Here is a 115,059-nt window from a genome sequence, read left to right as displayed (position 1 = left end):
TCAGGTACGTGGACGGTCTGGTGTCGGCTCTCGACCGGGCGGGAGCCGATCTTGCGGTGGTCTGTCAGCGGGCCGACGCCGAACGCTACACCCGGCTCGCGCCTTCTGCCCGGATCATCCCGGGCCCGGTCTCCATCACCAACAGGGCCGCGCGGCTCGCGTGGGAGCAGACGGGCCTGCCGCTGCTGGCCCGCCAGGCGGGGGCCGAGGTGATCCACGCTCCTTATTACTCGATACCGCTCCGGTCGGGCCTGCGGACGGTCGTCACGGTGCACGACGTCTCCTGGTTCACCGAGCCCGACCAGCACAGCGCGGTGAAGGCGTCGTTCTTCCGGTCGGCGACGCGCACCGCCGTGCGGCACGCCAACCGGGTGATCGTGCCGTCGAAGGCGACGCGGGACGAGCTGGTGCGGGTGCTGGCCGCCGACCCGACCCGCATCGACGTCGCCTACCACGGGGTCGACCAGGAGCTGTTCCATCCTCCGACGGAGGCGGAGGTGCGGCGGGCGGCCAGCCGGTTCGGCCTGCACGGCCAGTCGTACGTGGCGTTCCTGGGGGCGCTCGACCCGCGCAAGAACGTGCCGAACCTGGTGCGGGGCTTCGCCGCCGCGGTGGCGGGCCTGGCGGATCCGCCGGCGCTGGTGCTGGGCGGCGGCGTGCACGAGGACGACGTCGACGCCGCCTGCCGGGAGGTGGAGGCCACGGTCAAGGTGGTACGGCCGGGCTTCCTGCGGGCGCCTGACCTGCCGGGATTCCTCGGCGGGGCGCTCGTGGTGGCGTTCCCGTCCAGCAGTGAGGGGTTCGGGCTGCCGGTGCTGGAGGCGATGGCCTGCGGCGCGCCGGTGCTGACCACCCAGCGCACCTCGCTGCCCGAGGTCGGCGGCGACGCGGTCGCCTACACTGAGCCGGACGCCGACAGCATCGCCTCCGCGCTGGCCCAGCTCCTGGCCGCGCCGGAGCGGCGAGCGCAGCTTCGGGAGGCGGGTCTGGCCAGGGCCAGGGAGTTCACCTGGGAGGCCTCCGCGGAGGCGCACCTCAGCTCTTATCAACGCGCAGTCGAATAGTTGGGTACCCTCGCACAGTTATGGAGAGCTCTTTGCCGGATCTAGAGGCGATCCTCCTGGTCGGGGGACAGGGCACGCGCCTGCGTCCGCTCACGCTGGGCACGCCGAAGCCGCTGCTGCCGACCGCCGGAGTGCCGTTCCTGGCCCACCAGCTGGCGCGGGCGCGCTCGTTCGGGGTGCGCCGGATCGTCTTCGCGACCTCGTACAAGGCGTCGATGTTCGAGCCGGTGTTCGGCGACGGGTCGGCCCTGGGGCTCTCGCTGGAGTACATGACGGAGGAGACGCCGCTGGGCACGGGCGGCGCGATCCGCAACGCCGCCGAGGCGCTGTCGTCGCCGCCCGACGCGCCGGTGCTCATCCTCAACGGCGACATCCTGTCCGGCCATGACATCGGTGACCAGGTGCGGGCGCATCTGGCGCGGGAGGCGGCCGTGACGCTCCACCTGACCGAGGTGGAGGATCCGACGAGGTTCGGCTGCGTGCCCACGGACGGCGACGGGCGGGTGACCGCGTTCCTGGAGAAGACTCCCAACCCGGTCACCAACCGGATCAACGCGGGCTGTTACGTGTTCACCCGGTCGGTGATCGACCAGATCCCGCGTGACGAGGTGGTGTCCGTCGAGCGCGAGACGTTCCCGGGGCTCATCGAGTCGGGGCGGCTCGTGCTGGGCTACGCCGACCGCACGTACTGGCTCGACGTGGGCACGCCGAGCGCGTACGTGCAGGGGTCGCGTGACCTGGTGCTCGGCAGGCTGGCGTCGCCGGCGCTGCCGGGGCCGGCGGGCGAGTGGCTGGCGCTCGACGGCGCGCTGGTGTCGCCGGAGGCGAAGGTGCAGGGCGGCACCGCGGTCGGCGCCCGCACGGTGGTCGAGGCGGGCGCGACGGTCGTCGGGTCGGTGCTGGCCGACGACTGCGTGGTCGAGGCGGGCGCGATCGTGACCGACTCGGTGCTGGGGCAGGGCGCGCGGGTGTGCGCCGGCACGGTGGTGCGTGACGCCGTCATCGGCGACGGGGCCGTGGTGGGGCCGGGCAACGAGCTGCAGGCCGGGGTGCGCATCTGGCCGGGCATCGAGCTGCCGGAGCGCGCGGTCCGCTATTCGAGTGACGTCTGACCTGCTCGTTCCGTGCCGCAGACTGGATGGGTGAGGGAGCGTAGCTGGGCGCCCGCCGGGCCGCTCGACGTGGGCCTGGCGTTGGCGGCGCACAAGCGCGGCGGGGGCGACCCGGCCTGGTGCCGGACCCCCGACGGGGCCGTGTGGCGCACCTCCCGCACCCCTGACGGGCCGGTCACGCTGCGGGTGACGGTGGCCGGCGGCCAGGTGCACGGGCGGGCGTGGGGGCCGGGCGCGGAGTGGGCGCTGGAGTCGCTGCCCGCGCTCGTGGGCGCCGACGACGACCTGTCGGGTTTCACCGCGCGGCATCCGGTCCTGGTCGAGGCCATGCGCGCGCACGCGGGCGTGCGCATCGGCCGTACGGGCCGCGTCATGGAGGCGCTGGTCCCGGCGGTGCTGGAGCAGAAGGTCGTCGGCCAGGAGGCGTGGCGCGCCTGGCGCTACCTGCTGCGCCACTTCGGCGAGCCCGCCCCGGGCCCCGCGCCCGACGGGATGCGGGTGGCGCCCGAGCCGCAGGTGTGGCGCGAGATCCCGTCCTGGCACTGGCACCGGGCCGGGGCCGAGGCGGTGCGCGCCCGCACGATCGCCACCGCCGCCTGGCACTCCGCCAAGCTGGAGGCCGCCGCCACCAGCGAGGAGCTCGACCGGCTGCTGCGCGCGCTGCCGGGCATCGGCGTGTGGACCTCCGCCGAGGTGCGCCAGCGGGTGTTCGGCGACCCGGACGCCGTCAGCGTGGGCGACTTCCACCTGGCCAAGATCGTGGGCTACGCGCTGACCGGGGAGAAGACGGACGACCCGGGCATGCTGCGGCTGCTGGAGCCCTACCGGGGCCACCGGCACCGGGCGGCGCTGCTCATCACGCTCACCGGCCGCCGCCCGCCGGCCCGCGGCCCGAGGATGGCCGCGCGCGACTATCGGTCCTTCTAGAAGCCCTGGGTGCGGTACGAGAACTCAGCGCGTCGTAGTGTGCCGCTATGAGTCTTGTCAGTGATTCCGCGTTCCGCCGCGCGCTCGCCCGTGCCCGTGACGGCAAGGCGCTCGACGCCGCCGAGGCCACCGTGCTGCTGCAGGCACGCGGCGACCACCTGGACACCCTGCTCGACCACGCCGCCCGCGTACGGGACGCGGGGCTCGCCTCCGCCGGCCGCCCGGGGGTGATCACGTACAGCAGGAAGGTGTTCATCCCGCTGACCAGACTGTGCCGGGACCGGTGCGGCTACTGCACGTTCGCCACCGCGCCGCACAAGCTGGAGGCGCCGTTCCTCAGCCCGGACGAGGTGCTGGAGATCGCCCGGCAGGGCGCGGCGATGGGCTGCAAGGAGGCGTTGTTCACGCTCGGCGACCGGCCGGAGGACCGGTGGCACCAGGCGCGCGAGTGGCTCGACGCGCACGGCTACGACGACACGCTGTCGTACGTGCGCGCGATGGCGGTGCGGGTGCTGGAGGAGACCGGGCTGCTGCCGCACCTGAACCCGGGTGTGCTGAGCTGGCGTGACCTGCAGCGGCTCAAGCCGGTGGCGCCGTCGATGGGCATGATGCTGGAGACGACCTCGCGGCGGCTGTTCGAGGAGAAGGGGCAGCCGCACTACGGCTCGCCCGACAAGGACCCGGCGGTGCGGCTGCGGGTGCTGGAGGACGCCGGGCGCAGCAACGTGCCGTTCACCACCGGCATCCTGATCGGCATCGGCGAGACCGTCGAGGACCGGGCCGAGTCGCTGTTCGCGATCCGGAAGGTGGCGCGCGAGTACGGCGGCGTCCAGGAGGTCATCGTGCAGAACTTCCGCGCCAAGCCGGACACGGCGATGCGCGGGCTGCCGGACGCCGACCTGGAGGAGCTGGCCGCGACCATCGCGGTCGCCCGGCTCGTGCTGGGCCCGCGGGCGCGGGTGCAGGCGCCCCCGAACCTGGTCGACGCCGAGTACGCGCTGATGATCCGCGCGGGCATCGACGACTGGGGCGGCGTGTCGCCGCTCACCCCCGACCACGTCAACCCCGAGCGCCCCTGGCCGCAGATCGACGAGCTGGCCGCAAGGACCGCCGAGGCGGGGTTCCGGCTGCGCGAGCGGCTGACGGTCTACCCGGAGTACGTCAGGGCCGGGGAGCCGTGGCTGGACCCCCGCGTCATGGCGCACGTGGCCGCGCTGGCCGACCCGGAGACCGGCCTGGCCAGGCAGGACGCGGTGCCGCAAGGGCTGCCGTGGCAGGAGCCCGACGGCGGGTTCGCCCCCACGGGCCGGGTGGACCTGCACGTCGAGGTGGACACCACGGGCCGGACCGGCGACCGGCGCGACGACTTCGACCACGTCTACGGCGACTGGGAGGCGCTGCGTGAGCGGCTGCCGGCCGCCTCCGGGCGCGGCGCCGTGCCGGGCGACGTCAGGGAGGCGCTGCGGGCCGCCGAGCGCGACCCGGCGGGGCTGACCGACGAGCAGGCGGTGGCGCTGCTGTCGGCCGACGGCGACGCGCTGGAGGAGCTGGCCGGGATCGCCGACGAGCTGCGCCGCCAGGCCGTGGGCGACGACGTGACGTACGTGGTCAACCGCAACATCAACTTCACGAACGTGTGTTACACCGGCTGCCGGTTCTGCGCGTTCGCCCAGCGCCGCACCGACGCCGACGCCTACACGCTGAGCCTGGAGCAGGTCGCCGACCGGGCCGAGGAAGGCTGGCTGGCCGGGGCCACCGAGGTGTGCATGCAGGGCGGCATCCACCCCGACCTGCCCGGCACCGCGTACTTCGACCTGGCCAGGGCGGTCAAGGAGCGCACGCCGGGCATGCACGTGCACGCTTTCTCCCCGATGGAGGTCATCAACGGCGCAAGCCGGACGAACCTCTCCATCGAGGACTGGCTGCACGCCGCCAAGGAGGCCGGGGTCGACTCCCTGCCCGGGACGGCCGCCGAGATCCTCGACGACGACGTGCGCTGGGTACTGACCAAGGGCAAGCTGCCCGCCAAGGAGTGGATCGAGGTCATCACCACCGCGCACCGCGTCGGCATCCCGACGACCTCGACCATGATGTACGGGCACGTGGACGACCACCTGCACTGGGTCAGGCACATCAAGCTGATCAGGCGGCTGCAGGAGGAGACCGGCGGGTTCTCCGAGTTCGTGCTGCTGCCGTTCGTGCACACCAGCGCGCCGATCTACCTGGCCGGGGTCGCCAGGCCCGGCCCGACCGCCCGCGAGAACCGGGCCGTGCACGCCCTGGCCAGGATTCTGCTGCACGGCGCCATCGCCAACATCCAGTGCTCGTGGGTCAAGCTCCAGGACGACCTGTGCCGCCAGGTGCTCCAGGGCGGCGTGAACGACCTCGGCGGCACCCTCATGGAGGAGACGATCAGCCGGATGGCCGGCTCGGAGAACGGCTCGTACAAGACCATCAGCGAGCTGCGCGCGATGGCGGAGGTCACCGGCAGGCCGGTCCGGCAGCGCACCACCGAGTACGGCGTGCCGAGCGAGGAGCGGCTGGCCGCCTCGGCCGCCAGCGACGGCGTGTGCCAGAGCGTCAGGCGGGTCCTGCCGCTGGCCTAGATATAACAAGTTCTATCGCCTCTTGCGCCGGTCGTGGGAGGCGCTGGGACAATCGACACCCCCCTTCAAGTGAGGTGCACCGTGCGGTTAGGGCGACACCGCGCCGCGCTGTCTCCCAGGCAGAGACGGAGGAAGGCGCTCCAACGCGGCATGCTGGCCGGCCTGGCGGCCGTGGCCGTGCTGGCCGGCGGGATCGTCCTGGTGTCCGGCGGCACGGGCGCGCTGTGCACCGCGCGAGAGCCTGTTCTGGTCGACGTGGCGGCGGCGGTGGACGTGGCGCCCGCCGTGATGGAGGCGGCGGGGCGGTTCAACGGCACGCGGGCGAGCGTGGGCGGGCGCTGCGTGCTCGTCCAGGTGACCGAGCAGCCGCCCGCCACCGTGCTGCGCACGCTGATCGGCGACCGGGCGGGCGTGCTGCGCGAGCGGCCCGACGGCTGGATCACCGACTCGTCGGCGTGGATCCGGCTGGCCCGCAAGCAGGGCGCGCGGTCGCTGCCGGCGGGCGAGCGGGTGGTGGCGACCTCGCCGCTGGTGTTCGCCACCCGGTCGTCGCTGGCCGAGCGCTTCGCGGTGGGCAACACGGAGATGAACTGGCGGATGGTGTTCCCGCCGACGCTGCGCGGCCGGCTGACGCCGACCGAGGAGGAGCCCGACGTCGTACGGGTGCCGGACCCGTCGCTGGCCGGGGCCGGGATCGCCACGGTGGCGGCGGCCCGCGACGTCGTCGGCGCCGGGCCGGAGGCCGACAAGGCGCTGACGGCGTTCGTGCGGTGGGCCCAGGCCGGGTCCGCGCCCGACTACCGCAGCATGCTGGAGGCCGTCGACGACCGCACGTTCTGGAAGCGGCCGGTCGTCATCGTGCCGGAGCAGTCGGTGCGCGAGCACACCGGCCGGGGCCCGTCGGCCGATCCGGTCGTCGCCCTGCACCCGCGCGAGGGCACGATCACGCTCGACTACCCGTACGTGGTGACCGCGACCGATCCGGCCGTCGCGGAGGCGTCCGCCGCCTTCGCCGCCTGGCTGGGCGAGCCGCAGGCGCAGGAGATCGTCCGCCGGGCCGGGTTCCGCTCCGGCGACGGCTCGCAGGGGCCGCTCGCGCCCGGCCCGGACGCCACGCCCCGGGTGCGGCCCTCGGTGTCGCCGGAGGACATCGACGAGGCGCTGCTGGCCTGGAGCAGGCTGGCCCCGCCGACGAACATCCTGGTGCTCAGCGACACCTCCAAGCACATGGCCGAGCCCCTGGGCGACACCACCCGCGTCGAGGTGGCGCTGGCCGCCGCCAGGACCGGCCTGGCGCTCTTCCCGAACTCGACGCACATGGGCCTGTGGGAGTTCGCCGACCGGCTCGGCGGCAGCGAGGACCACCGGGAGCTGGTGAGCCTGGGGCCGATCGACCGGCCAGAGAGCGGCCAGGTCGTCAGGCGCAGCCGGCTGAACGAGCTCACCGGCACGATCACCGCCCACCCCAAGCGCGGCAGCTCGCTGTACGAGGCGATCCTGGACGGCTTCCGCAAGGTGGGCGCGGCGTACCGGGAGGACATGAACAACACGCTGCTGGTGATCACCGCGGGCAGGGACGACGGCGGCGGGGTCTCCCAGGCGGAGCTGCTGGCCGAGCTGCGCGAGGAGTGGGACGCGGACCGGCCGGTGCAGATCGTCGTCATCGCCTTCGGCAAGGACGTCGACCGCGCCGGGCTGACGGCCGTCACCTCGGCCACCAACGGCTCCCTGCACGTGGCCCAGGAGCCGGGCGAGATCATCGACGTGTTCCTCGCCGCCCTGGCCCGGCGCCTGTGTCACCCGACCTGCCGGCCGGGGGCGTGACGAACCCGGGCATGGAGAAGGGGGCGCCCAGGTGGGCGGGCGCCCCCTTCGGTCATTTCAGGTCAGACCCTGCCCCATAGGGCGGGGACGTTGGGCGGCTCCCAGCCGTTGATCGCGGTGTGCGGCTGGAGGCAGCGGTAGGTGGCGCCGCCGTAGGTGACCGTCGAGCCCGCGGTGTACGCGGTGCCCGCGGTCCAGGTGCCGCCCGGGGGGTTGGTGGGCGTGTCGGTCGGCGTCGGGGTCGGGGTCGGGGTGGGCGTGGGCGTCGGGGTGCCGGGGCCGCCGCCGCCGACCTGGAGGTCGATGCAGGCGTAGAAGGCCATGGCGGTGTCGGCGATGTTCCAGATGGCCAGCACCTTCTGCCGGCCGGGGAACTGGCTCAGGTTCACAGTGTGTGACACCGATGCCGGGGGTCGCTTGCCGCCGTCGTTGAAGACGGCCACCCGGGTGCCGCCGACGTAGTACTCCCACGTGCTGGTGGCGTGCTGGACGGTGAGCCGCCAGTTGAAGTTGACGCTGGTGCCCACCGAGGTGACGGGCCACGGCTTGCTCTCATCGCTGAGCTGGGCGAACCGCCCGACTCCGCCGTGGCAGTTGCGCTGGCCCTTGGGGCCTTCGACGCTCTGCGGCTCGTAGATGATGTCGCCGCAGTTGGCGACGCGCCCCTGGGCGCAGTGGGCCTGGCGGCTGGGCGGCGAGTTGACGTACCCGTGGGCCAGGGCCGGTGAGGTGTTGAAGACCACCGTGGCGACCGCAATCGCCACGACGGAGAGTAACGTGAGCAACCTCTTCATCTAGTGGCTCCTCTACTTGGGGGGATGGCCCAAATGTAAAGGAAAGTTTCCTAACGGTAAACCGTTACGTGACTGTGGCTCGAAATATCAGTCAGCGGGACACGATGAAGTCCAGCGCGTCACGCGGCGCCCGGTCCCGCGGTGGCGCAGCGGCATGGCCCACCGCCACACAGCCCATCGGGTCCCACTCCTCCGGCAGGTCCAGCACCTTCCGCACCACCGGACGGCAGAACATCGTCGACGACACCCACGCCGACCCCAGCCCCTCCACCGCGAGCTGGACCAGGAAGTTCTCCACGCCCGCGCCCATCGCCACCACGAACATCTCCCGCTCCGCAGCGTTGCGCCGCTCGTCGCGGTAGGTGTGCGAGCCCTCCATCACCAGGCACGGCACCACCAGATAAGGCGCGTTGCGCAACACGTCACCCCGCCTGACCCGCTTGGCGATCGACTGCTCGGAGAAACCGTCGCCGCGCAGATCCTCGATCCACGCCTCCCGCATCGCGTCCACCAGCCGCAGCCGCGTCTGCGCCGACTCCACCAGCACGAACCGCCACGGCGTCGTGTGATGCGGCGCCGGCGCCGCGATCCCCGCAGCCACCGCCCGCCGCACCGCATCCGGATCCACCGGCCGGTCGCCGAACTCCCGGATCGTCCGGCGCGCGAACACCACGTCCCGCGACCCGTACCGGAACAGGTCCTCGTCCGCCGGACGCACCAGCGGACGCACCCCCGGCCCGTCCTCCTCCGTCACCAGATGCCCCAGCCCCCGCACGATCGCCACCGGAACGCCGTCCAGCTTGCCCTTGACCAGCTCCGCGGCGGCCGCGATCTCGTCCACCAGCGCCGTCACCGTCGCACTCAGCGGATTGCCGTACGCGTCCCGCGAACCCCGGAAGTCGGCCGTCGTCACCACGCCCGCCGACCCGATCGCCACGTCCGTCAGCCCCTGCCGCCACGGCCTGCCGAACGTGTCGGACACGATCACCCCGACCCGGCCGCCCAGCCCCGCCCGGATCCGCCGCGCCGACGCGTCCGGATCCTCCGGCAGCAGCAGCACCGTCCCCGGGTCGGTGTTGGACGCGTCCACCCCGGCGGCGGCCATCACGAAACCGTGGCGCGTCTGGGCGATCACCGTGTCGCCGCGCCTCGCGACGACCCGGTCCGTCTCGTCCTCGATCGCCTTCGCCCGGTCCGGCGCCTCCCTGACCCGCCCCTCGGCCTTGCTCACGATCTTGGACGTGACGACGACGATGTCCCCGTCGCGCACCCCGGGGACGAGCGCCGCGAGGTCGTCCCCCGGCCGCACCTCTCCGATCCCCACCACCGGCACCACCTCGACCCGCTCACCCGCGGCCCCCTCCCAAGAGGAAGGCGCATTCTCTGCGGCGGGTGCGGGGGAGGTGCCCTGTGCTTCCTCTCCCAAGGAAAGCGCACCCCGTGCGGCGGGGGAGGGCGTACCGGACGGGCGGGCGCCTGCCGGCGTGGGGGTTGCCTGGGGCTGTGCGGGGTGGGTCATGAGGTGAGCTCCTGGGCGAGGTCGAGGGCGGCGCGGGCGAGGGCGGCCGTGGCCGCGGGGTCGGACATGAGCAGGGGCCGGGCCTCGACGCGTACGCCGTCGAGGGCGACGCCGGCGTCCTCCGGCGCGACCAGCCAGCCGTCGAGCAGGTCGGACCCGTACAGGGAGAGGACCGCCTGGGCGCTGGTCTCGACGCCGATGGCGGTCAGGCAGGCGTCGGCCATGCCGCGCACGGGGGCGCCGCCGATGATGGGGGAGACGCCCACGACGGTCTTGGGGAGCAGGGCGTCGCGGATGCCCGGCACCTGGAGGATGGTGCCGATGCTGACGACGGGGTTGGATGGCGGCAGGATGACCACGTCGGCGTCGGCGATCGCCTCGAGGACGCCGGGGGCGGGCTTGGCCGACTCGACGCCGACGAGGGCGATCGACTCGGCGGGGACGGAGGCGCGCAGGCGCACCCACCATTCCTGGAAGTGGACGGCGCGCCGGCCGCGCTCGTCGTCGATGACCACGTGGGTCTCGCACCGGTCGTCGGTCATGGGCAGCAGCCGTACGCCGGGCTGCCAGCGGGCGCACAGCGCCTCGGTGATCTGGGAGAGCGGGTAGCCGGCTTCGAGCATCTGGGAGCGCACGATGTGGGTGGCGAAGTCGCGGTCGCCCAGCCCGAACCATTGGGGTTCGACCCCGTAGGCGGCCAGTTCGTCCTTGACGACGTGGGTCTCGTCGGCGCGCCCCCAGCCTTGTTGCTCGTCGATGCCGCCGCCGAGGGTGTACATGACGGTGTCGAGGTCGGGGCAGACGCGCAGGCCGAAAAGGGTGATGTCGTCGCCGGTGTTGCCGATGACGGTGATCTGGTCGGCGGGCGCGGTCGTGCGGAGTCCGCGCAGGAAGCGGGCGCCGCCGATGCCGCCGGCGAGGGTCACGATGTGCATGCGGAACAGTCTTCCACCCCCCGTCCCGGGACCGTTTTTCCCCTTTTCTTGACGGCCCGCAAAACCCTGATATGCGGGGAAAAGAGCGACTATTGAGATCTGCGAGCTTCCTGGGACTCCCGCCGGACAAGTCGGTGATGTGGCAAACTCCCTTCGGGCTAAAGGGTCCGATGGGGGTACTTGTGAGCAACTTTGACGTCGCCAGGCTGAAGGAGCCGGCCGCCTGGATCATGCTGGCCGCCGGTGGCCTGGACATCCTGCTGACCATCGGCCGGATTCTGATCGGCTCGACCAGCGCGGACTTCACCGAGCGCGCCTACATGCACTTCTCCGGCCTGACCAGCCCGGTGATCACCACGCTGCTGCTCGGCGCGGTGCTGCTGCTGACCAAGGTCGGCCCGCCGTCGGCCAAGGCCAAGCCCGTCGCGTACATCGCGGCCGGGGCGCTGGCCGCGGCGGCCGTGTTCGGCGCGCTGGCGCTGCTGCTCGGCCTGTTCGCGGGCAACACCGCGCGTTCGACCGTGGAGTTCCTGCTGACGGGCGTGCCGATGCTGGCGCTGACGGCCCTCGCGCTGGTGTACCTGCTGCCGCAGGTCATGCCGGAGCGCCGCCCGGCGGCCCCGTACGGTCAGGGCTTCCCCCAGCAGGGGTACGGCCAGCAGGGCCAGTTCCCGCAGGGCCAGTTCCAGCAGCCCGGTTACGGCCAGCAGGGCTTCCCGCAGCAGGGTTACGCCCAGCAGCCTCCGTCGCAGGGCGGCCAGGAGTACGGCCAGCCGGACTACGGCCAGCAGCCCGCCCCCCAGCAGGCCCAGGCGGACTACGCGCAGCCCCAGCAGGGGATGCCGCAGCCCGGCCAGCAGCCCACCCCGCAGTCCAACCAGCAGCCCAACCAGCAGCCCGCGCCCCAGGCCGCCCCGCAGCAGGGTTACGGTCAGCAGCCGCCGAGCTACGGCGGCCAGCCGGAGCAGCCCCCGTACCAGCAGCAGTCCTACAGCCCGCAGCCGCCGTCCGGCGCGCAGGAGCAGCCGCAGCAGGACGCCTACCAGCCGCCGGTCCAGCAGCCCCAGCCCCAGCAGGCCGCCCAGCAGTATCCCCAGCCCCGGGCGGCCCTGCCCGCGGCCCCGTCCGACCAGCAGCAGGACTCCGGCGGCTACGGCCCGCCCGCCCAGGACCCGTACAGCCCCCAGTACGCCCAGGACGCGCCCCCGTACGCCCAGGAGGCCCCGCAGTACGGCCAGGACCAGCACTACAGCCAGGACCCCTACGCCGCGCAGGCGCAGGAGGCCCCGCAGTACAACCAGGACCCGTACAGCCCGCCCGCCCAGGACCAGCAGTACGCCACCCCGGCCGCGGACCCGTACGCCCAGCCCGCCCAGGAGCAGTACGCCCCGCCCCCCACCGAGGCGTTCCCCCCGGCGCAGAACCCGTACGCCCCGCAGCAGCCCGCGCACGCGGCCTACACGCCGTCGGAGACGATGCCGGACTCGGGCTACCAGCCCCCGTCGGAGTATCAGCCGGCCCCGTACGTCCCGGCCGACAGCCAGCCGAACGTGCACAACCAGCCCAACCCGTACGCCCCGTCGTACCCGTCGGGCGAGACCGCGCCCAGCGTGCCGTACCCGGACCAGCAGCAGCCCTACTACGACCGCCAGTCGGCGTTCGACCAGCAGGGCCAGCAGGCCCAGCAGAACCCGGGCCAGCAGCACGGCCAGGGCGGCCAGCCGTTCACCGGCTATTCGGGCCACGAGTTCGGGGCGCCGCAGCACGAGCCGGACCCGCCGGTGGACCCGCGCTCGCAGCAGCTCCTGGACGCCTACCAGCAGGCCGACTCCTACCAGTCGGGCGTGGGCACCGCGCCTGACCTGCGCGTCCCGGAGTACGGCCAGCCGCAGCGGCACGACGACGTGTTCGGTCACCCGCAGCAGCCGCAGGCCGCCTACGAGCCGCAGCAGGGCCAGTACCAGCAGCCCGGCTGGGGCCAGCAGCCGGCGGATTCGACCATCCGCCTGGACCAGCAGGCGATCCGCGGTGACGCGCTGGGGGACCAGCCGCGCCAGGGTGACGACCCGATCGACCCGACCGCCATATACACCCCGAATGAGCCACGCAGGTAAGGAACCGGCAAACGACGGCTAGAGAAGAGGTGGCCCGGAGGGCGGGGCTCATCCCGCCCTGATACGGTTCCGACCGCTGACAGCGTTGAACACGCCCGGCGCAAACCGGGCGCGAACATCTGATGCCAGGCACGACCGGGGCGAGAGCTGGTCTTCCCCCGGATACCGGCATGCCGCTTGACGCCACGTACGGCACACGCGTGTAATTACAACCATGTTGTTACGCCTTCCCGTGGGTGGGTACAAGGAAGGCGTTCCATGGGGGGCTCCATTGCGGGCGGGCGGCAGGGAGGTGTGCAGTGACCGATCTGGTCATCGCACAGGATCAGCTTGACGCTGAAGAACTCGGCTGGCAGGAGCGCGCACTCTGCGCGCAGACGGATCCAGAGGCGTTCTTCCCGGAAAAGGGCGGCTCCACCCGAGAGGCCAAGAAGGTGTGCCGATCGTGCGAAGTGCGTGCGGAGTGCCTGGAATACGCACTCGAGCACGACGAGCGCTTCGGCATCTGGGGTGGGCTGTCCGAGCGGGAGCGCAGACGGATCAAGCGCCAGGCCGTTTAGGGATAGATGTGGAAAGGGTCACGCGGTCACCCGTGTGACCCTTTTCCGTATCCGTGGGCGGTGCGACCGGTAAGGTGGCGGCGTTTGATCACCGCCCAATGGAGCCGCATGTCCCGTCCCTTCGTCACCGTGATCGTCGTCGCACACGACGGCGGGCGCTGGCTCGGGGAGACCTTGAAGGCCCTGGCGAGCCAGAGCTACCGCCCGGACCGGGTGGTGGGCGCCGACAACGGCAGCCGCGACGGCTCGGCCGACCTGCTCACGCAGGCGCTCGGCTCCGCCAACGTGCTCAGGCTGCCCCGTTCGGCGAGCTTCGGCGACGCCGTGGCCGAGGTGCTCGGCAAGCTGCCACCGGGCGTCGACGGCGAGTGGCTGTGGCTGCTGCACGACGACTGCGCCCCCGACCGCCGCGCCCTGGAGGCGCTGCTGCGCGCCGCCGACGAGGACCGCAAGGCGGCGGTGCTCGGCCCGAAGCTGCGTGACTGGCTGGACCGGCGGCTGCTGCTGGAGATCGGCGTGACCGTCGGCCGCACCGGCCGCCGCGACACCGGGCTGGAGGCCCGCGAGTTCGACCAGGGCCAGCACGACGGCACCCGCGAGGTCATGGCGGTGTCCACCGCCGGCATGCTGATCAGGCGCGACGTGTGGGAGGCGACCGGCGGGCTGGACCCGTTCCTGCCGATCTTCCGCGACGACCTGGACCTGTGCTGGCGGGTGCGCAACGCCGGGCACCGGGTGCTGGCCGTCACCGAGGCCGTGGCCTGGCACGCCGAGGCGTCGGCCCGCCGCAGACGGCGCATGACGGTCAGCGGCGACCATCCGCGCAGGCTCGACCGGCGCAACGGCATCTTCGTCGTGATGGCGAACCTGCCGTTCCTGGCGATGCTGTGGGCGCTGCTGCGCAACGTGGCGGGCTCGCTGACGCGCACGGTGCTGTTCGTGCTGGGCAAGCAGCCGGCGAACGCCCTGGACGAGCTGGTCGCGCTCGGCTCGGTCCTGGCGCACCCGGTGCGGCTGGCCAAGGCTCGGCGGGCCAGGCGCGAAGGCCGCAAGAAGGGCTACAAACGCATCAGCCGCCTGCTCACGCCGCGCGGCGCGGGCCTGCGCCGCCTCACCGACATGGTGCAGAGCTTCCTGGCGGGCGAGGGGCCGGTCGACTCGGCGGGCCGCCACCACCACGCCGCCCCGGAGGAGGAGGTGATCGCGCCGGCGCCGGCGCCGCAGGGCAACCCGGTCAAGCGCTTCCTCGGGCGGCCCGGCGTGCTGCTGGTGTTCGGGCTCACGCTGGTCGCGCTGGTGGCCGAGCGGTCCCTGCTGGGGGCCGGACGGCTCGGCGGCGGCGCGCTCGTGCCGGTGACCGGCGGCGCGGGCGACCTGTGGGCGTTCTACACGGGCGGCTTCCACGATCTCGGGCCCGGCTCGGCCGACTGGGCGCCGCCGTACGTGGCGGTGCTCGCGGCGCTGTCCACGCTCGCCTTCGGGCAGACCTCGACGGCCGTGTCGGTGCTGCTGCTCGGCTCGGTGCCGCTGGCGGGCGCCTCGGCCTACCTGGCGTCGCGGCGGCTGGTGCCGGACGCCACCGAGTCGGGCGTCGGCGTCCGCGTGTGGGTGGCCGCCACGTACGCGCTGCTGCCGGTCGCGACCGGCGCGGTCGCGTCGGGACGGCTGGGCACGGCGGCGGTGCTGGTGCTGCTGCCGGCCTGCGCGGTGCTCGCCGCCCACCTGCTCGGCCCGGACGCGCGCCGATCGCGCCGGGCGGCGTGGGGGTTCGGGCTGGTGCTGGCGGTGGGCGCGGCGTTCGTGCCGCTGCTGCTGCCGATGGCCCTGGTGCTCGGCGTGCTCGCCGTGGTGCTCTTCCGCACGGTACGGCCCGGCGTCCTCGTGCCGGTGGCCATCGCGCTGGGCGTGCCCGTGGCGCTGCTGCTGCCCTGGCTGGGCGGGCTGGTGCTGGACCCGGGCAGGTTCCTGCTGGAGGCCGGGCTGCACGACCCGGCCCTGGTGAGCCCGGCGCTCGGCGCCCGCGACCTGCTGACGCTCAGCCCCGGCGGGCCCGGCCTGCCGCCGTTCTGGGTGACGGGCGGGCTGCTGGCGGTGGCGCTGGGCGCGCTGTTCGTCCACCGCGCCCGCGCCGGACGGCGGGCCAAGCCGGACCCCCAGGCCGAACGCGGCCGGATCGTCGTGCTGTCCGGCTGGGGGATCGCGCTGTTCGCGCTGGTGATCGCCCTAATCGCGGGCCGGGTCGGCGTGGCGGGCGCACCCGCGTGGCCGGGCGTGCCGCTGGCCGTCGCCGGGGCCGCGCTGATCGTGCTCGCCGCGCTCAGCGCCCCCCGCCTGGACGCCGCCCGCGCCCGGGGCGGCCCGCGCAGGATCGCCGCCTGGCTGGTGGCGGCGGTGGCGTTCAGCACGCCGCTGCTGGCCGCCGGGCACTGGATCGTCCAGGGCGTACGCGGGCCGCTCGACGGCGACGCACGCGACCCGCTGCCCGCCCTGGCCGTCATGAACTCCCGCCACGGCGAGCGCACCCTGCTCATCCGGGGCGCCGAGTTCACCGTGCTGCGCGGGCGCACCCCGCTGATCGGCGAGGCGGAGCTGCCCGTCGCCTCCCCCGAGCGCGCCAAGGTGGCGGCCGCGGCGCAGGGCCTCGCGGGCGGGCGCGGCGGTAACGACGCCGAGGTCCTGGCCCAGCACGGCGTGGCGATGGTGGCGGTGGCGCCGCCGGTCGGGCCCGAGCTCGCCAGGACGCTCGACTCGCAGCCCTCGCTCCAGCGCATGAGCCTGTCCGACAGCGGCGGCCTGTGGCGGATCGCCGAACCCCTCACGCCGGTCCCCGCCCGGCCCGCGCACTTCATGCACACGCCCTGGCTGTGGCTCCAGGGCGCGCTGGTGCTGGTCGCGGTCGTGATGGCCGCGCCCGGCCGGCGCGAGCCCGCCGAGGAAGCCGCCCGGACCCCCGACCCGGCCCTGGCGGGCGTCTCATGACGGCGATCCTGCGCCACCGGTTCGCGCCGCTCGCCGCCGTCCTGGCCGCCCTCCTGGCCCTGTACGGGATCGCGTACGTGACCGAGCCCGCCCCGGCCGGACGCGCGGCGGCCAAGCCCGAGCGGGTGGGCGTCGAGTCGGCGACCGCGGTCTGCCCCGGCGTCAAGGGCGCCGACGTGGCGGTCTACCTGCCCGGGACGATGTCACGCGAGACCATGAAGGACGCCGAGCCGTACACCGTGACCGGGCCCGGCGGCCTGGAGGCGGGCTTCGTCACCCGCGCGCTCTCGGGCGCCCGGCGCGGGCTGGCCGGGGTGCGGTGCGCCGAGCCGGCCGCCGAGACCTGGCTGGTCGGGCCGGGCCCGGCCAACGCCGAGGTCACGCTGCACCTGACGAACGCCGCCAAGACGCCCGCCATGGCCGACGTCCAGGTGTGGGCGGCCGAAGGGCTGGTGTCCGGCGAGGCGGGCCTCGGCCTGGAGGTCGCGCCCGGCAAGAGCCGGAAGATCGACCTGCGCGACCTGGCGCCGTCCGCCGACGTGATGGCGGTCAGCGTGACCTCCCTGGTGGGCCGGGTGGCCGTGGCCGCGAGCGCCGCGCCGGAGACGGGCGGCGCCGACTGGCTGCCGGCCGCCGCCGCGCCCGCCACGAAAATCGTCGTGCCCGGCATCCCCGGCGGAGGCGGCAGGCGGGAGCTGCTGGTCGCGGCGCCGGGCGAGGCCGACGCGACCGTGCGCATCACCGCCGTGACCGAGGGCTCCCGCTACGCGATGAAGGGCCGCGAGAGCGTCGACGTGCCCGCGGGCGGGGTACTGGCGATCGACGTCACCACCGGCATCGGCGGCGAGTCGGCCGGGCTGGTGCTCGACTCGACCGCCCCCGTCGTCGCCGGAGTGGTGATCACCGGGACCGGCGGGCGGCAGGACGTCGCCTACACCGCCGGGACGCCGCCGCTCGACCTGGGCAGCGCCGTCGCGGCCAACGGCACGGGCTCGCGGCTGCTGCTGACCGCGCCGGGCGCGGCCGGCCGGGTGCGGGTGCAGATCGTGCCGGCCCGCGGCGAGCCGGGCAGCCCCGCCGAGGTGGAGGTCCCCGCCGGGCGCACCACGAGCGTGCCGCTGAAGGCCAAGGGCGCGTTCGGCGTCGTCGTGACCCCGGTCTCCGGGCAGGTCTACGGCGGCCGGGTCATCGAGGAACGGCAGCGCGCCGGCCTGCTCCTCACCGCCCAGCCGCTGGCCCAGGCCCGGACGTGGACGATGCTGCCGCCCCTCGCCGACACCCCGCTCGCCGTGCTGCCCTGACCGGGCTCAGCGCTCGTCGTAGCCCGGGTCGACCGTCTCGGGCGACAGCCCGAGCAGCGTCGCCACCTGCTCGACCACGGTGTCGTGCACCAGCGCGCCGAGCGTCTCGCGGTCGCGGGCCCGCGCCTCCAGCGGACGCCGGTAGACCACCACCGAGGCAGGGTCCTGGCCCTTGGCCGTGTCGGCCCGGCCGAACGGGATCGGACCGCCGCCGAACCCCGGCCCGTCGCTCAGCTCGCTCAGCGGCGGCACGTCCTCCACCGCGAACTCCACCGCCGCGAGCTGCCTGCCCCACTTGGGCCGCAACCGGTCGACGGCGTCGAGCACCAGGTCGTCGAAGCGTTCGGAACGGGCCCGGGACATGGGCACGTACGAGGGCGCGAGCGGCCCGCGCAGACCACGACCGTGCCGGTCACGACGCCTGGGACCGCGCTTGAGAGTCACACGGCAAGTCTAAAGGCAGGCCCCATCGGGGCATGTGGGTGGAAAGGCTGCGACAGGTGTCCGAATTGTGGCGACACGCTCGTTAAGAGCGCTCAGGTAGTGGCGCCTCGCACTCTTACCAGATACGGTCCCTCCGTGAGCCCCGTCCGCCGCTGTTCCCGCACTGCTTGCAGTCAGCCTGCCGTCTTCACGCTCACGTACGTATACGCCGACTCGACCGCTGTACTAGGCCCTCTGGCGACGTACGCCGAGCCACACTGTTATGACCTGTGCGCCGAACACGCCGAGCGGCTGACCGCCCCCCGAGGCTGGGAGGTCGTGCGGCTGCCGACCGACGGCGCTTCCCCCAGCTCCGACGACCTCGAAGCGCTGGCCAACGCGGTGCGCGAGGCGGCCAGGCCCAGCGCCGCGCGCGGCGTCGAGCCGGTCGGCGACGCCGTCGAGGTCGGCCGGCGGGGCCACCTCCGCATCCTGCGCTCCACCCAGCCCAACCGCGATCGCTGACGCGCCGCCTGCCGTCGCGCCGGGTACAGTCGAGGCACCTGTCCGCGGCCGATTCGTAGGAGCTCCGATTAATCGCAAGTTCTCCCTGGTCGCCTTCGACCTGGACGACACGCTGGCGGTGTCCAAGTCCCGCATCGACGACCGCATGGCGGGGCTGCTGGCCCGGCTGCTCGACCTGGTCGACGTGTGCGTGATCTCGGGCGGGCAGTATTCCCAGTTCCAGGCGCAGGTGCTGCGCCACCTGCCGATCGACGACGCCCAGCGCGCCAGGCTGCACCTGATGCCGACCTGCGGCACGCGCTACTACCGCTGGCAGAACTCCGACTGGCACCTCGTCTACGCCGAGGACTTCACCGCTCCCCAGAAGGCGGAGATCATCGAGGCGCTCACCCGCAGCGCCAAGGAGCTGGGCCTGTGGGCCGATGACCCCTGGGGGGAGATCATCGAGGACCGCGGCAGCCAGATCACCTTCTCCGCGCTCGGCCAGCAGGCCCCGCCCGCCGCCAAGTACGCCTGGGACCCCGACGGCGCCAAGCGCCGCCTGCTGTGCGCGCACGTGTCGGAGCGGCTGCCCGGCCTGGAGGTGCGCAGCGGCGGCTCGACCTCCGTCGACATCACCCACAAGGGCGTCGACAAAGCCTACGGCATCGGCCGGCTCCTCGACGCCCTCGGGCTGACGATCGACGACGTGCTGTTCGTCGGCGACCGGCTCGACGAGGGCGGCAACGACTACCCGGTCAAGGCGATGGGCGTGGAGTGCGTGGCGGTCGAGGGCTGGGAGCAGACGGCGGCGTTCGTCGAGGACTATCTCGGCATCGAGACTCGATGAACCGGCGGCCGAAAGGCCGCGCAATCCACCGGACCAGTGGTGCCGTGATGTTACGGTCGGTTTTGGCGATGGCGAGCGAGATAGGTGGACGAGTGAAGATCGACGACTGGCTGCTGGAGATCCTGGCCTGCCCGGCGTGCAAGTCACCGTTGCGTGTCGAGAGCGACTCCGAAGAGCTCGACTGCACCGGCTGCGGCCTGATCTATCCGGTCCGGGATGACATCCCCGTGCTGCTCGTCGACGAGGCCAGGAAGCCGTGACCTGGGAGCCGGAGCGGCTCGACGACCAGCGGCACCTGAGCGAAGGCGACCCGGGCGGCATGCTGCTCGCGGTGGCCGCCTCGGCGGCGCAGGTGCGCACGGGGCTCCGGTGCGCCGTCGAGTCCGGCGTCGACCGGCTGGCCGGTGACCTCAGGCCGCGCGCGGTCGTGGTCACGGGCATGGGCAGCTCCGCGCTCGCGGGCGACATGCTGGCCGCGGTCTGCGGCAACAGCGCCCCCCTGCCCGTCGTGACGCTGCGCTCCTACCAGCTGCCCGGCTGGGTGGGGGCCACCGACCTGGTGGTCGCGATCTCCTGGTCGGGCGAGACGGAGGAGACGCTCTCGGTGGCCGCCGAGGCGGTGCGCCGGGGCTGCGCGCTGCTGGCGCTGGGCGCGCCGGGGTCGCCGCTGGAGGCGCTGGCCACGCAGGCGGGCGCCGTCTACGTGCCGCTGCCGGTGGCCGGGCGCGACCGGGCCGACCTGTGGCTGGTGACGATCCCGCTGGTCGTGGCCGCCGCCGCGCTGGGGCTGGCGCGGGCCGACGAGGGGCTGTACGAGCGGGTGGCGGAGATGCTGGAGGGCATCTCGCACCGGTGCCGGCCGTCGAGCGAGTCGTTCATCAACCCGGGCAAGTCGCTGGCCCTCGACCTGGCCGAGAGCGTGCCGGTGATCTGGGGCTCGTCGCGGCCGACCGCCGTGGCCGCCTACCGGCTGGCCTGCCGGCTCAACACCGACGCCGGTTATCCGGCGATCTCCGGTGAGCTGCCGGAGGCCGCGCACAACCAGGTGGCCGTCCTCGACGGGCCGCTGGCCGGGCGCGACATCTTCTCCGACGACGACACCGGCCGTACGGTCCGGCTGGTCGTGCTGCGCGACACCGAGGAGCACCCTCGGGTGGCCGAGACGCGGGAGGCGGTGCTGCGGCTCGCACAGGACCGGGGCGTGCCGGTGAGCGAGCTGGCCGCCGAGGGCGCGCACCCGCTGGAGCGGATGGCCTCGCTGGTCGGGCTGGCCGATTACGCGGCCACGTACCTGGCGCTCGGTTATGGAATCGATCCGACTACTGTTGCACCCATTGCCGAGCTGAAGTCCAGGATCACCCAATAGGATCCCGGTTCGGGCATCAGTAGTGATCGTATGACTGGAGAAGACCGGTGAGTGCTAGCGGCGGTACGAAAGCGATTGTTGCGGCGTTGGCCGCGAACCTCTCCATCGCGGTGGCGAAGTTCGTGGCCGCAGCGGTCACCGGTTCGTCCTCGATGCTGGCCGAGGGCATCCACTCGGTGGCCGACTCGGGCAACCAGGCGTTGCTGCTGCTGGGCGGCAAGCGGGCGCAGCGGGAGAGGGACCAGAAGCACCCGTTCGGCTACGGGCGTGAGCGCTATTTCTACGCGTTCGTGGTGGCCGTGGTGCTGTTCGCGATCGGCGCGCTGTTCTCGCTGTACGAGGGCTGGCACAAGCTGTCCGATCCGCACGCGTCGGTGGAGTCGCCGCAGTGGGCGTTCGGGGTGCTGATCTTCGCGATCATCGCCGAGGCGTTCTCGTTCCGCACCGCGATCAAGGAGTCCAACGCGGTGCGCGGCAACCAGTCGTGGGTCGCGTTCATCCGCCGGTCCAAGTCGCCGGAGCTGCCGGTCATCGTGCTGGAGGATCTCGGCGCGCTGCTCGGCCTGATCTTCGCGCTGTTCGGCGTCTCCATGGCGGTCATCACCGGCGACGTCTGGTGGGACGCCGTCGGCACGCTGATGATCGGTGTGCTGCTGGCCGTCATCTCGGTCGTGCTGGCCATCGAGACCAAGTCGCTGCTGGTCGGCGAGGGCGCCGCGCCGGAGGTGGAGACCCAGATCCGGGCCGCCCTGGACGCCACGCCCCAGGTCGACCGCGTGATCCACATGCGGACGCTGCACATCGGCCCGGAGGAGCTGCTGGTGGCCGCGAAGATCGCGGTCACCCACAACGACACGGCGGCCGAGGTCGCCGCGGGCATCGACGAGGCCGAGCGGCGCATCCGCGAGGCCGTGCCGATCGCCCGGGTCATCTACCTGGAGCCCGACCTGGACCGGTCGCCGAGCAACGCCTGACCGGGCTCACTCGTGGCCGGTGCGGCAGGACGTGCCGGCGTCGGACATGTCGAACAGGCAGCGGCCCTTCTTGTCCAGCGTGACGACTTTCTTCACGCTCCGGAACTGCTTGAGCGTCACGTCGATCGTCCGCAGGATGCGCGCGTCGCCGCCGACGCCGTTGCCCCAGACGGTCCGGCAGAAGCGGAGGGTCGCCGTACCCCTCTTGATCGTGAGAGAGAAGTCGGCGCCGCAGTCGGAGCCGCCGCGGATCTGCTTGCCCAGCTCGGAGCGGAGGCCGCGGCGGTGCTCGGCGGCGGTCGGGCCCTTGATGAGCTGCTCGACGGCGAATCGGGCGACGCCCGAGTGGGGCGCAATCCGCTTGACCGCGACGACCTTGCCGGGGAAGCCGTGCCCCGTGGAGAAGTAGACCTTGACGGTGGTGCCGGGCGCCTGCACCGGCGACAACGCGAGCACGGTGGCCATCAGGAGCTCTTTCATGTCCTCTATGACGTCCGCCCGGAGCCCGGGGTTCGCAGCAGCCGCAGGGCCTTCTCCTTCTCGAAGTCCAGCGCCCGGCGCGGCACCTGGATGCGGCCGATCCGTACGCCGAGGTCGCGGACGGCGGCGGCGACGGCGGGCTCGCTGAGCGCGCGCAGGGCGAAGGCCAGCTCGGCGGGGGAGACGTCGAAGCGTTTCTCCAGCTCCACGCCCTGGGCGACGGCGGCGAGCTCCTCGGGGCCGAAGCGGCGGTGCGCGCCCTGCTCGCGCACGGGAGGCAGCAGGCCGAGCGCCTCCCGGTAGCGGAGCATCCTGGGAGACATGCCGAGCCGTCTCGCGGCTTCCGTGATGCGCATCCTTACATTCTTACGTCAGGTTAGCTCTCTGTGAGATGCGATCGGGGCGGGGAGACGCCTAAACTCGTCGCGACAACATTGTGATGCGAGGGGAACCCCGATGGACTTCAAGGTCGCCGACCTTTCACTTGCCGACTTCGGCCGCAAGGAGATCCGGCTCGCCGAGCACGAGATGCCCGGCCTCATGGCGATCCGCAAGGAATACTCGGCCTCCCAGCCCCTTCGCGGCGCGAAGATCATGGGCTCGCTGCACATGACGATCCAGACCGCCGTCCTCATCGAGACCCTGGTCGCGCTCGGCGCCGAGGTACGCTGGGTGAGCTGCAACATCTTCTCCACCCAGGACCACGCCGCCGCGGCCGTCGTCGTCGGCCCCGACGGCACGCCCGAGGACCCCAAGGGCGTCCCGGTCTTCGCCTGGAAGGGCGAGACGCTGGAGGAGTACTGGTGGTGCACCGAGCAGGCGCTCACCTGGCCCGGCGGTGACACGCCCAACATGATCCTCGACGACGGCGGCGACGCCACGCTCCTCGTCCACAAGGGCGCCGAGTACGAGAAGGCCGGCGCCGTTCCCCCCGCCACCGCCGACGACCCGGAGGAGTGGCACGTCATCATCGACCTGCTCACCCGCACGGTCGGCGACGACAAGCGCTGGACGAAGATCGCCGAGAGCGTCAAGGGCGTCACCGAGGAGACCACCACCGGCGTGCACCGCCTGTACGAGATGCACAAGAACGGCCAGCTGCTGTTCCCGGCGATCAACGTCAACGACTCGGTCACCAAGTCCAAGTTCGACAACAAGTACGGCTGCCGCCACTCGGTCATCGACGGCCTCAACCGCGCCACCGACGTGCTCATCGGCGGCAAGGTCGCGGTGGTCTGCGGCTACGGCGACGTCGGCAAGGGCTGCGCCGACGCGCTGCGCGGCCAGGGCGCCCGCGTCATCGTCACCGAGATCGACCCGATCTGCGCCCTCCAGGCGGCGATGGACGGCTTCCAGGTCACCACGCTGGAGGAGGTCGTCGGCATCGCCGACATCTTCGTCACCACCACCGGCAACTTCAACATCATCCGGGCCGACCACATGGCCCAGATGAAGCACCAGGCCATCGTGTCCAACATCGGCCACTTCGACAACGAGATCGACATGGCCGGCCTGGCCAAGACCCCCGGCATCGAGAAGCGCAACATCAAGCCGCAGGTCGACGAGTGGGTGTTCGCCGACGGCCACTCGATCATCGTGCTGGCCGAGGGCCGCCTGATGAACCTGGGCTGTGCCACCGGCCACCCGTCGTTCGTCATGTCCAACTCCTTCACCAACCAGGTGATCGCGCAGATCGAGCTGTTCACCAAGACGGCCGAATACCCGATCGGCGTCTACACGCTGCCCAAGCACCTCGACGAGAAGGTGGCCCGGCTGCACCTCGACGCGCTGGGCGTCAAGCTCACCGAGCTGACCAAGGAGCAGGCCGCCTACATCGGCGTCCACGTGGAGGGCCCGTACAAGAGCGACCACTACCGCTACTGACAGCAAGCCCCGGAGGAGCCGGTGCGCGGTGCGCGCCGGCTCCTCCGTCGTAAGGAGAGTCGATGGACCTGGGGGAGAGCGGGGAGCGGCAGATCAGCTGGGCTGCCCGCGCGATGCCGGTGCTGACCGCCATCGGGGAGCGGTTCGCGGCCGAGCGGCCGCTCGCCGGGCTGCGGATCGCGGCCTGCCTGCACGTCACCGCCGAGACGGCGGTGCTGATGGGGGCGCTCAAGGCGGGCGGGGCCGAGATCGCGCTGGCCGCCTCCAACCCGCTGTCGACGCAGGACGACGTGGCCGAGGCGCTGCGCTCCTACGGCGTGGCCGTGCACGCGCGGGCGGGCGTCGACCGCGCCGCCTACTACCGGCACATCCACCGTGCCCTCGACCTCGCCCCCGATCTGGTGCTCGACGACGGCTGCGACCTGGTCAACATCCTGCACACCGAGCGGACCGACCTGCTCGACGGGGTGAGCGGCGGCTGCGAGGAGACCACCACCGGGATCATCAGGCTCCGGCAGATGGCCGCCGAGCAGGCGTTGCGGTTCCCGGTCGTGGCGGTGAACGACACCCGCACCAAGCGCATGTTCGACAACCGGTACGGCACCGGGCAGTCGACGCTCGACGGGATCATGCGCGCCACCAACACCATGCTGGCCGGGCGCACGGTCGTGGTGGCCGGGTTCGGCTACTGCGGGCGCGGCGTGGCGGAGCGGGCCAAGGGGCTCGGCGCGCGGGTGATCGTGACGGAGATCGACGCGGTCAAGGCCCTCGACGCCACCCTCCAGGGGTACGAGGTGCGTCCGATGGAGCAGGCGGCCGTGACGGGCGACCTGTTCATCACCGTGACGGGCAACCGCGACGTGATCCGGGCCGAGCACCTGGCGGCGATGAAGGACGGCGCGATCCTGGCCAACGCCGGGCACTTCGACGTGGAGATCGACGTGCGGGCGCTGGACGAGCTGGCCGAGGAGGTGCACCGGGCCGTGCGCCCCAACACCGACGAGTACGTGCTGCCCGGCGGGCGCAGGCTGCTGCTGCTGGCCGAGGGCCGGCTGGTCAACCTGACCGCCGCCGAGGGGCATCCGGCCGCCGTGATGGACATGTCGTTCTCCGCGCAGGCCCTGGCCGTCGCCTGGCTCGCCCGGGAGCGGGCCGGGCTCGCGCCGGGCGTGTACGACGTGCCGGAGGACATCGACCAGGAAGTGGCGCGGCTCAAGCTGGCGGCGGCCGGGATCGCCATCGACGAGCTGACCGGTGACCAGGAGACCTACCTGCACTCCTGGCGCTCGGGCTCCTAGCCGGCCTGCATCTCCCGCATCCGGCCGATCTCGGCCGTCTGGGTGACGGCGACGTCGTTGGCCAGCTCCTCGATCCTGATGTGCGAGCCGCCGGTCAGCACGCGCTCGGACATCTGGATCGCGCCCTGGTGGTGGGCGATCATCAGCCGCAGGAACAGGGCGTCGAACTCCTTGCCGGTGGCCGCCTTGAGCTGGTCGAGCTGCTCGGGCGTGGCCATGCCGGGCATGCCCGCGTGGGCCGCGTGGTGGTCGGGGACGCGCTGGCCCTGCTCCTGGAGCCAGGTGCGCATCCACTGGATCTCCGGGCCCTGGGTGTCGGCGATGCGCGAGGCCAGGCTCTTGAGCTTGGCCGACTCCGCCCGGCTCGGGGCCAGGACCGCCATGTCGAGCGCCTGCTGGTGGTGGACGATCATGTCCTGGACGTAGGTGACGTCGGGGGCGTTCGCGCTGGGCGCGGGGACGGCGGTGGCGGCCTCGGAGGGGGAGAGGGTCCTGGCCTCCTCGCCGGGACGGCCCGGCGCGATCACGGGGGCGGTGGAATCAGCCCGGGGCGGCTGCGGCTCGGCGCCGGAGGTGCAGCCCGACAGGGCGATCCCCGACAGGACGATCAGCGTGCCCGTGGCGACGACGTTGAGCGCGGCGCGCACCCAGCCTCCTGACTGATTTCGGTCGGAACTGCGGATTCTAGATCGTAAGAATGATCGTTATAAGAGGGCAAACCGGCATATCTTTTGACATCTTGCGCGCTGGTCGGCGCGGCCGTCACGGGTGACGATTTCATTCATTTATGTCCCCTTTATAGGAGGATAGGTGTTGGCATCCCGACGAGCCCTCACGCTGGTGGGAGCGGTGATCGCGTTGGCGATGGCCGGCCTTCCCGCGCAGGCGGCTGACATCCCGGCTCCCGGCGAGATCGTCATGAGCCCCAACATCGCGCACGTCACGAACGTGCCCAAGCCCGAAGCCCTGGCCGACATCAACACCGACATGGCCTTCCAGGGCGACTACGCCTACGTCGGCAACTACTACGGCTTCTCCATCTACGACATCCGCAAGCCGAAGCGGACCTCGCTGGTCAGCTCCGTGGTCTGCCCCGGCGGCCAGATGGACGTGTCGGTCCACGGCAACCTGCTCTTCGGCTCCGTCGACTCCTCGCGCAGCGACGACTCCTGCAGCAGCACGGGTCAGAGCGCCTCGATCAAGGAGTCGTGGGAGGGCGTCCGGATCTTCGACATCAGCGACAAGGCCAACCCGCGCTACATCAAGTCGGTCGAGACCAACTGCGGCTCCCACACGCACACGCTGGTGCCCGACCGCCGGGGCCGCAACGTCTACATCTACGTCTCCTCCTACAGCCCGAACGCGAACTTCCCCGACTGCCAGCCGCCGCACGACCTGATCTCGATCATCAAGGTGCCGCTGCGCGACCCGGCCGCCGCGTCGGTCATCTCGGCGCCGAACCTGTTCCCCGACGGCGGCTTCCCCGGCGTGCCCGGCCAGTACCCCGACGGCAAGTCCGCCACCACCGGCTGTCACGACATCACCGCCTACCCGGAGAAGGGCATCGCCGCCGGAGCCTGCATGGGCGAGGGCATCCTGATGGACATCCGCGACCCCGAACGCCCCCGCGTGACCGCCACCGTCAGGGACGAGACGAACTTCGCCTTCTGGCACTCGGCCACGTTCAACAACAGCGGCACCAAGGTCGTCTTCACCGACGAGCTCGGCGGCGGCTCCCGCGCCACCTGCAACCCGGAGATCGGCCCGACCCGCGGCGCCAACGCCTACTACGACATCGTCCGAGGCCAGCTCGTGTTCAAGAGCTACTTCAAGATTGCCAGGCACCAGGACGCGACCGAGAACTGCGTGGCGCACAACGGCTCGCTGATCCCGGTCAAGGGCAAGGACATCATGGTCCAGGCGTGGTACCAGGGCGGCATCTCGGTGGTCGACTTCACCGACTCGGCCAACCCGCAGGAGATCGCCTTCTTCGAGCGCGGGCCTGACAACACCGCGCCGCCGCTGTCCGGCGGGTTCTGGTCGGCGTACTACTACAACGGCTACATCTACGGCTCCGACTTCAACCTGGGCCTCGACGTGCTCAAGATCAACGACCCGCGGACCAACCGGGCGAACGGCGTACGGTTCGACGACCTGAACGCGCAGACGCAGGAGTCGTACCGGGAGCGGGGGCACCACCACTAGCCCTGACATTTCCTGACATAGTGGGGGACCTCTCGATCATCGTGCACCTGGGAGGTCCCTCCGTGACGTCCAGACCCGTCCGCGCCCTGGCGCTGGCAGGAGCGGCGCTGATCCTGACGTCGTCCCCGGTCCACGCGGCCGACGACGTCCGGACCAGCGCCAACGTCGAACACGTGGCCAACGTGCCCAAACAGGCCCCGTTCGCGTCGCGGCAGGCGAAGCAGAGCGACCTCGCCTTCCAGGGTCACTACGCCTACCAGGGCAACTACCACGGCTTCACCGTCTACGACATCGCGAACCCGGCCAAGCCGAAGGTCGTCAGCCGGGTCTCCTGCTACGGCGCCCAGGGCGACATCACGGTCAGGGACGACCTGCTCTTCCTGTCGGTGGACGAATCGGTCGCCGGCGACTCGTGCCGCACCACCGGCGCCTCGGCCACCGAGAAGGGCGCCTGGGAAGGCATCCGCATCTTCGACATCAGCTCCAAGAAGCGGCCGAAGTACATCAAGTCCATCGAGACCGCCTGCGGCTCCCACACCCACACGCTGGTGCCGGGAAAGTCCAAGGACACCGTCTACCTGTACGTCTCCTCCTACGGGCCCGGCGACATCTTCCCCGACTGCAAGCCGCCCCACGACCGGATCTCCATCGTCAAGGTGCCGCTCAAGAAGCCCAAGACCGCCAGGATCGTGGCCAGGCCGGTGCTGTTCCCCGACGGCGGCAACGAGCGCGGCGACGGCGCCACCACCAGCGGCTGCCACGACATCACCGTCTACCCGTCCAGGAACCTGGCCGCCGGGGCCTGCATGGGCGACGGCGTGCTGATGGACATCTCCGACCGCGAACACCCGAAGGTCACCGCCCGGGTCACCGACGCGAACTTCGCCTTCTGGCACTCGGCCACGTTCAACAACAGCGGCACCAAGGTCGTCTTCACCGACGAGCTCGGCGGCGGCTCGACGGCCACCTGCCTCAAGAGCACCGGGCCGGAGCGCGGGGCCAACGCCGTCTACGACATCACCGGCGGCAAGCTCGTCCACCGCAGCTACTACAAGATCCCGCGCGAGCAGGGCAGGTCCGAGAACTGCGTCGCCCACAACGGCTCGCTCGTCCCCGTCAAGGGCCGGGACATCATGGTCCAGGGCTGGTACCAGGGCGGCGTGTCCGTCTGGGACTTCACCGACTCGGCCCGGCCGCAGGAGATCGGCTACTTCGACCGGGGCCCCTTCAAGCCGCGCGACATGGCGGGCTCCTGGTCGGCGTACTACTACAACGGGCACGTCTACAGCAGCGACATCCAGCTCGGCCTGGACGTGCTGCGCATCCGCGACCCGCGCACCGACCCGGCCGCCGGGGTCCGGCTCACGTCGCTCAACGCCCAGACGCAGTACGCCTACTGAGCGTGCCTATTGGGGCGGGACGAACCCGCCCGGGGTGCTCCCGGACGGCTCTCCGGCGCCCGCTGGGGGTGGGTAGGGCGCGGGCGGGCCCGTCGGAGGGGCCGGGGGCCCGGCGGGCGGGAACGGCGCGTACGGGGCCGTACCGGGCTGCCATGCCGGGACCGGCGGGCTCTGGGGGCCGAGACGCTGGGCGAGCCGGGCCTGGTCGCGGCGGCGGCGCTCGGCCAGGACGGCGCTGAGGTAGGCGTGCGGCGGGACGCCCGCCGGCGCCGCCGGTGAGACGTACGCGGCCGTCTGGGTCGCGATCCGCACCCCCATCTCGTGCTGCACCTGCGGCGACAGCTCGTGCCAGCGCATCAGGTACTGCCGGGCGGCGGCGGCCACCTCCACGGGAAGCTGCGACAGCTCCAGGGAGGCCGCCCACGCGGCCAGCGGCGGCGGCATGACGATGGCCTGGCTCGCGTCACGCGGCCCGCGCTCGGAGATCACGATGGTGCCCGCGAACAGGTCGCCCAGCCGCTTGCCCCGCTGCGAGATCAGCGAGGTGATCAGCGCCGGGGCGCCGGAGAACATCCAGAACTCCATCACGCCCGCCAGCCCGCGGAACAGCGCCTGCCGGAACCGCTCGGGGCTGCCGTCGTCGCTCACCACGCGCAGCCCGAGCGCCAGCTTGCCCAGGCTGCGGCCCCGGCTGACGGTCTCGAAGATCACCGGATAGCCGACCAGGACCAGCACCAGCATCGCGATCGCCACGGCGCCGAACATCGCCGGGTCGGAGACGATCGCGAACGCCTCCAGCAGCACGAACGCGACGACCAGCACGGTGACCTGGACGAGCATGTCGATGAGCAGCGCCAGGAACCGCGAGGGCATCTGCGCCACCCGCACTTCGAGGACGACGGCGTCACCGGTCACAACCTCCGACATATGTGGAGCCTAACGGCAATGGGCAGCCGACAGACCAGCCACAATGGTCGGGTGGACATCGACGCCTTCGTCACCGCGCACCGCCCGGTCTGGGAGCGGCTCGATCAGCTGATCAAGCGCCGCTCCTCGCTGACAGGGGCGGAGGTCGACGAACTGGTGGACCTCTACCAGCGGGTGTCGACCCACCTGTCGATCGTCCGCTCGTCCACGCCCGACGCGATGCTGGCCGGGCGGCTGTCGGCGCTGGTGGCGCGGGCGCGCTCGGCCGTCACGGGCACCCGCACCCCGGCCTGGCGGGAGCTGGTCCGCTTCTTCACCGTGTCGTTCCCGGTGGTCGCCTACCGGACGCGCTGGTGGTGGCTGGGCACGTCGCTGGCGTTCCTGGCGGTCTCGTGGGTGATCGGCGCCTGGGTGGCGGCCAACCCCGACGTGCAGGCCGCGATCGCCTCCCCGGATGAGATCACGCAGCTCGTCGAGCACGACTTCGCCGACTACTACTCGGAGCACCCGGCCGCGTCGTTCGCCAGCCGCGTGTGGATCAACAACGCGTGGGTGTCGCTCCAGGTCATCGTGTACGCGATCTTCCTCGGCATCCCGATCCCGCTGGTGCTGTTCCAGAACGCGGCCAACGTCGCGATCTCCGGCGGCCTCATGGCCTCGCGCGACAAGCTGGACATCTTCTTCGGCCTGATCACCCCGCACGGCCTGCTGGAGCTGACCGCGGTGTTCCTCGCGGCGGCGGCCGGCATGCGGCTGGGCTGGGCCGTCATCGACCCGGGCCACCGCAGGCGGGCCGAGGTCATGGCCGAGCAGGGCCGCGCCGTGATGGCGGTGGCGCTCGGCCTGGTGGCGGTGCTGTTCGTGTCGGGGCTGATCGAGGCGTTCGTCACCCCGTCCGGGCTGCCGACCGCCGCCCGCGTGGGCATCGGGGTGCTCGCCGAGCTCGTCTTCCTCGCGTACGTGATCTTCTTCGGCAGGCGGGCGGCCCGCGAGGGCGAGACGGGCGACCTCGAACGGGCCCCGGACGTGGCCCCGAGCGCCTGACCTCCTCCTACAGGCGTCCGGCGGCCTTCAGCGCGAGGTAGTGGTCGGCCAGGGCCGGGGCGATGTCGTCGGGCAGCGCGTCGACCACCTCGACGCCGTGGCGGCGCAGCCGGGCCGTGATGCGGCGCCGTTCGAGCAGGGCGCGCTCGGCCGCCGCCGCGTCGTACGCCTCCTCGGCGGTGCCGCGCCGGCCGGCCATGGCGGCGACCAGTGGGTCGGAGACGCCGGCCACCAGCACCAGGTGGCGCGAGGAGAGCTGCGGCAGCACCGGCATCAGCCCCTCGTCCAGCGCGGCCGAGTTGAGGTCGGTGAGCAGCACCACCAGGCAGCGGCGCTTGGCCCGCGCCAGGATCGCGGCCACCATGCCCTGCGAGTCGGCCTCGATGAGCTCGGCCTCGATCGGCGCCATCGCGTTGACCAGCGACGACAGCAGCTCGGTGCGGGACGCGCCGGTCACCCAGGAGCGCACCGCCCGGTCGTAGGCCAGGAAGTCCACCTGGTCACCGGCCCGGGCGGCGAGCGCGGCCAGGAGCAGCGCGGCGTCCATCGACCAGTCGAGGCGCGGCCAGCCGGGCACCGGGCGCGGGTCGGGCCGCGCCAGCAGGCCGCCGCCCTCGGTGGCGGCTCCGGCCAGCGGGATCGGCGCCTCGCCCACGCGGCCGGCAGAGGTGCGGCCGGTGTCGAGCACGATCAGCACGCGGCGGTCGCGTTCGGGACGCCAGGTGCGCACGACCACGTCGTGGCGGCGCGCGGTGGCCCGCCAGTCGATCGAGCGCACGTCGTCGCCCACCACGTACTCGCGCAGCGAGTCGAACTCGGTGCCCTGCCCGCGCACCAGCGCCGGGTGCCGGCCGTCGAGCTCGCGCAGCCTGGCCAGGCGCGACGGCAGGTGCTTGCGCGACAGGAACGGCGGCAGCACCCGCACCGACCAGGGCGAGCTGTGACTGGCCTGCCGGGCGGCCAGCCCGAGCGGGCCGAGCGAGCGCACGGTCACCGAGACCGACTCGCGGTCACCGCGCCTGGCCGGGTCGAGCGTCACGACGAGCCTGCGCCGCTCGCCCGGCGGCACGTCCAGCTTGAGCACGCGCGGCGTCGCCCCGGCGGAGGGCGGCCAGGCGTCACGCAGCACGCCGCGCACCCGCCTGCGGCCCGGGTTCTCCACGACCAGCTCGACCGTGGCCCGCGCGCCCAGCCGTACCAGCCGCTCGCCCGAACGGTGCAGGCGCAGCGGACGCACCGCGCCCGCCAGCGCCAGGTCCGCGACGATCGCGGCGGCCAGCAGCAGGCACACCCCGGCCACGGCGGGCCCCGGCGACGGCGCCAGCAGCACCGCCACGATCCCGAGCGCCGCGAGCAGGCCGGCGCGCCCCGTGAGAGCCATCAGCGCGGGACCGGCACCGACGCCAGGATGCCGTCGAGCAGGCCGTCGGCGGTCGCGCCCTCCAGCTCGGCCTCGGGCCGGAGCTGCACGCGGTGCCGCAGCGCGGGCCTGGCCAGCGCCTTGACGTCGTCGGGCGTCACGTACGCGCGCCCCGACAGCCACGCCCACGCCCGCGAGGCCGCCAGCAGCGCGGTCGCGCCACGCGGCGAGACGCCGAGCTGCAGCGACGGCGAGTTACGGGTGGCGCGGGCCACGTCGACGATGTAGCCGAGCACCTCGGGCGCCACGTGCACGGCCGAGACCGCCTCGCGGCCCGCCGCCAGGTCGGCCGCCGTCGCCACCGGCTTGACGTGCGACAGGTCGCGCGGGTCGAAGCCGAGCGCGTGCCGCTCCAGCACCGCGATCTCCTGCTCGCGCGGCGGCAGCGGCACCGTCAGCTTCACCAGGAACCGGTCGAGCTGCGCCTCGGGAAGCTGGTAGGTGCCCTCGTACTCGACCGGGTTCTGCGTCGCGCACACCACGAACGGGTCGGGCAGCAGCCGGGCCGTGCCCTCCACGCTCACCTGGCGCTCCTCCATCGCCTCCAGCAGCGCCGCCTGCGTCTTGGGCGGCGTGCGGTTGATCTCGTCGGCGAGCAGCAGGTTCGTGAACACCGGCCCCTCGCGGAACTCGAACTCCGCCGTCTTCGTGTCGTAGATCAGCGAACCGGTCACGTCGCCCGGCATCAGGTCCGGCGTGAACTGCACCCGCTTGAAGTCCAGCGACAGCGCCGCAGACAGCGTGCGCACCATGAGCGTCTTGGCCACGCCCGGCACGCCTTCCAGCAGCACGTGCCCCCGGCACAGCAGCGCGATGACCATCCCGGTCACCACCGCGTCCTGCCCGACCACGGCCTTGGACACCTCGGCGCGCAGCGCCCCCAGCGCCTCCCTGGCCGAGTCCGCGGAACCGGTCACGCGGGCGGTCTCCTCAAAGTTCACGGACCTTCCTTTCGATGGAATCCAAGTATCCGGCCAGCGCGACCAGCTCCGCGTCGCCGGTGGGCGGCGGCCCGTACAGCGCGCCGCCGACCTCCCGCGCGTCCAGCCCGGTCCGTACGGCCAGCGCGGCGACGACCTCCTGCGGCCCGGCCCCCGAGGCCAGCCCGAGCCGGGGCGTCAGCCGGTCGATCGTGCCCGCACGCAGCGAGTCGGCGGCCCTGGCCCTGGCCCGCCTGGCGCGGTAGAGGCGCCCGCGGCCCTCGACCGTCTCCGACGCGCGCACCACCACGGGCAGCCGCTCGGTCACGACCGGGCCGAGCCGCCTGCCCCGCCAGAACGCCACCACCAGCACCGTGAGGCAGGCCATCAGCACGGCCCACGGGATGCTCGGCGGCATCAGGTCGTACACCGAGTCGCCCTCGGGCCCGGCCAGGTCGCCCGTGCCGGGGTCGTCCGGGGGGACCAGCCAGGTGACGGGCTTGCCGGTGGCGAGCAGGTTGAGCGCCAAGGCGGCGTTGCCGTCCTCGGCCAGGCGCTGGTTGGTCATGAACTCGCCGCTGCCGACGACCGTGGTGGTGCCGCTGCCGTTGGGGAAGCTGATCAGCGTCCAGCCGTCGCCCGCCGGGTAGCAGCCGGTGGTGCCGCGCGGGGCGGAGTAGGCGATGCCGCCGAGGTGGACGCTGCCCGCGGCCACGGCGGCCGGCAGCGAGCACTCGGGCTCGCGCGAGCGCTGCCTGGCCGCGCCGACCGGGTTCACGCCGGCCATCTCCGCCGCCCCGAACGGGTCGCCGACGATCAGGCGGTCGCCCCGGATGGCGGCGAGGTCGTCCGGGGACGTGCGCAGGCGGTCGGTGACGACCAGCGTGCGGTCGCCGCCCAGGGCTGCGGCGGCCTCGACGGAGTCGACCCGGTCGACGGTGACGCCGCGCCGGCGCAGCAGCTCGGCCAGGGCCTTGGAGCCCTGCAGCGACGTGTCGGCGGGGTCGAGCGGCCGGGCGGCCTCCTGCTCGGGGCCGAGCAGGACGGTGCCGGCGGCGACGAGCACGATGAGCGCCCCGAGCAGCGCGATCCAGCGCCCGCCGCGCCACCGGGCCTTCGCGGTGGGCGTGGTGGGGCGCGACTCCACCGCCTGCGCGGTCATGACAGGCCGCCCAGCGGCACCGGGCGGGCGGCGCGCAGCCGCTCGTCGAGGCTGGTCATCGTGTCGTAGGTCTCCCGGACGCCCGGGACGCCGCCGTAGGTGACGTCGTCGAAGGAACGCGCCGCCGCGGCCAGCTCGCCGGCGAAGGCGGGCATGGCCCGGCCGGCCTCGGCCGCGAGCTCGTCGGCCGTGCGGCCGGGCATGCCGTCGACCAGCGCCCGCTCCTCCAGGTCACGGGCGATGGCGCGCAGGCGCTCCTGGATGGCGGCGGTCCACTCGCCCTCGGCGGCCAGCCGCTCCGCGGCCGTGCGGTGCTCGGCGGCGGTGAGCGCCCGTTCGCCGAACAGCGCGCCGGGGGCCTGCGCGTTGCGCCTGCTGGTGCGGCGCAGGTGGTAGGCGACCAGCGCGGCCACCGCGACCAGGATCAGGCCGATCAGCACGGCCGCGATGACGCCGCCGGCCGAGCCGCCGCCCGCTGCCGCGTCCATCAGGTCGCCGACGAACTGCGTGAAGTAGCGGTAGAGCCGGTCGAGCAGCGGCTCGTCGGCGTACTGCGGATCGAGGAGCTCGCGCGCCGCCTCCCCGGCGGCCTCCTCCCGGCCGACCGGGCTCACGGCCTGGCGGAGTGGGACGGGTGCCAGAGGTCGTCGGCGGAGTCGTGCACCCAGCCCTGGCGCTGCTGCTCGATCGCGGCCGTCTGCAGCACGAGGTCGAACGCCTCGGCGCGCATCCGCCGGTCGGCGTAGAGCAGGCCGGCCACGCCCGCCTCGAACGGGTAGGTGATCATGGCGCCGACGGTGGCGCCGACGGCGATCAGCACGGCGGCGGCCACGACGGTCCACACCCCGCCGCCGCCGAGCATGCCGAGCACGGTGCCGACCAGGGTGAACGGGATGTTGAGCACCGTCGCCACCATGCCGACCACGAACGAGGTGAGCAGCAGGATGCCGAAGACCCGCCAGAAGTCGCCGGTCACCAGGCCCCACGAGCGCCGCATCGCCTCGACCGGGCCCCGGCCCTCCAGCACCACGGCGGCCGGCGCGAAGGCGAAGCGGGTGCGGAAGAACAGCGCGTAGCCGAGGTAGAGCAGGAGCAGCAGCAGGAAGAGCAGGATGAGGCCGCCGGCCGACTCGGGCGTGCCGCCGAAGCCGCCGGCGACGAGCGCCACGACCAGGAGCACGATCAGCGCCAGCGGCGCGAGCATGATCAGGGTCATCAGGCCGACCACGCCGAACAGGGCGGGCATCCGGCTCCTGGTCGCCTGCCAGGCCTCTCCGGCGGTCATCTTGCCGCCGAAGACGGCCCGGCCGAGGATGCGGGTGAGCACGCCGGTCAGCACGGTGACGACGATGAAGCTGACCAGGTAGGAGACGATCGTGCCGCCGTACTGGCCGACGAAGCCGCCGGTGATGTCGGCGGGGTCGGTCACCGACCGCGGGTCCTGGATGGCCGCGCCCATGCTCTCGAGCATGATCGCCTGGCCCACGGCCAGCGGCACCGAGCCCACCAGCGCGCCGATCGCCGACAGGCCGAGCACCGCCTTGGGGTTGGACCTGATCAGCTTGATCGTGCCGTCGTAGAGGTCGCCCAGGCGCAGCGGGCGCAGCGGGATGATGCCGGGGCGCATCGCCTGCGGGTGGGGCCCGTAAGGGGCGTAGGGCGCCTGACCGTAACCTTGGGGAGGCGGCGGGAACGGGGTGCCGGGAGGCGGAGGGATCTGTTGCTGTCCGGGGGCGGTCCACGGAGAAGCCGGAGGCGCGCCGTAGGGCGGGGGCTGCTCCGCGGCCCAGCCTCGGGGCGTCTCGGGAGTGGGACCGTGACCGTCTGACATATCCCAATCCTGGCATGCTGGGCGGGTCGGTGGTGTCGGGGCGTCGATTCGTGCCACGGATATCGCGCAGGGATGGCCGAAGGACGCTCCGTTACCGCAGACTGAGATTGCGGTCGCGGGGGCGAGCTTGAAACATCGCCTTAACCGGTGTCATGTCCCACACATGAGCCGACCAAGGGTAACCTTCAGCGATCGTGCTGATATGTCCCAGAATGCGTAGAACGAATGAGGGGCCATGAAAGGTCGCGTGCTGGTCGTCGACGACGATGCCGCTCTCGCCGAGATGCTGGGCATCGTGTTGCGCGGTGAGGGCTTCGAACCATCCTTTGTCAGCGACGGCGACAAGGCGCTGGACGCGTTCCGCGACACGCGCCCTGACCTCGTCCTGCTCGACCTGATGCTGCCCGGCGCCGACGGCATCGACGTCGCGCGCAGGATCAGGGCGGAGTCCGGGGTGCCGATCGTCATGCTCACCGCCAAGAGCGACACGATCGACGTCGTGCTCGGCCTGGAGTCCGGCGCCGACGACTACATCGTCAAGCCGTTCAAGCCGAAGGAACTGGTGGCCCGGGTCCGCGCGCGGCTGCGCCGCACCGACGAGCCGACGCCGGAGATCCTCCAGATCGGCGACATCACCATCGACGTGGCCGGCCACTCGGTCAAGCGCGGCGACGAGACCATCAACCTGACCCCGCTGGAGTTCGACCTGCTGGTCGCCCTGGCCCGCAAGCCGCGCCAGGTCTTCACCCGCGAGGTCCTGCTGGAGCAGGTCTGGGGCTACCGCCACGCCGCCGACACGCGGCTGGTCAACGTGCACGTGCAGCGGCTCCGGGCCAAGATCGAGAAGGACCCCGAGCACCCCGAGATCGTGGTGACGGTTCGCGGCGTCGGCTACAAAGCCGGCCCCGCCTGACCTGCCCTGACGCCCCCGCCATGCCCCCGACGACGACCAGGCGCACGCGCCGCCGGACACTCCGCCAGATCCTCGGCGGAGTCCGCCGGCGGGCCAGGCGTGCGGCGGGCAGGGCGCGGCGGATCTGGCGCCGCTCCCTGCAGCTCCAGGTCGTCACCAGCACGCTCGTCATCTCGGTGATCGTGGTGGTGGTGCTCGGCACGTTCCTGTCGGACCAGATCAACAACTCGGTGATCGAACGCCGCCAGCAGTCGGCCGCCAGCGACGCCTCGGCCGACCGGCTGCGCATCGCCGACGCGCTCAGCCGGCACGAGGACGACCAGTCCAAGCCCGCCGAAGCCGGCAAGACCGTGCCGCCCGACCCGCTCGACGAGGTGATGGACGCCATCATCGGCTCCGGCGGCGACGGCTCGAAGAAACGCTACGAGGTGCTGATCCTCAACGTCGCCGAGCCCGGCCAGTCACGCGCCTCCGGCAACGTCACGCCCGCCGACGTGCCCCCGGCGCTGCGCCAGAAGCTGCAGCGGCAGGTGGAGAAGTTCATCGACACTCCGCAGCGCTTCACCGACCGCATCCAGTTCGCCGGCGAGACCCAGCCCCGCCAGACGCTCGTCATCGGCGCCGTCATCAGCGCCTACGGCGGCTACGAGGTCTACCACTTCTTCCCGTTCACCGACGAAGAGCAGATGCTGTCCAACGTCCGGCTGGCCATCGTCGTGGTCGGCTTCGGGCTGGTGCTGCTGCTGGCCGCGATCGCGTACCTGGTCACCCGGCAGGTCGTCAGCCCGGTCCGGCTGGCCCGCCAGGCCGCCGAGCGGCTGGCCGCCGGCAAGCTCGACGAGCGGCTCAAGGTGCGCGGCGAGGACGACCTGGCCCGGCTGGCGACCTCGTTCAACGAGATGGCCGCCAACCTGGCGCTCAAGATCCACCAGCTTGAGGAGCTCTCACAGGTCCAGCGGCAGTTCGTCTCCGACGTCTCGCACGAGCTGCGCACCCCGCTGACCACCGTCCGGATGGCCGCCGACCTGCTGTACGACGCCCGCGAGGACTTCGAGCCGATGGCCTCGCGCTCGGCCGAGCTCATGCAGGCCCAGCTCGAACGCTTCGAGTCGATGCTCGCCGACCTGCTGGAGATCAGCCGCTACGACGCCGGCGCCGCCACCCTCGACCTCGACTCCGTCGACCTGCGCGACGTGGTGCTGCGCGCCATCGCCGACTCCGAGGCGCTCGCCGAACGCCACAGCACCCGCTTCGAGCTGCGGCTGCCCAACGAGCCGTGCATGGCCGAGATCGACAACCGCCGGGTCGAGCGCATCCTGCGCAACCTGCTGTTCAACGCCATCGAGCACGGAGAGGGCCGCGACATCGTCGTCACCGTCGGCGCCGACCGCGACGCGGTGGCCGTCGCCGTGCGCGACCACGGCATCGGGCTGAAGGGCGGCGAGGACACGCTGGTCTTCGACCGCTTCTGGCGGGCCGACCCGTCCCGGGCCAGGACCATCGGCGGCACCGGGCTCGGCCTGGCCATCTCCCGCGAGGACGCCACGCTGCACGGCGGCTGGCTCCAGGCGTGGGGACAGCCGGGCGAGGGCTCGCAGTTCCGGCTCACGCTGCCGCGCCGCGCCGGGATCGACCTCAAGGGCTCCCCGCTGCCGCTCGTGCCGCCCGAGATCGAGATGCGCCGCACCTGGCGGGGCCAGATGACCCCCGTGCTGCTGCCCGCGACCGGCGACGGGGGCGCGCATGGCGAGAGCTAACCGGCTGTGCGCCGCGGCCGCCGCCGCGGTGCTGGCCCTGTCGGGCTGCGCCGTCATCCCCGTGGGCGGGCCGTTCCCCATCGAGGAGGCGGGCAGTGGCGACTCCGTGACCGTGCCCTTCCAGCGCCTCGTCGCCGTCGAGCCCCAGCGCGGCTGGAGCGCCCAGCAGGTCGTCGAGGGCCTCCAGGCCGCCATGGCCGCCTATGCCGACGACCCCGGCATCCTGCCCAAGTACCTGACCGAGGAGGCCAGGCGGGTCTGGAAGGCCGACGGGCCCGTGACGGTGATCGACAACGGCTTCCGCTTCGACGACGTCGTCGAGAACAAGGAGAAGAAGGAGACCATCGTCACGATCCTCGGCACCAAGATCGCTCAGATCAACGAGGACGACACGTACGTGCCCGTCGACCCCGCCGACGACAACAAGGTCAGCCGGGCGATCACCCTGGTCAAGGACCGCAACGGCGACTACCGGGTCAACCTGCTGCCCCAGGGCCTCCTGCTCACCGACGCCGACGTGCGGCGCGCGTACCGGCCGACGAACCTCTACTACCTCAACGGCACCGCCGCCGGCACGCACGAGCCCGACCGGCTCGTGGCCGACCGCGTACGGCTGCGCATCAAGGCGACGGAGAGCTTCGCCGAGACCGTCGTCGAACGCGTCATCCAGGGCCCCACCAGCGCGTTGCAGGGCGCGGTCGGCAACGAGTTCCCCGCCGGGGCGCGGGTGCTGTCGATCAGGTCCAGCGAGGACCGCGTGATCATCAACCTGGCCGGCCCGTTCCGGCCCTCCGACACCTTCCGCGAGGGCCTGGAGGCCCAGCTCAGGGCCAGCCTCAGCGTCAACGGCCTGGCCAACGGCCGCAGCCTGGAGATCCAGGTCGAGGGCGAGCCGTTCTTCTCCACCGGGCCGCTCATCGTGCCCGCCAACCTGCCCGAGCGCTGGCTGGCGGTCGAGGACCGGCAGGTCTTCTACACCAGCAAGGGCGCCGTCCACCTGCTCGGCAACGACGGCGAGGGCCGCCCGCTCGCCGGGCCCGCCGGGCAGCCGGGGGAGACCTACTCCGGGTTCGCCGTGTCCAAGGACCGCGACCGCGTCGCCGCCCGCTCCACCGAGGGCGGCATCTGGGTCACCCGGCACGCCGCCGACGGCCGCTGGCAGCAGTCCATCCCCGGCGAGAAGCTGACCGACCCGTCCTGGCACCGCGACGGCTCCCTGTGGACGTACGACCAGCAGAGCGGCAGCGTGCTGCGCTCCTACCCGTCCGTCAGCCGCGGCCCCGAGCACGTCGCCGCCCCCGCACTCCAGGGGCTCGACGTCACCTCGCTGCGGATGTCGCGCGACGGCGTACGGGTCGCCGTGCTCGTCGGCAAGAAGCAGGTCCAGGTCGGCGCGCTGGCCGGCGGCGGGGCGGGCGCGATGCTGAGCAACTTCCAGACGCTCATCTCGGCCGAGGGCGAGGACGAGATCCGCGACATCGCCTGGAGCGACGGCGAGCACCTGCTCGTCCTCGTGCGCACCAAGGCCGGGCAGGTCGTCAAGGAGATCAACGTGGGCGACGGCGAGACCCTCCAGCTCCCCACGACCAGCAAGCCCCTCGAACACCTCGCCGCCCAGGGCGACGTCATCCTGGCCACCACCGAGGACGGCAACGAGATCCTGGAGTACGGGCGCGACAAGCAGACCTGGGCGCCCAAGCCCGCCACCGCCGTCGAGAAGCCGATCTTCGCCCTGGGCTGACCCCGGCCCGGTTGTCGGTGCCGCCCGGCATCATGGCGGCGTGCTCGGTCCTGTGCTCGGTCCTGTGGTCGGCCCCTGGCTCGATCTCGTCCTGCCCCGTCCGTGCCTGGGGTGCGGCGCCGCCGGGGCGCGGCTGTGCGAGGGCTGCCTCGGCCGCCTGGCCGACCCCGCCCGCCGCACGCCCGACCCCGTCCCGGCCGGGCTGCCCGCCTGCTGGTCGGCGGGCCCGTACACGGGGGCGCTGCGCACGGCGCTCGTCGCCTGCAAGGAGCGCGGCGAGGCGTCCCTGGGTGCCGCCCTGGCGGACCTGCTGGCCTTCACCGCCCTCACCGCTCTTACCGCGTCGGGCGACGCGGCCGTCACGGTGGTGCCGGTGCCGAGCGCGCGGCGGGCGATCAAGGGGCGGGGGCACGACGTGGTCGGGGCGCTCGCCGCGCCCGTCGTGCGGCAGTTGCGGGCCCACGGAGTCGCCGCCACGCTGTGGCCGGGGCTCGGGCAGGTCCGGCGGGTGGCCGATCAGGCGGGCCTGAGCTCCACGGAGCGGGCCGCCAACCTCGCGGCCTCACTGGGTGTCCGGCGCGCCGCCGGGACGCCGCCAGCGGCCCCTGTGCTGCTCGTGGACGACATCGTCACCACCGGGGCCACCCTCGCCGAGGCCGCCAGGGCGCTGCGGGCCGCCGGGCTCCGGGTGCCGCTCGCCGTCACCGTCGGCGCGACACGCCGTTCTACCCGGCCTTACATGGCGACACGCCGAAGAGTTTCGGAATGACTACGATTACCGTCAGTAAAGAAAGATCCAAGCCTGCCGCCTGCCCCGGGGGCCACATGTCCGTAACCCTCCGCGCGAGGTAGGCAGCTCAGGAGCCCGATGTCCCAGACGCGCAAGGGCTGCCGGGAGCCCTAACCGGCCATCCGTCACGCCCGTAACACCGTACGAAAATCACAGAAAGTGATCCTTTGCCCGATCCTCCGGCTGACATTCGCCGCCGATCCGGATAGCGTCTGAACATGGCACCCGTTCGGGTCCGTGGTTGCGCAGAGCCGGGAGTCCCGGCTCTGCTAGCCGATGCCAGCCGCAGGCAAAACGGTCCACGTAAGGCGACTCTTTGTCGACCGATCACGGTGCGGCTTAGGGGTAAGTCCTGCCTTCCCGGGGGTCCAGATGTCCCCCGTCAGGAGAGAAGGGCAGTAGTGGCGACAGAGCTGCGAAATCCTCAGCAGGCGAATGTGGGGTCGAAGACCAGGTCGGCCGGGCGGGTGCCGCCCGAGTTCCCGGTGACGAGTCGGCGGAAGAGGGTAACGGTGACAGAGAGGCAGACAGAAGACCCCGCCCGGCAAGCACGTCGTCGTCGGGCGCTCTTTCTCAGTCGTTAGACCGAAGGGGGGCTGTTGCATGGACATCATCGTCAAGGGCCGGCACACAGGAGTGAGTGAGCGGTTCCGCGACCACGTGACGACCAAGCTGGCCAGGATCGAGCGTCTGGACAACAAACTCATCCGAGTCGATGTGGAGGTGTCGAAGGAGCGCAACCCGCGCCTCGCCGACCAGCGTGAGCGCGTCGAGCTCACCATTCACTCGCGAGGGCCCGCCATCCGCGCCGAGGCCTCCGCCGACGACCGATTCGCCGCCCTCGACCTCGCCATGGACAAGCTGGAAGGCCGCCTCCGGCGCCTCGCCGACCGGCGCAAGGTGCACCACGGCAACCACGCCCAGCCCTCCGTGGCGGAGATCACCGCGACGCTGCCCGACCTGCCCGCCCCACCGCGGCAGCAGCCTGCCGCCCCCGCGCAACCCGAGCCCGAGGAAGACCGGCTGCCCGACGACGAGCAGTACGACGACATCGTCCCCATCGAGATGGACGGCGACGGGCCGCTCATCGTGAGGGAGAAGTTCCACAAGGCGGAACCCATGACCATCGATCAGGCTCTGCTGGAGATGGAGCTGGTCGGCCACGACTTCTACCTGTTCCGTGACAAGGAGAGCGGCCAGCCGTGCGTCGTCTACAACCGGCGCGGCTACAACTACGGCGTGTTGCGGCTCGTAGAACCCTGATCGCGGGCCGAAAGATCTTCTCGACCACCCGAGGACCGCGGGACCCGTGTCATCATGGCGGTCCGACGGCTCTGGCCCCCCGACGAGGAGGAGACGTGAGCGAGCTCAGTCAGGCGCAGGTGAGCGAGCGAAACGCGCGCACAGCGGTCGCGAGGCGGATCAGGGAGGCTTCGTGACGGAGTCCGGCGAGGCCCGCCCCGCAGACGGCGAGCCGATCCGCGTGCTGATCGTGGACGACCACGAGCTGATCCGGCGGAGCCTGGCCCTCGCGCTGGCCGCGGAGCCCGACATCGAGGTGGTCGGCGAAGCGAGCGACGGGCAGGAGGCGGTCGAACTGGCCGACCGTCTCATGCCCGACGTGGCGCTGATGGACGTCCGCATGCCCCGCCAGGACGGCATCGAGGCCACCAAGGGCATCAAGGCCTCGGTGCCGAGCACCCGCATCATCATGCTGACCGTCAGTGACGAGGAGGAGGACCTCTTCGAGGCCATCAAGGCCGGCGCGACGGGCTACCTGCTCAAGGACGTCCAGATCAACGACGTCCCGGCGGCGGTTCGTGGCGTGCACGAAGGACAGTCGTTAATCAACCCGGCGATGGCGGCCAAGCTCATCAGCGAGTTCGCGAACATGAGCCGCAAGGAGACCGAACGGCCGCCCCAGCTCCCGGTGCCCCGGCTGACCGAGCGTGAGATGGAAGTCCTGCGCCTGGTGGCCAAGGGCATGAACAACCGCGAGATCGCCAAGCAGCTGTTCATCTCTGAGAACACCGTGAAGAACCACGTACGCAACATCCTGGACAAACTGCAGCTGCACTCGCGCATGGAAGCCGTCGTCTACGCGGTGCGCGAGCGCATGCTGGAGATCACCTGAGGCATCCGGGCCGCCTCCACCCGGGCGGGAAGTAGGGCCCCAGGCGGGCGCACCCCCTGGCGGCCGGGCACGACACCGGTGGAGGCGGCAGGGCCGCACGCGACCCGGGCCCCTCCACCCGCGCCCCGGCCCGAGGAGCCCCATGCCCGCCTGCCCCCGCCCCGCCGCTTCCCTCAGGCCCGAGGCTTCGGCCTGTGGAGCCGCCGTTGCGCCCGCGCCGGCCCTTCCCGCCCGAGCCGCGGCGGTCGCCCTGGTGGTTCCTGTGGCGGCCGCTCTGGTGGCCCTCACCGGCTGCTCCGCCGCCAACCCTCCGGCCCCGACCTCGGAGTCGGCGGGGTCGTCCGGTGCCACCGTGCAGGGTGGCGGCCCCGTCCGTTCCCCGGGGGAGAACCGCAGTCTGTCCGGTACGGCCGCGGACGGGCATGAGCTGGCCGCTTGCCGGGACGGGGAGTGCGAGGTCGTGGTGAAGGCCGGGGACGCCCTCGACCTGGACGGGCGGCACGGCGTGGACCAGCTCACCGTCGCATCCCTGGACGGAGACGGAGACGGAGACGGAGACGGCAACGGACACGGTGACGGCGACGGCGGGGTGCGGATCGAGTTGCGCGGGTCGTCGGGGTCGCTGAGCGTGCAGGGCACGGGCGTCAGCCTGAGCAGCGTCTGCGACGGCGGGCAGTGCCGCGACGTGGGCGCGCTGACCGTACGGCCGGACGCGCCCGCCAGGATCAACGGCCTGCGGCTGCGCCTGGGCGCCCGGACCGCCGACGGCGCGGTTCTCGTGCTGTCGCCGCGCTGACGGCCGCCGTCATGGCAGGGTCGGGAAGCGGCCCGAGAGGCCGGAGACGCGCAGCAGCCGCGTCATGAACGGGCGCAGCCCGGTCAGGGTGAGCGTGATGCCACGGGCCTTGGCGCGGCTCTGCGTGCCGATGAGCACGGCGAGCCCGCCGGCGTCGCAGAAGGTCACCTGTGACATGTCGAGGACGAGCACGCCGGTGCTGTGGTCGAGCGCGTTGAACAGGCGCTGACGCAGCGCCGGGCTGGTGAACAGGTCGATCTCACCGGACAGACGCAGGACGGTGGGAGCGGACGAGCCGACGCCGTTGATGGGGGCTGTGTTGATCGGGGTCGTGTTGATCGATGCTGTTTCGAGAAGCTGCATGGTGTCTCCGTTCGGAGATGCGAGATGGGATGAGCTGCCGGGAGCCGGAGAGCGGTTCGTCGCCCGGTCGGGCGATGCGCTCCATCCGGCTCTGAGGACGGCGCGGGCCTTCGTGGTGGCCCCTCAGCGGGCGGGCCGGTGAAACCCTGGTCTGCCGCAGCGAGTGGGACAGTCGTGGCGACGGCGTGCGCCGAGGTCCGGCGCGGGATGAGAAGTGAGCGTCGGCGTCATGCTCGCCTGCCCTGTCCGATCCCGCGGGGCGGGACCGATCGCGGTGCTTCGCCGGGGGCCTCGCCGACCTGGGTGCCAACGCGCGAGATGTCCTCGGTGCCTCCAGACTATCCCACGGTTCGGGAACCGGCCATTTCCGGGCGCCGGCGGCCCCGATCAGGCGCCGCCGGTCATCGTCAGCAGCGGGGCGAGCTCCGGGGGGTCGGTGCGCTCGACGCGGACGGCGTCGCAGCCCACCCATTCGGCCGCCGACCACAGGGCGTCGCGCAGCGCGTCGACCCACTTGGCGCTGGTCAGGCCGGGCTCCAGGCTGAGCTGGCGGGCGACCAGGGTGGAGCCTTCGCGGGCGGGGTCGACCCGGCCGATCAGGCGGCCCCCGGCCAGCACCGGCATGGTGAAGTAGCCGTGCACCCGCTTGTGCTTGGGCACGTACAGCTCCAGCTGGTAGTTGAAGCCGAAGACGCGCTCGGTGCGGCCCCGGTGCCAGATGAGCGAGTCGAACGGAGACACGAGCGTGGTGCGGTGGCGGCCACGGGTCTCGGACTCCAGGAGGGCGGGGTCGGCCCAGGCGTTGGGGGACCCGGCGGCCTTGGGGGCGGCGGGCCAGCCCGCGACGCGTACGGGGACCAGGCCGGCGGCGCCGCTGCGCAGGGCCTCGTCGAGGATGGCGCTGTGGCGGCCGGTGAGGCGGAGGAAGTCGATCAGGTCGCCGCGGGTCGCGACGCCGAGCGAGCGGCCGGCGACGGCGGCCAGGCGGGTGATGCACTCTTCGTCGGTGAGGTCCTGGTCGAGGAGCTCGGCGGGGACGACGCGCTCGGCGACGTCGTAGACGCGGCGCCAGCCGACCCGGCGGGCGCAGACTAGCTCGCCGATGTCGAGCAGCCACTCCAGGCCGATCTTGGACTCGGACCAGTCCCACCAGGGGCCGCCGTTCTTGGCGCCGCCGACGTCGCTGGTGGTCAGCGGGCCGGAGTCGCGGGCCTGCTGGAGCAGCTTGTCGACGTGGTCGGGCACCTCGTGCCAGCGGAAGCGGCGCTCACGGTAGGCGCGGCGGCGGAACGCGAACAGCGGCCAGTGCTCGATGGGCAGGATGCACGCGGCATGGCACCAGTATTCGAAGCTCTGGGCGGGATTGTGCCAGTAGGCCCGCTCGACGGTCTGCCGGCCGACCGCGCCGAGGCGGGCGTAGGCGACCAGCTCGTGGGAGCGGGCGAGCACCGAGATCGTGTCGAGCTGGATGGCGCCGAGCCGCCGCAGCATCGCGTGCGGCCCGCCCCGGCGCGCGTCCGCGCCCACGAAGCCCTGGGCACGCAGGATGAGCCGGCGCGCCTCGTCGGGGGTCAAGGCGGTCATCGGGGCGATTCCGTACGGCGAAGCATGCCGGAATGCTAGCGAGGGGCACCGACAGAAAGTTCGATGCCCGGTGCGGGGACGGATCGGCCCGAGGGAGGGGCCTCGGGCGTCAGCGGTGGTCTTCGGCGCGCATGCCCACCCGGGGGGCGTCGATCACGACGTCGGTGAAGATGTCGAACACCAGGGCGAGGATGCCTCCCACCACGAAGAGCCCGACGCCGACCCACACGATCGGCCAGTTGGCGGCGGTGAGACCGAAGCCGCCCACGATGGTGCCCACGAGCATCACCGTCACGGCGAGCCACGAGGACGCGCGGCCGCCGTGGCTGCCGAGGTTCTCCGTGTGCTCCGACTTCTTCCCCTCAACCATGACAAATCCTTCCTTTGCCGGAAATCCCGTTAATCGGTGCGAACCGGCTGTCAACCGGCATACTCTCTGCCTGACCCCCATTCTCCCAGACGTGGTCCGCGCCCTTGTCGTCACGGTGGCTGTGTCTGGTTGCAGAACCGCCTACGATGGCAACCGGGGAAGTTTGTCTCGGCCTCTCCTCCTGGCGGCGCCGCCGGGGTAGACCTGCGAGGAGCTTTACATAAAGTGGCAGCCATTCTCGACAAGATCCTACGTGCCGGCGAGGGCAAGACTCTGCGCAAGCTCAAGCGGATCGCAGACCAGGTCAACTCCATCGAGGACGACTTCACGAGCCTGTCCGACGCGGAGTTGCGCGCGATGACGGACGAGTTCAAGCAGCGCTACGCCGAGGGCGAGTCCCTTGACGATCTGCTTCCCGAAGCGTTCGCGACCGTACGCGAGGCGGCCCGCCGCGTGCTCGGTCAGCGGCACTTCGACGTGCAGATCATGGGCGGCGCTGCCCTGCACATGGGCAACATCTCCGAGATGAAGACGGGTGAGGGCAAGACCCTGACCTGTACTCTGCCCGCCTATCTCAACGCCATCTCCGGCAAAGGCGTGCACGTCATCACGGTCAACGACTACCTGGTCAAGGTCGGCGCCGAGAACATGGGGCGCGTCTACCGCTTCCTCGGCCTCGAGGTCGGCATGATCCTCTCCGGCCAGCAGCCCGACGAGCGCCGCAAGCAGTACCAGGCGGACATCACGTACGGCACCAACAACGAGTTCGGCTTCGACTACCTGCGCGACAACATGGCCTGGTCGCTCGACGAGTGCGTCCAGCGCGGCCACAACTACGCGATCGTCGACGAGGTCGACTCCATCCTCATCGACGAGGCCCGTACGCCGCTGATCATCTCCGGCCCCGGCGAGCAGTCCGGCAAGTGGTACGCCGAGTTCGCCAAGATCGTTCCGCGCCTCCGCAAGGGCGTCGAGGCCAAGAACCCCGGCGAGGAGAGCACCGGCGACTACATCGTCGACGAGAAGAAGCGCACCGTCGGCGTGCTGGAGGACGGCGTCGCCAAGGTCGAGGACTGGCTCGGCATCGACAACCTCTACAAGCCCGAGCACACCCACCTCGTCGGCTTCCTCAACAACGCGCTCAAGGCCAAAGAGCTCTTCAAGAAGGACAAGGACTACATCGTCTCCGACGGCGAGGTCCTGATCGTCGACGAGTTCACCGGCCGCATCCTGCACGGCCGCCGCTACAACGAGGGCATGCACCAGGCCATCGAGGCCAAGGAAGGCGTCAAGGTCAAGGACGAGAACCAGACCCTGGCGACCGTCACCCTGCAGAACTACTTCCGCCTGTACGACAAGCTCGCCGGCATGACGGGCACCGCCGTCACCGAGGCCAACGAGTTCCACCAGACGTACAAGCTCGGCGTGGTGCCCATCCCCACCAACCGGCCGATGATCCGCAAGGACCAGCCGGACGTCGTCTACAAGACCGAGGACGCCAAGTTCAATGCGGTCGTCGACGACATCAAGGAGCGCCACGAGGCCGGCCAGCCCGTCCTCGTCGGCACCACCTCCGTCGAGAAGTCCGAGCGGCTGTCCAAGGCGCTCAAGCGCCGCGGCGTCCCGCACGAGGTCCTCAACGCCAAGAACCACGCGCGTGAGGCCGCGATCGTCGCCGAGGCCGGCCGCAAGGGCGCCGTCACCGTCGCCACCAACATGGCCGGTCGAGGCACCGACATCATGCTCGGCGGCAACCCCGAGTTCCGCGCCGACGCCGAGCTGCGCCAGCGCGGCCTCGACCCGATCGAGACCCCCGAGGAATACGAGAAGGCCTGGCCCGAGGCGCTGGAGAAGGCCAAGGCCCAGGTCAAGGCCGAGCACGACGAGGTCAGCGAGCTCGGCGGCCTGTACGTGCTCGGCACCGAACGCCACGAGTCGCGCCGCATCGACAACCAGCTCCGCGGCCGCTCCGGCCGCCAGGGCGACCCCGGCGAGTCGCGCTTCTACCTGTCGCTCGGCGACGACCTGATGCGCCTGTTCAACTCGGCCCGGGTCGAGATGATCATGACGCGCCTCAACATCCCTGACGACCAGCCGATCGAGTCCGGCATCGTCTCCAAGGCCATCGCCTCCGCCCAGCACCAGGTCGAGCAGCAGAACTTCGAGATCCGCAAGGAAGTTCTCAAGTACGACGAGGTGATGAACCGGCAGCGCAAGGTCATCTACGCCGAGCGCCACCGCGTCCTCGAAGGCGCCGACCTGCACGAGCAGGTGCGCGGCTTCATCGGCGACGTCATCGACGGCTACGTCGCCGGCGCCACCGCCGAGGGCTTCGCCGAGGAGTGGGACCTCGACAAGCTGTGGAAGGCCTTCGCCGGCCTCTACCCGGTCTCGCTCAAGCTCGAGGACCTGGTCGAGGAGGTCGGCTCCCGCGAGGAGCTCACCGCCGACATCATCAGCGAGCGGATCAAGGCCGACGCGCTGGAGGCGTACGCCAGGCGCGAGGAGGAGTGGGGCGCCGAGGCGACCCGCGACCTGGAGCGCCGCGTCATCCTCTCCGTCCTCGACCGCAAGTGGCGCGAGCACCTCTACGAGATGGACTACCTGCGCGAAGGCATCGGCATGCGGGCCTACGCGCAGAAGGACCCGCAGATCGAGTATCAGCGCGAGGGCTTCGAGATGTTCGCCGCGATGCTCGAAGGCATCAAGGAGGACTCGGTCGGGTTCCTGTTCAACCTTGAGGTGGAGGTTCAGGAGAACCCCATCGTCGAGGAGGTCGAGGACCCGATGATGACCGAGACCCGGTCCATCATCGCCCGCGGGCTCCGCGGCCCCGAGCGTCCGGCCGAGCTGGAGTACACGGCGCCGGGCGAGCAGGGTGACGTCGAGCGCACCCGGGTCAGCACCGCCGCCGAGCGCGCCGCCTACGGCAACGTCGAGCGCAACGCGCCGTGCCCGTGCGGGTCCGGCAAGAAGTACAAGCGCTGCCACGGCGACCCGAAGAACGCCGCCTGACGCACGACCTCGAGCAGCCCCCGCCCCTCCCGGGCGGGGGCTGCTCCGCGTCCGGGCCCACCCCGAAAGGCCGACGCCACCCCGGCCGGGCCCGGGGCGTCCGAGCCCCGTGTCCCGGCCACGGGTCGGGGTTCGGGGGTGGGGGTCCGGAGGGTGGGGCTCCCTGGGTCGGGAGTTCCCACGAGCCGGATCCTGCGGGCGGTCCCCTTCAGGCGCACCTGCGGGCCGGGCCCGTGGGCGCTCCCCCGTGGGCCGGGACCGGAGGGGAGCGCCCGACTCTGGTTCGGAGAGGTGGGGCGCGGTGGCTCAGGGGCAGTGCGGTCGCAGGCTGCCCCGGGGCGCCGGGTGGGGTCAGGCGGTTTCGAAGTCGGTGCAGAGCCATTGGACGCCGCGGCGTTCCAGGCGGAGGGCGAGGACGCGGGCGCGGTCGCCGCAGTGGACGAGCAGGCACATCTCGATGGCCCCGTCCCGGGGCTCCTTGACGTGGGGGACGCCGACGAACGGCGGCCGGGGGGAGTCGATCATGCGGCCGGCCCGGACCAGTTCGCGGTAGGCGCGGTCGGTGAGGCGGTCGATGAGGGTCTCGGGCGGCCGGCGGCCGGCGAGGACCTCGGCGAGGGCCTGGCCGAGCTGCCGGAGCCGCCGCTCGTCGGGCAGGGCACCGGGGGCGCCCCAGACCAGGGTGGTGAGGGCGAGCGATCCGTGGGTGTCGTGCGAGGGCATGGGTCCTCCATCAAGGGGGGCGACAGATCGGTACTAGGAGGTTTCGGCACGGCCGGCAGATACATCGGCCGCCAACTTGTCCGGAGCGTGTCCGGGTATGGGGCGGCGGGCGTAGAAGGTCGCGGGAAGCTGGAGCGGTGCCGCAGCCTTTTCGGGTCAGGCCGGGGGCCGGTCGGGGGTGTCCTCAACTTCGCGGCCGGGGGTGGGGAGCGACAGGGCGCGGATGAGGAAGATGAACAGCGCGTAGTAGACGACGGCGTAGGCGAGCCCGGCCAGGATGATCAGGTCGATCCGGTGCGTGTTGGACTTGCTGGCGTTCAGGAGCAGGTCGATGGCGCCGCCGGAGAAGGTGAAGCCGAGGCGGGCGCCGAGTTCGGCCATGAGGGCCATCGACAGGCCGGTGAGCACGGCGTGCACGGCGAACAGGGCGGGCGCGACGAAGATGAACGCGAATTCCAGGGGTTCGGTGATGCCGGTGATGAACGAGGTGAGCCCGGCGGAGAGCATGATGCCGCCGACGGCCGCGCGGCGGTGGGGGAGGGCGGCGCGCCACATGGCGATGGCGGCGCCGAGCAGGCCGAACATCATGATGGGGAAGAAGCCGGTCATGAAGATGCCGGCGCCCTGCTCCCCGGCGAAGTAGCAGTTCAGGTCGCCTGCCGCGTCGCGGGTGGCGCCGTGCTGGCCGGCGCGGCATTCGGGGAGCGTGAACCAGACGATGGTGTTGAGCACGTGGTGCAGGCCGAAGGGGATGAGCAGCCGGTTGGCGAGGCCGTAGATGCCGGCTCCGGCGGTGCCGTGGGCGGAGAGCCAGTCGCCGGCGACGGCCAGCCAGTCGGCGACGGGCCGCCACAGGATGCCGAGGACGACGCCGAGCAGGAGGGCGGCGACGGCGGTGATGATGGGGACGAACCGGCGCCCGCCGAAGAAGGCCAGCCAGGAGGGGAGCTTGATGCGGTAGAACCGCTCCCACAAAAGGGCGGCGGCCAGGCCGATGAGGATGCCGCCGAGGACTCCGGTGGGGTTGGCGGCGGCCAGGTCGAGGGCGGGGGCGGTGGCGCCGTCGCGCACGGTGGTGATCATGACACGGTCGTAGACGGCGCCGCTGCCCGCTTCGAAGAACAGGGTCTTGGTGACGCGGTCGAAGACGAGGTAGCCGACGAGGGCGGCCAGGGCGGTGGAGCCGTCGGCCTTGCGGGCGAAGCCGATCGCGACGCCGATGGCGAACAGCAGCGGCAGGTTGTCGAAGAGCGCGCCGCCGGCCGCGGCGAGCACGTTCGCGACGGGGAGCAGCCAGGGCCAGGTGCCGCCGAGCCCGTCCTTGCCGAGCAGGTCGTCCTGGCCGAAGCGGAACAGCAGGCCGGCGGCGGGCAGGACGGCGATGGGCATCATGAGCGAGCGGCCGACGCGTTGCAGCACCGCGAACGCCGAGCCGCCCTTGCTGGTCATGCATCCCCCCGCACGTCACGGGGGTCGGTCGGTTCCTACCACGCGGGAGGGCGGGGAAAACGGCGCTAGGGGGCGCGGGGAACGGAGCCAGGGGCGCGGGGGGAGAACGGCGCTAGGGGGCGCGGGGCTCGCCGGAGTCGACGTCGGGTTCCGGCTCGCGGCCGGGGGTCATGATGTCGAGTTTGCGGATGAGGAAGCTGAACACGACGTAGTAGACGACGCCGTAGACGACGCCGAGCAGGAGGATGCCGGGCACGTTCTGGGTGTTGGACTTGCTGGCGTTGAGCAGCATGTCGAGCAGCCCCGCGGAGAAGCCGAAGCCGAGTTGCCCGCCGATGAGCGTGGTGAGGGCCATGGCGAGGCCGGTGAGCACGGCGTGCACGACGAGCAGCACGGGGGCGACGAAGATGAACGCGAACTCGATGGGCTCGGTGATGCCGGTGACGAACGAGGCGAGGGCGGCGGTCAGCATGATGCCGCCCACGGCCGTGCGCCGGTGCGCCGGAGCGGCCCGCCACATGGCGAGCGCGGCGGCGGGCAGCGCGAACATCATGACGGGGAAGAACCCGGCCATGAACTCCCCGGCGGTGGGGTCGCCGGCGAAGTAGCAGTTCCAGTCGCCGCCGAGGGCGCGCCCGCCGACGTCGCACTGGGGCACCACGTGCCAGACGATGGAGTTGGCGAAGTGGTGCAGCCCGAGCGGGATGAGCAGCCGGTTGATCAGCCCGTAGATGCCGGTGCCGAGCGGACCGAGCGTGGTGAGCGCCTCGCCGGCGTGGCCGATCCACTCGCCGAGTATGGGCCACACCCAGCCGATGACCACGCCGAGCACCAGCGCGGCCAGCGTGGTGATGATCGGGACGAAGCGCCGCCCGCCGAAGAAGGCGAGCCAGGAGGGCAGCTTGATCCGGTGGAAGCGCTGCCACAGCAGGGCGGTCACCAGGCCCATGAGGATGCCGCCGAGCACCTTGGTGGGGTTCTGCAGGCCGAAGTTGATGACCTCGGCGACGCCCTGGTCCTGGGCCTCCCGGATGATCACGGTGTCGCGGATGCCGGAGCCGGCGAACATCACCTTGGTGACCCGGTCGAAGACCAGGTAGCCGACGACGGCGGCCAGGCCGGTGGTGCCGTCGGCCTTGCGGGCGAAGCCGATGGCGACGCCGACGGCGAAGAGCATCGGCAGGTTCTCCAGCAGGGCGTCGCCGGCGGCCTCCATGACGAGGGCGACGTCGTTCATCCAGGCGAACCCGGCGACGTCGGCCAGGCCGCCGGGTTCGGCGCCGTTGGAGCCCAGCATGTCGGACTGGCCGAAGCGGACCATCAGCGCGGCCACGGGGAGGGCGGCGATGGGCAGCATGAGCGAACGGCCCATCCGCTGGAGCACGTTCATCACGCGTGCTAACGGCGAAGGCCGGGCGGCGGTGGTCTCGTTCACCGGGCGTCCCTCCGGGTCGGGCCCTCAACCCCGTCTTGCGGGCATTTCCAGAATGGTGCGGAGCTGGTAGCGGTCGGCGCGGTAGGTGGAGACGCCGAGTTCGGCGCAGACGCCGCCGGAGAACGAGCGCCGTTGCAGCAGCAGGACGGCGCCGCCGCGGGCCAGCTTGAGCAGGTCGGCATCGCTCGGGTCGGCGATGCCGCCGTCGATGGTGAGCTCGCCGGCGTCCATGACGAGGCCGTAGCGGCTCTCCAGCAGCTCGTAGAGCGAGCGGCCGGACAGGTCGTGCTCGGCGAGGTCGGGGGCGAGCTTGACCGGGATGTGCGCCCGTTCGATGGACAGCGGCTCGCCGTCGGCGGTGCGCAGCCGTTCGATGAAGTGGACCTCCTCGCCCGGCTGGATGCCGAGCTCCTTGGCCAGGTGGGCGCTGGCGCGCACGACGCGCCGGTCGAGGTCGCGCGAGCCGGGCACCATGCCGCGGGCGCGCATGTCCTCGGTGAAGGAGGTGAGCTGGAGCGCCAGCTCGATCTTGGGCCGGGCGACGAACGTGCCCTTGCCCGGCACCCGGTGCAGGCGCCCTTCGGACACGAGATGGTCGACGGCCTGCCGCACGGTCATGCGGGACAGGCCGAACCGCTGGCAGAGCTCGCGCTCGGACGGGATCGCGGCGCCGATGCTGAGCTCGTCGCTGTCGATGAGGTCGAGCAGGATCTCGCGCAGCTGGAAGTACTTGGGCACCGGGCTGTCCGGATCGATGTGTGCCACGGATCCTCCCCTCGATCTGACCTGGGTCATGGGCTATGGTTCGTACTGGTCTAGTCCGGACTAGACCACCACATGACGCAAAACAGGGTCAAGTCCGAACGGTAACAGTTGAGGGATGAACACGAGATGACCACCAAGATGCGCAGCGAGATCGCCGAGCAGCCCGAGGCGCTGCGGGCCACGCTCGACTCCCTGCTCCCCAGGGTCGGCGAGGTGAAGGCGCTGGGCGAGCAGACCCGCCAGCTGCTGTTCATCGCGCGTGGCACCTCCGACAACGCCGCCGTCTACGGCCGCTACCTGGTCGAGTCGCACGCCGGCAGGCTGTCCGCGCTCGCGGCGCCGTCGATCGCGACGACGTACAAGCGCAAGCTCGACCTCGACGGCGTGCTGGCCGTCGCGATCTCCCAGTCGGGCCGCACCGAGGAGATCGTCGAGACGCTGGCCTGGGCGAAGGACTGCGGCGCCCGTACCGTCGGGGTCACGAACGGCGGCGAGGACAGCCCGCTGGCGCAGGCGGCGGACCTGGCGCTGTGCACGCTCGCGGGCGAGGAGAAGGCCGTTCCGGCGACCAAGACCTACACCACGCAGCTCGCCGCGCTGGCCGTGCTGGCGCTGGGCCTGGGCGCCGAGGTGGACGCCGACGAACTGCGGCGGGTGCCGGAGGCGGTGGAGAAGCTGATCTCCGAGCCGGGCGACCTGGACGCGGTCGTGGAGGGGCTGGCGGACAAGCCGGGCGTGGTGGTGTCGGGGCGCGGGATGGCGTTCTCGACGGCGCTGGAGACCGCGCTCAAGCTCAAGGAGGCCTGCTACCTGCACGCGATGGGCCTGTCGTACGCGGACCTGCTGCACGGGCCGATCGCGGTGGTCGACGCCGACACCCCGGCGCTGCTGGTGGCGGCGGAGAACAGCCCGACGCTGCAGGGCACGGTGGCGCTGGCCGAGCGTGTCGTGGCGGCGGGCGCGGCGGCGTTCACGATCGGCGGCGGCGAGGGCCTGGCGCGGGCGGGCACGGCCGCGCTGAACGGCCCGGACCTGCCGGAGTGGCTGGCGCCGATGGGGCTCATCGTCCCCGGGCAGCTGCTGACCGAGGCGCTGGCCAGGCGGCTGGGCATCGACCCCGACGCGCCGCGCGGGCTCAACAAGGTGACCCAGACGGACTGATCACGCAGCGTCGTTTAGCCTGGTCGCAGAGTCATGACGAGGAGGACCGGATGGCGGCGGACGTGAACGCGATCATCGCCGGTCTAGGCGGTGCCGACAACATCATCGAGATCGAGCCCTGCATCACCCGGCTGCGCACGGAGGTCGCCGACGCCACGAAGGTGGACCAGGCCGCGCTCAGGGCGGCCGGCGTCCACGGTGTCATGGCCGCCGGCAACGTGGTGCAGGTCGTCGTAGGGCCGGAGGCCGACACCATCGCCAGCGACATCGAGGACATCATCGGCTAAGAGGGCGAGACCATGACGACTGTTCTCGCCCCGGTCGAGGGGGCGGCTGTGGGACTGGCGGCGGTGCCGGACCCCGTCTTCTCGGCAGGCATGGTGGGGCCGGGAACGGCGATCGACCCGTTGCGGGGCCCGGGGAAGGCTGTTGCCCCCATAGCTGGGAAAATCATGAAACTGCACCCGCATGCGTACGTCATCGTAGGAGATGACGGCAAAGGCGTGCTGGTGCATCTGGGCATCGACACGGTGCAGCTCAAGGGAAAGGGATTCCAGTTGCTGGCCGCCGAAGGCGACAGGGTGAGCGCCGGGCAGCCCGTGGTGTCCTGGGATCCGGCCGCCGTCGAGGCGGGCGGGCGTTCGCCCGTCTGCCCGGTGGTGGCTCTCGACGCGGTCGCCGGAGCGGTGACGGACGTGGCACGGGGCGCCGTGCACGCGGGCGACGAGCTTTTTCGATGGACGTAGCAAGAGGGAAGGAAGGGTTCATGGGCGAGCGCAAGGCGACCGTGGCGGCGGAGGTGGGGCTGCATGCCCGGCCCGCGGCCACGTTCGTGCAGACGGCGATGAAAGCCCCGATGGACATCCGCGTCGCCAAGGTCACGGGCGGCGAGCCGGTCAACGGCAAGAGCATCCTGCAGATCATGGCGCTGGACGTCCGGCAGGGGGAGACCATCGTGATCACGGCCGAGGGCGAGGGTGCCGAGGAGGTTCTCGACCAGCTCGCCAGCATCGCCTCCACGCCGTGAACCTGCGGGGGGTGGGGGTCAGCCCGGGCATCGGGCACGGCCCCGCGTACCTCCTGACCGCCCGCGTGCCCGAACCCCCCGAGGGCGCCACACACGCGGGAGACGCGGATCAGGAGAAGGAACGCGCGGTCATGGCGCTCGCGCAGGTCGCGGGCGAGCTTGAGGCGCGCGGTGACCGGGCGGGCGGCGAGGCCCGCGAGATCCTCAAGGCACAGGCCCTGATGGCGGAGGACCCCGGGCTGGTCGTGAAGATCAGGTCGCTGATCGACCGGGGTACGGCCGCCCCCAGGGCCGTGCACGAGGCTTTCACCAAATATCGGGACGTGCTGGAGGGGGTCGGCGGCTACCTCGGTGAGCGGGCGGCCGACCTCGACGACCTCAGGGACCGGGTGATCGCCCAGCTCACCGGCCAGGAGCTGCCCGGCCTGCCGCCGCCGGGCGACACGCCGTACGTGCTGGTCGCGCACGATCTGGCGCCCGCCGACACCGCGCTGCTGTCCGGCCACGCGGTGGCCGCGTTCGTCACCGAGGAGGGCGGGCCGACCAGCCACACCGCGATCATGGCCAGGGCGCTGGGCGTGCCCGCCGTCGTGGCCTGCGCGGGCGCGACGACGCTGCGTCCCGGCGTCGAGGTGCTGGTCGACGGCACCTCAGGAGAGGTACGGGCGCGGCCGACGGAGTCCGACGTGGCCAGGGCGGAGAGCGTCGACACCGCCAGGCAGGCCGCCATCGACCGGGTCACGGGCCCGGGGCGGACGAAGGACGGCCACCCGGTGCCGCTCCTGGCGAACGTCGGCGGCCCGGCCGACCTCGAAGCGGCGCGCTCCTGCGGCGCCGAGGGCGTCGGCCTCTACCGCACCGAGTTCCTCTTCCTGGGCCGCGCCGAGCCTCCGGGCGCCGAGGAGCAGGAGCGCGCCTACCGGGCGGCGCTGGAGGCGTTCCCCGGCGGGCCGGTGATCGTGCGGACGCTCGACGCGGGCGCCGACAAGCCGCTGGCGTTCCTGCCGCCCGGCTCGGCCGAGCCGAACCCGGCGCTGGGCGAGCGCGGGCTGCGCCTGCTGCGGGCCCACCCGGAGGTGCTGGAGACGCAGCTCGACGCGCTCGCCACGGCGGGCGCGGGGAGCGGGGGGCGGCTGCGGGTGATGGCGCCGATGGTGACGACGGCCGAGGAGGCCCGGTGGTTCGCCGCCGCGTGCCGGGCCGCCGACCTGCCGGAGGCGGGCGTCATGATCGAGGTCCCGGCGGCGGCGCTGCGCGCCCGCGACCTGGTGGCGGAGGTGGACTTCGTCTCGGCCGGGACCAACGACCTGGCCCAGTACGCCTTCGCCGCCGACCGCGAGCTCGGCGCGCTGAGCGAGCTGCACGACCCGTGGCAGCCGGCGCTGCTCGACCTGCTCGCCGGCCTCCTGGCCGCCGCGGCGCAGGCGGGCAAGCCGGGCGGCGTGTGCGGCGAGGCGGCGGCCGATCCGGGGCTGGCCTGCGTGCTGGCGGGGCTCGGCGCGGCGTCCCTGTCGATGGGGCCGGCCGCGCTGCCCGCCGTACGGGCCGCGCTGGCGTACCACACGCTGGAGCAGTGCCGTGCGGCGGCGGAGTCGGCCAGGGCGGCGACGACGGCGGCCGGGGCCCGCGCGGCGGCCCGCGCCCACCTGACGGAGCTGGAGGCGCTGGGGCTGTAGCAACTTTTGGCCGTCGTCCGGCACGGGCACGTCGCCGCGTGGATACGGTGGTGTTCATGGTTCGACGGATCGGTGCGGCAAGCGTCCTGACGATCGCCCTGGCGGCGTGCAGCGGCGGCGGCGGGGCGGCGACCGCGGCGCCGCCGGCGCGGCAGTCCGCCCAGCAGTCCGCCCAGCCGCCCGCGACCGGTGGCGAGCCCGCCACCTCCGCGCCGCCGTCCGCCCAGGACCCGGTCAAGCGGGTCCTGGCGGGCCTGAGCACCGAGCAGAAGGTCGGCCAGCTCTTCATGCCCGTCCTGTACGGCACCGCCGCCGACACCGTCTCCGGCGAGAACCAGGCCCGCTACGGCGCCCAGACGCCCGCCAAGGTGATCCGCAAATACCATCTCGGCGGCGTCATCCTGTTCCCCGCCAACGTCAGAACCACGGCCCAGGTCGTCGAGCTGACCAACGGCATGCAGCGCGCGTCCGGGCTGCCGCTGCTCGTCGGCACCGACCAGGAGAACGGCCTGGTGTCGCGGATGTCGGCGCTGATGACGCGCTTCCCCGGGGCCTCGCAGATCGGCGCGACCGGCGACACCGGCCTGTCGCGGGCCGTGGCCAGGGCCACCGGCGAGGAGCTGCGCGCCCTCGGCGTCAACCTCGACTTCGCGCCCGTCGCCGACGTCAACATCGACCCGAAGAACCCGGTCATCGGCCCGCGCGCCTTCGGCGACGACCCGGCGAAGGTGGCCAAGATGGTCGCCGCCGCCGTCAAGGGGTTCGGCGACGCGAAGGTGGCCTCCACCGCCAAGCACTTCCCTGGCCACGGCGACACCCGGATCGACAGCCACACCGGCCTGCCGGTGATCAAGCACACCCGCGCGCAGTGGGAGCGCCTGGACGCGCCGCCGTTCCGGGCGGCCATCGCGGCCGGGGTCGACGCGGTGATGAGCGCGCACATCGTCTTCCCCAAGCTCGACCCGTCGGGCGACCCGGCGACGCTGTCCAAGCCGATCCTGACCGGGCTGCTCAGGAAGGAGCTCGGCTTCAAGGGCGTCATCTCCACCGACGCGCTCAACATGGAGGGCGTGCGCAAGAAGTACGGCGACGGGGAGGTGGCCGTCCGCGCCGTCCTGGCCGGCGCCGACCTGCTGCTGATGCCGTACGACCTGCCGAAGGCCTACGGCGCCGTGCTGGCGGCGGTCAAGGACGGGCGGATCTCCGAGCAGCGGCTCGACCAGTCGGTCACCCGGCTGCTCAAGCTCAAGCAGGCTCGCGGCCTGCTCCAGGAGGCGCCGGTGGCGTCGGCGAAGCGGGCGGCCCAGGTGCTGCGTTCGCCGGAGCACCGCAAGCTGGCCGCCCGCGTCATCCGTTAGTGCTCGCCGTGCAGGCCGCTCGCCACGTACATGGCGGCGAGCATGGCGAACAGGTAGGCCTGCAGGAACTGGATGAACATCTCGAACGCGGTCAGCAGGATCGTCATGAGCACGCCGACCACGCCGATCCCGGCGCCGAGCGGCGTGAGCTTCTCGAACAGGAACCAGAAGCCCACGGAGCTGAAGAACGCCAGCAGGATGTGGCCGGCGAACATGTTCGCGAACAGCCGGATGAGGTGCGTGAACAGTGACAGGAAGAACACCTCGGCGAGGATGAGCGGCGCGTACAGCGGATAGGCCCAGCCGGGCAGCCCCGGCAGGATCACGATGCCCTTGAGGTAGCCGATCAGGCCGTGGTGCCGGACGCCGAGGTAGATCTTGATGCCGTACACGAGCAGCGCCAGCGTCGCCGGGAACGTGATGTGCGCGGCGACGGGGAACTGGACGAACGGGATGACGCCCATGAGGTTCCAGGCCATCACGGTCAGGAACAGGCTGAGCAGGAAGCCCATCCACCGGTCGGCGTCCTTGCCCAGGTTGGGCCGGGCCACCTGGTCGCGGACGAACTCGTAGACGTACTCGCCGTAGCTCTGCCAGCCGCGTGGCACGAGTTTCGGCCGGGCGAAGGCGGCCCACGACAGGGCGATGACGAGGACCGAGCAGAGCAGGGCGACCAGGACGGGTTTGGTGAGCCAGGCCGGTCCGCCGGCGAAGATCGGCGGGAGGTCGAAGAGCTCGAGTCCGGGAGCTCTGAACCGGTCGGGGGAGGTGATCAGGATCGTCGTACGCAACGGCGGTCCCTTCAGGGATCGGACAGGAATCTCACGATAAACAGGTGATTTGGTGATCCCTAACAGGGGGTTTATAACCGGCGAAACGCCCTGTGCGAGGCTCTACGCTGGAGTGCCGGACTGCCACGAGGAGGCGAATGTGGTCGCAGGTGTGCTGATCGACTGGGGCGGGGTGCTCACGACCAGCCTGACCGACTCCATCGCCAGGTGGATCGAGGCCGACCGCATCGACGGCGACCACTACCGTCAGGTCATGCGCGAGCTCGTCGAGGCCGCCTACGACGGCCAGGAGGAGAACGTCATCCACGCCCTGGAGCGCGGCGAGCTCGACGGATCGGCGTTCGAGCGCGACCTGGCGGCCCGGCTGCTGACCCTCGACGGCGCGCCGCCGGAGGCCGAGGGCCTGCTGGAGCGCATGTTCGCGGGCTTCGAACGCGTCGAGGCCATGTACGACATGCTGGCCGAGGTCAGGAAGGCCGGGCTGAAGACCTGCCTGCTGTCCAACTCGTGGTCCAACACCTACCCGCGCGACGGCTGGGACGAGGTGTTCGACGCGATCGTGATCTCCGGCGAGGTCGGCATGCGCAAGCCCGAGCCGCGCATCTTCGAGCACGCGCTCGGCGCGATCGGCCTGCCGGGGGAGTCGTGCGTGTTCATCGACGACATCGAGGCCAACATCGCGGCGGCGCGTACCCTGGGGATCACCGGAATCCACCACCGCGACGCGGACACGACCATCCGGGAACTCGAGTCCCTCCTCCGGCTGCCTCTGCGGCGGGCATGATGGGACCCTCGCACGCTGTGAAAGGTTCGTGATGCGCGTCTACCTGCCGTGCACCCTGCCCGCGCTGGCCAGGGCCGCCGAGGCCGGGGAGCTGGCCCCGGCCCCGCTGACCGGCTACGCGGTGACCCCTGCGCTGACCGAGTGGTACGCCTCGGGCGACACCGAGGAGCTCGAGTACGTGGCGCTCACCGAGGCGGCCCGCGCCTCGCTGCGCATGCTGGCCGCCGACCACGCCGACGGCGTGGCCGTCCCGGCGCGGCGGGTGGTCGTCGCGGCCGAGGTCGACGGGCCCGTGCCGCACAACGGCGCCGACCTCCAGGAGAAGGCCCGGGTCCGGCTGACCGAGCCGATCCCGCTGGCCAAGGTGGCCGCCGTGCACATCGACGACCTCTACGCGGTGCCCGACATCGAGGCGGCGATCGCCGCGCTGCCGGCGGCCGACAAGGGCGACGACGACGCCCGTTTCACGGTCGACGGCGCGGAGGCGCACGAGCTCATGTGGTACGCCACCCAGGAGATCCCGGACCTGCTGGCCGGATAAGCTGGACATGATGACCAAGCACATTGTCTGGGACTGGAACGGCACGCTCTTCCATGACATCGACGCCGTCGTCGGCGCGACCAACGAGCTCTTCCGGCCGTACGAGCTGCCCCCGCTGACGGCCGACGGGTTCCGCGCCGTCTACACCCGGCCCATCTGGGTGGCCTACGAGCGGATGCTCGGCCGCCCGCTCTCGGAGGGCGAGTGGGAGCGGCTCGACGTCGGCTTCCACGACCACTACTTCCGGCTGGCCGCGGAGTGCGGGCTGGCCGAGGGCGCGGAGCTGGCGCTGAGCGGCTGGACGGGCACGCAGTCGCTGTGCTCGATGGCCCCGCACGACCACCTGGTGCCGAAGGTCGACTCGTTCGGCATCAGCCGCCACTTCACCCGCATCGACGGCCTGATCGGGGTGACCGGAGGCGAGAAGGCGGCGCACATGGCCGCCCACATCCGGTCGGCCGGGGTCGACCCGCGCGAGGTGCTGGTGATCGGCGACAGCGTCGACGACGGCGTGGCCGCCCGCCACGTGGGCGCCCGCGCGGTGCTCTACACCGGCGGCATGTCCACCAGGGCCGAGCTGGAGTCGACCGGGTTCCCGGTCGTCGACACGCTCGCCGAAGCCCTGGATCATGCCTGATTCGAGCGGTCACCCGCCGCCCGAGGGGGCGGTGGCCCTACTCTGGGGGCGGTTCGCAGTCAGGAGGCCGCCATCAACCGCCTAGTTCTCTGGAACGTCGACCTGACCCTGGTCGACGTCGCGATCGTGACGCGTGACGCCTACGCCGAGGCGTTCCGCGCGGTCACCGGGCGTCCGCTGGTCAAGCTGGTGCCGCCGATGGGCCGGCCCGACTCCGAGATCGTCTTCGAGACGCTCGCGGTCAACGGCGTCGAGGCCGAGGACGACCACCTGCCGCGCTTCCTGGCCGCGCTGGCCTCGGCCTTCGCCGACCGGCGCAAGCGGCTGCCCAAGGAGGGCAAGGTGATGCCCGGGGCCAAGGACGCGCTCAGGTCCGTGGCCCGGCTCGACGGGGTGATCCAGACCGTGCTCACCGGCACGATCAAGAGCAACGCGGTGCTCAAGCTCCAGGCGTTCGGCCTGGACCGCTACGTGGACTTCGAGCTCGGCGGCTACGGCGAGGAGGTCTACCCCAAGGCGTCGCTGCTGCAGGTCGCGCAGGGCCGGGCCAAGCAGCGGCTCGGCGTCCCGTTCACGCCGGCCAACACGGTGCTGATCGGCGACTCGGCCCGGGACGTGCAGGCGGCCAGGATCGGCGGGGCCGCGATGATCGCGGTGGCCTCGGGCCGGTCGACGGCCGCCGAGCTACGCGAGGCCGGGGCCGACGTGGTGCTGCCGGACCTGTCCGACGCCGCCGAGGTGGTGGCCGCCGTGGCGGCGCTCACCACCCCGCTCGACCGCAAGGCGGGCTGATCAGCCCAGCTCGGCGAGGAAGCGGGCCGCGACCGGGGCCGCCACCGCCGAGCCGGCGCCGCCGCCCTCCACGATGACGGCGAAGGCCAGGTCGTCCTTGTAGCCGATGAACCACGAGTGCGCGGGCGGCTCCTTGCCCGACCCGTACTCGGCGGTGCCGGTCTTGCCGGCCGTCCCGCCGGGGAAGCGCACGGCGTGGGCGGTGCCCTCGGTGACGACGGCGGGCATGAGCGTGCGCAGCGCGCTCACCACGTCGGCGTCGAGCTTGCGGGGCCGCAGGTCGCCGGGCGCGATGTCGGCGCCGACCAGCCGGGGCGGACGCCAGGCGCCGTCGGCGACGGCGGCGGCGACCGAGGCCATGTTGAGCGGGCTGGCCAGCACCCGGCCCTGCCCGATGGAGGCGGAGGCCAGGTCGGTGGCGTCCTTGGGGGCGGGGAAGTCGGCCTTGACCGCCGGGACGCCGGGCTTGATCGGGGCGCCGAAGCCGAAGCTGGCGGCGACCTCGGCGAGCCGTTCGGCGCCCAGGTCGCCGACGACCATCGCGCCGAACGTGGTGTTGCACGAGTGCGCGAAGGCGTCGCGGAAGGCGAGCGTGCCGTAGTCCTTGAAGCCGGCGTTGTGGAAGGGGAAGCCGCCGATGTTCTGCTCGGCCGGGCAGCTCACCCGCTCGTCCGGCCGGACCCCGTCGGCGACCAGCGCGGAGGCGGTGACGACCTTGAACGTCGAGCCCGGCGGGTACTTGCCGAGCAGCGCCCGGTTGAACCCGCCCGGCTTGTTGACCGCGGCCAGGATCTCGCCGGTCGAGGCGCGCACGGCCACCAGCGAGGCGGGCTTGTCCACGCCTTCCAGGGCGTCGGCGCCGGCCCGGTGCACCTTCAGGTCGAGGGTGGTCCTGATCGGCTTCCACTTCGGCGGGTCGAGCAGGTTCTTGACGACCTCGCCGTTCTCGACCAGCTCGATCCGGTCGCTGTCGCGCTCGGCGAACCAGTCGGGGTAGGTCTGCGCCAGGCCCGCGACGAGCTGCTGCACCGAGCCGGGCGCGTCCGGGGTGTCGATGCGGGTGCCGTCGGCGGCCTGCACCTCCAGGCCCTTGACCCGCTCGGTGACCAGCCGCACCGTGCGGTCGCGGGTCAGCGAGGGGTGCAGGGTGGCCGGGGTCCAGTCGATCTTCCAGGTGCGGTCGCGCTCGACGAACTTCAGGTCGCCGAAGTACTTCCAGTCGACGGCGCCGCTGAGGGTGGCGCCGAAGCTGACCTCGCCGGTGTCGGCGCCGTCGGCGGCGAAGACCCCGCCGGTGGTGATCCGGTGGAAGGTCTGCCGCTCGGCCTTGACGGCGGCGCTGAACTGCCGGTGCCGCTGCTCGAAGTCGGCCGGCGGATCGGCGACCAGCTCGCGCATGGCCCGGTAGTCCCCCGCGGACCAGGCCGACAGGTAGGCGTCGGCGACCTGCTCCGGCGATCCGGTGGTGCGCAGGATCCAGAACGTCCCGGCCGCCGCGACGACCGGGACGAGCACCCCGGCGACCCAGGGCCAGCGCCGCCTCCGTCTGGGCGGGTTCTCCGGCCGGAGATGTGCGTACATTGCCCCCGTTTGTGAAGCCATGCGTCAGAGGACAGCAGAGCCCCGGCCTGGCTGTCCAATACTGATATGACCGGTTCATCGATATGGATTTGGCTATAGTCACTGCTCATGGACCTGGTCCGGCACTTGCGTTACTTCACCGTGGTCGCGGAGGAGCTGCACTTCGGCAACGCCGCGATCCGGCTCGGCATGGCCCAGCCCCCGCTCAGCCAGCGGATCAAGCGACTGGAGGAGGAGCTCGGCGTGCGGCTGTTCGACCGCTCGGCCCGGCAGGTCAGGCTCACCGAGGCGGGCCGGCTGCTGCTCGGCGAGGCCAGGGAGATCGTCGCCCGCGTCGACCGGCTGCACGAGGTGGTCCGCCACGGCCAGGCCGCCGTCCTCAAGGTCGGCGTCCCGCCCGACCTGGCCGCCGCCGTCCTGGCCGCCCTCGTCGAGGGCTTCCGCGAGAGCAACCCCGAGGTACGCCTCGCGCCCGCCGAGATCTGGACCGCCGACCAGGTCGGCGCGCTGGCCGAAGGCGTGATCGACGTGGGCGTGGTCCGACACCCGGTCACCGCCCCCGGCCTGCACTTCGGCCGGACGCTGGTGCAGGCGCAGGGCGTGCTGCTGGCCGCCGGCGACCCGCTCGCCGGATCGGGCGAGTTGCACCTGGCCGACCTGGCCGGCCGCGAGCTGCTCATGCCGCCCCGGGAGGGCGAGCCCGGCGCCCACGCCGAGCTGCTGGCCGAGTGCCGCCGCCACGGCTACGTGCCCGCGCAGGTCCACCAGGGCGCCGGGCTCGGCCTGGTGATGGCCGGGGCCGCCGTCGCGTTCGGGCCCAAGGCGGACGTGGCGGGGCTGGCCTGGCGTCCGCTGCTAGGCTCGCCCATCGCCTACCGGGTCTCCACCGCCTGGCGGGCGGCCACGGCGACGGTGACCGACTTCTCCGCCGTGGCCGTACGGATCTTGAAGGAGCGCGCCGGGATGACCGACGAGGACGCGACGCCCGTGCGGCGGGTCAGCCGCAGGCCGGGGATGCTGGCATGAGCGGTCCGGACCTGGAGGCGGTGTTCCGCGCGGCCGGCGTGCGCGGCTGGCTGCTGGCCGCCGACGTCGACACCGGCCGGGAGATCGGTCACGGGGCCGACGACCCGGTGCCCACCGCGTCGATCTTCAAGGTGCCGCTCATGGTGGAGTTCTGCCGGCAGGCCGACGCCGGGCTGCTCGACCCGGCCGGCCGCGTCACCGTGACCGGCCGCGACCGCGTCTCCGGGCCCACGGGACTGTCCGCGATGCTCGACGACGTCACGATCTCGCTGCGCGACCTGGCCTACCTGATGATCGCCGTCAGCGACAACACCGCCGCCGACGCGCTGCTCGCCCGGGTCGGCAGGGAGGCGGTCAACGCCATGCTCGACGGGTTCGGCCTGACCGGCACCCGGGTGCTGCAGAGCGCCGGGGAGATCAACACGAGCATGGCCGACGACGCCGGGCACGGCTGGCCGTACCTCGAACCCGACGACCTGGCCCGGCTGCGCGTGCTCGACCCGGCCCGCACCAACCACAGCACCGCGCGGGAGCTGACCCGGCTGTTCGGGCTGATCTGGCGGGACGAGGCGGCCTCGCCCGGCTCCTGCGCGTGGATGCGCGGCGTGCTCAACCTCCAGGTGTGGCCGCACCGGCTGGCCTCCGGGTTCCCGTACGACGACGTGGCGGTCAGCGGCAAGACCGGGACGCTGCCGACGCTGCGCGGCGAGGCGGGCGTGGTCGAGTACCCCGACGGCGGGCGCTACGCGGTGGCCGTGATCACCCGCTCCTACTCCACCGCGCTCAACCAGCCACGCGCTGACGCGGTGATCGGCACGGCCGCGCGTATGGCGGTGGACCACCTGAGGAGATAGCAAGTTATGTGGGAGGTCGGGTATGACTTTCCGCCTACCGGCCGACAGGATGGGGCACATGGTTGCTGAAGGTGCACTGCTCTGGGAACCCACCGACGAGACCACCGGACGGGCGCGGCTGACGCGCTATCTGGAGTCGGTGGGCCGCGCCGGTGAGCCCTACGAGGACGTGTGGCGCTGGTCGGTCGAGCGGCCGGAGGAGTTCTGGACGTCGATCTGGGACTACTTCGAGGTCATCGGGGAGCGTGGCGACGGGCCCGTCATCTCCGGAACGATGCCCGGCGCCGAATGGTTCACCGGAAGCACGCTCAACTACGCCGAGAACGCGCTGCGCCGCACCGACGGCGTGGCCGTGGTGTTCGTCTCCGAGGACGGCGCCCGGCAGGAGATCAGCTACGCCGAGCTGCGCGAGGAGGTGGCGCGGGTGCGCGCCGGGCTGGTCCGGCTCGGGGTCGGGCGCGGCGACCGGGTGGCCGGCTACCTGCCGAACATCCCGCAGGCGCTGATCGCGTTCCTGGCCACCGCCTCTCTGGGGGCGATCTGGTCGGCCGGGTCGCCCGACTTCGGCGTGCCCAGCGTGGTCGACCGGTTCAAGCAGATCGAGCCCAAGGTGCTCATCGCGGTCGACGGCTACCACTACAACGGCAAGACCTACGACCGCTCGGCCGCCGTCAACGAGATCGCCGCCGCGCTGCCCGGCCTGCGCGCCACCGTGTGGATCCCGTACCTGGCCGCCGTGGACGAGGGGCGCGCGCCGCAGCAGGCCGAGCCCGCGCCCGGCCACGACGAGGAGCTGCCGCGCGGCGAGGTGATCGGCTGGGAGGGGCTGCGCGCGCAGAGCGCGCCGCTGGAGTTCGAGCGCGTGCCGTTCGGCCACCCGCTGTGGATCCTCTACTCCAGCGGCACCACCGGGCTGCCCAAGCCGATCGTGCACGGGCACGGCGGCGTGGTGCTGGAGCACCTGAAGTCGCTCACCTTCCACCAGGACCTGGGGGAGGGCGACGTGTTCTTCTGGTACACCACCACGGGCTGGATGATGTGGAACTACCTCATCGGCGCCCTGCTGGTCGGGGCCACGCCGGTGCTCTACGACGGCGCGGCCACGCATCCCTCGCCCGCCGCGCTGTGGCGCATCGCCGCCACCGAAGGGGTGACCTACTTCGGCGTGGGCGCGCCGTACATCATGGCCTCGCTGAAGGCGGGCCTGACGCCCGAAGGGCTGGAGCGGCTGCGCGGCATCGGCTCGACCGGGTCGCCGCTGCCGCCCGAAGGGTTCGCCTGGGTGGCGGAGAAGCTGCCCGGGGTGCCGCTCGGGTCGTTCTCCGGCGGCACCGACGTGTGCACCGGGTTCGTCGGCGCGACCGTGCTGCACCCGATCCGGGCGGGCGTCATCCCGTGCCGGTCGCTGGGCGCCCGGGTCGAGTCCTTCGACCCCTCGGGCAAACCGGTCTTCGGCGAGGTCGGGGAGCTGGTGCTGACCGCGCCGATGCCGTCGATGCCGGTGATGTTCTGGAACGACCCGACCGGCGAGCGCTACCGCGACAGCTACTTCGACGTCTACCCCGGCGTGTGGCGCCACGGCGACTGGATCAAGCTGGAGCGCGACGGGAGCTGCGTCATCTACGGCCGCTCCGACTCCACGCTCAACCGGGGCGGCGTCCGGATGGGCACCAGCGAGTTCTACCGGGTCGTCGAGCGCTTCGAGCCGATCGTCGACAGCCTCGTCATCGACACCGGCCGGCTCGGCCGCGAGGGCAGGCTGCTCCTGTACGTGACCCTCGCCGAGGGCGCCGAGCTGACCCCCGCCTTCGAGCAGGAGCTGCGCACGACGCTGCGCCGCGAGCTGTCGCCCCGGCACGTGCCCGACGAGATCCACGCGGTGCCCGGCATCCCCCGCACGCTGTCGGGCAAGAAGCTGGAGGTCCCGGTGCGCAAGATCCTGCTCGGCACCCCGGTCGAGGAGGCCGCCAACCCGGATGCGATGGCCAACCCGGAGGTGCTGCGCTACTTCACGCCCTGAGCGGGCGCAGCGCCCGGCTCCAGGAGACGAGCTGGTCGAGCATGACGGTGACGCGCTCCTCCTGGTGGGCCGCGGGCCTGAACTCGGAGAGGTTCTCGAAGTCGGCGAACAGCGAGAGCGTCACCTGGGCCTGGACGGTGGCGACCTGGAGCTGGCCGAGCACCTGCCGCAGGTGCTCGGCCGCCCGCACGCCCCCGTCGACGCCGTAGCTGACGAACGCCGCCGCCTTGTCGGCCCACTCGGCATAGAGGAAGTCGATCGCGTTCTTCAGCACGCCGCTGGTCGAGCGGTTGTATTCAGGCGTCACGAAGATGAAGCCGTCGAAGCGGGCGATCCGCTCCGACCACGCCAGCGTGTGCGGGTTCTCGTAGCTGCCCGCCGCTGCGGGCTGCGGCTCGTCCAGGTGCGGCAGCGCGTGCTCGTGCAGGTCCACGAGCTCGAACCGGGCGTCGTCACGCTTGGCGGCCAGGTCGTGCACCCAGCGGGCGACGTTCTCGCCGTTGCGTCCGGGACGGGTGCTGCCGATCACGATGCCGATGTCGATCACGAGTTCTCCAGGGTGATGAGGATCTTGCCACGGGTGCGACCGGCCTCGGCCCTGCGGTGCAGCTCGGTCAGGCCGGTCAGGGGATGGGTCTCGGCGATCTCGACGACGAGCTCGCCCTTGTCGATCAGGCCGGCGAGCTCGGTGAGCTGACCGGCGTCGGCGCGGCCGATGAAGTGGCGCGCGTTCGGCGCGTCGACCGGGGTGGCGATCGTGATGACGGTCCGGCCCAGCGGCGCCAGCGCCGCGGCCTGCTCCGGCGGCACGGCGGCCAGGTTGAGCACCACGTCCATGCCGCCGGGCAGCGGCGTGGTGGTGTAGTCGACCACCTCGTCGGCGCCCAGCCGGCGGACCGCCTCGGCGCTGCGCGGGCTCGCGGTGGCGATCACGGTCGCGCCCGCGAGCTTGGCGAGCTGGACGGCGAACAGGCCGACCCCGCCGCCCGCGCCGTTGACCAGCACGCGGGCGCCGCTTCCCGCCTGCCCGGTTCCCGCCTGCCCGATCCCCGCCTGCCCGATCCCCGCCTGTTCGTGGACCGCCTGCCACGCCGTCAGCCCGGCCACCGGGATCGCCGCCGCGTGCGCTAGCGGGATCGAGCGCGGCGCCGGGGCCAGCAGGTCCACGGGCGCGACCACGTACTCGGCGGCGGCCCCCGCGACCAGCCCGATGACCGGGTCACCCACCTCCAGGGCGGTGACGCCGGGGCCGAGCGCGGCCACGGTGCCCGCCACGTCCCAGCCCAGCGTGTGCGGCAGCGTGATGTCCAGCGCCTCGTGCAGGTACCCGGACCGCAGGCCCGCGTCCGACGGGTTGAACGAGGTCGCGGCCTGCCGCACGAGCACCTCGCCCGGGCCGGGCGACGGCACGGGGAGCTCGTCGTAGCGGATGACGTCCGGGCCGCCGTAGGCGTGCACCCGGGCGGCCCGCATGGTTCGGCTCACGTGGAGCTCCTTTCGGTTGATGCAACCGTAGGAGGCTCAGACGCGACATCCAATGCGTGAGTGACTGCCTTTTATACGCGATCGTCTTTCACGGTAGACTCAGGTCATGGACGTGCTCAGTGACGTGATCGCCGGCATGCGGGTCGGGCTGCCCAACTCCACGCGGATCGCCTGGCACGCGCCGTGGGGCCAGCGCTTCGCCTCAGGGCCCGGCTCGGCCGGGTTCCACGTGATCCTGGAGGGCTCCTGCTGGGTGATCCCCGACAAGGGCGAGCCCTTCCCGCTGGGCGTCGGCGACGTGATCTTCTTTCCTCGCGGCGACGGCTACGCGCTGGCCGACTCTCCCACCACGCCCATCACCCACACCGCCTGCGACCCGGGCGACGAGGCCCAGCTCTACGCCTCGGCCTCCGTCGGTGGGCCCGGGGCGGTCACGGTGACGCTCTGCGGCGGCTACCGGCTCGACGAGTCGCGCTCCCACCCGATCCTGCTCAACCTGCCCGGCCTGATCCACCTGCCCGCCCGGCTGGGCCACCATCCCGAGCTGCGCACCGCCGTCAGCCTGCTGGCCAGCGAGGTCGCCGACCCGCGCCTGGGGGCCGACACCGTCGTGGCGTCCCTGCTCGACATGCTGCTGCTCTACATCCTGCGCGCGCACATCGAGGCCGACCCCGAGCGGTGCGAGTCCCACGGCTGGGCGGCGGCGCTCGCCGACCCCGCCGTCAGCGTCGCGCTCGACGCCATCCACCGCGACCCGGCCCACCCGTGGACCGTGCAGTCGCTGGCCGCGCGGGCCGGGCTGTCGCGGGCCGCCTTCTCACGCCGCTTCTCCATGCTGGTCGGGCAGCCGCCGCTGGGCTATCTCACCTGGTGGCGGCTCTCCACCGCAGCCCGGCTGCTCCGCTCGTCCGACGCGCCGCTGAGCGAGGTGGCCACCCGGGTCGGGTACGGGTCCGAGTTCGCCTTCGCGAACGCGTTCAAAAGGGAGCACGGCATGGCCCCGGGAAAGTACCGCCGCCTGAGTTGCCCGCTCCCGCAATCCCGATAATGGGGTGTTCTTCAGTTTGATCGCGGAAGTGGGAAAATATGCGTAATTGGCCGTTCTTCAATCTTTCAGTCACCACCCCCAGGATCGAACTGCGCTTCCCGTCGCTCGAGGATCTCGACGAACTCGCCGAGCGCGCCGCCGAGGGCGTGCACGAGGCCGGCGTCATGCCGTTCGTCCACCCGTGGAGCGAGGCCGCGCCCGCCGACCGGGCCCGCTCCACCATCCAGTACCACTTCCGCCAGTGGGCCGCGCTCACCCCCGACGACTGGTCGCTCAACTTCGTGGCCGTGTACGAAGGCCAGGTCGTCGGCACGCAGGGCATCATGGGCGCCGACTTCCCCGTCCTGCGCGAGGTGAAGTCCGGCTCCTGGCTCGGCCACCGCTTCCAGGGCATGGGCATCGGCACCGAGATGCGCGCCGCGATCCTGCACCTGGCCTTCGAAGGGCTCGGCGCCGCCCATGCCACCACCGAGGCGTTCGCCGACAACCCGTCGTCCCTGGCCGTGACCGGCAAGCTGGGCTACCACGACGACGGCGTCACCCTCTACAAGCGGCAGGGCAAGCCGGTCGTCTCCCGCAGGTTCCGGCTCCCCAGGGCCGACTGGACCCCGGTGCCCGGCATCGAGATCCACCACCTGGAGCCCTGCCTGCCCCTGCTCGGCCTCTAACCGGCGCGGGCCAGCCGCAGCGCGAGGGCCGGGCACATGCCGACCGCGCGGCTGGCCTCCTTCACCATCCAGCCCGGCACCGTCCGGAACGACGGGAAGCCGTAGTCGTCCAGCTCCACGAACTCCGGCAGCAGGTGCGCGCACAGGCCGTGGCCCTGGCAGCGGGTCCAGTCCACGTCCAGGCGATACTCGGGCTCGTCCTCCGGCTCCGGCAGCGGCAGCACGCCGCGCACCGGCCGGCCGCACGAGCCGTGCTCCAGGTGCAGGGCGATGTCGCTCTCGAACGCGTCCAGCGACGACAGCACGAACCTGGCCGTGCCGTCCGGATGGAAGCACGCGCCCCGCCTCTCGACCGAGCGCACCGAACGCCGTACCGCGTCGATCGAGCCCGTGCCCTCCACCAGGGCGCCGAGCGCCCGCGCCACGTCCGGGAGGCCGAGCCGGCACGGGCCGCACTGGCCCGACGACTGCGCGGCCAGGTACGCGGCGACCCGGGCGGCCTCGCCGACCGGGCAGGTCGACTCGCCGAGCGGCACCACGATGCCGGCGCCGAGGCTGCCGCCCGCCAGCTTCATGCCCTCGCGCGAGACGACGGCGGAGACCGCGGTCTCGGCGTCCAGCCAGGCGCCGTGGTAGCCGCCGATCAGCACCCCGTCGCCGATCTCCGCCTCGCACAGGTCGAGCACGTCGATCAGCGGCGTGCCGGTCGGCGCCTCCACGACCGCCGCCGTCGCCGCCCCGCCGCTCACGCTGAGCAGCACGGTGCCGGGCTCCCTGCTGGTGCCCGTCTTGGCGTACTGCTCGGGGCCGAGCTCGGCGAGCACGGCGAGCTGGGCGAACGTCTCGGTGTTGGACAGCAGCGTGGGCAGTCCGTCGACGCCGCTCTCGCTGGCTCGCCGCTTGCGGCCGGGCGGCACCGGGTCCATGCCGTTGACCGCCCGCACCAGCGCGCCGCCCTCGCCGGAGATGAACCGCTCCCGCAGGCCGACGACCCTGATGCCGATGCGGCTCTCGGCCGCGCCCGCCACGTTGGCGGCGCGCCGCTCGGCGACGGCGGCGGTGATCGACGCCTCCGCGACCTCGCCCTCGACCGTGGCGACGACCACCTCGCGGGCGTTCAACGCCTCGGCCGCGAGCACCGCGCCGTCGAGCACCAGGTGCGGGTTGCGGACCAGCAGCATCGCGTCCTTGGAGCTGGCGGGCTCGCCCTCGGCGCCGTTGACCAGCACCACGCTCTCCCGCCCGCGGCGGGCGTCGGCGACCGCCCGCAGCTTGCGCGCGAACGGGAACGCCGCGCCGCCCCGCCCGCGCATGTCCACCTCCTCCACCTGGGCGATGATGTCGTCGAGGGTGCGCGGCACCTGGTCGCCGTGCAGCGTGCGGTGCGCCGGCAGGTCGAGCCGCCGGGTGTGGTCGAGGCCGGCGGTGAGCCGGGCCGGTCCCATGCGCAGCACGCGCGGCACCGAATGCGGGATCAAGGCCACTCCTGCTCTGTCCTGTGCGGGTTCATCCCGCTTCCCGGTACTTCCGCCGGGCCTCGGCGAGGCTCACCGGCGCGTCCATCCGCTCGGCCGGCTCGGCCGGAGCGGCACTGACCGCAGGCGCGTCCACCTGCTCGGCCATCAGCGGCGGCCGCAGCATGGTGGCCAGCAGCCGCACGAGCAGGGCCGACGCCACGGCCGCCAGGCTGGCCATGTACGACCAGGCCACCCAGCTCGCCGCCCACCGGCCCGCCGTCAGCCCGTGCAGGATGGCGACCGGCCACGACACGTACGCCGTGGCGTGCATCAGCCGCCACATCCACGGCCTGCCGGTCACCGCGAACCGGCCCCGGGCGATCCCCGTCACCACGACGACGATCATCAGGTCGAAGGCCAGCGTGCCCAGGCCCACCCAGATCCCCGCCATCGGGATCAGCAGCGCGGCCGGCGGCACGTGCCCCAGCGAGACCATCAGCGCCACGTGCGTGAGCAGGAACGCCGTGCCCGCGAACGCCGCCGCCCGGTGGGCGAGCTGCGCGCGGACCCGGTTCGCCGGCGACAGGAACACGCGCTCGGTGGTGAGCAGCCCGAGCGCCACCGTCGCCGTCAGCGACACCAGCGCGAACACGCCGGCGAAGTACTCAAGGAAGGCCACCCCGCGGCCGAGCAGCTCGATCCCGCGTTCCGTCATGGTCAGGGCGATCCCCGACAGCAGGACGGCGGCGATCGACGCGCTCACCCCGAGCCGGACGTTCCTGGCGTCCAGGCCGCCCGGGGCGTGCCGCGGCTGTCTTCTGTGGAGCATCGGTTCCCTCCAAGGTCGGGTGAGGGTGCGACTCGGGAGGGTCGCCGGGTCAGCAGCGCCGGCCGCGGTTGATGCAGTTGACGGCGAACGACATCAGGCGGTCGGGCATCACGTTCACGAAGTCCGCGTGGTCCGTGACCGGGTTGTGCAGCTGTTCGGGGAAGGCGTCCACGGCGAACGAGCGGCCCGGCGGCACCGAGTACGTCAGCGTCATCCGCAACTGCGGGACCGCCCTGGTGCCCTGCGGGCAGGCGCCGCCCTCGTCGGGGAAGACGATGTGGTCGCGATGGTTGGCGCTGTCGGTGTTCTGGCCGTCCCAGCAGCTCGGGAAGTCCAGGATGCGGGCCACCTGGCTGCCGCGCGGGCACAGCGGGTACTTGTCCGGGCTGATCCGGTTGGTGAAGCCGGTGCAGCTCCAGCCTGCGCGGGCGTTGGCGCCGCCGTTCGTCGCGGCCTTGGCGTCGCCCATGATGATCCGCAGGAAGCGGGGCATGGCCGTCACGCGGGAGGTCGCGTTGCCACGGAACTGCAGCGTCACCGAGCGCGGCCGGAGCACCTGGCCCACGTTGCCGTCCGGGTCGTCGGCGTTGGCGTCCACCTGGCGGTTGCGGAGCACCGGCCAGTAGTAGGTGGACTTGTCGCCCAGGCGGCAGGTGGTGCCGGACGCCTCCAGGCTCTCGTCGGTCGAGAAGGCGTCGGCCGACAGGTTGCCCACGTAGTCGTGCAGGTGGTGTGCGCCGTTGCGGACTCCGGGGGCGACGATGAAGTTGTCCGGGTTGTGGTGGCCTTCGCCGTTCGTCCCGCAGCGGGAGACGAACGAGCCTCGGGAGCCGGTCCGGCCGAGGCGCGCGTCGCCCTGGGACGGCGGGACCTGCCGGATGTCGACGAAGTCGGCGGGGAAGGGGCCGACGTCGGTGCAGTCGCTCTCCTCACCGGTGGGGGAGGGGGAGGGCGACGGGGACTCGGTGGGCTCCTCGGTGGGCTGGCCGGTGGGCTCCTCTGTGGGCTCGTCCGTGGGCTGCTGGGTGGGCTGCTGGGTGGGGGTGCGGGTGGGGCGGCCCCGGCGGCCGAAGGTCTCCGCGGTGGGCTCCTCGACGGGCTCCAGCGCCGGCGCGACGCCCCCGCCCTGGACGAACACGTCGCCGTCGTCCTGCTGCTGCCCCCGGTCCCGGTCCTGGTTCTGGTCCCGGTCCTGGTTCTGGTCCCGGTCCTGGTCCTGGTCCTGGTCCTGAGGGGCTTGCGGGTCCTGGGGTTCCTGCGGGTCCTGGGGGGCCTGGTCGTCGGGGTCCTGCGGCACCTGCTCCTCGGGGTCCTGCGGGGCCTGGTCCTGGCGCTGGTCCGGGGGTCGCTGATTGTCGACCTCGCACTGGTCCGCGCTGGCTGGTGGCGCGCTGCCGATGACGGCCGCGGACACCAGCCCGCCGGCCACCATGGCCAGGGCGGACATGGCCGCGGCCATGCGTCTGGATCTCAAGGTTGTCTCCTTGGGTCGGCCGCCGCGGGGGCGGGTGCTGCGGGTACGGGCATCGGGGGTTCGGGCAGCTCGTCGAAGTCGACGAGCCCGGTGGACTCCAGCAGCGTCATGTGGCGCATGACCACCGTCACCGCCGTCTGGGCGAACTTTCTGATCTCCGTGTTGCGGGTGCCGGCTCGGACGTCCGCCACGACGGCGAACACCTTGCCGTGCGCGGCGCGCAGCAGCCTGGCGAAGTCCCGGTCGAACGCCGGACCGGTCTCGGCGGCCAGTTGAGCCATCCACCGTTGCTGGTCCGGGCTCGGCCGGTCGGGCAGCGGCACGGCGAGCCGTGCCGCCAACCGGCGGACCTGGGCGTCGAGCTTCTTGTGGTCCTCCACGAGGTGCGCTCCGACGTCCTTGACCCGCGCGGAGTCGCCTCGTTGCTGGGCCCACTGCCCGACGGGGATCTCCCAGAGACCCGCCTGCCGTACCTTGACCAGGAAGTCGCGGTCGGCCGGCCCGAGGGGGCCGGCGGCCGTCTGGGTGACCTCGGTCAGGACGGCGGTGTTCGCCTGCGGCATGATCAGCAGAATCGTGAGCGATGCCGCGAGTGCGAAGCCGCCGAACATCACTACTTCGCCGCGCAAAAGCCTGTGCATGGTCGAAGGTACGCGGTCTTTTCCCGACTGGTTCAGCTATGCCCAGAGATAGTTAGAAATGACTGGAGTTATCGGAGTGGCTGCCAGAGTGATAACGAAGGTGTAAAGATGTGCCCCGTGCTAGGTCACCTCGACGGCAGGTTCGAGAGTGCGGATGCCGAGGCCGAGCACCGCATCGCGGTGCTTTACCAAGAGTTCGGCGGCCCTCTACTGCGCCACGTACGCAAGTCGACCGGTAACGATCTTCAATGGGCCGAGGACGTGGTGCAGGAGACGATCGTCCGAGCTTGGCGTAACTCGGCAAGACTGCAATGGGAACCGGGCCTCATCTGGGCGTGGCTGCTGACAGTAGCCCGCAGAATCGTCATCGACGGACGTCGGCGCAGGAGCGTGAGACCTCACGAGGTCGAGCCGCCTGAGGTCGACATGCTCGCGGTGCCGGACGGCTCCGAGCGCGCGTTGTCGGCCATCGTGGTCGCCGATGCGCTCCGTAGCCTTTCGGACGAACACCGTGAAGTCATTGAACAGACCTACCTTCGGGACCGTACGATAAGTGAAGCGGCGGAGATTCTGGGGATCCCGCCGGGCACGGTGAAGTCCCGGCTCTACTACGGCATCCGGGCGCTCCGTGAACTTTTGCGGGACAAGGGGGTAGCCGGCTGATGCATGACGGGGTGGCCGCCTACGTTCTCGGCGTCCTCGACGACGAGGAGCACGAGGCGTTCGAGCGTCACCTCGACGTGTGCGCACGGTGCCAGGCCGAGCTGGTCGAGCTCGCCGGGGTTCCCGACCGGCTCGACGAGCTCAAACGCGAGCCCTCCGCCTCCTCCGGAGACGATCCGCCGATGTCGATGTCGCGTTGACGTATTTCCCCTTTTCGGGTGATATCGGTACGGCGAGGCGTACGCCCGGTCACCCAGGACCGGGCGGTCAGGGGAGGTGTTCGGTGGGCATCGGCGAAGATGCGGCCGCTCCTCGCGACCGCCAGTTCGGTGAGGAGGGCGGCCGCCTGTCCTACGGCGGCTACCTGCGCCTGCCCGAGCTGCTCGACCAGCAGCGCCCCGAGTCGCAGGCGCCCGACGAGCTGCTGTTCATCACCATCCACCAGGTCTACGAGCTGTGGTTCAAGCTGCTGCTGCACGAGCTGGAGGTGGCCAGGACCGCCATGTTCGACGGTGAGCTGTGGCGGGCTCGGCACCAGTTCAAGCGGGTGCACGCGGTGGAGCGGGTGCTGATCGAGCAGGTCGAGGTCCTGGAGACGATGACGCCCCAGGACTTCCTGGCGTTCCGGTCCAAGCTGGCGCCGGCCAGCGGGTTCCAGTCCGTGCAGTTCCGCGAGCTGGAGTTCCTGTCAGGCGCCAAGGACGCCCGCTACCTCGCGCGGCTCCGCGACGCCGACGACACCGAGATCGCCCGGCTGAGACGGCGACTGGAGGAGCCCACGCTGTGGGATGCTTATCTGACCGCCCTCTCCCAGCGTGGCCTGCCGGTCTCCGACGATGACGAGATCATGGGCTCGCTGCTGGCCGTGGCGAGGGACCGCCGGTCGTACGACGACCTGTGGCAACTGGCCGAAGACCTGCTGACGCATGACGAGACCACCGCACAGTGGCGCATGCGCCACGTGCAGATGGTCGAACGGCAGATCGGTACGAAATCGGGCACCGGCGGCTCGACGGGCGCACCCTACCTGCGGGGACGCGTCCGACTGCACTACTTCCCGCAGCTGTGGGAACTCAGAGCCTGGCTGTGAGAAGTCCAGGCGAACCCTCACAAAGGAGTGAGAGCGAAATGCCGCTCGACGAGGCCAAGGATGAGCTGCTCCAAAGAGCCGCGCAACGGTGCGCGGTGAGCAGCGATCATGTGAGCCCCGATGAGGCACTGTCCTTCCTGCGCGTCTACTACCGGCACGTCGCGCCGGAGGACCTGCTCGATCGCAACCCCGTCGACGTGTACGGCCCGGCGATGTCCCAGCGCCAGCTCGCCGAGACGCGCCCCCAGGGCAGAGCCGTCGTCCGTGCCTACACCCCCACCCTGGACGAGAACGGGTGGGACCCGGGCCACTCCGTCGTGGAGGTCGTCACCGACGACATGCCGTTCCTCGTCGACTCCGTGACCATGGAGCTCGACCGGCACGGCATCGGCATGCATCTGGTGGTCCACCCGCAGATGCGGGTGCGCCGCGACATGACGGGCAGGATGCTCGGCCGCGGTCAGGAGGACGTCACCGGCCAGATGCTGGTCGAGTCCTGGATGCACATCGAGATCGACAGGCAGCCGGACCCCGAGGTCCTGCGGAGCCTGGAGACCGACCTGCAGCGGGTGCTCACCGACGTGCGCCACGCGGTCGAGGACTTCGCCAAGATGCGCGCGCTGGCCGTGCAGACCGCCGAGGACCTGAGCGTCAACCCGCCGCCGCTGGAGCCCGCCGAGGTCGAGGACAGCCTCGACCTGCTGCGCTGGCTCGCCGACGGGCACTTCACCTTCCTCGGCTACCGCGAGTACCGGCTGGAGGAGACCGAGCAGGGCGAGGCGCTGCGCGCGCTGCCCGGCGCCGCGCTCGGCATCCTGCGCCACGACAAGATCGGCTCGGAGAGCTTCTCGGTGCTGCCGCCCGAGGTGCGCGCCAAGGCCCGCGAGAAGCAGCTCCTGATCATCACCAAGGCCAACTCGCGCGCCACCGTCCACCGCGCCGCCTACCTGGACTACATCGGCGTCAAGCTGTTCTCGCCCGACGGCGAGGTGATCGGCGAGCGCCGTTTCCTCGGCCTGTTCACGCACGTCGCCTACAACGAGTCGATCTCGCGCATCCCGGTGCTGCGCCGCAAGCTCGCCGACGTGCTGCAACTGGCCGGGCTCACCCCCGACAGCCACGACGGCAAGGACCTCATCGAGATCCTGGAGACGTTCCCGCGTGACGAGCTGTTCCAGACCTCGATCGACCAGCTCCTGCCGATCGCGATGGGCGTGCTGCGGCTGCGCGAGCGCAAGCAGGTCAAGCTGTTCCTGCGCCGCGACGACTACGGGCGCTACATCTCCTGCCTGATCTACCTGCCGCGCGACCGCTACACCACGGACGTGCGGCTGCGGATGCAGGAGGTGCTGCTCAAGGCGCTGGGCGGGCGGACGCTCGACTACAGCGCGATGATCGGCGAGTCCGCGCTGGCCCGGCTGCACGTGGTGATCCGCGGCGAGCGCGGCAAGCAGCTCCCGCCGCCGGGCGTGGACGTGGAGGAGCTGGAGGCGCGGCTGGCCGCGATCACCCGCTCGTGGACCGACGACCTCGGCTCGGCGCTGCTGGAGCTGACCTCCGAGGAGGAGGCCCCGGCCCTCCTGAGGCGCTACCAGTCCGCCTTCCCCGAGGGTTACAAGGCCGACTTCCCGCCCAAGATGGCGGTCAACGACCTGCGCCGCCTGGAGCAGGTCGCCGCCGACGGCGAGATCGAGATCAACCTGTACGAGCCGTACGACGCGGCCGAGGGCGAGCGGCGCCTGAAGATCTACAAGGTCGGCTCGCCGATCTCCCTGTCCCAGGTGCTGCCGCTCATCCAGCGCCTCGGCGTCGAGGTCGTCGACGAGCGGCCGTACGAGATCGACCGCGACAACGACCCGCGCACCAAGAACGCCTGGATCTACGACTTCGGGCTGCGCTACACGCCCTCTCCCGAGGTCGACCGCGACGCGTTCAAGCAGCTCTTCCAGGACGGGCTCATGGCCCTGTGGCGGGGCGACGTGCAGGCCGACAACTTCAACGCGCTCATCCTGAAGGCCGGGCTGACCTGGGAGCAGGTCGAGATCCTGCGCGTCTACGCGCAGTACCTGCGCCAGGCGGGCAGCACCTTCTCCCAGCGCTACATGGAGCGGGTGGTGCTGGGCAACATCCGGCTGGCCCGGCTGCTCGTCAAGCTGTTCGAGGCCCGGCTGGACCCGCGGCGCACCGACGAGTCCCGGTTCGACCTGGCCGAGGCGCTGCACGAGGAGATCCTGGGCGCGCTCGACGAGGTCGCCTCGCTCGACGAGGACCGGATCCTGCGCGCGTACCTGGAGATGATCCAGGCGACGCTGCGCACCAACTACTTCCAGACGGTCGACGGGCGGCGCAAGCCGTACATCTCGCTGAAGGTCGACCCGCAGGCGATCAGCGTGCTGCCGCTGCCCCGGCCGAAGTTCGAGATCTTCGTCTACTCGCCCCGCGTGGAGGGCGTGCACCTGCGGTTCGGGAAGGTGGCCCGGGGCGGGCTGCGCTGGTCGGACCGCATGGAGGACTTCCGGACGGAGATCCTCGGCCTGGTCAAGGCCCAGATGGTGAAGAACACCGTGATCGTGCCGACCGGCTCCAAGGGCGGCTTCGTCGTCAAGCGGCCGCCCGTGGGCGGGTCGCGCGAGGAACTGCTCGCCGAGGGCGTCGCCTGCTACCGGATGTTCATCTCCGGCCTGCTCGACGTCACCGACAACCTCGTCGACGGCAAGGTCGTGCCCCCGCCGGACGTCGTCAGGCACGACGGCGACGACACCTACCTGGTCGTGGCCGCCGACAAGGGCACCGCGACGTTCTCCGACATCGCCAACGGCGTCGCCAAGGAGTACGGCTTCTGGCTCGGCGACGCCTTCGCCTCCGGCGGCTCGATCGGCTACGACCACAAGGCCATGGGCATCACCGCCCGGGGCGCCTGGGAATCGGTCAAGTACCACTTCCGCACCACCGGCGTGGACGTGCAGACGACCGACTTCACCGTGGCCGGCATCGGCGACATGTCGGGCGACGTGTTCGGCAACGGCATGCTGCTGTCGCAGCACATCCGGCTGGTGGCCGCCTTCGACCACCGCCACGTCTTCGTCGACCCCGACCCCGACGCCGCCCGCTCCTACGCCGAGCGGCGCCGCCTGTTCGAGCTGCCCCGCAGCTCCTGGGCCGACTACGACCCCGAGCTGATCTCGGCGGGCGGCGGCGTCTTCCCGCGCACCGCCAAGTCCGTCCAGATCACCCCGCAGATGCGCGAGGCGCTCGGCATCCCCGCCGACGTCACCTCGCTGGCGCCCAACGACCTCATCAGCGCCATCCTGCGCGCCCCTGTCGACCTGCTGTGGAACGGCGGCATCGGCACGTACGTCAAGGCGTCGTCCGAGTCGAACGCCGACGTCGGCGACAAGGCCAACGACCCGCTGCGCGTCGACGCCGCCGACCTGCGCTGCAAGGTCATCGGCGAGGGCGGCAACCTGGGCTTCACCCAGCTCGCCCGCATAGAGTTCGCGCTCAACGGCGGCCTGGTCAACACCGACTTCATCGACAACTCGGCCGGGGTCGACACCTCCGACCACGAGGTCAACATCAAGATCCTGCTCGACCAGGTCGTCCGCGACGGCGAGCTGACCGACAAGCAGCGCAACCAGGTGTTCACGTCCATGACGGACGAGGTCGCCGAGCTGGTGCTGCGCGACAACCACGCGCAGAACGTGGTGCTGGCCGCCGCCCGCGCCCAGTCGGTCGAGATGCTCCACATCCACGCCCGCTACCTGCGCCGCCTGGAGCGGGACGGGCTGGTCAACCGGGAGCTGGAGTTCCTGCCGTCGGACAAGGTGCTCGCCGAGCGCCGCCAGGCCAGGGAGGGGCTGACCGCCCCCGAGTTCTCGGTGCTGCTCGCCTACACCAAGCTGGTGGCCGACGCCGAGCTGCTCGGCAGCGACCTGCCGGACGACCCGTATCTCGCCTCCTGGCTCGTGTCGTACTTCCCGTCGGCGCTGCGCGACCGGTTCAGGACGTACATGGACGTGCACCCGCTGCGACGCGAGATCATCACCACCGGCGTGGTGAACGAGCTCGTCAACTCGATGGGCACCACGTTCATGTTCCGCGTCGGGGAGGAGACGGGCGCGTCCACGCCCGACATCGCCCGCGCCTACCTGGTCGCCCGCGAGGTCTTCGACTTCGCCAGCTTCTACCGGCAGATCGACGCCCTGGACAACCAGGTCGACAACGCCACCCAGCTCGCCATGCTCCTGGAGGCGCGCAAGCTCGCCGAGCGCGGCACCCGGTGGCTGCTCACCAACCGGCGGCCCCCGCTGGACCTGGCGGGCTCGATCGGCTTCTTCGTCAAGGGCGTCAACGGGCTGCTCACCCACATGCCCAAGCTGCTGACCGGGCCCGACCTGGCCGCCTTCGAGGAGCGCCGCGACTCGTTCGTGGCGCGGGGCGTCCCGGCCGACCTGGCCGAGCGGGTCGCGGCCATGGTGCCCGCCTACTCGACGTTCGACCTGGTCGAGGTCGCGTCGGTGACCGGGCGGCCGGTCAACGAGGTGGCCGAGGTCTACTGGGACCTGGCCGACCGCCTCCAGCTCGCCCGGCTGCGCGAGCGGGTCATCGCGCTGCCCCGCGACAACCGGTGGAACGCGATGGCGCGGGCCGCCCTGCGCGACGACCTGTACGCGGCGCACGCCTCGCTCACCCGTGACGTGCTGGCCCACAGCACGCCGGGGCTGCCTCCGGAGGAGCGGCTGGCCCGCTGGTCGGAGGCCAACTCGGCGGCGGTCGGACGCTCGCGGCAGACGCTGTCGGAGATCTGGGAGAGCGACAACTTCGACCTGGCCACCCTGTCGGTCGCGCTGCGCGCCATCCGCACGCTCGTCTCGGCGAGCAGCCTGCCCCGCGCGGAGGCATAGCCCGGCGACCCGGCGTGGGCGTCTCCTCCGGGGGCGCCTGCGCCGGCGTCAGCCTGCCTGCTGGATGCGCACCAGGTTGCCCGCCGGGTCGCGGAAGGCGCAGTCGCGCATCCCGTACGGCTGGTCGGTCGGCTCCTGCACCACCTCGGCCCCGCTGGCGGCCACCCGCTCGAACGTGCCGTCCAGGTCGGGCGTGGCCAGCAGAATCCACCCGTACGTGCCCTTGGCCATCATCTCCGCGATCGTGCGGCGCTCGTCCTCGGTCACGCCCGGATCGGCGGCCGGCGGCGCCAGCAGGATGGACGTGCCCGGCTGCCCGGCCGGCCCCACCGTGATCCAGCGCATCCGGCCCTGCCCGACGTCGGAGCGCACCTCGAAGCCGAGTGCGTCACGCCAGAAGGCCAGCGAGGCGTCCGGATCGTCATGCGGCAGGAAACTGGAGTGAATCGTGATGTCCATGACGGTTACGGTAGTTGCGGCTCGGTCATCGACGCCCCCCGATTCCTGACCGGTCTGGTCACCTGTTTCGCCACGCACGACGGCATGCCCTCCGTCGCGCCCGCCGCCTGCCGCCTGTAGACGCTCGGCGGCACGCCCACGAGCTGGGCGAAGTGGCTGCTGAACGTGCCCAGCGACGAGCAGCCGACCGCGAAGCACACCTCCGTGACGCTCAGCTCGCCGCGCCGCAGCAGCGCCATCGCCCGCTCGATCCGGCGCGTCATCAGGTAGGAGTACGGAGACTCGCCGTACGCCTGACGGAACCGGCGGCTCAGGTGCCCGGCCGACATGTGCGCGCCCCGGGCCAGCGCCTCCACGTTCAGCGGCTGGGCGTACTCGCGGTCGATCCGGTCCTTGACCCGGCGCAGCCGCGTCAGGTCGTCCTGGACCCGCACCGGGGCGGCGAGGTCCGCGCGCCCCCAGCCGGGGCGGCACACTACGCCGTCTCCCACAGGTAGCCGTCCGGGTCGGCGAAGGCACCCGCGTCGGCGCCGACCACGAGCCGGTGCGAACCGGAGCCGTCGGGGGACACGCCGGCGACCTTCGCCAGCCCCTTGCGCTTGTACAGCGCCAGCTTGACCGGGCTCGAACCGGCGGCGAACTCGACGTACTTGCTGCCGAAGCTCTTGCCCACGGTGAGGCCGCGCTCCACGTAGAACCGCTTGCTCTCGGCCATGTCGGCCACGCCCAGCAGCAGCACGAACTCGTCGACCTGCCGGGCGGCCGGGCCGGTGTCCTTCTTCGACGACGACGCCACCTGCCAGACCGTCCCGTCGGGGGCCCGCAGCACGCCGCCGTAGCCCCACAGCGACTTGGCCGCCGGCTTCAGGGCCGTCGCTCCCGCCTCCACGGCGGCGTCGAAGAAGGCGTTCACGTTGGCGGGCTGGGAGACGACGAGCGACAGCGTGAAGCCGCGGAAGCCGGTCGCCGGCGCCTCCGAGGGCCGCAGGCGAAGCTGCTCGCACGGGCCGAAGGCGGCGGAGTAGAACTTCTCGGCGGCGGCGAGGTCGTCCACCTCAAGGGTGACGGAGTCGATGGATGTCATGTCGCCGACGCTAGTGGCGGGCCCCGCCCGGAGGCTTCTCGATTCCTGACCGGTACGGGGGCCGCGCCGCGTCAGTCGCCGCCGGCGCGGACGAGGGAGCCGTCGTGGGCGATGACCTCGGCGGCCTTACGGGTCGTGGAGGCGGGGACGGAGGTGACGTACTGGTGCACCTCGGAGAGGCGGAGGGTGCGGCGGACGACGGGGGCGGAGATGGCCCAGCGGGCGGAGGACGGGACCGGGATGTAGTCGTCCTCGGCCGTCTTCGTGGTCGTCGTGGTGGTGCGCGAGAGCGCGTACTGGATCAGGGCGCCGCCGTCGGCGGTGCGCAGGCCGTAGACGGGGAAGTCGTTGGCCGTGAAGATCGAGTCGTAGCTGAAGCCGTTCTTCTTGGCCTTCTCGCGGTCGGCGGTGATCTGGGTGGCGACCTCGGTGGTGTGGGGGCCCGCGGCGATGAGGCCGGCGGCCACGCCGTCGCCGCCGGTCTCGGCGACGGTGGCGTGCAGGGGGCCCAGGTATTGAGGGCTGACGGTGATGGCCTTGTCGTCGGCGGGGACCGCCGTGGCGTAGCCGTCGGGGTCGAGCGCGACGGGCGGCAGCTCCCGGCCGGGCAGGAGCCGGGCGGCGGCGCCGAGCCGCCAGTCGCCGGCCTTGGCGAAGGTCAGCACCGTGGGGTGGCCGTCGCGGGTGGCCACCACGCTGAACCAGGGCGCCCGCTCGCCTGCCGGGAAGCGGGGGACGTACAGCGTGGGGGAGCCCCAGGCGCGGGTCGGCGGCTTGCCGGAGGTCGACAGGAACGCGGCGGCGGTGAGCCGCGCCTCGGCGTCGCGGGTCAGCTCCATGTCGAGCCGCTGGTCACCGGCGGCGCGCAGCAGGTTGTCGGTGGCGGTGAAGGTGGCGAACACCTCGGCCGCCTCCTCCGGCGTCACGGCGGTGACGGGCGCCGTCGGGGACGCCGTGGGCGAGGGCGAGGGCGTGGCGCCCCGGGGTGTGGCCGCCGGGCCGGGAGCCGGGGCGGCAGCGCTGGAACAGCCGGCCGCCCCCGTCAGCAAGGCGACGGTGAGTGCCAGCGCCTTCAGCCGACCGTGTACACGCACCTCGCCATGTTATTCGGGCACGCGAGGGTCGCGTACCCTAGGGAGACGTGGCAGTCATCGATCCGGCAGAAGAGATCAACGAGCTCGCGGGCACGCTGCGCAGCATCCAGGACGTGCTCGACCTCGACGGCATGCGCAAGCAGATCGAGGAGCTGGAGGAGCAGGTGGCCGCCCCCGACCTGTGGGACGAGCCCGACAAGGCGCAGAAGGTCACCAGCAGGCTCTCCCACATGCAGGGCGAGCTCAACCGCGTGGGGGGGCTGGTGCGCCGCCTCGACGACCTGTCGGTGCTCTTCGAGCTGGCGGCCGAGGAGAGCGACGACGACACGCGGGCCGAGGCCGACCGCGAGCTCGCCTCGCTGCGCTCCGACATCGGCGCGCTGGAGGTGCGCACGCTGCTGTCGGGCGAGTACGACGCGCGTGAGGCCCTGGTGACGATCAACTCCCAGGCCGGTGGCGTCGACGCGGCCGACTGGGCCGAGATGCTGCTGCGCATGTACCTGCGCTGGGCCGAGCGGAAGAACTACTCCACCGAGGTCTACGAGACCTCCTACGCCGAAGAGGCCGGGATCAAGTCGGCCACGTTCGCCGTCAAGGCCCCCTACGCCTACGGCACGCTCCGCGGCGAGCACGGCACCCACCGGCTGGTGCGCATCAGCCCGTTCGACAACCAGGGCCGCCGGCAGACGTCGTTCGCGGGCGTGGACGTGGTGCCGGTCGTGGAGCAGACCGACCACATCGACATCAACGAGGACGAGATCCGCGTCGACGTCTACCGCTCGTCGGGCCCCGGCGGCCAGGGCGTCAACACGACCGACTCGGCCGTCCGCATCACCCACCTGCCGTCCGGCATCGTGGTCTCCTGCCAGAACGAGCGTTCGCAGCTCCAGAACCGCGCCACGGCGATGAACGTGCTGCAGGCCAAGCTGCTGGAGCGCAAGCGCCAGGAGGAGGCCGAGAAGATGTCGGAGCTGCGCGGCGCCACGACCACGTCATGGGGCACCCAGATCCGCAACTACGTGCTGCACCCGTACCAGATCGTGAAGGACCTGCGCACGGGCACGGAGGCGGGCAACCCGTCGGCGGTGCTCGACGGCGACCTCGACGGCTTCATCGAGTCGGAGATCCGCTGGATGCGCCGCCAGGAGTCAGAGCCCGCCTAGGTGCCGCAGGGCCAGGGCCGCGAACAGCAGCACGACCAGCAGCGTGACGATGAGGGCGGGTGACAGCCCGGCGAAGCCGTGGCCGTGCATCCGCTCCCGGTTGGCGCGGCACAGAGCGCACCGGCCCTCGATGACTGGGTGGGCGCACTGCGCGCATACGAGGTGTTGGCAACTCATGTCAGCCCCAAGTCTAGCCGCACAATCGTTTTGTTTCCGTTATGGACGTTCCATGCCAGTCTTCCCCCTAGACTGTGCTCTGGCCAATCGGAACGTCGATCATCGGTAAAGATGGGCGTCCCCGATCGGCGTGCGGCGGGAAGTGGGCATGTGCCACCCTCGCTCCGTCCTGACCCCTAGACTGGCATGCCGTGATGCTCTCGTGATCCATTTCGATAATGTCACCAAGGTCTACGCGAACCAGAACCGGCCCGCTCTCGACCACGTCTCCGTCGACGTGGACAAGGGCGAGTTCGTGTTCCTCGTCGGCCCTTCGGGGTCAGGCAAGTCCACGTTCCTGCGACTGATCCTCAAGGAGGAGCGGCCCAACTCCGGCGCGATCCACGTCGCCGGCAAGGACCTGGCCCGCCTCTCCAACTTCAAGGTGCCGCACCTGCGCCGCCGCATCGGCTGCGTCTTCCAGGACTTCAGGCTGCTGCCCAACAAGAACGTCTACGAGAACGTGGCGTTCGCCCTCGAGGTCATCGGCAAGCCCCGGCGGTTCATCCGCAAGGTAGTGCCGGAGGTCATCGAGCTCGTCGGCCTGGAGGGCAAGGCCCACCGGATGCCCGACGAGCTCTCCGGCGGCGAGCAGCAGCGCGTCGCCATGGCCCGCGCGTTCGTCAACCGCCCGATGATCCTGCTGGCGGACGAGCCCACGGGCAACATCGACCCCGCGACGAGCATCGGCATCATGAAGGTGCTCGACCGGATCAACAGGACCGGCACCACGGTCGTCATGGCCACGCACGACGCGGCCATCGTCGACTCCATGCGCAAGCGTGTCGTGGAGCTGGAGGACGGCAAGATCGTCCGCGACCAGTCGCGTGGCGTCTACGGCCAGGCGTACTGAGCAGGGAGCAGCTGACACATCATGCGGGCGAACTTCATCTTCTCCGAGGTCTGGATCGGCCTCCGTCGCAATCTGACCATGACGATCGCGGTCATCATCACCGTGGCTGTCGGCATGGCGATGCTGGGCGTCGGCTTGATGATCAACGCCCAGGTCACGATGATGCAGGGCTACTGGTACGACAAGGTCGAGGTGTCGGTCTTCCTCTGCGCCAAGAACAGCCAGATACCCGCCTGCAACGGCAAGGCCATCACCGACGCCCAGACGAAGGCGCTGGAGCAGCAGATCAAGGCCATGCCCGGCGTCGAGAAGGTCTACTTCGAGGACCAGGCCAAGGCCTACGAGAACTTCCAGGACTCCGCCGCCAACAACCCGCTGGTCAACGCGACCAAGGTCGAGGACATGCCGACCTCGTTCCGCGTCAAGCTGGCCGATCCCGACAAGTACCAACCGGTGATCGACGCCTTGAACGGCCAGCCGGGCGTCGCCCAGGCGATGAACCAGAAAGAGCTGATCGAGAAGTTCTTCGTGATGCTCGACAAACTACGTGGCGGCGCGCTGGCGGTCGCCATCATCTTGGTGCTCGCGGCGGCCCTGCTGATCGGCAACACGGTGCGGCTGTCGGCGTTCAACCGGCGGCGCGAAACGGGCATCATGCGGCTGGTCGGCGCCTCCAACCTCTACATCCAGCTCCCCTTCGTCATGGAGGGCATGATCGCCGGCCTGGTCGGCGGCGTGTTCGCGGCCGTGATGCTGATCGTGGCCAAGGTCTTCCTGTTCGAGGAGATCGGCCGCTACCTGGCGCTAGGGGCGCAGATCGGCTGGAACGACGTCGCCTCCGTGATCACCCTGACCATGGTCATCGGCGTGCTGATCTGTGTGCTGGCGTCGTTCGTCACGCTTCGCCGCTACCTCAGGGTCTGACGAAACGCCGGTAAGGTCGAAGCATGCCACGTGAGACCGGGCGGAAGGTCATCGCCCAGAACAAGCGTGCCCGGCACGACTACCACGTCGAGGACACCTTCGAGGCGGGGCTCGTGCTGCAGGGCACCGAGGTGAAGTCGCTGCGTGAGGGCCGCGCCTCGCTCGTCGACGGCTACGCCACGATCGACAACGGCGAAGCGTGGCTGATGAACGTCCACATCCCCGAATACACCCAGGGGACGTGGACCAACCACGCCGCCCGCCGCAAGCGCAAGCTGCTGCTGCACCGCAAGGAGATCGACAAGCTCGCCGCCAAGACCAAGGAGGGCGGGCTCACGATCGTGCCGCTGTCGCTGTACTTCAAGGACGGCCGCGCCAAGATCGAGATCGGCCTGGCGCGCGGAAAGAAGGACTGGGACAAGCGGCAGTCGCTGGCCGAGCAGCAGGCCAAGCGGGAGATGGCCCGGGCGCTCCGGCACCGCAACCGATGAGCCGAGCCCGCCGTACACTCGCCGCGACCGTCACGCTGGCGGTCGCGAGCATGACGCTGACCGGCTGTTTCGAGGAGGCGTCACCGCACGACGCGGTGCGCGACTTCCTGGTGGGCTGGCAGGCCGGCGACTACGAGCTGGCCGCCGGCCGCACCGACGCCGATCCGGCCGCGGTGAGCAAGGCGCTGTCCGAGGTCAAGCTGCAGCTCGACGCCGCCTCGTTCCGGTTCAGGATCAAGAGCGTGAAGGTGACCGGCGAGGAGTCGCGGGCCGACTTCGCCGCCGAGGTCGACCTGGGCGACAACAACCCGCTGTGGACCTACGACGGCGTGCTGCCGCTGCACCTCGTCGACGGGGCCTGGAAGGTGCGCTGGTCGCCGTCCGTGCTGCACCCGCAGCTCCAGGAGGGGCAGCGGTTCGCGGTCAAGACCGAGCCGCGCTCGCGCCAGCCCGTCCTCGACCGGGACGGCAACGCGCTGCAGGAGCAGACCTACCTGTACGTGGCGGGCGTGGTGCCGTCGCAGCTCGGCGACCGCGCCGAAGCGGTCGTCAAGCAGCTCTCCCAGGTCACCGGCTACGCCGAGGACCGGCTGCTGAGCCGGATCCGCTCGGCGCCGCCGAACGTCACCGTGCCGCTCGTGACGTTCGGCCGCACCCGCTACCTGTCGATCAAGGCCAAGCTCGACGCGATCCCCGAGATCTCGACCGTGCCGCAGGAGCAGCCGGTCGACCCGGACGATCCCAAGCAGATCGTCGGCAAGGTCAGCGCGCTCACCCCGGAGACCGAGCAGAAGCTCGGCGGCCCGCAGCGGGCCGGCGACTCCATCGGGCAGAGCGGCCTCCAGCAGGCCTACCAGGACTACCTCACCGGCTCCACCCGCACCCGCGTCATCACGCTCGACCTCAAGTCCGGCCGGGAGATGGCCTCGCTGGAGGAGTGGCCGGGCAGGCAGAACGTCTCCGTCGAAACCACGATCGACAGCTCCGTGCAGGCTGCGGCCGAGCACGCCGTTTCGGCCACCCGGACGAGCGCGATCGTGGCGGTCAACTCGCGCACCGGCGAGATCCTCGCGGTCGGCGCCAAGGGCATGCACCAGGAGAAGGACGCGCTGGCGGGCCGGTTCCCGGCGGGCACCGCGTTCTCCGTCGTGGCCGCCGACGCGCTCGTCAACGCCGGCGTGCGCACCACGCAGCGGCTGCCGTGCCCGCCCGAGCGGTCGGTCGGCGGGGCGCGGTTCGCCAACACCAGCCAGATGACCGGGGCCACGCCGACGTTCCAGGAGAACTTCGCCAAGGGCTGCGTCACCGCGCTCGCCTCGCTGGCCCGCCGGGTGAACGCCACCGACCTGGCCAAGAGCGCCGAGGACTTCGGCATCGGCCGGCCCTGGCAGCTTCCGCTCAAGTCGTTCAGCGGCGAGCTGCCCAAGCTGGCCAGCGACGCCGACAAGGCCAGGGCCATCGCCGGGCAGAGCGTGCTCGTGAGCCCGCTCAGCATGGCGCTGGTCGCGGGCGCGGTCGCCTCCGGCACCTGGCACCCGCCGGTCCTGGTCACCAAGCCCAGCTCGCCCGACCCCACGGCCGAGATGACGCCACAGCCGCCGCTCCAGCCGGTGCCCGTCGACCCGGCCGTGCGCAAGGCGCTGGTGTCGATGATGAAGGCGGGAGCCCAGGGCACCCCGGCACAGGCGGGACGCGGCCGCGTCTACGGGGTCCGCGCGACGGCCGTCGACAAGGACAAGCAGCTGGGCTGGTTCGTCGGCTGGCAGGGCGAGATCGCCATCGCGGCGCTGACCAGGAACCACGACCCGTCGGCCGTGGCAGGCAGCTTCTTCGCGGCGCTCAATGACTCTCCGTGATTTGTTGTGACACAGAGCAACCATTGGGCGGTGCGGCTGCGTCTTACAGGATGACTGTGCCCGCTCGGGGGGTTGCGGGTTCAGTCGCCGTGATGGGACAGGACTTCATCTCGGGGGAAGTCCTGCCGTCCGGACCGGCTCGACCCTGCCGGTCGACCCCCGGGAACGCGAGCAGCTGTGCCACGTTCCCGGGGGTTTCGGCATGCCGGGAATTGAGTTGGCATCCTCGGTGTTGTGAGAGGTATCGTCGTCATGCGCGATCTCCTCGGATTCCATCCGAGGGCTCGTGTTGACAACTGCACAGGGGGTGACTGGCTTCGACTTCGACTTTGCAAGTCAGGTGAAGCGGGCCGAGGACTGCGGACATAACCTCGTTAATCCTGTGACCGCAAACAACAAGTGCCAATTCCAAGCGCACTGAGGTCAGCCAGGGTTCCCTGGCTCTCGCTGCCTAAGTAGCGAAACCTCTGTCAGCCCGGGAGTGCCTTCGGCCCGGGATCTGGCATCGCTAGAAGGCTCAACCGATCAACCCGGCCACGGGGGTGATCGGGAAACCAAACAGTGGCTGAGCCCGTCGGCGACTCGCCTGCGTGATCGCCGGGGCTGAGAAAAGCACAGCAGGCTGCGCCCGGAGAAGCCCTGCCTTGGGGTTGAAGGACGCGGGTTCGATTCCCGCCACCTCCACATCTGTGGTCTCGCCCTCCGCGCCTTCGGGCGCGGGGGGGCGAGTCTTTTGTGACGGCTCCCGCTTCGGCGGGGGCCGTTTTTTCGTTGGTACGGGTGCCGCTTTTGTCGGGTGTTTGCCTGACATGCGTCGGGGGCGGTGGGTCGTAGGCTCGCGGACTGCCATGCCTGGAGAACGGGCGCGTGCCGAGCCCTGCGAGAGGTCGTCGAGTGTCCACCCCCTTCCCGCCACCTCCCGGACCGATGCCCGCCCGGCCACCGGGGCCGTCCGGGTGGCAGCCCGGCGGTCCGCGACCGAACCCGCAGGGGCCGCCATACGGGCCGGCAGGGCCGGGCGGGCCTGGGGGACCGTGGCCGCCTCGGGCGCCCCGGCGTAAGGGCGGTGGGTCGGGGCCGCTAATCGTGGTGCTGGCCGTGGTGGGGCTCGTGGTCGTGGTCGGCGGGCTGGCCGGGGGGTGGCTGCTGCTCAACCAGGACCGCGGTGAGCCGCGGGGCAGGGTGGGGGCCGTGGACGACGACCGGCGGGGGCGGACCCGGTCGCCGTCGCCCGTGGCCGAGGCGGTGAAGCTGCGGGCGGTCACCGGGGACCAGATCTGCGCCGTCGTCCCGGACGCCCTGCGCAAGAGCCTGGTCGCCGACGGCAGGTACGCGAGCGAGGACGCCTCGACGCAGGCGGCCACCGAACGCGAGAAGCGGGCCGCGTGCGCGTGGCGCAACAGCAAGATGGACGTCGGCGGCGGCGTCATCGGCTACCGCCATATGAGCATCATCGTGGCAGCCCACGCCGCCGAGGGCCGCGACGCGCTCGCGTACGCCAAGGAGCGCTTCGGCAAGGACAAGGAGGCCGCCGGGCGGCGGGTGAACGTCCGCGACGGCAAGCGGGTCGACGGCCGGACGTCCGGCTCGGCGTTCGGCGAGATCAAGGAGCTGACGTACGGCGACGCCTCCTACAGCCAGTCGTCCATCGGGCACGGCGGGCTGAAGGCCGAGGTGTTCGTCCGGCAGGGGCCGTGGCTGATCGAGGTCGAGTACGGCGGCGACAACCGGACCGGGGCCAAGTACCCCGAAGGGGACGAGGTGCGCGCGGCGGCGAACAAGGTCGCCGAGCTGGTCGCCGCCGAGATGGCCAAGGACGCCGGCCGGGTGAAGCTCACCGGCCCGTGCGCGATCCTGGCCGCCCGCGACGTGGAGGCCGCGTTCTTCCCGGCCGCCGAGGGCCCGGCCGTCGGCGGGAGCGACGGAAGGATCAAGCAGACCACCTGTACGTGGACCGTCGCCGAGCGGGTCGAGCACGAGCCCGGCCAGGAGTACGCCGCCCGGGGCGGCCGGTTGGGCGTCCACGTGACCGAGTGGGGCGGCGGCGACACGGGGGCGGCGTTCCAGTTCGACAGGGACGCCAGGAAGTACGACCGCTACCGGGCCGAGGGCGGTATCGGCAACGACGTCACGCACACCACCTACGAGCCCCGGCAGCAGGTCGCCGGGCTCGGTGACCGGGCGTTCGCGGTGGTCTCCGCGACGACCGACCCGAAGGACCCGGACAAGCCGCCCCGGATGGAGCTGCTGCTTAAGGTGCTGGCCGGGGACCGTACGGTCGAGTTCACGTTCCGGGGGACGACGACGGGCGGCGGCGTGGTCGGCGCCGACGGCTACCGGGAGCCGGTTTTCGACCCGTCGGTGGCGCGCAAGGGGCTGGAGAAGCTGGCCAGGTCGTTCATGGCCGGTGCCGGATGACGCCCGCGACCGGTGGGGTGCCCGTCGTGGGCCAGGGGCGGGCGGGAGGGGGCCGACATGGCGGGATCATCGCAGACTTTACTTATCCGTGTATTGGGCGAAACGTCACTCCTGTCACACTTTGCTGATCTACGGTGTGTCGCATCTCTGGTTCCTGATGTGTGAGGAGATGTGATGTTCCGTCGAGCTCTGGGGGCTCTGGTCGCCGCGGGGGCACTGGTCCTGATGGCGGCTCCCGCGTCGGCGGCCGGGGCGCAGCCGCTGCCACGGGCGCACGCGCACAACGACTACGAGCACGACCGCCCCCTGCTGGACGCCCTCGACCACGGGTTCACCAGCGTCGAGGCGGACATCTACCTGGTGGACGGGGAACTGCTCGTCGGGCACGACCCGGAGGATCTGCGTCCCGGCCGCACCCTCCAGGCGCTCTACCTCGACCCGCTGGCCCGGCGCGTACGGGACAACCACGGGCACGTCTACCCGCGCAGCCGGCAGCAGCTCCAGCTCCTCGTGGACATCAAGAACAACGGCGCCGCCACCTACACCGAGCTCGACCAGGTGCTGCGCTCCTACCGCAAGATGCTGACCACCTACCACAAGGGCAAGGTCAAGCCCGGCGCCGTGACGGTCGTGATCAGCGGGGACCGGCCGCGTGACCTGATGGCGGGCCAGGAGCGGCGGTCGGCGTTCTACGACGGCCGCCTGTCGGACCTGGGCCAGGGCGGCGCGTCGCTGGTCCCGCTGATCAGCGACAACTGGACCAACCACTTCACCTGGCGCGGTGAGGGCCCGATGCCGGAGGCGGAGCGGGCCAAGCTGCGTGACATCGTGGCGACGGCCCACCGGGACGGGCAGCGGGTCCGCTTCTGGGCGACGCCGGACGTGGCCGGTCCCGCCCGGGACGCGCTCTGGCGCGAGCTGGTCGCGGCGGACGTGGACCACGTCAACACCGACGACCTGGCCGGGCTGCAGCGGTTCCTGCTGGAGCACGACGGCGAACGTGCGGCGGCCTGACGAGGCGGTTAATTCGTCGCGTAGGTGTGGATGATTCGGTAAGTTCCGGATCAGGCTGACCGCGGGACTCCGGTGCGACTTCCGGAAACCGCCTTTACCGCGATGCTTCGCAGCTCGTGCCCTCATTCCCCGGTCAGCCCCACCGTCATCCGGGGGCCTCATGGACACCTATGCCGACCTGATCGAGTGCGAGGACGTGCTGCTCTTCGCCAACGCGGCGATCACCGCCACCGGGCAGCGCGAGTTCCACGGCGGGGCGGGCGAGCAGCGGCTCTCGCTCGACTTCCTGCACCGCTACGTGCACGGCAACTATCCCGGCCTCTACGCGGCCACGCTGGCGCTCGACGTCAACGACCACAACGCCGCACTGATCATCGCCACCGTGCTCAGGGAGCGCAGCGCCGCCGACGGGCGGCTGATCGCCCGGCGGCTGGCCCGGATGAGCCCGGCCCGCGTCTACCGGCTGTTCAGGCAGCTCCAGCGCGACGGCGTGAACAACAGGCGCACCAGGGCGATCGTGCGCGACTGGCTGCTCGCCCGCCCCGACCTGGCCTTCGACGCGGTCAAGTACCGCTCGGCGGTCAAGGCGGCGGTGCGGCACGCGCATCTGACGCCGCCGGGCGAGCTGGGCGACTTCCTGTTCGCGCCGCGCCGCCGCGCCCGCTTCCAGACCCCGGTGCTGGAGGCGTGGCGGCGGGCGCACTACGACAAGAACGCCCTGTACGAGCTGCCGTACACGGTCGCGGAGGGCTTCGCCGCCCGGCACGGGATCAGCCGGGCGGTGTTCCTGGAGCGGATCGCGCCCCGGCTGACGAGGCTGGAGCGGCTGCGGCTGACCGGCGCGGCACGCGGGAGCGGCGTCGAGACCGGCGCCGACCTGGCCGCGCTGCCGCTGGTCCGCGCGGCCTCGTACGTGCTGTCGCTGCCCGTGGACGAGCGGCGGCAGCACGTCGCGGCGCTGCGCGCGGGCGCGCGGCGGGTCGCGGGGGCGCGGACGGGCACGTGGGGGAGCGTCACGGCAGTGCTGGACGACAGCTTCTCCTCCTACGGCTCGCCGGTGAAGCGGCGCCGGCCGCTCGCGGTCGCGCTGGCCTGCCACTACCTGCTGGAGGCGCTGGCCTCCCGCTACACCGGGCTGTGGCTGTCGGGGCGGGCCGAGCCCGTGGCCGCGCGGCCGGCCGGGGCGACGCCGCTCGGGCTGCGCGTCCTCGACGCGCTGGAGACGCGGCCCGACCGGCTGGTGATCGTCTCCGACGGCTGGGACAACGCGCCTCCCGGGCTGGCCGCCGAGGTGCTGCGCGTGTGGCGGCGCAAGCTCGACCCCGCGGGCGAGGTACGGGTCGCGCACCTCAACCCGGTGTACGACGCCGACCGGTTCGACGTGCGGCGGCTCTCGCCCCTGGTGCCGACGGCCGGGATCCGCGACGCCGAGGACCTGCCCGCGCTGGTTGAGCTGGCCCGCTTCGCCGAGGGGCGCACCGGGCTGGGCGAGCTGCGGGCGTACCTGGAGGAGCGGGCATGCTCGATCTGACCGGCCTGGTCACCATGCCCGCCCAGACCTGGGGCAGCGTGCGGCTGGTGCCGCTGGTGCGGCCCGAGCCGATCGTGGACCTGCGGCTGCACGCCCGGGTGTACGGCGACGAGCTGTCCATGGCGCTCCTGCCGGACCGGACCGTCTACACCGCGTACGTGCCGCACGCGTTCGTGGCGTCGTGGACCGGCGACGGCACGCCCGCCGCGGCCTACGGGACGCAGCTCGGCGAGCCGCTGCGGCACGTGCCCATCAGGACGCACCGCCGCCTGGTCCAGCGGGAGGCGAAGAACCGGCTGCGCATCCTGCCCCTGCACCTGGCCCTGGAGGGTTACCTGGCGCTGCACTACGACCTGCCGGGGATCGCCTGGGAGGAGTGGACCCGGGCGGCGGTCGCCGGCGGGCTCTCGCCGCGCGTCGAGGCCGCCTACTCCGGCGCGCACGTGCGCGGGCTGGACGACGCGCTGCGGGTCTTCGAGTTCCACGCGGGGCAGTGCGGGCTGCTCCTGTACGTGGGCGACACGCTGGCCAGCGCGTTCGTGACGCCGCACCCGGAGGACTACCGGGCGTTGCACCCGACGCTGATCCGCGACCTGTACGGGGAGCTGATCTACGAGTACGCCCTGCACTACCCGGTGCGCGACTTCCGCGCGGCCATCGACGACAGCCGGGTGGACACGCTCGCCGACCTGCGGCGCGAGGCCGAGCGGCAGGGGGAGGAGTGGGCCGCGTTCCACGACTCCGTCATGGCGGGGGGCCTGCGGGCGCCGAACGTGCGGGACGTCTACCGGCTCGGGCGCTTCACGCTCCAGCGGTTCCTGCCCGTCTTCGACCGGTTCGCCGAGAACCACATCGGTGAGATGATCACCGACGACCAGGGGCGGACGGCGTACCTGAAGACGTTCCGGCTCTCGCAGGCACAGGTCAGGCGGGGCTACCTGCTGAGCAGGCTGGCCGAGAACCAGTGGAGTCTCCCGGACACCGCCGCCGCGCTCGGCGTCACGACCGGTGAGCTCCGCGCGCGGATGGACAGGGCGGGGTTCGGCCACCTGCTGCGACCGGAGTCCAGAGTCGGCGGACATATCCGGACCTGACTACTCTGTCTGCGGTGAGCGGCGATCGGGTCATCGGCGGGTACACGCTGCGGCGCGTGCTGGGCCGGGGCGGCATGGGTGAGGTGCACCTGGCCGCCACGCCCACCGGCGGCTTGGCGGCCGTGAAGCTGATTCACCCCTCGCTGGCCGGGGACCCGGCCTTCCGCCGCAGGTTCGAGCGGGAGGTCGCCGCCGCCCGGCGGGTGGCGCGGTTCTGCACGGCTCCGGTGCTCGACGCGGGCATCGACGGGGACGTCGCCTATCTCGTCACCGAATACGTCAAAGGCCCCGACCTGGCCCGGGCCGTACGGGAACAGGGGCCGCTGTCCGGCGGCAACCTCGACGCGCTGGCCGTGGGCATCGCGACCGCGCTCAGCGCCATCCACGCCGCCGGGGTCGTCCACCGCGACCTCAAGCCGTCCAACGTGCTGCTCTCGCCGCTCGGGCCCAAGGTGATCGACTTCGGCATCGCGCAGCTCGCCGGCTCCGACGGCCAGGCCAGCCAGGCGATCCTCGGGACGCCCGTGTACATGGCCCCCGAGCAGGCGCGCGGCGAGCCGGTCACGCCCGCCACCGACGTGTACGCGTGGGGCGGGGTGATCGCGTTCGCCGGGACGGGACGGGCCCCGTTCGGCGAGGGCGCGCCCGGCGAGGTGCTGTACCGGATCGTCGCCGAGGAGCCCCGGCTCGACGGGCTGGACGAGGGCATCCGCGACCTGGTGGCGCGGGCGCTGGCCAAGGACCCGCGCGAGCGGCCCACCGTCCAGGGGCTCCTCGCGGGGCTGCTCGGCGGCACGGACGTGAGCGCCGCCTCGGCCACCCAGGTCGTCGAACGCACCTGGACGAACCCGGCGCCCCATGCCCCCGAGCGGGGACGGCGCCGATGGGGCTGGGCGGTCGCGGGGGTCGCCGGGATCGCCGTGCTGGCCGTCGCCGCGGTGCTCGGGCTGCGGGGGACGCAGGCCGCGACCTGGCCGTACGAGGCGGGCTTCGGCTCGTGGGAGGTCGGCGCGTCCGAGGGCGGGAACGTGCGCCTCGACGGCTCCGCGTACGAGCTGACCGTCAAGGACGGGTGGCGGCTGTGGAAGTCGGCGCCCAGGCCCGAGCCGGACGGCGGCGTGGTCGTGAGCGCGAAGGCGGCCCTGGAGGAGGGACGCGGCGAGTACGGCGTGTGGTGCCGCGGCGACGGCGGCGACCGCTACGAGTTCGCCGTGAGCGGGTCGGGCGAGGTCGCCATCGTCAAGCGCCGCGCCGGGCGGGAGGGCGCCGTCCTGTACGGTCCCCTGCGGGTGAAGACCGGCCAGGCGAACCGCGTCGTGGCCGAGTGCGCCGGAAGCGGGGACGAGGTGAAGCTGCGCATGTGGCTGAACGAGAGCCTCGTCGCCGAGGCCGCCGACGCCGACGACCCCTACGGGCCGGGCAGCGCCGGGGTGCACGCGGCGCCCGACTCGGGGGCGGCGGTGCGGGTGCGGTTCGAGTCGTTCGCGCTGCGGCCCGCGCAGGGGTGAGCGGCGTGCGGTTCCGGGTGCTGGGCCCGCTGCGGGTCGAGGACGGGCAGGGGCCGGGCCCGGCCAAGCACCGGGCGCTGCTGGCGGCCCTGCTGCTGTCGGCGGGCCGGGCGGTGCCGGTCGAGCGGCTGGTGAGCGTGCTGTGGGGCGATCAGCCGCCGCAGTCGGCGGACCCGGTGCTCCGGGTGTACGTCAGCGCGCTGCGCAAGATCGTCGACGGGATCACCACGGTGCCCGGCGGCTACCTGATCGCGGCGGATCCGGACGAGGTGGACTGCCACCGGTTCGAGCGGCTGGTCGGGCAGGCCAGGATGGCGCGTGACGCGGGCGCGGTCGCCGAGGCGGCCGGCACGTTCCGGGAGGCGCTCGGGCTGTGGCGGGGGCAGGCGCTCGCGGACGTCGACAGCGCCGAGCTGCGCCGGGCGCACGGGGTGCCGCTGGAGGAGCTGCGGCTGACCGCCGTGGAGGAACGGGTCGAGCTGGACCTGCGGCTCGGGCGGGGCGCCGAGGTCGTCGGCGAGCTGCGGGCGCTGGTCAACGCGCATCCGCTGCGGGAGCGGGCCTGGGCGCATCTGCTGGCGGCGCTGCACCAGGCGGGCCGCCGTTCGGAGGCGCTGGCCGCCTACCAGGAGGCGCGCCGGATCCTGGTGGACGACCTGGGGCTGGAGCCGGGGGCCGAGCTGCGGGAGGCGCACGAGCGGGTGCTGCGGGGGGAGGTGGCCGCCGTTCCGGTGGCGGAACGGCGGGTCCCGCTCAACGAGACGCCGCCCGATATTTCGGACTTTACGGGGAGAGCGGACGTGCTCGCCTGGATTCTCCGCGCCGCCACCCCGGAAGGCGGTGGCGGGGCGCCCGTGCTGCTGGTGGTGCACGGGCCGCCCGGGTCCGGGAAGTCGGCGGTGGCGGTGCGGGCCGCGTCCCGCATGGACCTGCCCGACGGGCGGCTGTACGCCGTGCTGGGCGGCCGCGCGCCCGGCGCCGTGCTGGAGGACCTGCTGCGGTCCCTCGGCTGCCCCGACGGGAGCGTGCCGCCCACCCTCGGCGAACGGGTGCGGCTCTACCGGCGGCTCACCTCCGGGCGGCGGCTCCTGCTCGTGCTCGACGACGCCGCCGACGAGACCCAGGTACGTCCTCTGCTCCCCACCGGGGCGGGCAGCGTGACCCTGGTGACGAGCCGGTCGCCGCTCGCCGGGCTGGAGGCGGCCAGGGCGTACGAGCTGGGGGTGCTGGCCCCGGACGAGGCGCTGGACATGCTCGCCGGGGTGGCCGGGCGCGACCGGGTTGCCGCCGAGCCCGAGGCGGCGCGGGAGATCGTACGGCTGTGCGGCGGGCTGCCGCTGGCGCTGCGGATCGCCGGGTCGCGGCTGGCCAGGAAGACCGGGTGGACGGTGGCCCACCTGGCCGGGCGGCTCGGGGACGAACGGCGCAGACTGGACGAGCTCAGCGCCGGTGACCTCGCCGTGCGGGGCAGCCTGGCGGTGGGGTATCGCGGGCTGGCCGAGCCGGAGCGGCGGCTGCTGCGGGAGCTCGGGGCGTGGACGGGGCCGGACTTCGCGGACTGGGCTCTGGGGGCCGACCTGGAGCCGCTGGCCGAGGCCGGGCTGTTGCAGTCGCTCGGGCTGGACGAGGCCGGGCAGGAGCGTTACGGGTGGCACGACCTGACCCGGCTCTACGCCGTGGAGCGGCTGGCCGAGGCGGGCGGGCCCGGCCCGGTGCTGCGCGCCCGCGCCGCCGAGGTGCTCGACCGTGCCAGGCGTGCCCGGTCCGCCCTCCTCCCCGCCGAACCGGGCTCCGGCCGGACCCTGGTCTCCACCCCCGACGACCCACCCACCCCGAGACCCACGCCCGCCCGTGGTGATCAGGCGAGCCGGGGCCCCGTGGCCGCCCCGTACGGGGTGTTCCCTCTCAGCGGGGAGACGTCGCGGGGGACGGCGTGGTTGCGGCGGGAGGCGCGGTGGCTGGCGGCGGAGCGGCGGTTCCTGGCCGCGGCCGTGGGGGACTTCCACCGGGCCGGGCTGCACGAGGCGGCGTGGCGGCTGGCCTTCTATCTGACGCCGCTGTTCGAGCTGGGCGGGCACCACGACGACTGGCACGCCACCACCGCGACCGGGCTGGACGCGGCGCGGGCGGCGGGGCACCGGCAGGGCGAGGCGCTGCTGCTGCGCGGCCTGGCGGACCTGCACCGGGTGGAGGGCAGGGCCGATGCCGCGGCGGCGGCGCTGAGGGCGGCGCAGCCGCTGGTGGAGGGGCTGGAGCTGGCCCGCGTGACGCTCCGGCTCGGCCTGGTGGAGCCGCGCAGGCCCGAGGCCGAGCGGGTGCTGCGCCGCGCGCTGACGGTCTTCGAGCAGGCGGGCGACCTGCGCGGCCGGGCGGACGCGCTGCGCGGGCTGGGCGCGCTGCTGGACGATCAGGCCATGCTGGAGCGGAGCCTGGCCGGTTACGAGGAGCTGGGCGACCCGCGCGGGGCGGCCGAGGCGCGGCTGGACCTGGCCAGGCTGCACCTGAGGGCGGGCCGCTACGCGGAGGCGCGCGAGCACGCGGAGCTGCGCATCGCGGCGAACCGGCGGCTCGGCGACCGCCTGCCGGAGGCCGCCGGGCTGCTCGTGCTGGCGGCGGTCGCCAGGGCGGCGGGCGTGCCGGAGTCGGCGGCCGAACCGGCCAGGCAGGCGGCGGAGACGTACACGGCGTACGGGGATCGGCGCAACGCCGCGGCGGCCCTGCTCCTCCTGGCGCGTACGTACCTGGAACTCGGCCGGAACGACGGGGCGGTTGATGCGTTGATGCGTGCTATGGGAGAGTTTGACGTTCTCGGCGACCGGCAGGGCCGCGCCGAGGCCGAACACCTGGCGCGGGAGGCGCGCCGGCGCCTATAGCGGGCTATGCGGATCCTGAAGGTCGCAGCGTTAGCTTGTCGAGCCAAGAGTCGAACCCCCGAAAGGTGACCATGGACATGCGCAGGACGATCGCGCTCGTGGCGGCGGCCGTCGCGCTGGCGGGCTGCGGGATGCTCCCGGCCCAGCCGGGCAGCGGCGGCGGTGGCGAGGAGAAGCAGCAGACGGCCGCCACCACGCAGCAGGAGAGCGCCGCGCCCGCCGAGGAGCCCACCCCCGAGCAGCCCGGCGAGCAGCCCGCCGACCAGCAGAGCGCGCCGCCGCAGAGCGGGAAGGCCATCGCCACCCACGAGACCGACGTGTCCGGCGCGGGCGACACCGGCCGGGCCCGCGTCGAGATCACCGCGCTCAAGCGGCAGGGCAGGACGGTCACGCTCAACTGGACCGTCACCGCCGTCGAGGGCAAGGTCAACATGCACAACGGCATGGCCGAGACCCCGTCGGACTACTCGGTCTCCGGCGTGTCGCTCATCGACCCGGTCAACGCCAAGCGCTACCGCGTCGCCCGCAACAACTCCGGCCCCGGCGCGGAGTGCGTCTGCTCCGAGACCCAGGGCGGCTTCCTGAAGGCGGGCGACAAGAGCTCCCTGTACGCGGTCTTCGCCGCGCCGCCCGCCGACGTGACGAAGGTCAACGTCGAGATGCCGATGATCGGCGTGCTGACCGATGTTCCGATCTCTTAGCCTGGCGCTCGCCCTGGTGCTGTCCCCCACGCCGCCGCCCGAGTCGGCGGTCGGCGCGGTGGAGGACCTGGTGATGCCGGTGGAGGACATCATCGGCGCCGTGGAGTCGCTCGACGGCACCGAGAGCGAGACCCAGCAGGGCACCCAGGTGACGGTGGCGCTGACCAGCGACGTGCTGTTCGCGCTGGACAAGTGGGCGCTGACCGGCAAGGCCAGGCAGCGGCTCAAGCAGGTCGCCGAACAGATCAACGCCGAGGGCGCGGGCGGCGTCGTCAAGATCGAGGGGCACACGGACGACCAGGGCTCCGACTCCTACAACCGGACGCTCTCCACCCGCCGCGCCCAGGCCGTCCAGCAGGCCATGCGCGGGCTGCTCACCGGTGCGGGCGTGTCGCTCCAGGCGCAGGGCTTCGGCGAGAGCCGCCCCAAGCTGCCGAACATCGTCGACGGCGAGCCCGTACCGGCGAACCGCGCCAAGAACCGCCGCGTCGAGATCGTCTACGACGTCAAGGAATCCGGATGAGCGCGTCGCCTCGGGGCGCGCGGGTTCAGTCGGCTGCGAGCTCGCCGAGCGTCACCGTGACCGTCTGCGGGGCGCCGCCGCCCCTGGTCAGCTCGATCCGTACCTTGTCGCCCGGCTTGTAGGTGGTGAGCGCCTCGGTGAGGGCCGCCATCGTGGGCGTCTCGGTGTCGTTGACGCCGGTGATCACGTCCCCCTCCTGGATGCCGGCCTTCTCCGCGCCGCTGTTCTTGACCAGCGACACGACGCCCACGCCCGCGGGCTGGCCGTTCTCGCCGATGACCGTGCTGCCCCGGACGCCGAGCGCCGCCCGATGGCTATTGATCACCTTGCCGTGCTTGATGATCTGGGCGGCGATGTCCGTGGCGGTGTTGCTCGGGATGGCGAACCCGATGCCCGGCGCCGCCCCGCCGCCCAGGCTCGGATCGGTGGCCGCCAGCGTCGGGATGCCGATCACCTGGCCCGACAGGTCCACCAGCGCGCCGCCGCTGTTGCCCGGGTTGATCGCCGCCGACGTCTGGACCGCCCCGGCGATCGTCGCGCCCGGCGAGCCCGGGTTCTCCGGCTCGCTGACGGTACGGCCCAGCGCCGACACGATGCCGTTCGTCACGCTGCCCGACAGGCCCAGCGGGTTGCCCATGGCCAGCACGAGCTGCCCCACGCGGAGCTTGGCCGAGTCGCCGAACCTGGCCGGCTGCAGCCCCTGCGGATCGTCCACCTTGATCACCGCCAGGTCGCCGGCCGGGAACGCCTTGACCAGCCTGGCCCGCCGGGTGGCGCCGCCGGTGGCGAGCGTGACGTCCATCTGCTTGGCGTCGCCCACCACGTGCGCGTTGGTGACGATGTGGCCCTCGGCGTCGTAGACGACGCCGGAGCCGAGGCCGGTGCTCGTGTTGATCTGCACGATCGACGGCAGCACTTCTGCGATGACGCGCTCGTACGCGGTCTCCAGCGCCTGCGCGTGCGAGGTGGGCGACGCGGGCGGTGGATGCGAGGCGGTGTCCGTGTGCGTGGCCGACGGCGGCGCCGGGGTGCCCGGCGACTGCGCGCCCGGCGGAGGTATCTGGCCACAGCCCGCGACCAGCGTCAACGCGGTGAGTGCCGGCAAGATCCGCTGCATGGAGCACTACTGCCCGGCTCAGCCGGAAAGATACGCCTCCCGGACATTTCGCCTGCTCAGCTTGCCTGTGGGCGTACGCGGCAGCGACTCCCGGTACTCGATCGCGCGCGGGTGCTTCAGCCTGGCCAGCCGGGGGCCGCAGTGGCGCAGCAGCTCCGCCGTCAGCTCGTCGTCGCCAGTGGCCCCCGGCGCCGGCTGCACCAGCGCCACCACCTTCTGCCCCCATTCCGGGTCGGGCACCCCGATCACCGCCACGTCCGCCACCGCCGGATGCTCCAGCAGCGCCGCCTCCACCTCCGCCGGGTAGATGTTGACACCGCCCGAGATGATCAGATCCGTCCTGCGGTCCAGCAGGAACAGGTAGCCCTCCTCGTCCACGTAGCCGATGTCGCCCGGCGTGTAGTCGCGGCCCCGCATCGCCTCCGCGGTCTTGCCCGGATCGCCGTGATACTCGAACCGGTTGATGCCGCCGATGTACACCAGGCCCGGCTGCCCCGGCGGCACCTCCTCGCCGTCCTCGCCGACGATCGTGAACGCCATCCCGTCCAGCGCCCGGCCCACCGTGCCCGTCCTGGCCAGCCACTCCCGCGACGACACCATCGTGGCCACCGCCGCCTCCGTCGAGCCGTAGTACTCCCACAGCACCGGGCCCAGCCAGTCGATCATCGCCTGCTTGGTCGCGGGCGGGCACGGGGCGGCGCCGTGGTAGAGATGCGTGAGCGACGACAGGTCGTACGACTCCCGGTCCGGCACGGCCAGCAGCCGGTGGAACATCGTCGGCACCATGAACGCGTTCGTCACCCGGTGACGCTCGATCAGCCGCAGCGCCTGCGCCGCCTCGAACCGCTCCGGCGCCACGATCGCGTGCCCGAACTGCAGCGCCATCATCGCCTGGCCGTACGGGGCCGAATGGTAGAGCTGCGAGCAGACCAGGTGCACGCCGTCCTGCGGCAGGCCGAAATGCCGCCAGCTCTTGCGCATGAGGATCGGGTACAGGTCCTCCGGCGTCAGATCCAGCAGCCTGCGCCGCACGCCCTTCGGCCTGCCGGTCGTGCCGGACGTGTAGAGCATCATCGACCCGGCTCGGCGGTTCGCCGGAGGCTCGGCCGGGCGGCCCTCGGCCAGGTCGTCCACCGTGAGCCGGTCCGGGGCCACCACGACCTTGGCCCGGGAGTCGGCCACGATGTAGGCGATCTCGTCGTCGGTGTAATGCCAGTTGACCGGGACCAGGTAGGCGCCCGTCTGGTAGGTGGCGAGCATCATGGTCAGCGCGTCGAGCCCGTTCTTCAGCACGGTCACCACCGCGTCGCCGTGGCCCACGCCCTTGTCCATCAGGCCGTGCGAGGCCCGGTTCACCCGGGCGTGCAACTCTCCGTACGTGACGGTCCCGTGGCCGGTGCTGGTGCTGTCGCTCTCGCTGTCGCCGAGTAGGGCGGGCCGTCCTGGGTCGTTCGCCGCGATCTCATAGAAGCCCCTCATATCTGGCGACATTACAGAATTTAGTTCTGCAAACGGAATAGCGGAAATTTCGGCTTCCGGGGTGACGTAGCCTCGTCCCATGGCGGACGTCGGCGACCAGGACCACACCAACGATGCTCCCACCGCTCCCTTCCGCAAGATCGTCGTCCCCCCGCCGGACGACCCCGCGGCGGACGAGACGATCATCACCACGGACTGGCGCGCCCTCTCACCCACCCCCGGCCCCGTCCAGCGAGCCCTGACCCAACCCCCACCCGACCAAGCCCCGGGAACCGTTCCCCCCGCACACCCCGGAGGTCCCGCCCCCACGCCCAGCGCGCCCGGGTGGTCCGGCCCCGCGCCTGGAGGGCCCGCGCCCGTACCTGGGGGTCCCGCGCCCCTACCCGGAGGGGCCGCGTTCCTGCCCGGAGGGGGCGCTCCTGGAGGGGGCTTTCCTGAGCAGGGTGGGTCGCGGGTGGGGTTGCCGCCGGAGCCCAAGGGCGGGGTGGTGAGCCGGATCGGGGATGTGCCGATCAAGGTGGTCTACCTGGTCGGCGCCGTGGTGGCGACCGTGGCGGCGGTGTTGCTGGTGTTCGTGATGTTCTCGGGCGATGTGCCGGAGGAGCCGGCGGTCGAGGAGGTGGTGCCGGTCGTGCCGGTGCCGTCCGCGAGCGGAAGCGTGAGCGGGTCCCCGACGGCGACCGGGACCACGGCGGGGGCGGCGTTGCCGGCGGTGCCGGCGAAGCGGGCGTTCCCGAGGCTGGGCGGGAAGGCGGCGGTGCCGCAGACGGTGGTCGCGTCGATTCCGGAGCCGGGAAAGGCGTACTGGGCGGATTTGAAGACGTTTGCGGCGAAAGTTCGTCCACTCTAGGCCAGAAGCATCCTCTAGAATATGGTTCTGGCATCGATGGGACCTGCCTGGAGGATGAGCACATGGCGATCGGGTTGAGCGAGGAGCACGAGGCGCTCCGCGAGTCGGTGACCGGCTGGGCCGAGCGGAACATTCCGGCCGAGCTGCTGCGCGCCGGAGGCGAGGGGCGGCCCGCGTTCTGGCCGGGGCTCGCCGAGCAGGGGCTGCTCGGCCTGCACCTGCCCGAGGAGGCCGGCGGCTCCGGCTACGGCCTGCTGGAGGCCGCCGTGGCCGTGGAGGCGCTGGCCGAGCGGATGGCGCCCGGCCCGTACGTGCCGACGGTGCTGGCGAGCGCGGTGATCCACGCCTCGAAGCGGCACGAGCTGCTGCCGGGGCTGGCCGACGGCACGCTGACCGGCGCGCTCGCCCTGGGCGGGCAGCTGACCGGGACGCCGTCGGACGACGGCACGCTGGTCGTCGGCGGCACGGCCGAGCCGGTGCTCGGCGGTTCGCTGGCGGACGTGCTGGTGCTGCCGGTGTCGACGGCCGACGGCGAGGTGTGGGTGGCGCTCGACGCCGCCTCGGCCACGGTGACCGAGGTCAAGTCGCTGGACCTGACCCGCCCGGTGGCGAAGGTGGAGCTGGACGGCGTGAGCGTGCCCGCCGACCGCGTGCTGGAGGGCGTGTCGGGCTCGGACGTGCGCGACCTGGCCGCCGTCCTGCTGGGCGCGGAGGCCGCCGGCGTGGCGTCCTGGTGCGTCACGGCCGCCGCCGACTACGCCAAGGTACGCGTCCAGTTCGGCAGGCCGATCGGCCAGTTCCAGGGCATCAAGCACAAGCTGTCGCGGATGCTGGTCGCGCTGGAGCAGGCCCGCGCCACCGTGTGGGACGCCACGCGCGCCACCGGCAAGGAGCTGGAGTACGCGGCCGCGATCGCCGGGGTGATGGCCCCGGACGCCGCCGTGCAGTGCGCCAAGGACGCGATCCAGACGTTCGGCGGCATCGGCTACACCTTCGAGCACGACGCCCACCTCTACTACCGCCGCGCGCTCACCCTGCGCGCCCTGCTGGGCCCGTCGGCCGAGTGGGCGGCCCGGGTGACGGACCTGGCGCTGCAGGGCGTCTCGCGGGAGATGGAGATCGACCTGCCGGAGGACGCCGAGCCGATGCGCGAGGCGATCCGGGCGGAGATCGCGGAGATCGCCGCCCTGGAGGGCCAGGAGCAGAAGCGGGCGCTGGCCGACCGCGGGTTCGTCATGTCGCACCTGCCGAGGCCGTGGGGCCGGGGCGCCTCGCCGCTGGAGCAGGTGCTGATCGCGCAGGAGCTCAAGGCCGCCAAGGTCAGGCTGCCCGCGATGATCATCGGCGCCTGGGTGGTGCCGTCGGTGGCCGCGTACGGCACGCCGGAGCAGCAGCAGCGCTTCCTGCCCAAGACGCTCAGCGGCGAGATGATCTGGTGCCAGCTCTTCTCCGAGCCGGGCGCGGGCTCCGACCTGGCGGCGCTGCAGATGAAGGCCGAGCAGGTCGAGGGCGGCTGGAAGCTGAACGGCCAGAAGATCTGGACGTCGGTCGCGCACTTCGCCGAGTGGGGCATCTGCATCGCCCGCAACTCCTCGGAGGGCACCAAGCACGAGGGCATCACGTACTTCCTGGTGGACATGAAGTCGCCGGGCGTCACGGTGCGCCCGCTGACGGAGATGACCGGCGAGAACCTGTTCAACGAGGTCTTCCTGGACGATGTGTTCGTGCCGGACGACCTGGTCGTGGGCGAGGTCGGCGACGGCTGGAAGGTGGCGCGCAACACGCTGTCGAACGAGCGCGTCTCGCTCTCGTCGGGCTCCGGCGGCACCGGCGCGTCCGTGCCGGACCTGCTGGGCCTGGCCGGGCGGCTGGGCCGCGAGCTCACGCCGGTCGAGCGGCACGAGCTGGCCGGGGTGATCTGCGAGGGCCACTCGATCAACGCGCTGTCGCTGCGGGTGACGCTCAAGCAGCTCGCCGGGTCGGAGCCGGGGGCCGACGCGTCGGTGCGCAAGCTGCTGTCGACCTCGCACGCCCAGCACGTCTCCGAGGCGGCGGTGAGCCTGCTCGGCGCCCAGGCGGTGACGGCGGCCGACATGAAGCTCGGCGACGCCGGCTACTGGAACCGCGCGGTGCTGGCCACCCGGGCGATGACGATCTACGGCGGCACGACCGAGGTGCAGCTCAACATCATCGGTGAGCGCATGCTGGGCCTGCCTCGGGATCCCGAGCCCGGCAAGTAACCGGCTACCCTCCCTCCTCGTGGGGAGGCTCGAACGGATGGGACCCGCGCTCCTGGGCGCGGGTCTCGCCGTGCTGGCGCTGGGGCCGGCGCTCGGGTGGGGGTTCGTGCTCCGGTACGACCTGGTGTTCGTGCCGGATCCGCCGCTGCTGCCCGACTCCGGAGGGTTCCCCCGGGCGGTGCCGAGCGATCTCGTGGCGGCGCTCCTGTCGCGGGTCCTGCCCGGGGAGCTGGTCCAGAAGGGGCTGCTGGTCGCGATCTTCGTGCTGGCGGCGAGCGGCGCGGCGGCGCTGGTGCCGCCGGAGCGCCGGATCGGGCGGCTGGTCGCGGCCGTCTTCTATGCGTGGAACGTCTACCTGGCCCAGCGGCTCCTGCTCGGCCAGTGGGCGCTGCTGCTGGGGGTGGCGGGGCTGCCCTGGGCGGTCCGGGCCGTGGGCGCCGCCGGGCGCGAGCGGTGGCTCGGACGCGGGCACGGGTGGTGGCGCGGAGGGTGGCGCCAGTGGTGGCGGCTCGTCGTGGCGCTGGTGCCGGCGGCGGTGGGCGGGTTCCAGGCGATGCTGGTGACCGCGCTGACGCTGGCGCCGATCGCGGTCGCGCGGCGGCGGGCGGCCGTGACGGGGGTGACGCTCGGCGTGCTGAGCCTGCCGTGGCTGGTGCCCGCGCTGACCTCGGGCGCGGTGACGGACCCGGCGGGGGTCGACGCGTTCGCGGCGCGGGCCGACGGGCCGTTCGGGGTGCTGGGGAGCCTGCTGTCGCTCGGCGGCGTCTGGAACGCCGAGGCCGGGGTGCCGGGCCAGGAGTCGTGGTGGCTCGCCGCCGGACGGCTGGCGCTCGCGCTGACCGGTCTGTACGGGTACGCCAGGATGCGCGCGGAGGAACGGCCGCAGTGGTGGGGCGGGCTGGCCGTGGCCGCCGGGGCGGGGTTCGGGGTCGCGTGCCTGGGGGCGTTCGCGCCGGGCGTGCTGAAGTGGCTGATCGGGGCGTGGGCGGGGTTCGGGCCGCTGCGTGACGGCCAGGCGTACCTGGCGCCGCTGGTCCTGGTGGCGGCCGTGGGCCTGGGCTCGCTGCTGCGGTCGGGCGCCCCGGCCGTGGTCGGGCTGCTGGCGCCGGTGCTGGTGCTGCCGACGTTCGCGTGGGGGGCGTCGGGGCGGCTGGAGGCGGTGGCGTACCCGCAGGAGTGGCGGGCGGTGCAGCGGATCGTGAACGCCGACCCGGCGCCGGGCGCGCTGCTGTCGCTGCCGTGGGGCGCGCACCGGGCGTTCGCCTGGAACGGCGGGCGGGTGACGCTCGACCCGGCCGCCAAGATGTTCGCGCGCCGGGTGGTCCGGGACGACACGCTGCTGGTCGGGCTGCCGGACGGGGGGCGGTTGCGGGTGCGGGGCGAGGACCCGCGCAACAGGCTGTCGCCCGCCGGTGTCAGGTACGTGCTCGTGGCCGGGACCGAGAACCGGTTCCCCTTCGATCGGCGCGGCTGGACGCCCGTGCACCAGGGCCGGGAGCTGACGCTATGGCGCCGCTGACCGGCTCATTCACGTCTTACTTGAGGGTAACTTATTACATCACGGTTTGACGATACCTATGGATTCGTCCCGTAACACGTTCTAGTGTCGGCACACATCGTACCGATGTGGAGGGAGCGCTCTGTGTTGCGAATTCTCGCGGCATTGGCCATTGGAGCCCTGCTGGCGGTCGGCGCGTCGGTCGCGGTGGTCAACGTAGCGTCGCCGGCCCCGACCCCGCCGAACCAGCCGCTCTACAACTACGGCACCAGGTAGTCCTTCCCGCCTGACAAGGCCTTACCAGCGGAGCACCGGGCGTGGCTTCGCCATGCCCGCATGCCCGCCGTCGAGGAGTGATGGTGGTCTTCACCGGTGAGCACGCCGACCAGGCACATGCGGTCGTCCGCGGCGAGGGGCCGCTCGCCGGGGTGCGGATCGCCATGCTCAACTTCCGCGAGCCCCGGCAGACGACCGCGGGCGGCGCGGAGGAGTACGCCTGGCAGGTCAGCCGCCACCTGCTGACCCAGGGCGCCTCGGTGGTGTTCGTGACCGGACGCCAGCGCGGCCAGCGCCGGGCCGAGACGCGCGAGGGCATCGCGCTGCGCCGGATGGGCAACCCGTACCTGGTCTACCTGCTGGTGCCGCTCTGGCTGCTGCTGCACCGGCGGCGCTTCGACGCGGTGATCGACTCCATGAACGGCATCCCGTTCTTCGCCCCGCTCGTGATGCCGCGCCGCACGCCGGTGGTGTGCCTGGTGCACCACGTGCACGACCGGCAGTTCGCCGCGTTCCTGCCCCGCTGGCTGGCGGTGATCGGCTGTTTCGTCGAGGGGCCCGTCGCCCGGCTCGTCTACCGGCGCTGCATGACGGTCACGGTGTCGGAGTCGTCCCGGCGGGAGCTGGTCGGCAAGCTGCGCTGGCTGGGCCCGATCGTCGTCGTGCCGAACGGGTGCGCGCACCCCGAGCCGCCGCCGGTCCGGGAGCCCGGCCCCGACCCGGTGATCGTGTACGCGGGCCGGCTGGTCGGGCACAAGCGCATCGATCGGGTGGTGGACCTGGCCGGGGAGCTGTCGGGGATGTGGCCGGGCCTGACCGTGCACATCGCCGGGCGCGGCCCGGAGTCGGGCCCGCTGGCCGGGCACGTGGCCGCCCGGGGGCTGGGCGACCGGGTCCGGCTGCACGGGTTCGTGCCGGAGGCGCGCAAGGTCGCGCTGCTGGCCGGGGCGACGCTGAACGTGACGGCCTCGGAGTTCGAGGGCTGGGGGCTGACCGTGATCGAGGCGGCGGCCCTCGGCGTGCCGACGGTCGCCTACGACGTGGCCGGGCTGCGCGACTCGGTGCGTCACGGCGTCACCGGCTGGCTCGTGCGGGATGGCGAGAGCCTGGCCGACGTGACCGCCCGCGCGCTCAAGGAGCTGGCCGATCCGCGCCGCCGCGCCGAGGTGTCCAAAGCGTGTCGGGCCTGGGCAAAGGAGTTCACCTGGTCCCGAACTGGGGCTAACATGACTGAACTTATCGTGGCGGAACTCCAAGATCGCGGCGGAGCCCATCAGTGACCCATGCCTCGCCTGGACGACGGGACGAGCTCCCCGACTCCGAAGCCGAGAGCTATGACAAGCGGATCGGGCACCGGCTGCGCCTGCTGGCCGGCTGCCTCCTGCTGGTCGCGATCGCGTTCAACACCTCGACCGAGAAGATCATCCCCGAGACGAAGCTCGACATGGCGGTCAACCCGCTCGGCTTCCTCGGCAGGGCCCTGCACCTGTGGGACGGCGCCTACTTCGGCCACCTGCAGAACCAGGCGTACGGCTACCTGTTCCCGATGGGCCCCTTCTACGCGCTCGGCCTCAACCTGGGCATGGAAGCCTGGACGGTGCAGCGGCTGTGGATGTCGCTGGTGCTGTGCACCGCCTTCCTCGGCACCGTGCAGCTCGCCCGCGCGCTGCGGATCGGCGGCCCGGTCTCGCGGATAGTCGCCGGGTTCGCCTACGCGCTCGCGCCGCACGCGCAGGCGCTGATCGGCATCAACTCCTCGGAGTTCCTGCCCAGCGCCGTGCTGCCGTGGATCGTGCTCCCGCTGGTCCTGGGGGCGCGGAGGGCGCTGTCGCCGCGCCGGGCCGCCGCGCTGTCGGCGCTCGCCTTCCTGTGCTGCGGCGGCGTCAACGCCGTGGCCGAGCTGGCCGTCCTCGTCGTCCCCATGCTCTACCTGCTGACCCGGGGGCGCGGCCCGGTCAAACGCAGGCTGATCGCCTGGTGGCTGCCGCTGATCGCGCTCGCCTCGCTGTGGTGGGCCGTGCCGCTGCTCACGCTGGGCCGCTACATCTTCTCCTTCCTGCCCTACATCGAGACGGCGGGCGCGACGACCAGCGTCACGTCCCTGGTCAACGCGCTGCGCGGGACGTCGAGCTGGCTCAGCTTCCTCACCGTGGACGGGCAGGTGTGGCTGCCGGACGCCCACCAGCAGTCGACCGTCCCCTGGCTGATCCTCGTCACCTCGGCCGTCGCCGCGCTGGGCTTCGCCGGGCTGGCCCTGCGCGCCTTCCCGGAGCGGACGTTCCTGCTGGTCAGCCTGCTGGCGGGGGTCATCATCGTGACGACCGGGCACCCCGGCACCCCGCACGCCGCCTTCATGGCCGAGCTGCTGGACGGCCCGCTGTCGGCCTTCCGCAACCTGCACAAGTTCGACGCGCTGATCCGGCTGCCCGCCGCCCTCGGCGTCGCCGGCCTCATCACCCTCGTACGGCCGGACCTGCGCAGGCACCTGACCGTCGCGGCGGCCGGGCTGGTCGCCCTGTCGGGCCTGCCCATCCTGTACGCGGGACTCGCCCCGGCGGGCGGCTTCACCGCGATCCCCGACTACTGGAAGCAGGCCGTCTCCTGGCTGGGCCGCAACGCCGGCGACGGCATGGTGCTGGCCGTGCCGGGGGCCAAACGCGGCGAGTACCTGTGGGGCCGCCCGCTGGACGAGCCGCTGCAGCCGCTCGCGCGGACCCGGTGGGCCACGCACACGATCGTGCCGTGGGGGTCGGCGGGCGGGTCGCGGCTGATGGCGGCCATCGACGACCGCCTGGCGTCGGGCAAGGGCTCGGCCGGGCTGGCCGCCACGCTGCGCCGCATCGGCGTGAGCCACCTGGTGGTCCGCAACGACCTGGATCGGGCCACGATCGGCACCGCCTGGCCGGCCCGCGTGCACCAGGCGCTGGAGGACTCGCCCGGCATCTCGCTGGAGGCCAGGTTCGGGCCCGGCGTGGGCGTCGGCAGGCACGGCCAGGCGGCCTCCTGGCTGGACCAGCCGTACCCGGCGGTCGAGGTCTACAAGGTGGCCGGGGCCGCGCCGCTCGTCGGCACCGTCCCCGCCGACCGGGCGCTGCGCGTCGGCGGCGCGCCCGAGGCCGTGCTGGCGCTGGCCGAGGAGGGGCTGCTCGACGGCGACCGGCCGGTGCTGCTCAACGACGACGACGGCGTGCTGCCCGCCGCCGAGTCGGTGCTCACCGACACGCTGCGCCGCCGCGAGGTGGCCTACGCCGACCTGCGGCGCAACGCCAGCGCGACGCTCACGGCCGACGAGGAGCGGCGCGGCAGCTCGCCGGCCGCCGACCTGCTCGACCCCGGCTGGGAGCGGTACCTGGCCACGGCCGGGTTCAGCGGGATCGCCGGGGTGAGCGCGTCCTCGGCGGAGTCGGACGTCACGGCGTTCGGCGAGGCACGGGAGCCGGGGCACCAGCCGTTCGCCGCGCTCGACGGCGACCCGCGCACGAGCTGGCGCTCCACCGGCTGGACGGGCGCGACCGGCGAGTGGCTGGAGGTCGCGCTCGCCGGTCCCCGGCGGCTTGACACGATCACGGTGGCGTTCGAGACCGCGCCGATCGGGCCGCCGCCCGCCGAGGTCGTGGTCGAGACCGACGCCGGCGAGCTGCGCCAGGACGTCAGGGCCGGCGCAGGGCCGCAGGAGCTGGCCGTGCCCGAAGGGCCGACCTCCAGGGTGCGCGTCACCGTCACCCGCACCGCCTACGAGCCGGAGAGCGCGCTGGGCAGCCGCGTCGGCATCACCGAGCTGACGATCCCCGGCGTCCAGGCCGGCCGCTCGATCGTCGTGCCCGACCCGGGCGAGCAGCCGGGGGAGCCCGCGATCGCGCTCAGCAGGCAGGGCGACGTGCCCGGCTGCCTGCGCGGCTCGATGGTGTGGAGCTGCTCCGAGGGCCACGAGGTGCTCGGCGACGACGGCCACGGCTTCGACCGCCTCTTCACCACCAGGAAGGACGGCGACTACACCGTCACCGGCCGGGCCGTGCTGCGCGACCGCGTCGCCGTGGAGAAGCTGAGCGCGCTCCCGGACGACGCGCTGACCGTCACCGCGTCCTCCACCTCCGTGGCGCACGGCGCGGCGGCCGGCCGGTGGGCGTTCGACGACGACCCGAGAACCATGTGGTTCGCCGACCCGCTCGACCCCAGGCCGACGCTCACCGTCGAGCTGGCCCGCCACACCACGCTGACGGAGCTGCGCGTCACCACGCCCGACTCCTACCTCGGCGCCCCGCCCCTCCGCGTGACGGTCCGCGCGGACGGCGGCGTCCGGCAGAGCTGGATCGGCAAGGACGGGCTCGTCGAGTTCCCCGCCCTGTCGGCCAGGAAGATCGAGCTGGAGTTCGGCGCGTCCGGCGGCCGGCCCGTCGAGATCAGCGACATCGCGATCCCCGGCGCCAGCCCGCTCGGCGCGCTGACCGGCTTCCCGCTGCGGCTGCCGTGCGGCTACGGCCCGACCTTCACCGTGAACGGCCGGACCGTCCACACCGAGGTCACCGAGGGCACGCTGCACGACGTCGTCACCGGGCGGCCGGTGCGGTTCGAGACCTGCGAGCGGCTGCTCATGGTGGCCGGGCGCACCAGGCTGGCACTGCGGCCCGGCGACTCCTACCGCGTCGAGTCCGCCGTGGTCCGCCGCCTCGACGAGGACGCGCGGCGGGCCGGGCCGCAGCGCATGCGCGAGACGCCCGTGCGGAGCTGGGAGGCGGGCGAGCGGGTGGTCCAGGTCGACGTCACCGCCGACTCCTACCTGGTCGTCAACGAGAACTTCAACGCCGGGTGGAAGGCCACGCTGGGAGTCGCCGAGCTCAAGCCGGTGCGGCTCGACGGCTGGCGGCAGGCCTGGTTCGTGCCCGCGTACACCTCCGGGACCGTGACGCTCACGTACGTCCCCGACGAGCCGTACCGGGCCGGGCTGGCGGCGGGCGGCGCGCTCGCGCTGCTGGTCGTGGCGCTGGCGCTGACGCCCGGCCGGGGGCGGCTGCGGCGGCTGCCGCCGTGCCGG

99 protein-coding genes, 1 other RNA gene and 1 pseudogene (1 of these 101 only partly in view) are annotated in these 115,059 nt (G+C 72.2%); 66 read left to right on the top strand and 35 right to left on the bottom strand.

Annotated elements, in window-relative coordinates:
• The 5 genes from KME80_RS02255 to KME80_RS02235 all read left to right on the top strand — a co-directional run.
• Positions 1–1,064: the 3' portion of a glycosyltransferase family 4 protein gene (locus KME80_RS02255; RefSeq protein WP_246643764.1), read on the top strand. It extends 55 nt beyond the left edge of the window; 1,064 of the gene's 1,119 nt are visible here — the last part of the coding sequence; its start codon lies off the left edge, out of view; it ends in the stop codon at positions 1,062–1,064.
• Between the two features lie 32 nt (positions 1,065–1,096).
• Positions 1,097–2,176: a mannose-1-phosphate guanylyltransferase gene (gene manB, locus KME80_RS02250; protein ID WP_246643762.1), complete on the top strand. Its 1,080-nt coding sequence runs from the start codon at positions 1,097–1,099 to the stop codon at positions 2,174–2,176.
• A gap of 30 nt (positions 2,177–2,206) precedes the next feature.
• Positions 2,207–3,103: a DNA-3-methyladenine glycosylase family protein gene (locus KME80_RS02245; protein ID WP_219499676.1), complete on the top strand. Its 897-nt coding sequence runs from the start codon at positions 2,207–2,209 to the stop codon at positions 3,101–3,103.
• A gap of 47 nt (positions 3,104–3,150) precedes the next feature.
• The gene (locus tag KME80_RS02240) at positions 3,151–5,709 is read left to right on the top strand and encodes a bifunctional FO biosynthesis protein CofGH (RefSeq protein WP_219499674.1); all 2,559 of its coding nucleotides are present in this window, start codon (positions 3,151–3,153) and stop codon (positions 5,707–5,709) included.
• Positions 5,710–5,859: 150 nt separating this feature from the next.
• The gene (locus KME80_RS02235; protein WP_219499672.1) at positions 5,860–7,533 is read left to right on the top strand and encodes a substrate-binding domain-containing protein; all 1,674 of its coding nucleotides are present in this window, start codon (positions 5,860–5,862) and stop codon (positions 7,531–7,533) included.
• 62 nt (positions 7,534–7,595) lie between these two features.
• Here the strand turns inward: KME80_RS02235 and KME80_RS02230 are convergent, their stop codons facing one another.
• The 3 genes and pseudogenes from KME80_RS02230 to cofD form a co-directional block, all read right to left on the bottom strand.
• Entirely contained in the window at positions 7,596–8,327 is a 732-nt protein-coding gene (locus KME80_RS02230; protein WP_219499670.1) for a lytic polysaccharide monooxygenase, read from the bottom strand.
• A 91-nt stretch (positions 8,328–8,418) separates the two neighbouring features.
• Positions 8,419–9,681: pseudogene (locus tag KME80_RS02225) on the bottom strand (coenzyme F420-0:L-glutamate ligase); the annotation flags it as partial.
• Positions 9,682–9,842: 161 nt separating this feature from the next.
• Positions 9,843–10,781, bottom strand: coding sequence for a 2-phospho-L-lactate transferase (gene cofD, locus KME80_RS02220; RefSeq protein ID WP_219499666.1), 939 nt, complete (start codon positions 10,779–10,781; stop codon positions 9,843–9,845).
• 182 nt (positions 10,782–10,963) lie between these two features.
• Between cofD and KME80_RS02215 the strand changes: the two genes are divergently transcribed.
• The 4 genes from KME80_RS02215 (at position 10,964) to KME80_RS02200 (ending at position 17,735) form a co-directional block, all read left to right on the top strand.
• Entirely contained in the window at positions 10,964–12,895 is a 1,932-nt protein-coding gene (locus tag KME80_RS02215; protein ID WP_219499664.1) for a hypothetical protein, read from the top strand.
• Between the two features lie 299 nt (positions 12,896–13,194).
• Positions 13,195–13,455, top strand: a complete 261-nt coding sequence (locus KME80_RS02210; RefSeq protein ID WP_049564653.1) for a WhiB family transcriptional regulator — start codon at positions 13,195–13,197, stop codon at positions 13,453–13,455.
• Between the two features lie 108 nt (positions 13,456–13,563).
• Positions 13,564–16,434, top strand: coding sequence for a glycosyltransferase (locus KME80_RS02205; RefSeq protein WP_219499662.1), 2,871 nt, complete (start codon positions 13,564–13,566; stop codon positions 16,432–16,434).
• Positions 16,431–17,735 carry a DUF5719 family protein gene (locus KME80_RS02200; protein WP_219499652.1) on the top strand — a complete coding sequence of 435 codons (1,305 nt, stop codon included), beginning with the start codon at positions 16,431–16,433 and terminating at the stop codon, positions 17,733–17,735. Before KME80_RS02205 ends, KME80_RS02200 begins: the two co-directional genes overlap by 4 nt.
• 6 nt (positions 17,736–17,741) lie before the next feature.
• Here KME80_RS02200 and KME80_RS02195 read toward each other — a convergent pair whose 3' ends face one another.
• On the bottom strand, positions 17,742–18,179 hold the full coding sequence (locus tag KME80_RS02195) for a metallopeptidase family protein (protein ID WP_308125583.1): 438 nt from the start codon (positions 18,177–18,179) through the stop codon (positions 17,742–17,744).
• A 135-nt stretch (positions 18,180–18,314) separates the two neighbouring features.
• On the opposite strand from KME80_RS02195, the gene KME80_RS02190 reads away from it, so the two are divergent.
• The 5 genes from KME80_RS02190 to KME80_RS02170 all read left to right on the top strand — a co-directional run bounded on the left by KME80_RS02190 (position 18,315) and on the right by KME80_RS02170 (position 21,852).
• Entirely contained in the window at positions 18,315–18,683 is a 369-nt protein-coding gene (locus tag KME80_RS02190) for a DUF3499 domain-containing protein (RefSeq protein ID WP_219499649.1), read from the top strand.
• On the top strand, positions 18,676–19,512 hold the full coding sequence (locus KME80_RS02185; RefSeq protein ID WP_372455325.1) for an HAD-IIB family hydrolase: 837 nt from the start codon (positions 18,676–18,678) through the stop codon (positions 19,510–19,512). The genes KME80_RS02190 and KME80_RS02185 overlap by 8 nt, the downstream gene beginning before the upstream one ends.
• Positions 19,513–19,604: 92 nt before the next feature.
• Positions 19,605–19,772, top strand: a complete 168-nt coding sequence (locus tag KME80_RS02180) for a Trm112 family protein (RefSeq protein WP_219499647.1) — start codon at positions 19,605–19,607, stop codon at positions 19,770–19,772.
• The gene (locus tag KME80_RS02175) at positions 19,769–20,878 is read left to right on the top strand and encodes an SIS domain-containing protein (protein WP_219499644.1); all 1,110 of its coding nucleotides are present in this window, start codon (positions 19,769–19,771) and stop codon (positions 20,876–20,878) included. Before KME80_RS02180 ends, KME80_RS02175 begins: the two co-directional genes overlap by 4 nt.
• A gap of 47 nt (positions 20,879–20,925) precedes the next feature.
• Positions 20,926–21,852: a cation diffusion facilitator family transporter gene (locus KME80_RS02170; protein ID WP_219499642.1), complete on the top strand. Its 927-nt coding sequence runs from the start codon at positions 20,926–20,928 to the stop codon at positions 21,850–21,852.
• Positions 21,853–21,858: 6 nt separating this feature from the next.
• Here the strand turns inward: KME80_RS02170 and KME80_RS02165 are convergent, their stop codons facing one another.
• Entirely contained in the window at positions 21,859–22,332 is a 474-nt protein-coding gene (locus tag KME80_RS02165) for a GerMN domain-containing protein (protein ID WP_219499640.1), read from the bottom strand.
• A 5-nt stretch (positions 22,333–22,337) separates the two neighbouring features.
• Positions 22,338–22,688 carry a MerR family DNA-binding transcriptional regulator gene (locus tag KME80_RS02160; RefSeq protein WP_219499638.1) on the bottom strand — a complete coding sequence of 117 codons (351 nt, stop codon included), beginning with the start codon at positions 22,686–22,688 and terminating at the stop codon, positions 22,338–22,340.
• A gap of 100 nt (positions 22,689–22,788) precedes the next feature.
• Between KME80_RS02160 and ahcY the strand changes: the two genes are divergently transcribed.
• Entirely contained in the window at positions 22,789–24,216 is a 1,428-nt protein-coding gene (ahcY, locus tag KME80_RS02155) for an adenosylhomocysteinase (RefSeq protein WP_219499636.1), read from the top strand.
• A gap of 62 nt (positions 24,217–24,278) precedes the next feature.
• Positions 24,279–25,514 (top strand): adenosylhomocysteinase, encoded by a 1,236-nt coding sequence (locus tag KME80_RS02150; protein WP_219499635.1) that lies wholly within the window; start codon positions 24,279–24,281, stop codon positions 25,512–25,514.
• Here the strand turns inward: KME80_RS02150 and KME80_RS02145 are convergent.
• Complete coding sequence (locus KME80_RS02145; protein WP_219499633.1) at positions 25,511–26,161, bottom strand: DUF305 domain-containing protein; 651 nt, start codon at positions 26,159–26,161, stop codon at positions 25,511–25,513. The genes KME80_RS02150 and KME80_RS02145 overlap by 4 nt on opposite strands.
• Before the next feature lie 163 nt (positions 26,162–26,324).
• Here KME80_RS02145 and KME80_RS02140 point away from each other — a divergent pair, with 163 nt between their 5' ends.
• Together KME80_RS02140 and KME80_RS02135 are read left to right on the top strand one after the other, a co-directional pair.
• A complete protein-coding gene (locus KME80_RS02140) occupies positions 26,325–27,719 on the top strand; it encodes an LVIVD repeat-containing protein (RefSeq protein ID WP_219499631.1) in 1,395 nt (464 codons plus the stop codon).
• 62 nt (positions 27,720–27,781) lie between these two features.
• A complete protein-coding gene (locus KME80_RS02135; protein WP_308125582.1) occupies positions 27,782–29,119 on the top strand; it encodes an LVIVD repeat-containing protein in 1,338 nt (445 codons plus the stop codon).
• Positions 29,120–29,125: 6 nt separating this feature from the next.
• On the opposite strand, the gene KME80_RS51620 is transcribed toward KME80_RS02135, so the two are convergent.
• Complete coding sequence (locus KME80_RS51620; RefSeq protein ID WP_219499629.1) at positions 29,126–30,046, bottom strand: RDD family protein; 921 nt, start codon at positions 30,044–30,046, stop codon at positions 29,126–29,128.
• A 51-nt stretch (positions 30,047–30,097) separates the two neighbouring features.
• Here KME80_RS51620 and KME80_RS02125 point away from each other — a divergent pair, with 51 nt between their 5' ends.
• Positions 30,098–31,090 (top strand): stage II sporulation protein M, encoded by a 993-nt coding sequence (locus KME80_RS02125; RefSeq protein ID WP_219499627.1) that lies wholly within the window; start codon positions 30,098–30,100, stop codon positions 31,088–31,090.
• Positions 31,091–31,097: 7 nt separating this feature from the next.
• On the opposite strand, the gene KME80_RS02120 is transcribed toward KME80_RS02125, so the two are convergent.
• Genes KME80_RS02120 through KME80_RS02100 form a run of 5 tightly spaced genes read right to left on the bottom strand, consistent with a single transcriptional unit; the run spans position 31,098 to position 36,219 of the window.
• The gene (locus KME80_RS02120) at positions 31,098–32,471 is read right to left on the bottom strand and encodes a DUF58 domain-containing protein (protein ID WP_219499625.1); all 1,374 of its coding nucleotides are present in this window, start codon (positions 32,469–32,471) and stop codon (positions 31,098–31,100) included.
• Positions 32,471–33,451 carry an AAA family ATPase gene (locus tag KME80_RS02115; protein ID WP_219499622.1) on the bottom strand — a complete coding sequence of 327 codons (981 nt, stop codon included), beginning with the start codon at positions 33,449–33,451 and terminating at the stop codon, positions 32,471–32,473. Before KME80_RS02115 ends, KME80_RS02120 begins: the two co-directional genes overlap by 1 nt.
• Positions 33,441–34,592 carry a DUF4350 domain-containing protein gene (locus KME80_RS02110; protein WP_219499620.1) on the bottom strand — a complete coding sequence of 384 codons (1,152 nt, stop codon included), beginning with the start codon at positions 34,590–34,592 and terminating at the stop codon, positions 33,441–33,443. Before KME80_RS02110 ends, KME80_RS02115 begins: the two co-directional genes overlap by 11 nt.
• On the bottom strand, positions 34,589–35,206 hold the full coding sequence (locus KME80_RS51615) for a DUF4129 domain-containing protein (RefSeq protein ID WP_219499618.1): 618 nt from the start codon (positions 35,204–35,206) through the stop codon (positions 34,589–34,591). The genes KME80_RS02110 and KME80_RS51615 overlap by 4 nt, the downstream gene beginning before the upstream one ends.
• Positions 35,203–36,219 (bottom strand): DUF7847 domain-containing protein, encoded by a 1,017-nt coding sequence (locus KME80_RS02100; protein WP_219499616.1) that lies wholly within the window; start codon positions 36,217–36,219, stop codon positions 35,203–35,205. Before KME80_RS02100 ends, KME80_RS51615 begins: the two co-directional genes overlap by 4 nt.
• A 439-nt stretch (positions 36,220–36,658) precedes the next feature.
• On the opposite strand from KME80_RS02100, the gene mtrA reads away from it, so the two are divergent.
• The 7 genes from mtrA to KME80_RS02065 all read left to right on the top strand — a co-directional run bounded on the left by mtrA (position 36,659) and on the right by KME80_RS02065 (position 44,554).
• Positions 36,659–37,336, top strand: coding sequence for an MtrAB system response regulator MtrA (mtrA, locus tag KME80_RS02095; RefSeq protein WP_090763607.1), 678 nt, complete (start codon positions 36,659–36,661; stop codon positions 37,334–37,336).
• A 20-nt stretch (positions 37,337–37,356) separates the two neighbouring features.
• Positions 37,357–39,093 (top strand): MtrAB system histidine kinase MtrB, encoded by a 1,737-nt coding sequence (gene mtrB, locus KME80_RS02090; protein ID WP_219499615.1) that lies wholly within the window; start codon positions 37,357–37,359, stop codon positions 39,091–39,093.
• Positions 39,080–40,834 (top strand): LpqB family beta-propeller domain-containing protein, encoded by a 1,755-nt coding sequence (locus KME80_RS02085; RefSeq protein ID WP_219499613.1) that lies wholly within the window; start codon positions 39,080–39,082, stop codon positions 40,832–40,834. The genes mtrB and KME80_RS02085 overlap by 14 nt, the downstream gene beginning before the upstream one ends.
• A 40-nt stretch (positions 40,835–40,874) precedes the next feature.
• On the top strand, positions 40,875–41,603 hold the full coding sequence (locus tag KME80_RS52555; protein ID WP_219499610.1) for a ComF family protein: 729 nt from the start codon (positions 40,875–40,877) through the stop codon (positions 41,601–41,603).
• A 624-nt stretch (positions 41,604–42,227) separates the two neighbouring features.
• Positions 42,228–42,887 carry a ribosome hibernation-promoting factor, HPF/YfiA family gene (gene hpf, locus KME80_RS02075; protein WP_219499608.1) on the top strand — a complete coding sequence of 220 codons (660 nt, stop codon included), beginning with the start codon at positions 42,228–42,230 and terminating at the stop codon, positions 42,885–42,887.
• Positions 42,888–43,059: 172 nt separating this feature from the next.
• On the top strand, positions 43,060–43,758 hold the full coding sequence (locus KME80_RS02070) for a response regulator (RefSeq protein WP_219499605.1): 699 nt from the start codon (positions 43,060–43,062) through the stop codon (positions 43,756–43,758).
• Positions 43,759–44,020: 262 nt separating this feature from the next.
• Positions 44,021–44,554 (top strand): hypothetical protein, encoded by a 534-nt coding sequence (locus KME80_RS02065; RefSeq protein ID WP_219499603.1) that lies wholly within the window; start codon positions 44,021–44,023, stop codon positions 44,552–44,554.
• Positions 44,555–44,563: 9 nt separating this feature from the next.
• On the opposite strand, the gene KME80_RS02060 is transcribed toward KME80_RS02065, so the two are convergent.
• From KME80_RS02060 to KME80_RS02050, 3 genes are all read right to left on the bottom strand, one after another.
• Positions 44,564–44,917 (bottom strand): STAS domain-containing protein, encoded by a 354-nt coding sequence (locus tag KME80_RS02060; RefSeq protein ID WP_219499601.1) that lies wholly within the window; start codon positions 44,915–44,917, stop codon positions 44,564–44,566.
• Between the two features lie 387 nt (positions 44,918–45,304).
• Positions 45,305–46,501 carry a winged helix-turn-helix domain-containing protein gene (locus tag KME80_RS02055; protein WP_219499599.1) on the bottom strand — a complete coding sequence of 399 codons (1,197 nt, stop codon included), beginning with the start codon at positions 46,499–46,501 and terminating at the stop codon, positions 45,305–45,307.
• A 109-nt stretch (positions 46,502–46,610) separates the two neighbouring features.
• On the bottom strand, positions 46,611–46,871 hold the full coding sequence (locus tag KME80_RS02050) for an HGxxPAAW family protein (protein WP_219499584.1): 261 nt from the start codon (positions 46,869–46,871) through the stop codon (positions 46,611–46,613).
• 225 nt (positions 46,872–47,096) lie between these two features.
• On the opposite strand from KME80_RS02050, the gene secA reads away from it, so the two are divergent.
• Complete coding sequence (gene secA / locus KME80_RS02045) at positions 47,097–49,886, top strand: preprotein translocase subunit SecA (protein WP_219499582.1); 2,790 nt, start codon at positions 47,097–47,099, stop codon at positions 49,884–49,886.
• Positions 49,887–50,237: 351 nt separating this feature from the next.
• Here the strand turns inward: secA and KME80_RS02040 are convergent, their stop codons facing one another.
• The 4 genes from KME80_RS02040 to KME80_RS02025 form a co-directional block, all read right to left on the bottom strand.
• On the bottom strand, positions 50,238–50,609 hold the full coding sequence (locus KME80_RS02040; protein WP_219499580.1) for an Rv3235 family protein: 372 nt from the start codon (positions 50,607–50,609) through the stop codon (positions 50,238–50,240).
• A gap of 156 nt (positions 50,610–50,765) precedes the next feature.
• The gene (locus KME80_RS02035; RefSeq protein ID WP_219499578.1) at positions 50,766–52,058 is read right to left on the bottom strand and encodes a PTS transporter subunit EIIC; all 1,293 of its coding nucleotides are present in this window, start codon (positions 52,056–52,058) and stop codon (positions 50,766–50,768) included.
• A gap of 112 nt (positions 52,059–52,170) precedes the next feature.
• Positions 52,171–53,493, bottom strand: coding sequence for a PTS transporter subunit EIIC (locus tag KME80_RS02030; RefSeq protein ID WP_308125581.1), 1,323 nt, complete (start codon positions 53,491–53,493; stop codon positions 52,171–52,173).
• 24 nt (positions 53,494–53,517) lie between these two features.
• The gene (locus KME80_RS02025) at positions 53,518–54,258 is read right to left on the bottom strand and encodes a GntR family transcriptional regulator (protein WP_308125580.1); all 741 of its coding nucleotides are present in this window, start codon (positions 54,256–54,258) and stop codon (positions 53,518–53,520) included.
• A 126-nt stretch (positions 54,259–54,384) separates the two neighbouring features.
• On the opposite strand from KME80_RS02025, the gene KME80_RS02020 reads away from it, so the two are divergent.
• Genes KME80_RS02020 through nagZ form a run of 6 tightly spaced genes read left to right on the top strand, consistent with a single transcriptional unit; the run spans position 54,385 to position 59,480 of the window.
• On the top strand, positions 54,385–55,419 hold the full coding sequence (locus KME80_RS02020) for an SIS domain-containing protein (protein ID WP_219499574.1): 1,035 nt from the start codon (positions 54,385–54,387) through the stop codon (positions 55,417–55,419).
• 50 nt (positions 55,420–55,469) lie between these two features.
• Entirely contained in the window at positions 55,470–55,706 is a 237-nt protein-coding gene (locus KME80_RS02015) for a PTS sugar transporter subunit IIB (RefSeq protein WP_049564709.1), read from the top strand.
• Between the two features lie 12 nt (positions 55,707–55,718).
• Entirely contained in the window at positions 55,719–56,165 is a 447-nt protein-coding gene (locus KME80_RS02010) for a PTS sugar transporter subunit IIA (RefSeq protein ID WP_219499572.1), read from the top strand.
• A gap of 20 nt (positions 56,166–56,185) precedes the next feature.
• Positions 56,186–56,446: an HPr family phosphocarrier protein gene (locus KME80_RS02005; protein WP_219499565.1), complete on the top strand. Its 261-nt coding sequence runs from the start codon at positions 56,186–56,188 to the stop codon at positions 56,444–56,446.
• Positions 56,443–58,122 (top strand): phosphoenolpyruvate--protein phosphotransferase, encoded by a 1,680-nt coding sequence (gene ptsP / locus KME80_RS02000; protein WP_308125579.1) that lies wholly within the window; start codon positions 56,443–56,445, stop codon positions 58,120–58,122. The genes KME80_RS02005 and ptsP overlap by 4 nt, the downstream gene beginning before the upstream one ends.
• Positions 58,123–58,178: 56 nt before the next feature.
• Positions 58,179–59,480, top strand: coding sequence for a beta-N-acetylhexosaminidase (gene nagZ / locus KME80_RS01995; RefSeq protein WP_219499563.1), 1,302 nt, complete (start codon positions 58,179–58,181; stop codon positions 59,478–59,480).
• Here nagZ and atpB read toward each other — a convergent pair.
• A complete protein-coding gene (gene atpB, locus KME80_RS01990; RefSeq protein WP_219499561.1) occupies positions 59,477–60,271 on the bottom strand; it encodes a F0F1 ATP synthase subunit A in 795 nt (264 codons plus the stop codon). The two genes, nagZ and atpB, sit on opposite strands and share 4 nt — an antisense overlap.
• 139 nt (positions 60,272–60,410) lie before the next feature.
• Here atpB and KME80_RS01985 point away from each other — a divergent pair, with 139 nt between their 5' ends.
• The 4 genes from KME80_RS01985 to KME80_RS01970 all read left to right on the top strand — a co-directional run bounded on the left by KME80_RS01985 (position 60,411) and on the right by KME80_RS01970 (position 63,025).
• Positions 60,411–61,055, top strand: coding sequence for an HAD family hydrolase (locus KME80_RS01985; protein WP_219499559.1), 645 nt, complete (start codon positions 60,411–60,413; stop codon positions 61,053–61,055).
• Positions 61,056–61,086: 31 nt separating this feature from the next.
• Positions 61,087–61,596 (top strand): DUF6912 family protein, encoded by a 510-nt coding sequence (locus KME80_RS01980; protein WP_219499557.1) that lies wholly within the window; start codon positions 61,087–61,089, stop codon positions 61,594–61,596.
• A gap of 10 nt (positions 61,597–61,606) precedes the next feature.
• Complete coding sequence (locus tag KME80_RS01975; RefSeq protein ID WP_219499556.1) at positions 61,607–62,233, top strand: HAD family hydrolase; 627 nt, start codon at positions 61,607–61,609, stop codon at positions 62,231–62,233.
• A gap of 72 nt (positions 62,234–62,305) precedes the next feature.
• Positions 62,306–63,025 carry an HAD family hydrolase gene (locus KME80_RS01970; protein ID WP_219499944.1) on the top strand — a complete coding sequence of 240 codons (720 nt, stop codon included), beginning with the start codon at positions 62,306–62,308 and terminating at the stop codon, positions 63,023–63,025.
• Here KME80_RS01970 and KME80_RS01965 read toward each other — a convergent pair whose 3' ends face one another.
• Positions 63,026–64,606, bottom strand: a complete 1,581-nt coding sequence (locus KME80_RS01965) for a penicillin-binding transpeptidase domain-containing protein (protein WP_219499554.1) — start codon at positions 64,604–64,606, stop codon at positions 63,026–63,028.
• A gap of 108 nt (positions 64,607–64,714) precedes the next feature.
• Here KME80_RS01965 and KME80_RS01960 point away from each other — a divergent pair, with 108 nt between their 5' ends.
• The 3 genes from KME80_RS01960 to KME80_RS01950 are packed head-to-tail and all read left to right on the top strand — an operon-like array spanning position 64,715 to position 68,506.
• Positions 64,715–65,632, top strand: a complete 918-nt coding sequence (locus tag KME80_RS01960) for a LysR family transcriptional regulator (RefSeq protein WP_219499552.1) — start codon at positions 64,715–64,717, stop codon at positions 65,630–65,632.
• Positions 65,629–66,486 (top strand): serine hydrolase, encoded by an 858-nt coding sequence (locus KME80_RS01955; RefSeq protein WP_219499550.1) that lies wholly within the window; start codon positions 65,629–65,631, stop codon positions 66,484–66,486. The genes KME80_RS01960 and KME80_RS01955 overlap by 4 nt, the downstream gene beginning before the upstream one ends.
• A 58-nt stretch (positions 66,487–66,544) precedes the next feature.
• Positions 66,545–68,506, top strand: a complete 1,962-nt coding sequence (locus tag KME80_RS01950) for an acetoacetate--CoA ligase (protein WP_219499548.1) — start codon at positions 66,545–66,547, stop codon at positions 68,504–68,506.
• On the opposite strand, the gene KME80_RS01945 is transcribed toward KME80_RS01950, so the two are convergent.
• Positions 68,496–69,053 (bottom strand): NADPH-dependent FMN reductase, encoded by a 558-nt coding sequence (locus tag KME80_RS01945; RefSeq protein WP_219499546.1) that lies wholly within the window; start codon positions 69,051–69,053, stop codon positions 68,496–68,498. The two genes, KME80_RS01950 and KME80_RS01945, sit on opposite strands and share 11 nt — an antisense overlap.
• Positions 69,050–69,991, bottom strand: a complete 942-nt coding sequence (locus tag KME80_RS51610) for an NADP-dependent oxidoreductase (RefSeq protein WP_308125578.1) — start codon at positions 69,989–69,991, stop codon at positions 69,050–69,052. Before KME80_RS51610 ends, KME80_RS01945 begins: the two co-directional genes overlap by 4 nt.
• Before the next feature lie 106 nt (positions 69,992–70,097).
• On the opposite strand from KME80_RS51610, the gene KME80_RS01935 reads away from it, so the two are divergent.
• The gene (locus tag KME80_RS01935; protein ID WP_219499544.1) at positions 70,098–71,039 is read left to right on the top strand and encodes an AraC family transcriptional regulator; all 942 of its coding nucleotides are present in this window, start codon (positions 70,098–70,100) and stop codon (positions 71,037–71,039) included.
• Between the two features lie 38 nt (positions 71,040–71,077).
• A complete protein-coding gene (locus tag KME80_RS01930; protein WP_219499542.1) occupies positions 71,078–71,707 on the top strand; it encodes a GNAT family N-acetyltransferase in 630 nt (209 codons plus the stop codon).
• Here KME80_RS01930 and KME80_RS01925 read toward each other — a convergent pair.
• The 4 genes from KME80_RS01925 to KME80_RS01910 are packed head-to-tail and all read right to left on the bottom strand — an operon-like array spanning position 71,704 to position 76,108.
• Positions 71,704–73,185, bottom strand: coding sequence for an NADH-quinone oxidoreductase subunit NuoF family protein (locus tag KME80_RS01925; protein ID WP_308125577.1), 1,482 nt, complete (start codon positions 73,183–73,185; stop codon positions 71,704–71,706). The two genes, KME80_RS01930 and KME80_RS01925, sit on opposite strands and share 4 nt — an antisense overlap.
• 28 nt (positions 73,186–73,213) lie before the next feature.
• A complete protein-coding gene (locus KME80_RS01920; RefSeq protein ID WP_219499541.1) occupies positions 73,214–73,993 on the bottom strand; it encodes a hypothetical protein in 780 nt (259 codons plus the stop codon).
• 49 nt (positions 73,994–74,042) lie between these two features.
• Positions 74,043–75,467, bottom strand: coding sequence for a DUF1996 domain-containing protein (locus tag KME80_RS49905; protein ID WP_246643753.1), 1,425 nt, complete (start codon positions 75,465–75,467; stop codon positions 74,043–74,045).
• Positions 75,464–76,108 carry a DUF4142 domain-containing protein gene (locus KME80_RS01910; protein WP_219499539.1) on the bottom strand — a complete coding sequence of 215 codons (645 nt, stop codon included), beginning with the start codon at positions 76,106–76,108 and terminating at the stop codon, positions 75,464–75,466. The genes KME80_RS49905 and KME80_RS01910 overlap by 4 nt, the downstream gene beginning before the upstream one ends.
• 108 nt (positions 76,109–76,216) lie before the next feature.
• Between KME80_RS01910 and KME80_RS01905 the strand changes: the two genes are divergently transcribed.
• The 4 genes from KME80_RS01905 to KME80_RS01890 all read left to right on the top strand — a co-directional run bounded on the left by KME80_RS01905 (position 76,217) and on the right by KME80_RS01890 (position 82,765).
• The gene (locus KME80_RS01905) at positions 76,217–76,771 is read left to right on the top strand and encodes a sigma-70 family RNA polymerase sigma factor (protein WP_246643751.1); all 555 of its coding nucleotides are present in this window, start codon (positions 76,217–76,219) and stop codon (positions 76,769–76,771) included.
• The gene (locus tag KME80_RS01900; RefSeq protein WP_219499537.1) at positions 76,771–76,971 is read left to right on the top strand and encodes a zf-HC2 domain-containing protein; all 201 of its coding nucleotides are present in this window, start codon (positions 76,771–76,773) and stop codon (positions 76,969–76,971) included. Before KME80_RS01905 ends, KME80_RS01900 begins: the two co-directional genes overlap by 1 nt.
• Before the next feature lie 83 nt (positions 76,972–77,054).
• Positions 77,055–77,861 (top strand): tryptophan 2,3-dioxygenase, encoded by an 807-nt coding sequence (locus KME80_RS01895; RefSeq protein ID WP_219499535.1) that lies wholly within the window; start codon positions 77,055–77,057, stop codon positions 77,859–77,861.
• Between the two features lie 38 nt (positions 77,862–77,899).
• Positions 77,900–82,765 (top strand): NAD-glutamate dehydrogenase, encoded by a 4,866-nt coding sequence (locus KME80_RS01890; protein ID WP_219499533.1) that lies wholly within the window; start codon positions 77,900–77,902, stop codon positions 82,763–82,765.
• A 48-nt stretch (positions 82,766–82,813) separates the two neighbouring features.
• Here the strand turns inward: KME80_RS01890 and KME80_RS01885 are convergent, their stop codons facing one another.
• The 4 genes from KME80_RS01885 to KME80_RS01870 all read right to left on the bottom strand — a co-directional run bounded on the left by KME80_RS01885 (position 82,814) and on the right by KME80_RS01870 (position 85,402).
• Positions 82,814–83,224: a VOC family protein gene (locus KME80_RS01885; RefSeq protein WP_219499531.1), complete on the bottom strand. Its 411-nt coding sequence runs from the start codon at positions 83,222–83,224 to the stop codon at positions 82,814–82,816.
• A 5-nt stretch (positions 83,225–83,229) separates the two neighbouring features.
• Complete coding sequence (locus KME80_RS01880; protein WP_372455323.1) at positions 83,230–83,700, bottom strand: helix-turn-helix transcriptional regulator; 471 nt, start codon at positions 83,698–83,700, stop codon at positions 83,230–83,232.
• Entirely contained in the window at positions 83,700–84,308 is a 609-nt protein-coding gene (locus KME80_RS01875) for a VOC family protein (RefSeq protein ID WP_219499528.1), read from the bottom strand. Before KME80_RS01875 ends, KME80_RS01880 begins: the two co-directional genes overlap by 1 nt.
• 71 nt (positions 84,309–84,379) lie before the next feature.
• A complete protein-coding gene (locus tag KME80_RS01870; RefSeq protein ID WP_219499526.1) occupies positions 84,380–85,402 on the bottom strand; it encodes a DUF8094 domain-containing protein in 1,023 nt (340 codons plus the stop codon).
• A gap of 47 nt (positions 85,403–85,449) precedes the next feature.
• On the opposite strand from KME80_RS01870, the gene prfB reads away from it, so the two are divergent.
• Positions 85,450–86,565 (top strand): peptide chain release factor 2, encoded by a 1,116-nt coding sequence (gene prfB / locus KME80_RS01865; protein ID WP_219499523.1) that lies wholly within the window; start codon positions 85,450–85,452, stop codon positions 86,563–86,565.
• On the opposite strand, the gene KME80_RS01860 is transcribed toward prfB, so the two are convergent.
• Positions 86,551–86,742 (bottom strand): hypothetical protein, encoded by a 192-nt coding sequence (locus KME80_RS01860; RefSeq protein ID WP_219499522.1) that lies wholly within the window; start codon positions 86,740–86,742, stop codon positions 86,551–86,553. The genes prfB and KME80_RS01860 overlap by 15 nt on opposite strands.
• Positions 86,743–86,944: 202 nt before the next feature.
• Between KME80_RS01860 and ftsE the strand changes: the two genes are divergently transcribed.
• The 13 genes from ftsE to KME80_RS01795 all read left to right on the top strand — a co-directional run bounded on the left by ftsE (position 86,945) and on the right by KME80_RS01795 (position 102,567).
• The gene (ftsE, locus tag KME80_RS01855) at positions 86,945–87,634 is read left to right on the top strand and encodes a cell division ATP-binding protein FtsE (protein ID WP_091079803.1); all 690 of its coding nucleotides are present in this window, start codon (positions 86,945–86,947) and stop codon (positions 87,632–87,634) included.
• A 21-nt stretch (positions 87,635–87,655) separates the two neighbouring features.
• Positions 87,656–88,558, top strand: a complete 903-nt coding sequence (gene ftsX, locus KME80_RS01850) for a permease-like cell division protein FtsX (RefSeq protein WP_219499519.1) — start codon at positions 87,656–87,658, stop codon at positions 88,556–88,558.
• A 23-nt stretch (positions 88,559–88,581) separates the two neighbouring features.
• Positions 88,582–89,049 (top strand): SsrA-binding protein SmpB, encoded by a 468-nt coding sequence (gene smpB, locus KME80_RS01845; RefSeq protein ID WP_219499517.1) that lies wholly within the window; start codon positions 88,582–88,584, stop codon positions 89,047–89,049.
• Entirely contained in the window at positions 89,046–90,905 is a 1,860-nt protein-coding gene (locus KME80_RS01840) for a penicillin-binding transpeptidase domain-containing protein (RefSeq protein ID WP_219499515.1), read from the top strand. Before smpB ends, KME80_RS01840 begins: the two co-directional genes overlap by 4 nt.
• Before the next feature lie 303 nt (positions 90,906–91,208).
• Positions 91,209–91,592: a transfer-messenger RNA gene (ssrA, locus tag KME80_RS01835) on the top strand.
• A 411-nt stretch (positions 91,593–92,003) separates the two neighbouring features.
• Positions 92,004–93,323: a hypothetical protein gene (locus KME80_RS01830; protein WP_219499513.1), complete on the top strand. Its 1,320-nt coding sequence runs from the start codon at positions 92,004–92,006 to the stop codon at positions 93,321–93,323.
• A gap of 174 nt (positions 93,324–93,497) precedes the next feature.
• Complete coding sequence (locus tag KME80_RS01825; protein ID WP_219499511.1) at positions 93,498–94,337, top strand: phosphatidylinositol-specific phospholipase C/glycerophosphodiester phosphodiesterase family protein; 840 nt, start codon at positions 93,498–93,500, stop codon at positions 94,335–94,337.
• 160 nt (positions 94,338–94,497) lie between these two features.
• Positions 94,498–95,868, top strand: a complete 1,371-nt coding sequence (locus KME80_RS01820) for a hypothetical protein (RefSeq protein ID WP_219499509.1) — start codon at positions 94,498–94,500, stop codon at positions 95,866–95,868.
• Positions 95,856–96,962 (top strand): ARPP-2 domain-containing protein, encoded by a 1,107-nt coding sequence (locus tag KME80_RS01815; protein ID WP_219499508.1) that lies wholly within the window; start codon positions 95,856–95,858, stop codon positions 96,960–96,962. Before KME80_RS01820 ends, KME80_RS01815 begins: the two co-directional genes overlap by 13 nt.
• A gap of 14 nt (positions 96,963–96,976) precedes the next feature.
• Entirely contained in the window at positions 96,977–98,470 is a 1,494-nt protein-coding gene (locus KME80_RS01810; RefSeq protein WP_308125576.1) for a protein kinase domain-containing protein, read from the top strand.
• Positions 98,471–98,475: 5 nt separating this feature from the next.
• A complete protein-coding gene (locus KME80_RS51605; protein WP_219499993.1) occupies positions 98,476–101,343 on the top strand; it encodes an AfsR/SARP family transcriptional regulator in 2,868 nt (955 codons plus the stop codon).
• A gap of 77 nt (positions 101,344–101,420) precedes the next feature.
• Positions 101,421–102,044 (top strand): hypothetical protein, encoded by a 624-nt coding sequence (locus KME80_RS01800; RefSeq protein WP_219499505.1) that lies wholly within the window; start codon positions 101,421–101,423, stop codon positions 102,042–102,044.
• Positions 102,028–102,567 (top strand): OmpA family protein, encoded by a 540-nt coding sequence (locus tag KME80_RS01795; RefSeq protein ID WP_219499497.1) that lies wholly within the window; start codon positions 102,028–102,030, stop codon positions 102,565–102,567. The genes KME80_RS01800 and KME80_RS01795 overlap by 17 nt, the downstream gene beginning before the upstream one ends.
• 25 nt (positions 102,568–102,592) lie before the next feature.
• Here KME80_RS01795 and KME80_RS01790 read toward each other — a convergent pair whose 3' ends face one another.
• A complete protein-coding gene (locus KME80_RS01790; RefSeq protein ID WP_219499495.1) occupies positions 102,593–103,684 on the bottom strand; it encodes a S1C family serine protease in 1,092 nt (363 codons plus the stop codon).
• An 18-nt stretch (positions 103,685–103,702) separates the two neighbouring features.
• Positions 103,703–105,163, bottom strand: a complete 1,461-nt coding sequence (locus KME80_RS01785) for an AMP-binding protein (protein ID WP_219499493.1) — start codon at positions 105,161–105,163, stop codon at positions 103,703–103,705.
• Between the two features lie 454 nt (positions 105,164–105,617).
• On the opposite strand from KME80_RS01785, the gene KME80_RS01780 reads away from it, so the two are divergent.
• From KME80_RS01780 to KME80_RS01760, 6 genes are all read left to right on the top strand, one after another.
• Positions 105,618–106,013, top strand: coding sequence for a hypothetical protein (locus KME80_RS01780; protein WP_219499491.1), 396 nt, complete (start codon positions 105,618–105,620; stop codon positions 106,011–106,013).
• 62 nt (positions 106,014–106,075) lie between these two features.
• Positions 106,076–108,253, top strand: coding sequence for an acyl-CoA dehydrogenase family protein (locus KME80_RS01775; protein ID WP_219499489.1), 2,178 nt, complete (start codon positions 106,076–106,078; stop codon positions 108,251–108,253).
• A 37-nt stretch (positions 108,254–108,290) separates the two neighbouring features.
• The gene (locus KME80_RS01770; protein WP_219499487.1) at positions 108,291–109,772 is read left to right on the top strand and encodes an MmpA family trehalose lipid delivery protein; all 1,482 of its coding nucleotides are present in this window, start codon (positions 108,291–108,293) and stop codon (positions 109,770–109,772) included.
• A gap of 123 nt (positions 109,773–109,895) precedes the next feature.
• Positions 109,896–110,027: a hypothetical protein gene (locus tag KME80_RS51600; protein ID WP_281426709.1), complete on the top strand. Its 132-nt coding sequence runs from the start codon at positions 109,896–109,898 to the stop codon at positions 110,025–110,027.
• A gap of 80 nt (positions 110,028–110,107) precedes the next feature.
• Positions 110,108–111,307, top strand: coding sequence for a glycosyltransferase family 4 protein (locus KME80_RS01765; RefSeq protein ID WP_219499485.1), 1,200 nt, complete (start codon positions 110,108–110,110; stop codon positions 111,305–111,307).
• On the top strand, positions 111,304–115,059 hold a 3,756-nt coding region (locus KME80_RS01760), incomplete at its 3' end, for an alpha-(1->3)-arabinofuranosyltransferase (protein ID WP_219499482.1). The genes KME80_RS01765 and KME80_RS01760, both read left to right, overlap by 4 nt.

The organism is Nonomuraea ceibae (assembly GCF_019396325.1).
In the GTDB taxonomy this organism is placed as follows: domain Bacteria; phylum Actinomycetota; class Actinomycetes; order Streptosporangiales; family Streptosporangiaceae; genus Nonomuraea; species Nonomuraea ceibae.
Note: the sequence above shows the minus strand (reverse complement) of the source record. Positions and strands in the feature narration are given on the sequence as shown.

What these genes read in the sequence shown, in the direction of transcription:
- KME80_RS01935 (WP_219499544.1), top strand. Translation starts at nt 70,098, where the DNA reads ATGGACGTGCTCAGTGACGTGATCGCCGGCATGCGGGTCGGGCTGCCC.
- KME80_RS01840 (WP_219499515.1), top strand. Translation starts at nt 89,046, where the DNA reads ATGAGCCGAGCCCGCCGTACACTCGCCGCGACCGTCACGCTGGCGGTC.
- KME80_RS02150 (WP_219499635.1), top strand. Translation starts at nt 24,279, where the DNA reads ATGGACCTGGGGGAGAGCGGGGAGCGGCAGATCAGCTGGGCTGCCCGC.
- mtrB (WP_219499615.1), top strand. Translation starts at nt 37,357, where the DNA reads ATGCCCCCGACGACGACCAGGCGCACGCGCCGCCGGACACTCCGCCAG.
- KME80_RS02235 (WP_219499672.1), top strand. Translation starts at nt 5,860, where the DNA reads ATGCTGGCCGGCCTGGCGGCCGTGGCCGTGCTGGCCGGCGGGATCGTC.
- KME80_RS02010 (WP_219499572.1), top strand. Translation starts at nt 55,719, where the DNA reads ATGACGACTGTTCTCGCCCCGGTCGAGGGGGCGGCTGTGGGACTGGCG.
- KME80_RS01930 (WP_219499542.1), top strand. Translation starts at nt 71,078, where the DNA reads ATGCGTAATTGGCCGTTCTTCAATCTTTCAGTCACCACCCCCAGGATC.
- ftsX (WP_219499519.1), top strand. Translation starts at nt 87,656, where the DNA reads ATGCGGGCGAACTTCATCTTCTCCGAGGTCTGGATCGGCCTCCGTCGC.
- KME80_RS01900 (WP_219499537.1), top strand. Translation starts at nt 76,771, where the DNA reads ATGCATGACGGGGTGGCCGCCTACGTTCTCGGCGTCCTCGACGACGAG.
- KME80_RS01775 (WP_219499489.1), top strand. Translation starts at nt 106,076, where the DNA reads ATGGCGATCGGGTTGAGCGAGGAGCACGAGGCGCTCCGCGAGTCGGTG.
- KME80_RS02020 (WP_219499574.1), top strand. Translation starts at nt 54,385, where the DNA reads ATGACCACCAAGATGCGCAGCGAGATCGCCGAGCAGCCCGAGGCGCTG.
- KME80_RS51620 (WP_219499629.1), bottom strand. Translation starts at nt 30,046, where the DNA reads ATGTCGGAGGTTGTGACCGGTGACGCCGTCGTCCTCGAAGTGCGGGTG.
- smpB (WP_219499517.1), top strand. Translation starts at nt 88,582, where the DNA reads ATGCCACGTGAGACCGGGCGGAAGGTCATCGCCCAGAACAAGCGTGCC.
- KME80_RS01765 (WP_219499485.1), top strand. Translation starts at nt 110,108, where the DNA reads ATGGTGGTCTTCACCGGTGAGCACGCCGACCAGGCACATGCGGTCGTC.
- KME80_RS01890 (WP_219499533.1), top strand. Translation starts at nt 77,900, where the DNA reads ATGCCGCTCGACGAGGCCAAGGATGAGCTGCTCCAAAGAGCCGCGCAA.
- KME80_RS02085 (WP_219499613.1), top strand. Translation starts at nt 39,080, where the DNA reads ATGGCGAGAGCTAACCGGCTGTGCGCCGCGGCCGCCGCCGCGGTGCTG.
- KME80_RS01770 (WP_219499487.1), top strand. Translation starts at nt 108,291, where the DNA reads ATGGGACCCGCGCTCCTGGGCGCGGGTCTCGCCGTGCTGGCGCTGGGG.
- KME80_RS02240 (WP_219499674.1), top strand. Translation starts at nt 3,151, where the DNA reads ATGAGTCTTGTCAGTGATTCCGCGTTCCGCCGCGCGCTCGCCCGTGCC.
- KME80_RS02005 (WP_219499565.1), top strand. Translation starts at nt 56,186, where the DNA reads ATGGGCGAGCGCAAGGCGACCGTGGCGGCGGAGGTGGGGCTGCATGCC.
- KME80_RS02110 (WP_219499620.1), bottom strand. Translation starts at nt 34,592, where the DNA reads ATGACCGCGCAGGCGGTGGAGTCGCGCCCCACCACGCCCACCGCGAAG.
- KME80_RS01825 (WP_219499511.1), top strand. Translation starts at nt 93,498, where the DNA reads ATGTTCCGTCGAGCTCTGGGGGCTCTGGTCGCCGCGGGGGCACTGGTC.
- KME80_RS01955 (WP_219499550.1), top strand. Translation starts at nt 65,629, where the DNA reads ATGAGCGGTCCGGACCTGGAGGCGGTGTTCCGCGCGGCCGGCGTGCGC.
- KME80_RS02165 (WP_219499640.1), bottom strand. Translation starts at nt 22,332, where the DNA reads ATGAAAGAGCTCCTGATGGCCACCGTGCTCGCGTTGTCGCCGGTGCAG.
- KME80_RS02015 (WP_049564709.1), top strand. Translation starts at nt 55,470, where the DNA reads ATGGCGGCGGACGTGAACGCGATCATCGCCGGTCTAGGCGGTGCCGAC.
- KME80_RS01815 (WP_219499508.1), top strand. Translation starts at nt 95,856, where the DNA reads ATGCTCGATCTGACCGGCCTGGTCACCATGCCCGCCCAGACCTGGGGC.
- KME80_RS01965 (WP_219499554.1), bottom strand. Translation starts at nt 64,606, where the DNA reads ATGTACGCACATCTCCGGCCGGAGAACCCGCCCAGACGGAGGCGGCGC.
- KME80_RS02205 (WP_219499662.1), top strand. Translation starts at nt 13,564, where the DNA reads ATGTCCCGTCCCTTCGTCACCGTGATCGTCGTCGCACACGACGGCGGG.
- KME80_RS01800 (WP_219499505.1), top strand. Translation starts at nt 101,421, where the DNA reads ATGCGCAGGACGATCGCGCTCGTGGCGGCGGCCGTCGCGCTGGCGGGC.
- KME80_RS02050 (WP_219499584.1), bottom strand. Translation starts at nt 46,871, where the DNA reads ATGGTTGAGGGGAAGAAGTCGGAGCACACGGAGAACCTCGGCAGCCAC.
- KME80_RS02060 (WP_219499601.1), bottom strand. Translation starts at nt 44,917, where the DNA reads ATGCAGCTTCTCGAAACAGCATCGATCAACACGACCCCGATCAACACA.
- KME80_RS01875 (WP_219499528.1), bottom strand. Translation starts at nt 84,308, where the DNA reads ATGACATCCATCGACTCCGTCACCCTTGAGGTGGACGACCTCGCCGCC.
- KME80_RS02120 (WP_219499625.1), bottom strand. Translation starts at nt 32,471, where the DNA reads ATGGCTCTCACGGGGCGCGCCGGCCTGCTCGCGGCGCTCGGGATCGTG.
- KME80_RS01820 (WP_219499509.1), top strand. Translation starts at nt 94,498, where the DNA reads ATGGACACCTATGCCGACCTGATCGAGTGCGAGGACGTGCTGCTCTTC.
- nagZ (WP_219499563.1), top strand. Translation starts at nt 58,179, where the DNA reads ATGGTTCGACGGATCGGTGCGGCAAGCGTCCTGACGATCGCCCTGGCG.
- KME80_RS02100 (WP_219499616.1), bottom strand. Translation starts at nt 36,219, where the DNA reads ATGCGCCCCGGCATCATCCCGCTGCGCCCGCTGCGCCTGGGCGACCTC.
- KME80_RS01785 (WP_219499493.1), bottom strand. Translation starts at nt 105,163, where the DNA reads ATGAGGGGCTTCTATGAGATCGCGGCGAACGACCCAGGACGGCCCGCC.
- KME80_RS02035 (WP_219499578.1), bottom strand. Translation starts at nt 52,058, where the DNA reads ATGACCAGCAAGGGCGGCTCGGCGTTCGCGGTGCTGCAACGCGTCGGC.
- KME80_RS01960 (WP_219499552.1), top strand. Translation starts at nt 64,715, where the DNA reads ATGGACCTGGTCCGGCACTTGCGTTACTTCACCGTGGTCGCGGAGGAG.
- KME80_RS01860 (WP_219499522.1), bottom strand. Translation starts at nt 86,742, where the DNA reads ATGAGTTGCCAACACCTCGTATGCGCGCAGTGCGCCCACCCAGTCATC.
- KME80_RS01950 (WP_219499548.1), top strand. Translation starts at nt 66,545, where the DNA reads ATGGTTGCTGAAGGTGCACTGCTCTGGGAACCCACCGACGAGACCACC.
- KME80_RS01975 (WP_219499556.1), top strand. Translation starts at nt 61,607, where the DNA reads ATGACCAAGCACATTGTCTGGGACTGGAACGGCACGCTCTTCCATGAC.
- KME80_RS01790 (WP_219499495.1), bottom strand. Translation starts at nt 103,684, where the DNA reads ATGCAGCGGATCTTGCCGGCACTCACCGCGTTGACGCTGGTCGCGGGC.
- KME80_RS02055 (WP_219499599.1), bottom strand. Translation starts at nt 46,501, where the DNA reads ATGACCGCCTTGACCCCCGACGAGGCGCGCCGGCTCATCCTGCGTGCC.
- KME80_RS02160 (WP_219499638.1), bottom strand. Translation starts at nt 22,688, where the DNA reads ATGCGCATCACGGAAGCCGCGAGACGGCTCGGCATGTCTCCCAGGATG.
- ahcY (WP_219499636.1), top strand. Translation starts at nt 22,789, where the DNA reads ATGGACTTCAAGGTCGCCGACCTTTCACTTGCCGACTTCGGCCGCAAG.
- KME80_RS02230 (WP_219499670.1), bottom strand. Translation starts at nt 8,327, where the DNA reads ATGAAGAGGTTGCTCACGTTACTCTCCGTCGTGGCGATTGCGGTCGCC.
- mtrA (WP_090763607.1), top strand. Translation starts at nt 36,659, where the DNA reads ATGAAAGGTCGCGTGCTGGTCGTCGACGACGATGCCGCTCTCGCCGAG.
- hpf (WP_219499608.1), top strand. Translation starts at nt 42,228, where the DNA reads ATGGACATCATCGTCAAGGGCCGGCACACAGGAGTGAGTGAGCGGTTC.
- KME80_RS01905 (WP_246643751.1), top strand. Translation starts at nt 76,217, where the DNA reads ATGTGCCCCGTGCTAGGTCACCTCGACGGCAGGTTCGAGAGTGCGGAT.
- KME80_RS01795 (WP_219499497.1), top strand. Translation starts at nt 102,028, where the DNA reads ATGTTCCGATCTCTTAGCCTGGCGCTCGCCCTGGTGCTGTCCCCCACG.
- KME80_RS01885 (WP_219499531.1), bottom strand. Translation starts at nt 83,224, where the DNA reads ATGGACATCACGATTCACTCCAGTTTCCTGCCGCATGACGATCCGGAC.
- KME80_RS02040 (WP_219499580.1), bottom strand. Translation starts at nt 50,609, where the DNA reads ATGCCCTCGCACGACACCCACGGATCGCTCGCCCTCACCACCCTGGTC.
- KME80_RS01980 (WP_219499557.1), top strand. Translation starts at nt 61,087, where the DNA reads ATGCGCGTCTACCTGCCGTGCACCCTGCCCGCGCTGGCCAGGGCCGCC.
- cofD (WP_219499666.1), bottom strand. Translation starts at nt 10,781, where the DNA reads ATGCACATCGTGACCCTCGCCGGCGGCATCGGCGGCGCCCGCTTCCTG.
- KME80_RS01910 (WP_219499539.1), bottom strand. Translation starts at nt 76,108, where the DNA reads ATGCACAGGCTTTTGCGCGGCGAAGTAGTGATGTTCGGCGGCTTCGCA.
- KME80_RS01920 (WP_219499541.1), bottom strand. Translation starts at nt 73,993, where the DNA reads ATGCTCCACAGAAGACAGCCGCGGCACGCCCCGGGCGGCCTGGACGCC.
- KME80_RS02200 (WP_219499652.1), top strand. Translation starts at nt 16,431, where the DNA reads ATGACGGCGATCCTGCGCCACCGGTTCGCGCCGCTCGCCGCCGTCCTG.